The organism is Aliiroseovarius crassostreae (assembly GCF_025137635.1).
Taxonomy (GTDB): Bacteria; Pseudomonadota; Alphaproteobacteria; order Rhodobacterales; family Rhodobacteraceae; genus Aliiroseovarius; species Aliiroseovarius crassostreae.
The window spans coordinates 2,283,400-2,397,184 of the sequence record NZ_CP080772.1 but is presented as its reverse complement, the minus strand read 5'-3'; the positions used below and the strand labels follow the sequence as shown (position 1 = coordinate 2,397,184).

At 58.2% G+C, this 113,785-nt stretch carries 102 protein-coding genes, 1 tRNA gene and 1 riboswitch (2 of these 104 running past the window's edge); of the genes, 57 read left to right on the top strand and 46 right to left on the bottom strand.

Going from position 1 to position 113,785, the window contains the following annotated elements:
* Positions 1 to 840, top strand: the 3' portion of a protein-coding gene (locus K3J57_RS11450; protein WP_259784668.1) for a hypothetical protein. 210 nt of this gene lie to the left of the window's left edge; 840 of the gene's 1,050 nt are visible here — the last part of the coding sequence; its start codon lies off the left edge, out of view; the stop codon is at positions 838 to 840.
* Positions 841 to 1,088: 248 nt separating this feature from the next.
* Here the strand turns inward: K3J57_RS11450 and K3J57_RS11445 are convergent, their stop codons facing one another.
* From K3J57_RS11445 to K3J57_RS11430, 4 genes are all read right to left on the bottom strand, one after another.
* Positions 1,089 to 4,433 carry an efflux RND transporter permease subunit gene (locus K3J57_RS11445; RefSeq protein ID WP_259791902.1) on the bottom strand — a complete coding sequence of 1,115 codons (3,345 nt, stop codon included), beginning with the start codon at positions 4,431 to 4,433 and terminating at the stop codon, positions 1,089 to 1,091.
* Between the two features lie 3 nt (positions 4,434 to 4,436).
* Positions 4,437 to 5,903 (bottom strand): efflux RND transporter periplasmic adaptor subunit, encoded by a 1,467-nt coding sequence (locus K3J57_RS11440; RefSeq protein ID WP_259795984.1) that lies wholly within the window; start codon positions 5,901 to 5,903, stop codon positions 4,437 to 4,439.
* Positions 5,904 to 6,015: 112 nt separating this feature from the next.
* On the bottom strand, positions 6,016 to 6,567 hold the full coding sequence (gene moaB, locus K3J57_RS11435) for a molybdenum cofactor biosynthesis protein B (protein WP_259784662.1): 552 nt from the start codon (positions 6,565 to 6,567) through the stop codon (positions 6,016 to 6,018).
* A gap of 101 nt (positions 6,568 to 6,668) precedes the next feature.
* Positions 6,669 to 7,466 (bottom strand): uracil-DNA glycosylase, encoded by a 798-nt coding sequence (locus K3J57_RS11430; RefSeq protein WP_259795983.1) that lies wholly within the window; start codon positions 7,464 to 7,466, stop codon positions 6,669 to 6,671.
* Between the two features lie 273 nt (positions 7,467 to 7,739).
* On the opposite strand from K3J57_RS11430, the gene K3J57_RS11425 reads away from it, so the two are divergent.
* Positions 7,740 to 8,219 carry a hypothetical protein gene (locus K3J57_RS11425; RefSeq protein WP_259791896.1) on the top strand — a complete coding sequence of 160 codons (480 nt, stop codon included), beginning with the start codon at positions 7,740 to 7,742 and terminating at the stop codon, positions 8,217 to 8,219.
* Here the strand turns inward: K3J57_RS11425 and K3J57_RS11420 are convergent.
* Entirely contained in the window at positions 8,167 to 8,541 is a 375-nt protein-coding gene (locus tag K3J57_RS11420; protein ID WP_259795979.1) for a hypothetical protein, read from the bottom strand. The two genes, K3J57_RS11425 and K3J57_RS11420, sit on opposite strands and share 53 nt — an antisense overlap.
* 291 nt (positions 8,542 to 8,832) lie before the next feature.
* On the opposite strand from K3J57_RS11420, the gene K3J57_RS11415 reads away from it, so the two are divergent.
* The 7 genes from K3J57_RS11415 to K3J57_RS11385 all read left to right on the top strand — a co-directional run bounded on the left by K3J57_RS11415 (position 8,833) and on the right by K3J57_RS11385 (position 13,928).
* Entirely contained in the window at positions 8,833 to 9,798 is a 966-nt protein-coding gene (locus tag K3J57_RS11415) for an aspartate carbamoyltransferase catalytic subunit (RefSeq protein ID WP_259784658.1), read from the top strand.
* Positions 9,791 to 10,231, top strand: coding sequence for a hypothetical protein (locus K3J57_RS11410; protein WP_173484923.1), 441 nt, complete (start codon positions 9,791 to 9,793; stop codon positions 10,229 to 10,231). The genes K3J57_RS11415 and K3J57_RS11410 overlap by 8 nt, the downstream gene beginning before the upstream one ends.
* 1 nt (position 10,232) lies before the next feature.
* The gene (locus K3J57_RS11405; protein ID WP_259784655.1) at positions 10,233 to 10,679 is read left to right on the top strand and encodes a hypothetical protein; all 447 of its coding nucleotides are present in this window, start codon (positions 10,233 to 10,235) and stop codon (positions 10,677 to 10,679) included.
* 81 nt (positions 10,680 to 10,760) lie between these two features.
* The gene (locus K3J57_RS11400) at positions 10,761 to 11,390 is read left to right on the top strand and encodes a hypothetical protein (RefSeq protein WP_259795976.1); all 630 of its coding nucleotides are present in this window, start codon (positions 10,761 to 10,763) and stop codon (positions 11,388 to 11,390) included.
* Between the two features lie 142 nt (positions 11,391 to 11,532).
* The gene (pyrC, locus tag K3J57_RS11395; protein ID WP_259795974.1) at positions 11,533 to 12,795 is read left to right on the top strand and encodes a dihydroorotase; all 1,263 of its coding nucleotides are present in this window, start codon (positions 11,533 to 11,535) and stop codon (positions 12,793 to 12,795) included.
* Between the two features lie 88 nt (positions 12,796 to 12,883).
* On the top strand, positions 12,884 to 13,492 hold the full coding sequence (plsY, locus tag K3J57_RS11390) for a glycerol-3-phosphate 1-O-acyltransferase PlsY (RefSeq protein WP_259795972.1): 609 nt from the start codon (positions 12,884 to 12,886) through the stop codon (positions 13,490 to 13,492).
* 4 nt (positions 13,493 to 13,496) lie between these two features.
* Entirely contained in the window at positions 13,497 to 13,928 is a 432-nt protein-coding gene (locus K3J57_RS11385; protein ID WP_259795970.1) for a DUF805 domain-containing protein, read from the top strand.
* A gap of 45 nt (positions 13,929 to 13,973) precedes the next feature.
* On the opposite strand, the gene K3J57_RS11380 is transcribed toward K3J57_RS11385, so the two are convergent.
* Positions 13,974 to 14,228: a DUF167 domain-containing protein gene (locus K3J57_RS11380; protein ID WP_173484929.1), complete on the bottom strand. Its 255-nt coding sequence runs from the start codon at positions 14,226 to 14,228 to the stop codon at positions 13,974 to 13,976.
* A gap of 72 nt (positions 14,229 to 14,300) precedes the next feature.
* Between K3J57_RS11380 and K3J57_RS11375 the strand changes: the two genes are divergently transcribed.
* The 3 genes from K3J57_RS11375 to K3J57_RS11365 all read left to right on the top strand — a co-directional run bounded on the left by K3J57_RS11375 (position 14,301) and on the right by K3J57_RS11365 (position 16,975).
* Entirely contained in the window at positions 14,301 to 15,407 is a 1,107-nt protein-coding gene (locus tag K3J57_RS11375; protein ID WP_259795968.1) for a histone deacetylase-like amidohydrolase, read from the top strand.
* A 293-nt stretch (positions 15,408 to 15,700) separates the two neighbouring features.
* Positions 15,701 to 16,279, top strand: coding sequence for a nitroreductase family protein (locus K3J57_RS11370; protein ID WP_259795966.1), 579 nt, complete (start codon positions 15,701 to 15,703; stop codon positions 16,277 to 16,279).
* A 9-nt stretch (positions 16,280 to 16,288) separates the two neighbouring features.
* Positions 16,289 to 16,975 (top strand): EI24 domain-containing protein, encoded by a 687-nt coding sequence (locus K3J57_RS11365; RefSeq protein ID WP_259773103.1) that lies wholly within the window; start codon positions 16,289 to 16,291, stop codon positions 16,973 to 16,975.
* 194 nt (positions 16,976 to 17,169) lie between these two features.
* Here the strand turns inward: K3J57_RS11365 and K3J57_RS11360 are convergent, their stop codons facing one another.
* Together K3J57_RS11360 and mce are read right to left on the bottom strand one after the other, a co-directional pair.
* The gene (locus K3J57_RS11360; protein WP_173484934.1) at positions 17,170 to 17,445 is read right to left on the bottom strand and encodes a DUF1467 family protein; all 276 of its coding nucleotides are present in this window, start codon (positions 17,443 to 17,445) and stop codon (positions 17,170 to 17,172) included.
* Positions 17,445 to 17,849 carry a methylmalonyl-CoA epimerase gene (mce, locus tag K3J57_RS11355; RefSeq protein ID WP_055190352.1) on the bottom strand — a complete coding sequence of 135 codons (405 nt, stop codon included), beginning with the start codon at positions 17,847 to 17,849 and terminating at the stop codon, positions 17,445 to 17,447. The genes K3J57_RS11360 and mce overlap by 1 nt, the downstream gene beginning before the upstream one ends.
* Positions 17,850 to 18,154: 305 nt before the next feature.
* Between mce and K3J57_RS11350 the strand changes: the two genes are divergently transcribed.
* Together K3J57_RS11350 and K3J57_RS11345 are read left to right on the top strand one after the other, a co-directional pair.
* The gene (locus tag K3J57_RS11350) at positions 18,155 to 18,874 is read left to right on the top strand and encodes a response regulator (protein ID WP_259791878.1); all 720 of its coding nucleotides are present in this window, start codon (positions 18,155 to 18,157) and stop codon (positions 18,872 to 18,874) included.
* Between the two features lie 251 nt (positions 18,875 to 19,125).
* Entirely contained in the window at positions 19,126 to 19,359 is a 234-nt protein-coding gene (locus K3J57_RS11345; protein ID WP_259784649.1) for a hypothetical protein, read from the top strand.
* A gap of 110 nt (positions 19,360 to 19,469) precedes the next feature.
* On the opposite strand, the gene aspS is transcribed toward K3J57_RS11345, so the two are convergent.
* From aspS to K3J57_RS11330, 3 genes are all read right to left on the bottom strand, one after another.
* Entirely contained in the window at positions 19,470 to 21,245 is a 1,776-nt protein-coding gene (gene aspS / locus K3J57_RS11340; RefSeq protein ID WP_259797771.1) for an aspartate--tRNA ligase, read from the bottom strand.
* Between the two features lie 109 nt (positions 21,246 to 21,354).
* Complete coding sequence (locus K3J57_RS11335) at positions 21,355 to 22,023, bottom strand: aminotransferase class IV family protein (protein WP_259795964.1); 669 nt, start codon at positions 22,021 to 22,023, stop codon at positions 21,355 to 21,357.
* A complete protein-coding gene (locus K3J57_RS11330) occupies positions 21,978 to 23,129 on the bottom strand; it encodes an aminodeoxychorismate synthase component I (protein WP_375542806.1) in 1,152 nt (383 codons plus the stop codon). The genes K3J57_RS11335 and K3J57_RS11330 overlap by 46 nt, the downstream gene beginning before the upstream one ends.
* 332 nt (positions 23,130 to 23,461) lie before the next feature.
* Here K3J57_RS11330 and carB point away from each other — a divergent pair, with 332 nt between their 5' ends.
* Entirely contained in the window at positions 23,462 to 26,728 is a 3,267-nt protein-coding gene (gene carB, locus K3J57_RS11325; protein WP_259795963.1) for a carbamoyl-phosphate synthase large subunit, read from the top strand.
* 171 nt (positions 26,729 to 26,899) lie between these two features.
* Here carB and K3J57_RS11320 read toward each other — a convergent pair whose 3' ends face one another.
* Positions 26,900 to 27,547 carry a hypothetical protein gene (locus tag K3J57_RS11320; RefSeq protein WP_259795962.1) on the bottom strand — a complete coding sequence of 216 codons (648 nt, stop codon included), beginning with the start codon at positions 27,545 to 27,547 and terminating at the stop codon, positions 26,900 to 26,902.
* Between the two features lie 145 nt (positions 27,548 to 27,692).
* On the opposite strand from K3J57_RS11320, the gene K3J57_RS11315 reads away from it, so the two are divergent.
* Positions 27,693 to 29,015, top strand: coding sequence for a hypothetical protein (locus tag K3J57_RS11315; protein ID WP_259791859.1), 1,323 nt, complete (start codon positions 27,693 to 27,695; stop codon positions 29,013 to 29,015).
* Positions 29,016 to 29,018: 3 nt separating this feature from the next.
* Here the strand turns inward: K3J57_RS11315 and rimO are convergent, their stop codons facing one another.
* The 4 genes from rimO to K3J57_RS11295 form a co-directional block, all read right to left on the bottom strand.
* Entirely contained in the window at positions 29,019 to 30,437 is a 1,419-nt protein-coding gene (gene rimO, locus K3J57_RS11310; RefSeq protein WP_259795960.1) for a 30S ribosomal protein S12 methylthiotransferase RimO, read from the bottom strand.
* A 233-nt stretch (positions 30,438 to 30,670) separates the two neighbouring features.
* Positions 30,671 to 31,054 carry a VOC family protein gene (locus K3J57_RS11305; RefSeq protein ID WP_259795959.1) on the bottom strand — a complete coding sequence of 128 codons (384 nt, stop codon included), beginning with the start codon at positions 31,052 to 31,054 and terminating at the stop codon, positions 30,671 to 30,673.
* 179 nt (positions 31,055 to 31,233) lie between these two features.
* Positions 31,234 to 31,839, bottom strand: a complete 606-nt coding sequence (locus K3J57_RS11300) for a GcrA family cell cycle regulator (RefSeq protein ID WP_259795956.1) — start codon at positions 31,837 to 31,839, stop codon at positions 31,234 to 31,236.
* Positions 31,840 to 31,939: 100 nt separating this feature from the next.
* On the bottom strand, positions 31,940 to 32,857 hold the full coding sequence (locus K3J57_RS11295; RefSeq protein ID WP_259795953.1) for a DMT family transporter: 918 nt from the start codon (positions 32,855 to 32,857) through the stop codon (positions 31,940 to 31,942).
* A 291-nt stretch (positions 32,858 to 33,148) separates the two neighbouring features.
* Between K3J57_RS11295 and K3J57_RS11290 the strand changes: the two genes are divergently transcribed.
* From K3J57_RS11290 to K3J57_RS11280, 3 genes are all read left to right on the top strand, one after another.
* A complete protein-coding gene (locus K3J57_RS11290) occupies positions 33,149 to 34,333 on the top strand; it encodes an aspartate aminotransferase family protein (RefSeq protein WP_259795951.1) in 1,185 nt (394 codons plus the stop codon).
* Complete coding sequence (argF, locus tag K3J57_RS11285) at positions 34,330 to 35,256, top strand: ornithine carbamoyltransferase (protein ID WP_259784637.1); 927 nt, start codon at positions 34,330 to 34,332, stop codon at positions 35,254 to 35,256. The genes K3J57_RS11290 and argF overlap by 4 nt, the downstream gene beginning before the upstream one ends.
* 158 nt (positions 35,257 to 35,414) lie before the next feature.
* Positions 35,415 to 35,663, top strand: coding sequence for a hypothetical protein (locus K3J57_RS11280; protein ID WP_259773090.1), 249 nt, complete (start codon positions 35,415 to 35,417; stop codon positions 35,661 to 35,663).
* Positions 35,664 to 35,756: 93 nt separating this feature from the next.
* On the opposite strand, the gene K3J57_RS11275 is transcribed toward K3J57_RS11280, so the two are convergent.
* The 3 genes from K3J57_RS11275 to hrpB all read right to left on the bottom strand — a co-directional run bounded on the left by K3J57_RS11275 (position 35,757) and on the right by hrpB (position 40,660).
* Complete coding sequence (locus K3J57_RS11275) at positions 35,757 to 37,238, bottom strand: inorganic phosphate transporter (RefSeq protein ID WP_259778127.1); 1,482 nt, start codon at positions 37,236 to 37,238, stop codon at positions 35,757 to 35,759.
* Positions 37,239 to 37,445: 207 nt separating this feature from the next.
* The gene (locus K3J57_RS11270) at positions 37,446 to 37,904 is read right to left on the bottom strand and encodes an NUDIX hydrolase (RefSeq protein WP_259795946.1); all 459 of its coding nucleotides are present in this window, start codon (positions 37,902 to 37,904) and stop codon (positions 37,446 to 37,448) included.
* Positions 37,905 to 38,209: 305 nt separating this feature from the next.
* Positions 38,210 to 40,660: an ATP-dependent helicase HrpB gene (gene hrpB / locus K3J57_RS11265; protein ID WP_259795943.1), complete on the bottom strand. Its 2,451-nt coding sequence runs from the start codon at positions 40,658 to 40,660 to the stop codon at positions 38,210 to 38,212.
* Between the two features lie 215 nt (positions 40,661 to 40,875).
* Here hrpB and meaB point away from each other — a divergent pair, with 215 nt between their 5' ends.
* The 6 genes from meaB (at position 40,876) to K3J57_RS11235 (ending at position 46,709) form a co-directional block, all read left to right on the top strand.
* On the top strand, positions 40,876 to 41,859 hold the full coding sequence (gene meaB / locus K3J57_RS11260; protein WP_259775786.1) for a methylmalonyl Co-A mutase-associated GTPase MeaB: 984 nt from the start codon (positions 40,876 to 40,878) through the stop codon (positions 41,857 to 41,859).
* Between the two features lie 414 nt (positions 41,860 to 42,273).
* Entirely contained in the window at positions 42,274 to 44,103 is a 1,830-nt protein-coding gene (locus tag K3J57_RS11255) for an ABC transporter ATP-binding protein (protein ID WP_259791836.1), read from the top strand.
* Positions 44,104 to 44,213: 110 nt separating this feature from the next.
* On the top strand, positions 44,214 to 44,780 hold the full coding sequence (locus tag K3J57_RS11250) for a hypothetical protein (protein WP_259795941.1): 567 nt from the start codon (positions 44,214 to 44,216) through the stop codon (positions 44,778 to 44,780).
* Positions 44,781 to 45,165: 385 nt separating this feature from the next.
* Complete coding sequence (rpmB, locus tag K3J57_RS11245; RefSeq protein ID WP_055190275.1) at positions 45,166 to 45,453, top strand: 50S ribosomal protein L28; 288 nt, start codon at positions 45,166 to 45,168, stop codon at positions 45,451 to 45,453.
* A 186-nt stretch (positions 45,454 to 45,639) separates the two neighbouring features.
* Entirely contained in the window at positions 45,640 to 45,996 is a 357-nt protein-coding gene (locus K3J57_RS11240; RefSeq protein ID WP_173484956.1) for a hypothetical protein, read from the top strand.
* 173 nt (positions 45,997 to 46,169) lie between these two features.
* Positions 46,170 to 46,709: a copper chaperone PCu(A)C gene (locus K3J57_RS11235; RefSeq protein ID WP_259795939.1), complete on the top strand. Its 540-nt coding sequence runs from the start codon at positions 46,170 to 46,172 to the stop codon at positions 46,707 to 46,709.
* Between the two features lie 289 nt (positions 46,710 to 46,998).
* On the opposite strand, the gene K3J57_RS11230 is transcribed toward K3J57_RS11235, so the two are convergent.
* A complete protein-coding gene (locus K3J57_RS11230; protein ID WP_259795937.1) occupies positions 46,999 to 47,730 on the bottom strand; it encodes an NAD-dependent deacylase in 732 nt (243 codons plus the stop codon).
* A 64-nt stretch (positions 47,731 to 47,794) separates the two neighbouring features.
* Positions 47,795 to 48,445, bottom strand: coding sequence for a winged helix-turn-helix transcriptional regulator (locus K3J57_RS11225; protein ID WP_259784628.1), 651 nt, complete (start codon positions 48,443 to 48,445; stop codon positions 47,795 to 47,797).
* 105 nt (positions 48,446 to 48,550) lie between these two features.
* On the opposite strand from K3J57_RS11225, the gene K3J57_RS11220 reads away from it, so the two are divergent.
* Positions 48,551 to 49,051, top strand: a complete 501-nt coding sequence (locus K3J57_RS11220) for a low molecular weight protein-tyrosine-phosphatase (protein ID WP_259784627.1) — start codon at positions 48,551 to 48,553, stop codon at positions 49,049 to 49,051.
* 217 nt (positions 49,052 to 49,268) lie between these two features.
* Here K3J57_RS11220 and K3J57_RS11215 read toward each other — a convergent pair whose 3' ends face one another.
* The 3 genes from K3J57_RS11215 to K3J57_RS11205 all read right to left on the bottom strand — a co-directional run bounded on the left by K3J57_RS11215 (position 49,269) and on the right by K3J57_RS11205 (position 52,027).
* Positions 49,269 to 49,589, bottom strand: coding sequence for a hypothetical protein (locus tag K3J57_RS11215; RefSeq protein ID WP_254449773.1), 321 nt, complete (start codon positions 49,587 to 49,589; stop codon positions 49,269 to 49,271).
* A 281-nt stretch (positions 49,590 to 49,870) separates the two neighbouring features.
* Positions 49,871 to 50,851: a 1-phosphofructokinase family hexose kinase gene (locus K3J57_RS11210; protein WP_259791828.1), complete on the bottom strand. Its 981-nt coding sequence runs from the start codon at positions 50,849 to 50,851 to the stop codon at positions 49,871 to 49,873.
* A 111-nt stretch (positions 50,852 to 50,962) separates the two neighbouring features.
* The gene (locus K3J57_RS11205) at positions 50,963 to 52,027 is read right to left on the bottom strand and encodes a Glu/Leu/Phe/Val family dehydrogenase (protein WP_259795935.1); all 1,065 of its coding nucleotides are present in this window, start codon (positions 52,025 to 52,027) and stop codon (positions 50,963 to 50,965) included.
* A 122-nt stretch (positions 52,028 to 52,149) separates the two neighbouring features.
* On the opposite strand from K3J57_RS11205, the gene K3J57_RS11200 reads away from it, so the two are divergent.
* A complete protein-coding gene (locus K3J57_RS11200) occupies positions 52,150 to 52,605 on the top strand; it encodes an Lrp/AsnC family transcriptional regulator (RefSeq protein ID WP_259784624.1) in 456 nt (151 codons plus the stop codon).
* Positions 52,606 to 52,882: 277 nt separating this feature from the next.
* On the opposite strand, the gene K3J57_RS11195 is transcribed toward K3J57_RS11200, so the two are convergent.
* Positions 52,883 to 54,004: a hypothetical protein gene (locus K3J57_RS11195; RefSeq protein ID WP_259795933.1), complete on the bottom strand. Its 1,122-nt coding sequence runs from the start codon at positions 54,002 to 54,004 to the stop codon at positions 52,883 to 52,885.
* A gap of 75 nt (positions 54,005 to 54,079) precedes the next feature.
* Between K3J57_RS11195 and lepA the strand changes: the two genes are divergently transcribed.
* Complete coding sequence (lepA, locus tag K3J57_RS11190; RefSeq protein WP_259773077.1) at positions 54,080 to 55,879, top strand: translation elongation factor 4; 1,800 nt, start codon at positions 54,080 to 54,082, stop codon at positions 55,877 to 55,879.
* Between the two features lie 484 nt (positions 55,880 to 56,363).
* On the top strand, positions 56,364 to 57,347 hold the full coding sequence (locus K3J57_RS11185; RefSeq protein ID WP_259795930.1) for a PIN domain-containing protein: 984 nt from the start codon (positions 56,364 to 56,366) through the stop codon (positions 57,345 to 57,347).
* 159 nt (positions 57,348 to 57,506) lie between these two features.
* Here the strand turns inward: K3J57_RS11185 and K3J57_RS11180 are convergent, their stop codons facing one another.
* Entirely contained in the window at positions 57,507 to 57,953 is a 447-nt protein-coding gene (locus K3J57_RS11180; RefSeq protein WP_259795928.1) for a type II toxin-antitoxin system Phd/YefM family antitoxin, read from the bottom strand.
* 117 nt (positions 57,954 to 58,070) lie between these two features.
* Here K3J57_RS11180 and K3J57_RS11175 point away from each other — a divergent pair, with 117 nt between their 5' ends.
* The 9 genes from K3J57_RS11175 to K3J57_RS11135 all read left to right on the top strand — a co-directional run bounded on the left by K3J57_RS11175 (position 58,071) and on the right by K3J57_RS11135 (position 72,386).
* Complete coding sequence (locus K3J57_RS11175) at positions 58,071 to 58,577, top strand: PhnA domain-containing protein (protein WP_259795926.1); 507 nt, start codon at positions 58,071 to 58,073, stop codon at positions 58,575 to 58,577.
* A gap of 1 nt (position 58,578) precedes the next feature.
* Entirely contained in the window at positions 58,579 to 58,773 is a 195-nt protein-coding gene (locus K3J57_RS11170; protein ID WP_259791818.1) for a CTP synthetase, read from the top strand.
* A 72-nt stretch (positions 58,774 to 58,845) separates the two neighbouring features.
* Positions 58,846 to 59,031 (top strand): hypothetical protein, encoded by a 186-nt coding sequence (locus K3J57_RS11165; RefSeq protein ID WP_055190246.1) that lies wholly within the window; start codon positions 58,846 to 58,848, stop codon positions 59,029 to 59,031.
* 461 nt (positions 59,032 to 59,492) lie between these two features.
* Positions 59,493 to 61,055: a site-specific integrase gene (locus tag K3J57_RS11160; protein ID WP_259795921.1), complete on the top strand. Its 1,563-nt coding sequence runs from the start codon at positions 59,493 to 59,495 to the stop codon at positions 61,053 to 61,055.
* Positions 61,043 to 64,018, top strand: a complete 2,976-nt coding sequence (locus K3J57_RS11155; protein ID WP_259795918.1) for a VPA1269 family protein — start codon at positions 61,043 to 61,045, stop codon at positions 64,016 to 64,018. The genes K3J57_RS11160 and K3J57_RS11155 overlap by 13 nt, the downstream gene beginning before the upstream one ends.
* A 61-nt stretch (positions 64,019 to 64,079) precedes the next feature.
* Positions 64,080 to 64,844, top strand: a complete 765-nt coding sequence (locus tag K3J57_RS11150) for a hypothetical protein (RefSeq protein WP_259795916.1) — start codon at positions 64,080 to 64,082, stop codon at positions 64,842 to 64,844.
* Between the two features lie 145 nt (positions 64,845 to 64,989).
* Entirely contained in the window at positions 64,990 to 66,306 is a 1,317-nt protein-coding gene (locus tag K3J57_RS11145) for an SIR2 family protein (protein WP_259795912.1), read from the top strand.
* Positions 66,306 to 68,147: an ATP-binding protein gene (locus K3J57_RS11140; RefSeq protein ID WP_259795909.1), complete on the top strand. Its 1,842-nt coding sequence runs from the start codon at positions 66,306 to 66,308 to the stop codon at positions 68,145 to 68,147. Before K3J57_RS11145 ends, K3J57_RS11140 begins: the two co-directional genes overlap by 1 nt.
* A 672-nt stretch (positions 68,148 to 68,819) precedes the next feature.
* Positions 68,820 to 72,386: a PIN domain-containing protein gene (locus K3J57_RS11135; RefSeq protein WP_259795906.1), complete on the top strand. Its 3,567-nt coding sequence runs from the start codon at positions 68,820 to 68,822 to the stop codon at positions 72,384 to 72,386.
* Positions 72,387 to 72,573: 187 nt separating this feature from the next.
* Here K3J57_RS11135 and K3J57_RS11130 read toward each other — a convergent pair whose 3' ends face one another.
* The 5 genes from K3J57_RS11130 to K3J57_RS11110 all read right to left on the bottom strand — a co-directional run bounded on the left by K3J57_RS11130 (position 72,574) and on the right by K3J57_RS11110 (position 79,823).
* A complete protein-coding gene (locus tag K3J57_RS11130; protein WP_259795904.1) occupies positions 72,574 to 77,703 on the bottom strand; it encodes a RecQ family ATP-dependent DNA helicase in 5,130 nt (1,709 codons plus the stop codon).
* Between the two features lie 558 nt (positions 77,704 to 78,261).
* Positions 78,262 to 78,426, bottom strand: a complete 165-nt coding sequence (locus K3J57_RS11125) for a hypothetical protein (protein WP_259795899.1) — start codon at positions 78,424 to 78,426, stop codon at positions 78,262 to 78,264.
* The gene (locus K3J57_RS11120) at positions 78,423 to 78,935 is read right to left on the bottom strand and encodes a 3'-5' exonuclease (protein WP_259795897.1); all 513 of its coding nucleotides are present in this window, start codon (positions 78,933 to 78,935) and stop codon (positions 78,423 to 78,425) included. The genes K3J57_RS11125 and K3J57_RS11120 overlap by 4 nt, the downstream gene beginning before the upstream one ends.
* Before the next feature lie 12 nt (positions 78,936 to 78,947).
* The gene (locus tag K3J57_RS11115) at positions 78,948 to 79,220 is read right to left on the bottom strand and encodes a hypothetical protein (protein ID WP_259795894.1); all 273 of its coding nucleotides are present in this window, start codon (positions 79,218 to 79,220) and stop codon (positions 78,948 to 78,950) included.
* A 297-nt stretch (positions 79,221 to 79,517) separates the two neighbouring features.
* Positions 79,518 to 79,823: a helix-turn-helix domain-containing protein gene (locus K3J57_RS11110; RefSeq protein ID WP_259795891.1), complete on the bottom strand. Its 306-nt coding sequence runs from the start codon at positions 79,821 to 79,823 to the stop codon at positions 79,518 to 79,520.
* 20 nt (positions 79,824 to 79,843) lie between these two features.
* Between K3J57_RS11110 and K3J57_RS11105 the strand changes: the two genes are divergently transcribed.
* Positions 79,844 to 80,233, top strand: a complete 390-nt coding sequence (locus K3J57_RS11105; protein WP_259795888.1) for a hypothetical protein — start codon at positions 79,844 to 79,846, stop codon at positions 80,231 to 80,233.
* A 212-nt stretch (positions 80,234 to 80,445) separates the two neighbouring features.
* On the top strand, positions 80,446 to 81,525 hold the full coding sequence (locus tag K3J57_RS11100) for a hypothetical protein (RefSeq protein ID WP_259795883.1): 1,080 nt from the start codon (positions 80,446 to 80,448) through the stop codon (positions 81,523 to 81,525).
* A gap of 193 nt (positions 81,526 to 81,718) precedes the next feature.
* Here the strand turns inward: K3J57_RS11100 and K3J57_RS11095 are convergent.
* Positions 81,719 to 81,796 (bottom strand) — tRNA-Arg (locus K3J57_RS11095).
* A gap of 500 nt (positions 81,797 to 82,296) precedes the next feature.
* Between K3J57_RS11095 and K3J57_RS11090 the strand changes: the two genes are divergently transcribed.
* Positions 82,297 to 83,667, top strand: a complete 1,371-nt coding sequence (locus K3J57_RS11090; RefSeq protein WP_259791816.1) for an efflux RND transporter periplasmic adaptor subunit — start codon at positions 82,297 to 82,299, stop codon at positions 83,665 to 83,667.
* 1 nt (position 83,668) lies between these two features.
* The gene (locus K3J57_RS11085) at positions 83,669 to 86,809 is read left to right on the top strand and encodes an efflux RND transporter permease subunit (RefSeq protein WP_259795878.1); all 3,141 of its coding nucleotides are present in this window, start codon (positions 83,669 to 83,671) and stop codon (positions 86,807 to 86,809) included.
* Positions 86,810 to 86,880: 71 nt separating this feature from the next.
* On the opposite strand, the gene K3J57_RS11080 is transcribed toward K3J57_RS11085, so the two are convergent.
* From K3J57_RS11080 to fabA, 10 genes are all read right to left on the bottom strand, one after another.
* Positions 86,881 to 87,309 (bottom strand): MerR family transcriptional regulator, encoded by a 429-nt coding sequence (locus K3J57_RS11080; RefSeq protein ID WP_259787057.1) that lies wholly within the window; start codon positions 87,307 to 87,309, stop codon positions 86,881 to 86,883.
* A 109-nt stretch (positions 87,310 to 87,418) separates the two neighbouring features.
* Positions 87,419 to 88,162 carry a 1-(5-phosphoribosyl)-5-[(5-phosphoribosylamino)methylideneamino]imidazole-4-carboxamide isomerase gene (locus K3J57_RS11075; RefSeq protein WP_259795876.1) on the bottom strand — a complete coding sequence of 248 codons (744 nt, stop codon included), beginning with the start codon at positions 88,160 to 88,162 and terminating at the stop codon, positions 87,419 to 87,421.
* Between the two features lie 203 nt (positions 88,163 to 88,365).
* Entirely contained in the window at positions 88,366 to 89,448 is a 1,083-nt protein-coding gene (locus tag K3J57_RS11070) for a zinc-binding dehydrogenase (protein ID WP_259795874.1), read from the bottom strand.
* 95 nt (positions 89,449 to 89,543) lie between these two features.
* Positions 89,544 to 90,350 carry a 3-oxoadipate enol-lactonase gene (gene pcaD / locus K3J57_RS11065; RefSeq protein WP_259795871.1) on the bottom strand — a complete coding sequence of 269 codons (807 nt, stop codon included), beginning with the start codon at positions 90,348 to 90,350 and terminating at the stop codon, positions 89,544 to 89,546.
* Positions 90,347 to 91,543 (bottom strand): endonuclease/exonuclease/phosphatase family protein, encoded by a 1,197-nt coding sequence (locus tag K3J57_RS11060; protein WP_259791807.1) that lies wholly within the window; start codon positions 91,541 to 91,543, stop codon positions 90,347 to 90,349. The genes pcaD and K3J57_RS11060 overlap by 4 nt, the downstream gene beginning before the upstream one ends.
* Entirely contained in the window at positions 91,540 to 92,520 is a 981-nt protein-coding gene (locus K3J57_RS11055) for a threonine ammonia-lyase (RefSeq protein WP_259795869.1), read from the bottom strand. Before K3J57_RS11055 ends, K3J57_RS11060 begins: the two co-directional genes overlap by 4 nt.
* Positions 92,517 to 93,356 carry an alpha/beta fold hydrolase gene (locus tag K3J57_RS11050; protein ID WP_259795867.1) on the bottom strand — a complete coding sequence of 280 codons (840 nt, stop codon included), beginning with the start codon at positions 93,354 to 93,356 and terminating at the stop codon, positions 92,517 to 92,519. The genes K3J57_RS11055 and K3J57_RS11050 overlap by 4 nt, the downstream gene beginning before the upstream one ends.
* A 264-nt stretch (positions 93,357 to 93,620) precedes the next feature.
* A complete protein-coding gene (locus K3J57_RS11045) occupies positions 93,621 to 94,409 on the bottom strand; it encodes an enoyl-ACP reductase FabI (RefSeq protein ID WP_173484976.1) in 789 nt (262 codons plus the stop codon).
* A 78-nt stretch (positions 94,410 to 94,487) separates the two neighbouring features.
* Positions 94,488 to 95,717: a beta-ketoacyl-ACP synthase I gene (gene fabB, locus K3J57_RS11040; RefSeq protein ID WP_259791802.1), complete on the bottom strand. Its 1,230-nt coding sequence runs from the start codon at positions 95,715 to 95,717 to the stop codon at positions 94,488 to 94,490.
* Positions 95,718 to 95,777: 60 nt separating this feature from the next.
* Positions 95,778 to 96,287: a bifunctional 3-hydroxydecanoyl-ACP dehydratase/trans-2-decenoyl-ACP isomerase gene (fabA, locus tag K3J57_RS11035; RefSeq protein ID WP_173485582.1), complete on the bottom strand. Its 510-nt coding sequence runs from the start codon at positions 96,285 to 96,287 to the stop codon at positions 95,778 to 95,780.
* 203 nt (positions 96,288 to 96,490) lie between these two features.
* Between fabA and irr the strand changes: the two genes are divergently transcribed.
* Complete coding sequence (irr, locus tag K3J57_RS11030; protein WP_055190229.1) at positions 96,491 to 96,907, top strand: Fur family transcriptional regulator Irr; 417 nt, start codon at positions 96,491 to 96,493, stop codon at positions 96,905 to 96,907.
* A gap of 233 nt (positions 96,908 to 97,140) precedes the next feature.
* Here irr and K3J57_RS11025 read toward each other — a convergent pair whose 3' ends face one another.
* Both K3J57_RS11025 and K3J57_RS11020 read right to left on the bottom strand, forming a co-directional pair.
* Positions 97,141 to 97,569, bottom strand: coding sequence for an FKBP-type peptidyl-prolyl cis-trans isomerase (locus K3J57_RS11025; protein ID WP_055190227.1), 429 nt, complete (start codon positions 97,567 to 97,569; stop codon positions 97,141 to 97,143).
* 152 nt (positions 97,570 to 97,721) lie between these two features.
* Complete coding sequence (locus tag K3J57_RS11020) at positions 97,722 to 98,591, bottom strand: hypothetical protein (protein ID WP_259795865.1); 870 nt, start codon at positions 98,589 to 98,591, stop codon at positions 97,722 to 97,724.
* A 267-nt stretch (positions 98,592 to 98,858) separates the two neighbouring features.
* Between K3J57_RS11020 and miaB the strand changes: the two genes are divergently transcribed.
* From miaB to K3J57_RS10965, 11 genes are all read left to right on the top strand, one after another.
* Positions 98,859 to 100,196, top strand: a complete 1,338-nt coding sequence (gene miaB / locus K3J57_RS11015; protein ID WP_259784607.1) for a tRNA (N6-isopentenyl adenosine(37)-C2)-methylthiotransferase MiaB — start codon at positions 98,859 to 98,861, stop codon at positions 100,194 to 100,196.
* 288 nt (positions 100,197 to 100,484) lie between these two features.
* Entirely contained in the window at positions 100,485 to 101,024 is a 540-nt protein-coding gene (locus K3J57_RS11010; RefSeq protein ID WP_259784606.1) for an OmpA family protein, read from the top strand.
* Complete coding sequence (locus K3J57_RS11005; protein WP_259795862.1) at positions 101,021 to 101,383, top strand: hypothetical protein; 363 nt, start codon at positions 101,021 to 101,023, stop codon at positions 101,381 to 101,383. Before K3J57_RS11010 ends, K3J57_RS11005 begins: the two co-directional genes overlap by 4 nt.
* Positions 101,384 to 101,549: 166 nt before the next feature.
* On the top strand, positions 101,550 to 102,596 hold the full coding sequence (locus tag K3J57_RS11000; protein WP_173484983.1) for a PhoH family protein: 1,047 nt from the start codon (positions 101,550 to 101,552) through the stop codon (positions 102,594 to 102,596).
* A gap of 37 nt (positions 102,597 to 102,633) precedes the next feature.
* Entirely contained in the window at positions 102,634 to 103,134 is a 501-nt protein-coding gene (gene ybeY, locus K3J57_RS10995; RefSeq protein ID WP_259791797.1) for an rRNA maturation RNase YbeY, read from the top strand.
* Positions 103,135 to 103,225: 91 nt separating this feature from the next.
* Positions 103,226 to 104,140, top strand: coding sequence for a hemolysin family protein (locus K3J57_RS10990; RefSeq protein ID WP_375542843.1), 915 nt, complete (start codon positions 103,226 to 103,228; stop codon positions 104,138 to 104,140).
* Positions 104,141 to 104,151: 11 nt separating this feature from the next.
* Positions 104,152 to 105,657, top strand: coding sequence for an apolipoprotein N-acyltransferase (gene lnt, locus K3J57_RS10985; protein WP_259795859.1), 1,506 nt, complete (start codon positions 104,152 to 104,154; stop codon positions 105,655 to 105,657).
* A gap of 34 nt (positions 105,658 to 105,691) precedes the next feature.
* A riboswitch (SAM-SAH riboswitch) is annotated at positions 105,692 to 105,741 on the top strand.
* 6 nt (positions 105,742 to 105,747) lie between these two features.
* Positions 105,748 to 106,914, top strand: coding sequence for a methionine adenosyltransferase (metK, locus tag K3J57_RS10980; RefSeq protein WP_259791784.1), 1,167 nt, complete (start codon positions 105,748 to 105,750; stop codon positions 106,912 to 106,914).
* 95 nt (positions 106,915 to 107,009) lie between these two features.
* On the top strand, positions 107,010 to 107,726 hold the full coding sequence (gene trmB / locus K3J57_RS10975) for a tRNA (guanine(46)-N(7))-methyltransferase TrmB (RefSeq protein ID WP_259775755.1): 717 nt from the start codon (positions 107,010 to 107,012) through the stop codon (positions 107,724 to 107,726).
* A 410-nt stretch (positions 107,727 to 108,136) separates the two neighbouring features.
* Entirely contained in the window at positions 108,137 to 109,501 is a 1,365-nt protein-coding gene (gene aroA / locus K3J57_RS10970) for a 3-phosphoshikimate 1-carboxyvinyltransferase (protein WP_259795857.1), read from the top strand.
* On the top strand, positions 109,498 to 109,902 hold the full coding sequence (locus K3J57_RS10965) for a GFA family protein (protein ID WP_259791780.1): 405 nt from the start codon (positions 109,498 to 109,500) through the stop codon (positions 109,900 to 109,902). The genes aroA and K3J57_RS10965 overlap by 4 nt, the downstream gene beginning before the upstream one ends.
* 5 nt (positions 109,903 to 109,907) lie before the next feature.
* Here the strand turns inward: K3J57_RS10965 and K3J57_RS10960 are convergent, their stop codons facing one another.
* Together K3J57_RS10960 and K3J57_RS10955 are read right to left on the bottom strand one after the other, a co-directional pair.
* Positions 109,908 to 110,534 (bottom strand): cysteine hydrolase family protein, encoded by a 627-nt coding sequence (locus K3J57_RS10960; protein WP_259791778.1) that lies wholly within the window; start codon positions 110,532 to 110,534, stop codon positions 109,908 to 109,910.
* Positions 110,531 to 110,962 (bottom strand): MarR family winged helix-turn-helix transcriptional regulator, encoded by a 432-nt coding sequence (locus K3J57_RS10955; RefSeq protein ID WP_259795854.1) that lies wholly within the window; start codon positions 110,960 to 110,962, stop codon positions 110,531 to 110,533. Before K3J57_RS10955 ends, K3J57_RS10960 begins: the two co-directional genes overlap by 4 nt.
* 143 nt (positions 110,963 to 111,105) lie before the next feature.
* On the opposite strand from K3J57_RS10955, the gene cmk reads away from it, so the two are divergent.
* The 3 genes from cmk to rpsA all read left to right on the top strand — a co-directional run.
* On the top strand, positions 111,106 to 111,708 hold the full coding sequence (gene cmk, locus K3J57_RS10950; protein WP_259791775.1) for a (d)CMP kinase: 603 nt from the start codon (positions 111,106 to 111,108) through the stop codon (positions 111,706 to 111,708).
* Positions 111,709 to 111,789: 81 nt separating this feature from the next.
* Entirely contained in the window at positions 111,790 to 112,419 is a 630-nt protein-coding gene (locus K3J57_RS10945; protein WP_173484993.1) for an NAD(P)H-dependent oxidoreductase, read from the top strand.
* 326 nt (positions 112,420 to 112,745) lie between these two features.
* A protein-coding gene (gene rpsA, locus K3J57_RS10940) for a 30S ribosomal protein S1 (RefSeq protein WP_074963728.1) crosses the window boundary here: on the top strand, positions 112,746 to 113,785 show its 5' portion. The gene runs 637 nt beyond the window's last position; only the first 1,040 of its 1,677 coding nucleotides appear in the window; it begins with the start codon at positions 112,746 to 112,748; the stop codon falls past the right edge of the window.

The window sequence follows — 113,785 nt, the reverse complement described above, 5'->3', positions numbered from 1 at the left end:
GTGATTGTCCTGCTCGCCATCTTCATGCCGGTGGCGCTGATCTGGGTGGCCGTGGCGGCAATGCGCTCGGCGCGTATCATGCGCGAGGAAAGCAACCGGTTGCAGGCGGCAATTGACGGGATGCGTCAGACCTATCTTCAGCAGCAGGCCGGCGGTGTGAAACAGCCCTCTCAGGTCGAACGAAAACTCGAGGAAATCGCCGCCGTCAGCAAGAAAACTGAAACCGCGCTGGCAACCTTTACCTCCATCCGCCCGGGTGGGGTGCAGACCGATCCGGCCATGCCCGCCTTGCCCTCCGGTCTGGCCGGGGGAACAATGGATGATCAGACCAGCCTCGCGCTGGGCACACCGCTGGAGGACATGGCCCCGCCACTGTCGATCGAGGATTTCATCCGCGCTCTGCATTTCCCCGAGAACGAAAATGACGCCGAGGGCTTCCGCGCCCTGCGCCGTGCCCTTTCCGACCGAAAAGTGTCCGGCCTGGTGCAGGCCTCACAGGACGTGCTGACGCTCCTGTCCCAGGATGGCATCTATATGGATGATCTGCGCCCAGATCGCGCCAAACCTGAAATCTGGCGCAAATTCGCAGCAGGTGAGCGGGGGCGGACGGTTGCAACGCTGGGCGGGGTGCGGGATCGCTCTTCCCTGGCCCTGACCGCAGGCCGTATGCGCCAAGATCCAATCTTCCGGGATGCCGCGCATCACTTCCTGCGCAAATTTGACCAGACTTTCGCGGATTTTGAGAAAAACGCCTCGGATAGTGACATCGCCGAACTGTCCAACACCCGGACCGCCCGCGCCTTCATGCTGCTGGGGCGCGTGACCGGCACGTTTGACTGACACGCTACCCCGTGCTCTTTTCCCTGTCTTCCTCTTGCTCAAATATCCCGGGGTGAGCGGCAAAGCCGCGAGGGGCAGCGCCCCTTCAGGCTCAAACCAAAGGTTTGAGCAACCTCCGAGCCTGATGGCAATCCCCCCGGGATTTTAAAGCGCTTCGACGGTCACCTGAAACAGGGAAAAGTCGAAACGCTTTATGACCAGAAAATATGCGGCTTAGCGGTCAGATCCTCTGTCCGGTCAGCTTCAGCTCAGCTACCGCTTGGATGCCAGAAGGCAAAGACTGCAATGTAGATGACAAGCGTGATCCCCGCTGCGGCCAGTATGAAGACCCCGACGGCCAACGGGGTGAGGCCGTAAAGCGCGGCCGCAGTGACGGCGGCCCCCAGCAGGAGGGCGATTGCGGTTGCCACCACCCCCAGCACCTTGCGCACCGCCCGGTGGGAGCGTGCGCGCCACAGGCGTCTGAGGGCGGCCACCATACGGGCCAGATCTGCCTGCATCGCCACCAGTGCGGGCACCACGATCAGCACCAGGACCATGCCAAAACCCAGCCCATAGGTCAGGGTGATCACCGTCGGTTTCAGAAATTGCGCCTGGCGCGAGGTTTCATAGAGAAGCGGTGCAAGCCCCAGCACGGTCGTGGCCGTGGTGAGCATCACTGCGCGCAGCCGGTCTGCGGCGCCATCTATGATTGCAGGAACAAGCCCTCTGTCCCGTGCATAAGCGTCGATTGTGGTCACGAGCACGATGGAATCGTTGATGATGATACCGGTCATGCCAATCAGCCCGACGACAGAGAACATCGACAGCGGCACCCCCCAGCTGACATGGCCGATGATGGCCCCGATCAGACCGAACGGAATGATCGCCATCACCACAAACGGGCGGGTCCAGCTGGAGAAAATCCAGCCCAGCGTCAGATAGATCCCGAGCAGGGACAGGATCAGGCCGGTGCGGGCATCGTTCAGGAATTCGTCCTGCTGCTCGGCAAGCCCGCCCAGCTGCCATGTGACGGAAAACTCCTCGGCGATGCGGGGCAGAATGTCATCGGCCAGAGTGCGGGTGATTTCCTCGGCGCGGGCCGGGTCGCTTTCATCCAGATCTCCGGTGACATTGATCAGGCGGATGCCATTTTCGCGTTCGACGCTGGAAAAACCGGTGCGTGTCTGCACGGACACAAGATCAGCCAGTGGCACATAGGTGCCTGCGGCGCTGCGCATTTGGGTGCTGTCCAGAAAATCCGCGGTCAACTCCTCTTCGGGCAGTTCCACCCGGATTGCAGCGGTGCGGGTGCCATCCGGGAATGTGGCCGCCTCAAGCCCGTTCAGGCGCGCGCGCAGCACCCGGCCCAACCCGTCGATGGTAAAGCCGAGGGCCTGACCCTGCGGGGTCAGATCGAGGATCAGTTCGTCCTTGTCATAAGCCATGCTGTCTTCGAGGGCCGAGACCTCGGGGAAATCAGCCAGGGCTTTTTTCAACGCTTCTGCGGCCGCTTTCAGGGTTTCGCTTTCTGCCCCATAGAGTTCCACATCCAGCGCATCCCCCCCCGGTCCGTAGCGCGAGCCACGGAAGCTGAGCGTTTCCAGAAGCGGGTGTTGCGGGACATTTTCCTGCAAGGCAGAGACGAATTCACTCACCGAATAGGGGCGCAGATCGGCGTCGATCAGCTCCATCACAATGGCCCCCAACAGGTCGGTATCCTTGCTGTCGACCCCGGACAGGCCGCGCCCGGAATTGCCCCCGGTCTGGGCAAGGGCCACGGTCAGGGGCGCGCGGCCATATTCGGTCTCGAACCGGGTGGCGGTGCTGTCGACCGCCGCTTGCACCAACCCCATCATCTCAAGCGTATCCTCGCGGGTGGCGCCTGAGACCATGGCAAAGTTTGCGGTGATCGAACTGCGCTCGGGTGCGTTGAAAAACCGAAAGGTCAGGTCGCCGCGAATGAAGATCGCCGCCTGGCTCATCAAGAGCAGGATCACCGCCGCCATCACGGGGTAGCGGGCCCGGATCACCAGTTTCATCAGCGGGCGGAATGCCTGATCGCGGACCCAGCGAAAGCCGCGGTTCACCTGGCGCGAGGGCCAGTCATACCAATGTTCCTTCGCGGTATGGGTCAGTGCATGGGCCATGTGATGGGGCAGGATCAGGAAGCATTCCACAAGCGAGGCCAGCAGGACCACAATGACGGTAAAGGGAATATCGGCAATCATGTCGCCAAACCGCCCGCCGATCGAGGTCAGGCCGAAAAAGGCAATTACGGTGGTCATGGTGGCAGAAAAGACAGGCGGAAACATGCGGCGCGCGGCGCTCTCTGAGGCCACAATCGGGGTTTCCCCCAGACGCCGGGCGCGAAAATCCGCGTGCTCTCCGACCACAATCGCGTCATCGACCACAATCCCCAGGGTGATGATCAGCGCAAAAAGAGAGATCATGTTGATCGTCAGTCCCGACATATACATCAGGAAAATCGCGGTCAGCATCGCCACCGGGATCCCGGCCGCGACCCAAAGCGCCGTGCGGGCGTTGAGAAACAGGAAGAGCAGGATCAGCACAAGGGACAACCCCTGCAACCCGTTCTCCATCAGCATGTTGATCCGGGCCTTGATCAGCTCAGACCGGGTGCGCATCAGGGTGATCTCGACCCCGTCGGGCAGCGATGGCAGCATGGCGGCGCGCACCTCTTCCACCTCTTCCTGCAGCGCAATGGCATCCCCCGCAGCCGAGCGGGAAATATTCAGCGCAACCGCCGGTCGGTCGCCCACGAAATAGGATCGGTCCCGATCCACGCCCCGGGTCAGCACCCGCCCCACATCGCCAATGGTCAGTTTGGATCCGTCCGGGTTTGAGCGCAGCACGATGTCCTCGATCTGATCGGCGGAGCGTTTGGCCACGCCGGTGCGCACCCGCGCCGCGCCTGACGCCACATCCCCCGCCGGCGCGGTAGAGACCTCTTCCCGGATCGCCGCGGCGATCTGCGCCATGGTCACATCGTGGCGCAGCAGAGAAACCGACGGCAGTTCGATCAGGATTTCCGGTGCAACAATGCCGCGAATGGTGGTGCGGGTCACGCCGCGATCAAACAGGCGCACCACCATTTCATCGGTGAACCGTCCCAGCTGATCTATGCCCACCGGTCCGGTGATCACCACATCCGTCACACTGTCGCGCCAGGCCCCGCGCCGGACAATTGGCGTGTCGCTGTCTTCGGGCAGGGTGCTGATCTCGTCCACGGCGACCTGCACGTCATCTGCGGCCTGGGCCACATCCCAGCCGGGTTCGAACTCCATCTCGATCCGGGCCCGGCCTTCGGTTGCGCGCGAAAACACCTCTTCCACGCCATCGACAGCCAGAAGGGCCGGTTCCAGAACCTGAACGATGCCCGCATCCACATCTTCGGCCCCGGCCCCATCCCAGGACACGGTGACATTCACGCTTTCCACCACCACGTCGGGAAAGAACTGCGCCCGCATCCGGGGGTAGGTCATGATGCCCAGCGTGATCAGCACCACCAGCAAAAGATTGGCCAGTGTGGCATGGCGGGTGAAATAGGACAGGACGCCATTGGCAGCTGAGAGGGGGGCACGCGTGGCCATGGGTCAGCTCCCCATCCGGGCTTGCAGCCGTTCCAGCGTGGCGGCAGGCATCCTGCCTGCTTCGATCTGTTGAAGGATCCGCGCCTTGGCGTCGTCTTTCATCTGAGCGTTCTGTTCAACAAAAGCACGGATTGCCGTGATCTGCGCGGCACTCAGGGCGACCTCCTCGGGTGTCTCTTTGCCACCGGCGCGGCGCGGTTTGATCCGAATGCCCGCGCCAAGGGTGGGGGTGCGCTCGGCCACCACCTCACGGCCCGCAAGCCCGTCACCGCGCACCAGGATCTCATTGCCCTGACGGCGCAGGAGCGTGACCGTCACCTCTTCCAGCCGATCCCCTTCGCCCAACAGCAAAAGAGTGCCATTGGCGCCAAGGCTTGATGCTGGCAGACGCGCCACGCGATCCAGTGCAGGCTCTGCCACTTCGACGGTCACAAAGTCGCCCGGGCGCAACCCGGCCGCTGCGTCCAGCGTTGCGAAAACCAGACGCCCGGTCTGACCCTCGCCCACTTCCGCGCTTTCGCGGGCCAGTGTTCCGGTTGCCACCAGCGCCCCGTCTGTTCCGTCCGCCCCGCTTGTGCTGTCCAGTCGCACCTTGACCGGCGCACGGGGCAGGGTGCCCGCTGGGGTCAGCAGGCGGGCATATTGCGCGGTTGACAGGCGGAACCTGACTTCCAGCGCATTCGGGTCGATGATCCGGGCCAGTTTCTCATTGGTGGAAACCACCCCGCCACGCAGCACGGTTACATCCGCCAGCGTGCCAGAGATCTCGGCATAGATTTCGGTGTTTTCCAGTCGGCGCTGTGTATCGTCGAGCTGGATCTTGCGGCGGGTGAAAGTGGTGTTGGCGGTGGCAATCCGTGCCTCGGCCGAAATCACCGCCTGCCGTTTGGCCAGCACCGCCTGCTCTGCAGAGGCCGCGGCCAGTGCGGCGGTTTCCACTGCGGCCTCGGTGCCGACCCCTCGTTTGGCAAGGTCAGTCTGTCGCTCCAGCGCCGCCTCGCGCAAACTCGCCTGCCGCTTGGCATTGGCCAGTTCGTCACGCGCCAGCTCAAGGGCGGCCTCGGCCTCGGCAACATCTGCCTCGGCCTGTTCCACATCTGCCTGGGCCAGCTCCTGGGCCAGCATGAATTCGGTCGGGTCGATCCGCAACAGCAGCTCTCCTTCGGTGACGCGCGCGCCGGTTTCGAACCCGTCGGCCATGTCGATCACCGTGCCACCGGCAAGCGAGCGCACGTCCAGCGCGCGCCGGGAGGCCACCTCGCCATGTACCGACAGGATCGGCACTTCGCGGGCCTCGATATAGGGCAGCAGATTGGCGGCAAACAGCCGCTCGCGCCCCTGCGGGCGGGCATTGTCGCGTTCCGCACGCGCCTTGAACGCGGCCGAAATTTGCAGCGCAGCCAGCGCAAGAAGACCGATGGTGGCGGCAAGCAGGAAAAGCCCGGTCAGGCTGCGACCCAGAAAACGCATGTGGAATACTCCGTTTCATCCATCCCCATCTTGCCCGGCTTTTGTCCGGTGGCAAGGTGCGGATGGTCACATCTGCAAGAGATGATACGGGTAAATCACCGATTTCCGTCGATTATTTCCTGCGTTGCTTGTGTTCTTCGAGGCGCGGGAAGATCTCGACGAAATTGCACGGGTGGTGGCGGTAATCCAGCTGGGCAGCGAGGATCCCGTCCCAGGCGTCCTTGCAGGCGCCGGTGCTGCCGGGCAGTGCAAAAAGATAGGTGCCATTGGCCACGCCGCCCGTGGCGCGGGACTGCACCGCCGATGTGCCGATCTTCTCCATCGAAATCATGGTGAAAACGGTTGCGAAGGCTTCAATTTCTTTCTCATAGACATCGCGATGGGCCTCAACCGTCACGTCCCGTCCGGTCAGGCCGGTGCCGCCGGTAGAGATGATCACGTCGATCTCCGGGTCCAGGCTCCAGGCGCGCAGCTGGTCGGCAATTTCGCCACGCTCATCGCGGATGATCTTGCGGTCGGCCAGTTCGTGGCCCGCGCGTTCCAGCCGTGCAACAAGTGTGTCGCCCGAGCGGTCCTCGTCCATCGAACGCGTGTCGGAGACTGTCAGGATCGCAATGCGCACCGGGATGAAGTCACGTTTGTTGTCGGCGGGGATGTGGGACATGAAGGTGGCCTTTCATCGGAATATGGCGCTGTTTTGCCCGGATCATATCGGCAAATCCCTGATATGGATCAAGGGGGGTATGGATCAAGGGGGCAGCCGGGTCAGAGATCGCGCAGCCGGGCCTGTAATTCCAGCAGATCCGCCCAGGCCTCGCGTTTTGCGGCCGGGTTGCGCAGCAGATAGGCCGGGTGGAACATCGGCAGGACCGGTTTGTGCCATGCCTCCTCCCAACGTCCCCGCATCCGCGTGATCCCGCGCTTGCCAAGGACCGCCTGACAGGGCGTGTTGCCCATCAGCACAATCAGCTCGGGGGCGACCAGTTGGACGTGACGCTGAAGGAAAGGCACCATCATGGCCATTTCCTCGGGGCTGGGGTCGCGGTTTTGCGGTGGGCGCCAGGGCATCACATTGGTGATGTAGAGCGCGTCTTTTGACAGTGCTGCGGTGCGCCCCATGTTGATGGCGGCAAACATCCGGTCCAGCAGCCCACCGGCGCGGCCCACGAAAGGTTTGCCCTGAATATCTTCGTCCCGCCCCGGGGCCTCGCCGATGATCATCACCCGGGCGGCGGGGTTGCCATCGGCCAGCACCGTGTTGCGCGCCCCTTTCTTGAGGTCGCAGCCATCGAACACCTCCAATGCGGCACGCAGGGCCTCAAGATCCTGTGCCCGTGCGGCGGCTTCTTTCGCGCGGGCGACCCAGTCCACCTCGGGGTCGAGCACATGCGCGGGCGGGGAGGCCAGCGGTGTCGGCGCGGCGGTTTTGGGCTTTCTCGCCTCCAGCTCATAGCGGTTGATCGGCGCATCGCAAATCGCATCCGTCACCCCCAGTTCGACCTGCCAGTCGAGATGGGCGCGGGCGATGTGCCAGTCGAGATCAGAGAGCGCGGGTGATTCCATGGGATGCAGGGTAGGCGGCGGCGCGGGCGGGGGCAACGCCTGTTGCGAGGGGGCTGTGGCGTCCATTGCCTTTACCGCGTTTTGGTAACAATGCGGATAACCACAACCGCCAAATTGATTGAGCAAATGGCGGTGCAATATGAGTTCAGAGGAAAATCACTGGGTGCGGCGGTGCAAGCAGCAGTCGGCGCCCCACGTCGAAAACACGATCCGGCACTTTGTGCAGAATATGAGGCGCATATTGCGGACGTGGAAGCGGAGATCTAGGCCGAATTGCAGCATATCGCGAATGCGGCAGAGCAGTTGGAAGCGCTGTTGGAGCAACAACTTGCAGAAATGCAGGCTGAACATGAGGTGTTCCAGTGCCGTGCAGAAGAATTTGTTGGGACACCCGAGGCCGCAGAAGCACATATCAGAGCGGAAGCTCTGAGTAGTGCGGTCACACAAGGACTTTCTTTGATAGGTTTTATCGGGGGCATAGGCAATGCTGTAAGAGCTTTCCGTGCCGGGAGTGTTTTGGAAGCCACTGGTTCTGCCGCAGGCGGGTTGGTATCGGAGTTCCTTAACGTCTTTTTCGGATGGGATGGATTTGTTGCGGATATGGACAATCTAAAAGATTATATCAACTTAACCGCCGATATAGCGACTGTTGAACAGGGCCGGGAATATGTCGAACATCGAATTCGTCGGTTGGAAGATCTTAAAGACCGGGTTCGTCAGTCTTGTGATCACCCCACATCCGATTATGGATGATTTTGTCAATCTGTTGCAACTTTAGGTGCTGTGGAACGACAATGACCAATGCGGTCAGGCCGATGAAATGTTCTCGAATGAGCGTGACAAAGGAATGACGGGGCGGGGAAAGGCGGTCAAGCGTGTATGAGAGGCCAAAGGAGAATACCGCTACCGCCAACCAAATAAGATAAAGGGATAGTGCGATCAAAGCCCAATTGCGCCACCAAAAAGCGCTTCCGCGAAGGTGAATGAGTTCCTTATTCGACAGGCTGTCCCAGTCGCGCTGCAGCAGGATGTTTCGAATGCGGTTTTTCCATGACATGGGGAGAGTTACGCTCATCTTGGTTGATGAATGGTAAACGCGGGCGGAGATGTCCCACAAGAGGGGCTTGACCCACACAGGCCTGTCTGGCCCCTCTTTTCTAGTTTTCTAGTTTTCTAGTTTTCTAGTTTTCTAGTTTTCTAGTTTTCTAGTTTTCTAGTTTTCTAGTTTTCTAGTTTTCTAGTTTTCTAGTTTTCTAGTTTTCTAGTTTTCTAGTTTTCTCCCCATGCGATGAAACGCCCTGCATTGCAGGATAGACGTCCCGCCCCCCCGATCCTATAAGCAAAGCAACACGGATCGGAGGCCCCCATGACATTTCGCCAGCGCCATCTTCTGGGCATCGAACATCTGCACCCCGAGGAGATTAAAACCATCCTCGATCTGGCCGATGATTACGTTGATTTGAACCGCAGCGGCAACAAACGCTCCGATGCGCTGGCCGGGCTGACGCAGATCAACATGTTTTTTGAAAACTCCACCCGCACCCAGGCGAGTTTCGAAATTGCGGGCAAACGGCTGGGCGCGGATGTGATGAATATGGCGATGCAGGCCAGTTCGATCAAAAAGGGCGAGACGCTGATCGACACCGCGCTGACGCTGAATGCAATGCACCCGGATCTTCTGGTGGTGCGCCACCCGCATTCCGGGGCGGTGGATCTTCTGGCACAGAAGGTCAATTGCGCGGTTCTGAATGCGGGTGACGGCAAACATGAACACCCGACACAGGCGCTTTTGGACGCGCTCACGATCCGGCGCGAGAAGGGCCGTCTGCATCGTCTGACCATTGCGATCTGTGGGGACATCGCGCATTCACGCGTGGCCCGCTCAAACCTGATCCTTCTGGGCAAGATGGAAAACCGGGTGCGCCTTGTGGGGCCGCCCACGCTCATGCCCAGCCAGATCGACCAGTTCGGGGTTGAGGTCTATGACGACATGGAGGAGGGTCTGAAAGACGCGGATGTGGTGATGATGCTGCGACTTCAGAAGGAACGGATGGATGGGGGCTTTATCCCGTCCGAACGCGAATATTACCACCGCTACGGGCTGGATGCCGAAAAGCTGGCAAATGCCAAGGATGACGCGATTGTCATGCATCCCGGCCCGATGAACCGCGGCGTTGAAATCGACGGCACCATTGCCGATGACATCAACCGCTCGGTCATCCAGGAACAGGTGGAAATGGGCGTGGCCGTGCGCATGGCCGCGATGGACCTGCTGGCACGCAACCACCGCATCATCGCGCGTGATCAGGCGGAAAAAGAGACCTATGCCTAAGCGTGTATCAAAAGACTGGTTGCAGCTCGATCAGGGCGAAGACCTGATCCTGCGCGGCTCCGCCCGCCGTGAAACCGCGTTGCGGATTGCAGTTTTCACCACATTGGGCGCCACGGCAATCTATGGTGTGCTGGGCAGTTTCGTAGGGTTGTTCAGCTGGGCCATGGTGCCGGTCTTCGCGCTGATCTTTTACCTCGCTTTCGGAGCGTTCATGCTGGGTCTGCGCCATCAGGGCGATTGGGCCCTGACCTCCCGGGCGCTCCACCTGCGCAAGGGGCTGACCTTTTCGCGCGACAGTATCGCTGGCATCAAACCGCTGGACCGGGCGGTGATCGTCACGATCCGGCGCAAAGATGCGGTGGCCACCCAGCGCCTTGACACCGATGCCCCCGCGGATCTGGTGGCAGAACTGAAAAAAGCCCTAGAGGACTGATATGAAACTTGAACCCCGTCTGGAAGATCAGACCGTGCCGGATCTGGAACCCGGTGAAAAAATACTGGCGCAGTTTCAGGGCAATCGGACCACCTATCTCAAGGAACACGTCATGCTGGCCGCGATCGGCTCTGTGGTGATGGTGGTGATCTTGCTTGCGATCAAGAACCCCTTCCCGTGGACAGGGGTCGTGGGGGCCGTGCTGGCCATCGCCCTGCGTGGGGCTTATCTGCTCAAGGAACAGACCGGCTTTATCTGGACCCTCACCAACCGCCGCCTGATCGGCCCCACCGGATCGGCCATCCTTCTGCACAATATCGAAGCGGTAAACACCATTTTCACCGCCGCCCAGGTGGTGACGATTGCGGGCGACAAGCACATGCTGAAATATCAGGCGGATGCAAAGGACACCAAGGCCCAGATCAACCGCGCACGAGGGGCTGCATAATTTCGTCCCGGCCAAGCTTGCCACTGCGCCCCGATCCTCCTTAAGCTGATCATATTTGAGACAGCATTTGCGAGGATTGATATGAGCGATGGTGAAGTCTGGATCAGCCAGGCAATGCATTTCACGACTACTAACAAGCCTCTCACTTCTGATATTCGAGAGGAGCGAAACCAAGATTTTTTACAAGCGGGCGAGCTAAAGTCAAAAGGCCTCCCGATCCCAGAAGATCTTCTCGCCAGAAAGCTTTTTGCGAAAACGCCGAGACCGATCACATCTCTCCCGCACTACTTTGACGCTGGCGGATATCACATCGTTTCGCGGACCCTCGCGGATATTCTGCGTGACTTTGATCTTGGTGAAACGCGCCTGCATCCAATTGAGATTTACCAGTTTGATCGCAAAACACCTGTGGATGGGAAATTTGAGCTCCTGTCTATTGGAGAAAGAAAGCGCTCCTTCCTGCCAGAGTTTTCGGAGGGGGCGTGGCGAGCATACAAAGACGAACGAGATATCTGGCGGTTGCCAGCAACGGACAAAGACGACATGGTTTCGGTCAGCTCAGCAGCATTGAGCAGTTCTGATCTTTGGATGGAAACGCCGAGGCTGCCCAGATATTTCTTCCTGTCCGGCCGCCTGGTTGAAGCGCTTAAAAAGGCCAAAATCAACAAGTCGCTATTGCTGCACCGATGCCGCGTGCTTGCCGCAAACTGATCCCTCCTTCTTCTTGCCCAAAATACTCCCGCCGGAGGCATCCGCCCCTTCATCCTGCGCCAAGGTCAAACTCCCTGTAGAAACGCCCGCCAAAACCGATTAGGACATTTCCAACCAACCCCACGCCAAAGGGACCGCTTCGATGACCAAGACCTTCACCAATGCCCGCCTGATCAATCCCGAAACCGGCGAAGATGCTCTGGGCAGCCTGACGGTGGAAGATGGGGTGATCACCGCGCTGAACCAGAAACCGAAAGGTGAGGTGATTGAGTGTGGCGGCAAATGCCTGGCCCCCGGCCTGATTGATATGGGCGTGAAAATCGGTGAGCCGGGCGAACGCCATAAGGAAAGCTTTCGAACCGCCGGGGATGCGGCGGCGGCGGGCGGGGTGACCACCATGGTGATCCGTCCGGACACCACACCTGCCGTGGACACGCCGGAGACGCTCGCTTTTGCCACAAGACGTGCCGCTGAGGTGGCGCCGGTCAATGTGGTTGCCCTCGCGGCGCTGACCAAGGAACGGGCCGGGCGCGAGATGGTAGAGATGGGCTTCATGCTGGATGCGGGCGCCGTGGCCTTTACCGATTGCGACCATGTGGTCACCGATCCCAAGGTCTATTCCCGCGCCATGACCTATGCCCGGTCGCTGGGGGCGCTGATCATTGGTCACCCGCAGGAACCGAGCCTGTCGAAAGGGGCCGCCGTCACCTCGGGCAAATTCGCCTCGTTGCGGGGCCTGCCCGCGGTTTCGCCCATGGCTGAACGGATGGGGCTGGAACGGGACCTCGCGCTGGTTGAGATGACCGGGGTGCGCTATCATGCCGACAGCCTGTCCACCGCAAAATCCCTGCCCGTGCTGGAACGCGCAAAGGCTGCCGGTCATTCGGTCTCGGCCGGGGTGAATATCCATCACCTGTGCCTGAATGAACTGGATGTGGGCGACTATCGCACCTTCTTCAAACTCAAACCACCCCTCCGGTCGGAAGAGGATCGCGTGGCGATGATCGAGGCGGTCGCCTCGGGGCTTGTGGACGTGGTGTCGAGCTTTCACACGCCGCAGGATGAGGAGAGCAAACGCCTGCCGTTTGAAGAGGCTGCCTCTGGGGCCGTGGGTCTGGAAACCCTGCTTCCCGCCGCGATGCGGGTGGTGCATTCGGGGCTGATCGACCTGCCTGCAATCTGGCGGGCCATGTCGCTGAACCCGGCCAGGCTGCTGGGGCTGCCCGGCGGTCGTCTGGCACCGGGCGCGCCGGCGGACCTGGTGCTGTTTGACCCGGATGCGCCCTTTGTGCTCGACCGGTTCAAGCTGCGTTCGAAATCGAAGAACACGCCTTTTGATGGGGCGAGGATGGAGGGCCGGGTGATCGGCACCTGGGTGGCCGGTGTGTCGGTTTTTTCGGGGTAAGGGGCGCTGCCCCTCGACCTGCGGTCTCACCCCGGGATATTTTTGACCAGAAAATGAGGGCGCTGGCCGTCCGAGATGAGGAATGATCATGCCTGAGTTAACGTCTGCGCTGCCGGTTCTGGCTCTGGTGGCTGTGCTTGGCTACCTGCTGGGGTCAATCCCGTTTGGTATTGTGATGGCGCGCCTGTTCGGGTTGGGGGATCTGCGTCAGATCGGATCCGGCAATATCGGCGCGACCAATGTGCTGCGGACCGGCAATAAACTCGCCGCGTTTCTGACGCTGATCGGGGATGCGGGCAAAGGCGGTGCTGCGGTGCTGGCGGCGCGTGCGCTGGTGGGGGAAGACGCGGCGCAGGTTGCGGGTTTCTTTGCCTTTCTGGGCCATTGCTTTCCGGTGTTTCTGGGCTTCAGGGGCGGGAAAGGGGTTGCGACCTGGCTGGGCACGATGCTGGCGCTGTCGTTCCCACTGGGTCTTGCGGCCTGCGCTTCTTGGTTGGTGACGGCGGTCGTATTCCGGATTTCATCCCTGTCGGCATTGGTGGCGGCGGCGCTGTCGCCGGTGGTGGCGCTGTTGCTTGGGCAGGACAGTCTGGTGGGGCTGGCGGTTGCCTTGGCGGCATTGATTTTTTACCGGCACAGCGCCAATATCTCTCGTATTCTCAAAGGTGAAGAGCCGAAAATCGGCAAAAAGGAGTGAGTTTATGGATTTCCAAACGGCAGTCAAAACCTGCTTTTCCAAATATGTGACATTTGAAGGCCGCGCTGCGCGGTCGGAATATTGGTGGTTCACGCTGTTTAATGTGGCGGGCCAGATTTTGCTGGGGGTCGTGGATATTGCGGTTCTGGGCATGACCGAAATCACCCCGCTGTCGTCGCTGTTTGCGCTGGCCTTGTTCCTGCCTGGCATCTCGGTGACAGTGCGCCGCCTGCATGACAAGGATCGCTCTGGCTGGTGGTTCTGGATCGTGCTGGTGCCGATCATTGGCTGGCTTTTGATGCTTTACTGGATGGTCACGCCGGGCACCGCAGGGGCCAACCGTTTTGGCCCGGATCCGCTGGATGGGGCCGGGGGCGACTGGGCACAGCCGAACGAGGATTACGCCCCGTCTTCGATCCCGCGCGTGGACAATTAACGCGTTTCAGGGGCGGGCTGGGCCGCAGTTTTCATTGGACGCGGATTAATCCACCCGAAAGACCTTGTCGCGCGACGTGGCCCCATGGGTGAGGGTCAGGCGCGATTTTGACACTCCCAAGGCGGTTGAGAGCAGCTTCTCGACCGCCTTGTTTGCTTTTCCGCCCTCGGGCACCGTGGTGACGGAGATTTTCAGCCCGCCATCGACCTCTTCCACCGCATTGCGGGATGCTTTGGGGGTGACGCGCACCGCAAGCGTGGCACCGGGGATTGCAAGGTGAGAGAGGCTGCCTTTTTTCATACCCTCTTGGTGGCGGAAATGGCTGGACGGGGCAAGGGTGCGCGTTAAGCTTGCGCCAAAGCGGAGGATATCATGGCCACGGGATTTTACTGGGATGAACGCAGTTTCTGGCATTCGGGTGGCAATTATGCGGGGACGCTTCCGGTGGGGGGGCTGGTGCAGCCGCTGGCGGCGGGCGGCTTGCCCGAAAGCCCCGAAACCAAGCGGCGGCTGAAGAACCTTCTGGATGTGACCGGGTTGTCGCGTGAGCTGGTGGGATCGAGTGCTCCTGAAGCCACGCATGAGATGCTGGCGCGGGTCCATCCCATCGCCTTTCTGGACAGGTTCAAGCGAGTGTCCGATGCGGGGGGTGGCGAGCTTGGACTGCGCACACCCTTCGGGCAGGGGGGATATGAGCTGGCGGCGCTGTCGGCGGGCCTCTCGGTGGCTGCCATGCGGGATGTGCTAAGCGGGAAGGTGGACAACGCTTATGCGCTGTCACGCCCGCCGGGGCATCACTGCCTGCCCGATTTTCCCAACGGGTTCTGTCTGCTTGCCAATCTTGCCATCGCCATTCGCACCATGCAGGCCGAAGGGCGTGTGCGCCGGGTTGCGGTGTTGGATTGGGATGTGCATCACGGCAATGGCACGGAGGCGATTTTTATCGAAGACCCGGATGTGTTGACGATTTCCATGCATCAGGAGCGCAATTACCCAGTCGATACCGGGGATGCGGATGTGCGGGGGGAAGGGGCCGGGCAGGGGGCGAATATCAATATCCCGCTGCCCCCCGGCGGTGGACATCACACCTATCTGGAGGCGTTGGAGCGGATTGCCGTTCCGGCGATGCGCGCGTTTGAGCCGGAGATCATCGTGATCGCCAATGGCTATGATGCGGCGGTGATTGACCCGCTGTCCTGCATGCTGGCCACCGCGGATACGTTCCGGCAGATGACCCGCAGGGTAATGGCGCTGGCGGGGGAGCTGTGTGGCGGTCGGCTGATGATGGCGCATGAGGGCGGGTATAGTGAAGTCTATGTGCCGTTCTGCGGTCATGCGGTATTGGAAGAAATGTCGGGATCGGAGATCACCGCCCCCGACCCTCTGGCGGAGATTTTTGCCGCGCGCCAGCCCAATGCGCGGATGCGGGCGGTGTTTTCCGAGCAACTTTCCGAGCTTGCGGAGTATTTCGGGGTCTAGAGCGCACGACCTTAAACCTGAGGCACGAATACCCTGCTATGCTTCGCATTCTCGGGACATTCGCGCCACATAATGTTTCAAGTTAAAGTCGAAACGCGTTAGGGGCGCTGCCCCTCGCGGTTTCACCGCTCACCCCGGGATATTTGGAACAAGAAAAATGCGGGGCCTGAGACGTGAGAAACTTGATGTAAATTGGCTTTACATCTTGACGGGGGCGGTTCGAGATACGACATGTCACCGAAGCAAGCCGCGTGAGCGGTGCAGAGTGCAACCGTGCTGAAAAGAGAAGCGATATGCCTGAACGCAATGACGCCGCCCTGAAGTTTCTGCTGACACGTCGTTCCCGGCCTGCAAAAACCCTGACCGGGCCGGGGCCGTCGCGTGAAGACCTGATGCCGATCCTGACGGCGGCCGGGCGCACACCGGATCATGGCAAGCTGGAGCCGTGGCGGTTCATTGTGCTGGAAAAGCCTGCGCTGGAGCGGTTGGCGGCTTTGGTCGCCATTCGCGGTGCGGCGCTGGGCATTGACGAGATGAAAGTGGCCAAGGAGCGCCACGCCTATGACAATTCGCCCCTTGCGGTTGTCGTGGTTGAAAGTCCGGTGGTCTCGGAAAAAGTTCCGGCGATCGAACAGACCTATTCGGCGGGGGCGGCCTGTCTGCAACTTTTGAACGCGGCGCTGGCGGCAGGTTGGGGGGCAAACTGGCTGTCGGGCTGGGCCTCTCAGGATCGGGGGTTTCTGCGCGACGGGCTTGGGCTTGAGGATCACGAGCGGGTGGCCGGGATCATTCACATTGGCACGGAAACCGTGGCCCCGCCAGAACGTCCACGCCCGGATATTGCCGCCCTTACCACCTGGATTGAAAACTGAGGACCCGTGATGATTGATGATTTTTTCCGCGCGCTTGCCCAACTGAGTGATCCGCGCTTTCGTAAGGTTCTTTTGAAGGGTCTGGGGCTGACGGTTGGGCTTTTGGTGGCGATCACCTGGGTCATGGTCACCTTGGTAGGATTTGTGATCCCCGACGTGCTGAGCCTGCCATTTGTGGGAGAGGTGTCCTTTGTCGGTGGTGTTGCCATGTGGGTGGCCGCGCTGTTGATGATCGTGCTGTCTGCGGTGCTGATGGTGCCGGTGGCCGGGGCCTTTACCGGGCTGTTTCTGGACGAGGTGGCGGATGCGGTTGAGGCGCGGCACTACCCGCATCTTGCGCCGAACGCTGCCCAGCCGATCTCAGCCGCAATCCGTGAAAGCCTTGGGTTTTTCGGCGTGATTGTCGGCGTGAACCTTGTGGCGCTGATCCTGTTTTTCTTTGTCGGCCCGCTGGCACCGATCCTGTTTTATGCGGTGAACGGCTATCTGCTGGGGCGGGAATATTTCACCATGGCGGCAATGCGCCGGATGGAGCGTGAGGCGGCCCATGCCCTGCGCAAACGTCACAATACCCAGATCTGGATCGCGGGCATACTGATGGCCGTGCCGCTGTCGATCCCGCTGGTGAACCTGCTGATCCCCATTCTGGGGGCCGCGACCTTCACCCATATGTTCCAGCGATTGTCAGGGCGGTAGTGCGGGGTCTGACCTTAGCCCTGTTTCGGAAAGCACAAATGTATTGATCTCGGACCAGGCTAGCGATGAATGCGTGAACTCGGTAAATTGGTCCGCGCTCAACGAAGAAAACAAGTTGGTAAAAACCACGATCAGGAAGCAATAAGTGTGGATGCGTCGGGCGGCCCTGCCATCAGGCGCTCGCCCCAGCGCGCTTACCCCTCCGATCCCATCCGGTTGAACCAGTCGATATCCTCAACCGTGATCCAGCCCGAGACGATGATCCCCGCAACAACTGCCCAGGCGAGGCTGGCCCAGATGGTGACGATGATCATGGTGCGCCCAAGCCTGAAATTGGCGGGCGCACCGGCATGGGTTCCGCGCAGCACGGCCCCTTCGTCGCCCTGCGTGCGCAGGCGGATGGGCAGGACCACAAACATGGTCACGAACCAGATCACGACATAAAGGACAAGGGCTGCGGTTATGGTCATCAGACTTGTTCCAGCTCAACCAGAGTGCCGTTGAAATCTTTCGGATGCAGGAACAGGACCGGCTTGCCATGGGCGCCGATCTTGGGCTCTCCGGTGCCCAGTACACGTGCGCCGGCCTCTTTCAGCTTGTCCCGTGCGGCCAGGATGTCGTCGACCTCATAACAGATGTGGTGGATGCCACCGGCGGGGTTCTTTTCCAGGAAACCTGCGATGGGCGAATTGTCCCCCAGCGGGTAGAGCAGTTCGATCTTGGTGTTGGGCAGTTCGATGAACACCACGGTCACGCCATGATCCGGTTCGTCCTGCGGCGGGTTCACCTTGGCCCCAAGCGTATCACGATACTGGGCCGAAGCCGCTTCCAGATCCGGCACGGCAATGGCCACGTGGTTCAGACGTCCAATCATTTCTCTCTCCCTTCGACAAGTGTTGGGGTCTTATGCCGTGTGGGTGGGGTCTGTTGCAAGAACGCACACGCCGCAGAGCAGCAATTGTGACTATTATTGTGACTATTAAAGTGTTTCGACATTCCCCTGAGGCAGGGAAAAATCGAATTACCGTAAGAGGTATCAATGTCGTGGGCGTCTCAGGATACCCACCTGCCTCCAAGTTTTCCCCGAAACGCTCAATGCGGGATATTGGGCAGGGCTTGGGAGATTAACCCGTGGTTTACCCTTTTCGGCTTTCGTGGGGGAGGAAAGGAATCGCTGCCATGAGTGATGATCTCGAACGCTTCTTGATGAGCCAACCCGCAACCCCCGACCGTCCCCTGCAAGGCAAGACCGTGCTGGTGGTTGAAGACAGCCGATATGCCTCCGAGGCTATTCGCCTCCTGTGCCTGCGATCCGGGGCACGGATTCGCCGGGCGGATAGTCTGGCCTCCGCACACCGGCATCTGCGGGTCTACCGCCCCTCCATCGTGATTGTGGATATGGGGTTGCCCGACGGGTCAGGGGCAGATCTGATCCGGGAACTGGCGCAGGAGCCGTGCCGCGTTCCGGTGCTGATCGCAATCAGCGGTGATGACGCCACCCACAGCGACGCAATCAAAGCCGGGGCAGATCGGTTCATGGCAAAGCCGCTTGAAAGCCTTGCGGTGTTTCAACAAACCGTGTTGGAGCTGTTGCCGAAAGGTGAAGGCCCTTCAGGTCTGCGCAAAGTGTCCGGCGAATTGGTGCATCCCGATGAAATGGCCCTGCAGGATGACCTCAGCCATATGGCCGAGATCATGGGGGAGGATCCGGATAATGCGGATGTCGGGTATATTGCCCAGTTCCTAGGTGGTGTGGCGCGCTCGGCCCATGACACAAAGCTCGAACATGCCGCTGATGATCTTGCCCGTGCGGGTCGGGGAGAAGGGGGCTGGCGCAAGCAATATGATCTGGTCGCCGGGCTGGTTCAGGAACGGCTTGCCGCGCGTCAGGCGCTCTGACAGGCTGGATGGACCGGCAACGGCAACAGCGGCTGGAGGTCTGGACCATCCCGCCGGTTGCCGACTGGAGCTCCTTCGACAAGAGATATCCCGTCCTGCACTGACCTATCCGGTTGCAGACCGGTCGCTCAATTGCCCCCACCCCTTCACATTTACGCCCCAATTCGGTGGAACATTCGGTTGGAATGCAACACGAGGATCAAGGGGCTCGCTGCACAAACGGTGGCGAGACCGCGTAAAAGGTGGAGGAAATGGTGGACAAGATGGCGACCGCATTACCCCAGGCAAATACCAAGATGTCGACCGATGCCAGCCAGGCAGGCCCCAGCTGGGCAGAGGCCGCGGTGGATTGGGCCGTGCTTGTGTGTGGTGCTGCAATGCTGATGATTGCCGTGGCGCTCTCTCTTGCAACCCCGTCTCAGGCGGTTGCCACTGAAGAGGTGCCACCAGTTGGGCAGACGGCCCTGACCGCGCGCGTGTCCTGATCTTCTGATCCATAGGTTTTGCCCCGGCAGCTCCGCTGCTGGCTGCAGGGAAAAAGAAAAGCCCGCGCATTGGCGCGGGCTTTCTGTTTCACGGTCTGGCCGGACCCGGTTTATTCCTGTGGGATAACCCGCAGATGAAGTTCCCGCAGCTGCTCGTTTTCCGGCAGGCTGGGTGCCCCCATCATCAGGTCTTCGGCGCGCTGGTTCATCGGGAACAGCATCACTTCGCGGATGTTGTCCTGATCGGCCAGCAGCATCACAATCCGGTCGATCCCGGCGGCGCAGCCACCGTGCGGCGGGGCGCCGTAATGGAACGCGTTGAAGAGCGCGCCAAAGCGGTTCTTCACCTCGTCTTCGCCGTAGCCCGCCAGTTCAAAGGCCTTCAGCATGATCTCTGGCTTGTGGTTCCGGATCGCACCGGACACCAGCTCATAGCCGTTACAGGCCAGGTCATATTGGTATCCCAGCACGTCGAGCGGATCGCCGTTCAGCGCGTCCATACCGCCCTGCGGCATTGAGAACGGGTTGTGCTCAAAGTCGATCTTGCCGGTTTCCTCGTCGGCTTCGTAGATCGGGAAGTCGACGATCCAGGCAAAGGCAAACCGATCCTTGTCCGTCAGGCCCAGCTCATCCCCGATCACGTCGCGCGCACGGCCCGCAACCTTTTCAAAGGCTTTCGGCTTGCCGCCCAGGAAGAAGGCCGCGTCGCCCACGCCCAGACCCAGTTGCTGACGGATCGCCTCGGTGCGTTCCGGCCCAATGTTCTTGGCCAGCGGGCCAGCCGCTTCCATGCCTTCGCCCTGATCACGCCAGAAGATATAGCCCATGCCCGGCAGACCTTCCTGCTGGGCAAACTTGTTCATCCGGTCGCAGAATTTGCGCGAGCCGCCTTTCGGCGCGGGGATGGCGCGGATTTCGGTGCCTTCGTTTTCCAGAAGTTTTGCAAAGATCGCAAAGCCGGAGCCGGCGAAATGTTCGCTGACAACCTGCATCTTGATCGGATTGCGCAGGTCCGGTTTGTCGGTGCCATACCAAAGGGCGGCGTCCTTGTAGGAGATCTGCGGCCAGTCAGTGTCGACCTTGCGCCCGCCGCCGAACTCTTCAAACACGCCCTGCAGCACGGGTTGAATGGTGTCGAACACGTCCTGCTGGGTCACAAAGGACATTTCCATGTCGAGCTGATAGAAATCGGTGGGCGAACGGTCGGCGCGCGGGTCCTCGTCGCGGAAACAAGGTGCGATCTGGAAGTATTTGTCAAAGCCCGCCACCATCATCAGCTGTTTGAACTGCTGCGGTGCCTGGGGCAGCGCGTAAAACTTGCCGGGATGCAGGCGCGACGGCACCAGGAAGTCGCGCGCGCCTTCCGGGCTTGATGCGGTGATGATCGGGGTCTGGTATTCGCGGAAATCCGCGTCCCACATGCGTTTGCGCATTGAGGCCACCACGTCCGAGCGCAGTTTCATGCTTTGCTGCATCTGTTCGCGGCGCAGGTCGAGATACCGGTATTTCAGGCGGGTTTCTTCCGGGTATTCCTGGTCGCCGAACACGATCAGCGGCAGTTCCCCCGCGTCGCCCAGAACCTCAAGGTCACGCACGAAAACTTCAACTTCGCCGGTCGGGATCTTGTCATTGACCAGATCCGCGTCGCGCGCTTTCACGTTGCCATCGATGCGAATGCACCATTCCGACCGCACTTTTTCCATCTCGGCAAACACCGGGCTGTCCGGGTCGCACAGAACCTGGGTCACGCCATAATGGTCGCGCAGGTCGATGAACAGAATGCCGCCATGGTCGCGGACACGGTGGACCCATCCGGAAAGGCGAACGGTGTCGCCCACGTTGGATTTGTTAAGCTCGGCGCAGGTATGGCTGCGATATGCGTGCATGTTACGGCCTTTCATCGGCAAAATCGGATCGGTGCCCGCAGGGTTCGGGCAAAGGTGTCATGCGCTGTAAAACGCGTCTTTGCCGATACACAAGGTTGTGCCGCGCTTGTCAAGCAAACTGGTTGAAATGGGGGCATTCCGGGGCCCAAATTGCCGGGGTTGCCCCGCGCAGCGCATTGGTCAGGCGGATCTCGGTTGCGCCTTTCAGGTCATGCGGGGTCAGAACGGCCTCGGTGAGGGTGCCCGTGTTCAGGCGGCTCTGCCGATAGATGCCGGGCAGGCAGCCGGAGGAAAGTGGCGGGGTCAGGTTCTTGCCGTTGGGTCGGGTCAGTTCGATATTGGTGATGGTGCCTTCGCAGACCTCACCGCGTTCGTTCAGGAAAATCCATTCGTCAATGCCGTCCGGCAAGGCCGCACGCGCGTCGTTGTAAAGGGCGCGCCGGGTGGTTTTGTGCAAAAGCCACGGATTGTCCGAGCGCAGCCGTTCCGGGTGGATTGCAAAGCGCCAGCTGGGGGCTGTGGGGGGCAGGGGGGCTGTGGTCAGATCCAGCCTTCCGTCCTGCGCAAGGGTCAGTCGCGCGCGCAGGGGCTCGGGTGCGGTTTGCGATGCCAAGAGGGCGCGCGCCTTGCCCGCATCAAAGGGAAATCCGAGCCATTGCGCAGACCGCGCCATCCGCGCCATGTGCAGATCCAGCCGCGCCACGCCCTCGGGCCCAAGCGCAAAGGTTTCAATCAGCTCTGTTCCATCTGGAACGCTTCTGCAAACCGTGCTTTCCATAGGGCTTCCTCATATTCCGACCCGCTTGTGCTATCCCACACGACCCCGCCGCCCACATTCAGGCGGGCCTGGCCGTCTTCGACCATCAGCGTGCGGATGGCCACGTTGAAACTGGAGGCGCCATCCGGGGCGGCCCAGCCGATCGTGCCACAATAGATGTCGCGCGGATCCGGTTCCAACCCGCGCAGAATTTCCATCGCGCGGATTTTCGGCGCACCGGTGATTGAGCCACAGGGGAACAATGCGCGCAGGATATCAGACAGCTGCACCCCCTCCGCCAGCTCGGCCGCCACGGTCGACACCATCTGGTGCACGGTGGCATAGCTCTCCACGCAGAAGAGTTCTGGCACATGCACCGATCCGGGCCTGGCCACGCGAGAGATGTCGTTGCGCAGGAGGTCGACGATCATCAGGTTTTCGGCGTTGTTCTTTTCATCCGTGATCAGGAAATCGCGGTTGGCGCGATCCTGCGCCGGGTCCTCCGAACGCGGCTGGGTGCCTTTCATCGGCCGCGTTTCAATACGGCCGGCGGCGGTGGTGCGGAAAAACAGTTCGGGCGAACGCGAGAGGAGCGCGGGCAGCCCGTCTTGTTCCACCAGCGCCCCATGCAGCACCGGCTGGCGTGTCATCAGGGCGGCGTAAAGCATCGCCGGATCGCCATGGGCTGTGCTGTCAATCGGGAAGGTCAGGTTGGCCTGATAGATGTCCCCCGCGCCAATGGCGTCATGCACCTGTTCAAAGGCGTGGCGATAGCGCGCTTCGTCCCAGCGGGGGGAAAGTGTGCCCAGCCCGACATCCCGTCCGGCCCGTCCCATGGGCAGGTCTTCGGCAGGCTCGGGCCCGTCATAGACACCAAAGCGCAACAGCGGCAGGCGGCGGTTTTCCGGCAGAAGCGGCACAAGTTTCGGCTCAAGCACATAGCCCAGCTCATAGCTTGCAAATCCGGCCAGCCACAGCCCTTCCGCCCGTGCGCCATCCAGCGCGTCAAGTGCTGCGGGCACCTCGGCCGGGGTTGTCGCCTCGATCATACGGATCGGGCGGGTGAACTGGCAGGGTCTTCCCGCCTGACCCTGGTCATGACAAAACTGGTCGAACCTGATCTGCACCCGCGGTGTCCCTTTTGCTGGTTGTGCTGCTGTTTAAGCGGTGTGCGCCAAAGGGCGCTGTTGTGAAGGCCATGTATAATCCCCCTCGCAGCGAGGGAAGGGCAGAATGCGCCACTTCAGTGAAGTTTTACGCGCCGTTGCGCCTTCACATCCCTGCCACATGCCCGCATCCACCCCTCAGAACCGGTCTTTTGCAAACAAACTGCGCAAACCTGTCGCGCAGACGTAATGAGGGCTTGCACAACATCTTTCGATCACTATAACGCAGGACAATTTGCGCGCGGGACAGACTCGTGCCTATACTCTGCCTTGACCTGCCGAAGGGGGATCCCATGCCGAAAAGAACCGATATCAAATCCATCATGATCATCGGGGCGGGCCCCATTATCATTGGTCAGGCCTGCGAGTTTGACTATTCCGGTGCTCAGGCCTGTAAAGCCCTGCGCGAGGAAGGGTATCGCGTCATCCTGGTGAACTCGAACCCGGCGACGATCATGACCGACCCGGACATGGCGGATGCGACCTATATCGAACCGATCACCGCTGACGTAGTTGCCAAGATCATCGAGAAGGAACGCCCCGATGCGCTGCTGCCGACCATGGGCGGCCAGACCGGTCTGAACACCGCGCTGGAGCTTGACGACCTTGGCGTGCTGGACAAGTTCAATGTGGAACTGATCGGCGCCAAGCGCGATGCGATTGAAATGGCAGAAGATCGCAAACTGTTCCGCGAAGCAATGGATCGTCTGGGCATCGAAAACCCGCGCGCGACCATCGTCACCGCGCCGACCAATGACAAGGGTCACGCGGATCTGGATGCCGGGGTGAAAATCGCGCTGGAAACGCTGGATGACATCGGCCTTCCCGCCATTATCCGCCCCGCCTTTACCCTGGGCGGCACAGGGGGTGGTGTGGCTTATAACCGCGAGGAATACGAACATTACTGCCGCACCGGCATGGATGCCTCTCCGGTGAACCAGATCCTCGTTGATGAAAGCCTTCTGGGCTGGAAAGAATATGAGATGGAGGTGGTGCGCGACACTGCCGACAACGCGATCATCGTCTGCTCGATCGAAAATATCGACCCGATGGGCGTGCATACCGGTGACAGTATCACCGTGGCCCCCGCGCTGACGCTGACCGACAAGGAATACCAGCTGATGCGCACCCACTCGATCAACGTGCTGCGTGAGATCGGCGTGGAAACAGGCGGATCCAACGTGCAATGGGCGGTGAACCCGAAAGATGGCCGCATGGTGGTGATCGAGATGAACCCGCGCGTGTCGCGCTCCTCCGCGCTGGCCTCAAAGGCGACCGGGTTCCCGATTGCCAAGATCGCTGCGAAACTGGCCGTGGGCTATACGCTGGATGAGCTGGACAATGACATCACCAAGGTCACGCCCGCCTCGTTTGAACCGACCATCGACTATGTGGTCACCAAGATCCCGCGCTTTGCGTTTGAGAAATTCCCAGGCTCGAAGCCGGAGCTTACCACCGCGATGAAATCGGTGGGTGAGGTCATGTCGATCGGCCGCACCATCCATGAAAGCCTGCAAAAGGCGCTCGCCTCGATGGAAACCGGCCTGACCGGCTTTGACGAGATCGAGATCCCCGGCGCGCCGGACCATGCCGCCCTGATCAAGTCGATTTCCGAACAGCGCCCCGACCGGATCCTGAAAATCGCACAGGTGATGCGCCACGGGCTGACCAATGAGGAAATCCAGCGCGTGACCGCGTTTGATCCGTGGTTCCTTGCCCGGATCCGTGAAATCGTCGATGCCGAGAACGCGGTGAAAGACAGTGGCCTGCCCTCGGATGCGGCGGGCCTGCGCAAGCTCAAGATGCTGGGCTTTACCGATGCGCGTCTGGCCAAGCTGACCGGCTTCAAGGAAACCGACGTGCGGGGTGCGCGCCGCAAGGTCGGCGTGAACGCGGTCTTCAAACGGATCGACACCTGTGCCGCGGAATTCGAAGCGCAGACGCCTTACATGTATTCCACCTATGAAGCGCCGATGATGGGCGACGTGGAATGTGAGGCCCGCCCGTCGGACCGCAAAAAGGTTGTCATTCTGGGCGGTGGCCCGAACCGGATCGGCCAGGGGATCGAGTTCGACTATTGCTGCTGTCACGCCTGTTTCGCGCTGACCGGGGCGGGGTATGAAACCATCATGGTCAACTGTAACCCGGAAACCGTGTCGACCGACTATGACACCTCGGATCGCCTCTATTTCGAACCGCTGACCTTCGAACACGTGATGGAAATCCTCTCGACCGAAATGAGCAATGGCACCCTGCACGGCGTCATCGTTCAGTTCGGCGGTCAGACGCCGCTGAAGCTCGCCAATGCGCTGGAGGCCGAGGGCATTCCGATCCTGGGCACCACGCCCGACGCGATTGACCTTGCCGAAGACCGCGAGCGGTTCCAGGCGCTGGTGAACCAGCTTGGCCTGAAGCAACCCAAGAATGGCATCGCCGCCACGGATGCTCAGGCGCTTGAAATCGCAGGGGAAATCGGCTTCCCGCTGGTGATCCGCCCGTCCTATGTGCTGGGTGGCCGCGCGATGGAGATCGTGCGCGACATGGCCCAGCTGGAACGCTACATCGCTGAGGCCGTGGTGGTGTCGGGTGACAGCCCGGTTCTGCTGGACAGCTATCTGTCCGGGGCGGTTGAAGTGGATGTGGACGCGCTTTCGGATGGGGAAAAGGTCCATGTGGCCGGCATCATGCAGCATATCGAAGAGGCCGGCGTGCACTCGGGCGACAGTGCCTGCTCGCTGCCGCCTTACTCGCTGTCGGCTGAGATCATCGCCGAGCTGCGCCGCCAGTCCGAAGCCCTGGCGCTGGCCCTCAACGTGGTGGGTCTGATGAACGTGCAGTTTGCCGTGAAAGACAATGAGATCTACCTGATCGAAGTGAACCCGCGCGCCTCGCGCACCGTGCCCTTTGTGGCCAAGGCCGTCGGCAGCCCGATTGCCACCATTGCCGCACGGGTGATGGCGGGCGAAAAGCTTGATGCCTTCGATCTGGTCAATCCCGAGATCGACACCTTTGCGGTGAAAGAGGCCGTGTTGCCCTTTGCCCGTTTCCCCGGCGTCGACACGCTGCTTGGGCCGGAAATGCGCTCCACCGGTGAGGTGATGGGCGCGGACAAGAGCTTTGCCATGGCGTTCCTCAAGGCCCAGATGGGCGCCGGCACACATCTACCGACCGAGGGCAAGGTCTTCCTGTCGATCAAGGAAAGCGACAAGACCGGGCAGCTGGTGGAAACCGCCAAGATGCTGAAAGATCTTGGGTTTTCGATCATTGCCACCTATGGCACCGCCAAGTTCCTCAAGGAAAACGGCATTGAGACCGAAGAGGTGAACAAGGTTTATGAGCCGGGTCGCAACATTGTCGACCACATGAAAGACGGCGATGTGCAACTGGTGATGAACACGACCGAAGGCGCGCAATCGGTGAATGACAGTCGCCAGATGCGCAATGTCGCCCTGATGGACAAGATCCCCTATTTCACCACGCTGGCCGCGTCGCACGCCGCTGCACGCGCGATGAAAGCGCGGGTGGAACGTGAGATAGAGGTGGCGCCGCTTCAGGCGTAACCCCCCCTTTCCAAAACAAGAAAAGCGCCGTCCATCCGGTCGGCGCTTTTGCTTTTGCGCAGGGTTTTGGCGTGCTTAAAGCGTTTCGGGATAGGCTTGAGACACATGTTTATTCCGAAACGCCCACGACATTGATATCTCTTGCAGCGTGTCGGGGCATGTCGACCCTGTTCATCCCCCTGTCGTCCCCCCGTCATTCAGGTGGGCAAACGGGCGATGACTGCCTTTGGATCGGCTCAGCAGGTCCATCGACAGGCGCAACCACTGCCAGCATTTATCCGCGACCGCCTCGGTTTCGGGCTGGCGCCCGATGCTGGCAATCACCCGGCCCAGATCCACGAAATGCTCCATCCGCAGAGTGCGTGTTTCCAGCTGCCCGCGCAGGGTGCTCAGCACCTGACGGGCCTCCTGATCCATGGTCTGCGGCAGGCGGGTGTTTTCGATTTCCGCGGTGATGCTGTTTAACAGGCTGAGCAGCCGGTGATGCTGATCTTCCGGCAGGTGCCGGGGTTTGACCGGGTCATGGCGGGCAAATTTCAGGCGCAGCGCCACTAGGGTGTGATCAATCTCATCCCGCAGATGGTTCAGGTTTCCCGCGTCTTTCAACAGCGGGATTTCGGGGCGGGTCAGATGGGACAAAAGCTGAATACCCAGCGCGTCCGCGGCCGCCAGCACCTTGTTCACATAGGCCAGCTGCGCCCGCAAAGGATCGCGGCCCTTCTGGTGCACATCTTCATCCAACGCCTGCCGGAACCCCTGTTCCATCCGCAAAAACGCCGTGTCATCATCCCCTGTCGGGTCAGGATAAGGAGGTTCCATCTTGCCTCTCGCTTACCAACCCTCGCGGGGGTCAGCGTAGAAGGTGACGGGAGATGAGGCAAGGGGGATCTGCTTGGGGTTGAGGTTGGGTTGAAAAATTGAACCATTTCTGGTTGAGTGATCGGGATTTAAGAAGGCACAGATCATGACACTTCCTGAGTTTCTTTCACAGGGTGAACCCGCGCGTTTGTTTCCTGTACTGTCCACGACTTCCAAAGAAGGGCGCGCCACATCGGTTTTTCTGGCAACTCTTTCCAGCACAAGAGAGTTTAGTGCCAGCCTTTTGCAATCTCTCGGCCAGCGTTATGGGGTGCGATCACATCTGGAGGCCTTTACGGAGGTGGTGTTCTCCAACGGGGTCAAAGCGCGACAGGATCGCCCCGATGGATTGATTGTCCTGCGAACCGGAACACGTGAATGGCGTGCACTGATCGAAGCGAAAATTGGCAATGCTCAGCTTACGGCCGAACAGGTGGACCGCTACAGAAACATCGCCAAAGATCATGGCTGTGACTGCGTTATTACGATTTCCAATCAATTTGCCACAACACCGGCCAGCCACCCCTTGGAAGAGGTGCGAAAAAGCCGTTCAAAAATACCTGTTTACCACTGGTCCTGGATGTTCATCCTGACCACTGCGGATCTTCTTCTGAGCAATCAGGAAGTTGCAGATGATGACCAGGCATTCATTCTTTCGGAATTCCATCGCTTTCTGACCCATGAAAGTACGGGGGTTAGAGGGTTTGACCGAATGCCGCCGGAGTGGACCGAGCTTAATAAACTGGTGTCTGCCGGGGGGCAAATACTGGCAAAATCTGTCGAAGCGCGTGCCGTTCTTGAGGCGTGGCACCAGGAAACCAAAGACCTTTCGATGATACTCAGCCGTCAAACAGATGCGGTCGTTTTGCAACGCTTGTCGCGCAAGCATAAAAATGATCCTGCGTTGCGCCAGAAAGATGAATTGTTGCAGCTCAGAGAGCAAAAGCGTCTGTCGGTTACTCTGGATATTCCCGATGCTGCCGCTCCGCTGGATGTTGTTGTTGATCTTACACGGCGCAGCGTCGATGTTGGAATGAACCTGCGGGCCCCTGAGGACAAGGTTTCAACGAAAGCACGTCTCAACTGGCTGATGAGGCAAATCAGGTCTGAGGCAACCGAAGAACTGTATATTCGGTTGCAATGGCCGGGCCGTAGCGAGAATACTCAGTTTTCGTTCAAGGATCTGCTGGAATGTCCGGGAATATGTGAAGAGGGAAAACAGGGTAAAAGTCCGGTTGGTTTTTCGATCTTCTATTCCCGTCGATTGGGGGCACGGTTTACGCAGCAAGTGAATTTCGTTGCGGACCTTGAGAAGCTGGTTCCCGAGTTCTATCGTGAGATTGGTCAGAATCTGATGGCGTGGCGGCGTCCGGCGCCAAAGATAAAACCAACCGAGGATGATCTGGAAGACCTGGAGGAGGGACGTTGAGATTTACCGCAACACCCCCCAAAGATCATACTCTCCAGCCTCATCCACCTCGACCGAAACAATCTCACCGACCTGCAACCCTTCGGTGCCCTCGTCGATGAACAGGTTCCCGTCGATCTCTGGCGCATCCGCCTTGGTGCGGCAGGTGGCGATGCCGTCTTCGTCGATGTCATCAACGATCACATCCATCACCTGACCCACTTTTGCGGTCAGTTTCGCCTCGGAAATCGCCTGTGCTTTCTCCATGAACCGCTCCCACCGGTCCTGTTTGACCTCGGCAGGCACGTGATCGGGCAGGTCGTTTGACCGCGCCCCGTCAACATTTTCATATTGAAAGCAGCCAACCCGATCCAGTTGCGCGTCGTCCATCCAATCCAGAAGGGTCTGGAACTCGGCCTCGGTTTCGCCGGGATAGCCCACGATGAAGGTCGAGCGCAGGGTGATGTCCGGGCAAATGCCGCGCCATTCGGCAATCCGGTCCAGCGTGCGTTCTGCGGCCGCCGGGCGCGCCATGCGTTTCAGCGTGTCAGGGTGGGCGTGCTGGAACGGAATATCGAGATAGGGCAGGATCAGGCCCTTTGAATCCTCATAGGCCGCCATCAGCGGGATCAGCTCACGCACATGGGGGTAGGGATAGATGTAATGCATCCGCACCCACAGGTCTTTGCCCACGCCCAGCGCCCCAAGGTCGCGCGCCAGATCGGTGATATGCGCCCGATGCCCGCGTTCCTCTGCGTGTTTGATATCCACCCCATAGGCGGATGTGTCCTGCGAAATGACCAGCAGTTCCTTGACGCCTGCCTCCACCAGCTTTTCCGCCTCGCGCACCACCGCATGGGCCGGGCGCGACACCAGGCGCCCCCGCATGTCGGGGATGATGCAGAATTTGCAATGGTGATTGCAGCCCTCGGAAATCTTCAGATAGCTGTAATGGCGCGGGGTCAGCTTCACGCCCGACGCTGGCAGCAGATCCACAAACGGGTCCGGCGCGGGCGGCACCGCCCCATGCACCGCGTCCAGAACCTGCTCATATTGATGCGGGCCGGTCACGGCCAACACGCTGGGATGGGTGCCGCGGATGTAATCCTCTTCCGCCCCCAGACAGCCGGTGACGATGACACGCCCGTTTTCCTTCAGCGCCTCCCCGATCGCCTCAAGGCTTTCGGCCTTGGCTGAATCAAGAAACCCGCAGGTGTTCACGATCACCGCATCCGCCCCGGTGTAATCCGGGCTGATCGCATAGCCCTCAGCGCGCAATCGCGTCAGGATCCGTTCGCTATCCACCAGCGCCTTGGGACAGCCCAGGCTGACCATGCCGATTTTTGGCTGGCCAGGCCGATCAGAGTGGCGCACGGGGTCGGTGATGCGGGCCTTGGGGGCAAGGTCCGGGCGAAGATTGGGAGGGTTGATCGCATCAGTCATGGCGCGCGGTATACCCCGCTATGCCTGCCCTGACCAGCCTTCCAGAACATAAGTTGCAAGGGGGGAGAACGCCAATCCGATCGGCCCACCCTCCTTATATGATGCGCGACGTTTCGACATCACGCTGTTTCAACGCATTATGAAAACGCTTCAGCACAACAGTGTCGACCCCCACAACAAGATAACTCCGCGCCGCCGACACCGAAATCGGTTGCGCAGTGATTTCTGAGATATCATTTCGGCTTCGGCACATGTTGATCCAGCATGATCGTGTTGCCATCCGGATCGGTAATCAGCAGATGATCCGGGCCGTCCGCATCAGGCGCGGCCGGACGGGTGGGGGTGATCCCCGCCTCCTGCAACATGGCCTGAATTTTACGAATATCATCAAACTCTTCCGCAGTGACACCGGGGGCCGACCAGCCCGGATTGAACGTCATCATGTTCTTTTCAAACATGCCATGGAAAAGCCCGATCACCGTGCCGCCACTTTCCAAAATGACCCAGTTCTGATCCATGTCACCACCAATCTGGCGAAACCCAAGCGCCTGGTAAAAGGCCAGGGATGCGGCGATGTCCTTCACCGCGAGGCTCAGGGAAAAGGTGCCAAGCTGCATAACACACCTCCTTCGTGTCAGGCTCCCCCATCCTATCACAAATTCCCCGCCGCCGTCTTTTTCTTGCCGGAAATACCTCGGGGGGCCGAAGGCGGGGGCAGAGCCCCCTCAGGGCTTGCCACAAAAAAAGGCGCGGGATATGCCCACGCCCTTTCCAGATACAGTTGAAACCAGAGCTCTTATCGTTTGCGATCGCGACGCGAGGACATCGGCTGGAACGCCACCCCCACATGGGCCTCGCAATAAGGTTTGCCCTGCTGAACAGGCAGCCCGCAGAACCAGAATTCTTCGGTGGCCGGGTCACCGATGGGCCATTTGCAGGTCTTCTCGGTCAGTTCCATCAGGCTCAGCTTCTTGGCGCCCTTCTCGACCTCGTTCACCTTGGCCAGCGCCTCGGGGCTGACCTCATTGGCCGAGGGTTGGGGCGGAAGGGGCTGACCTGCGGGAATGATCGCCTTGCGGGCGGGCAGGGCCGGTTTTTCCGCGGCGGGCGCTGCTGCAGGTGCTTCTGCTTCAGTCGTCGCTTCTTTCTTGGCGGCGGGTTTGGGCTTCGGGGCCGCCTTCGCTTTGCTTGCGGCGGGTTTTGCCGCCGGTTTTTCCTTGGCAGCCGGTTTGGTGGCCGCCTTGGCACCACCGCTGGTGCGGTTCGACAGGCCCAGACGGTGTACTTTGCCAATCACCGCGTTGCGGGTCACGCCGCCCAGTTCCTTGGCGATCACCGAGGCCGATTGCCCCTCACCCCACATCTTTTTCAGAATTTCAACGCGTTCGTCGGTCCAGGACATGCAGTTTCCCGTCTTTCGGTCTGTTTGGGCAGATATACCCGGTGAATTCACGAAGGCTTATATTAGCCACAAGCGCGCCGGATACAAGACGTCACACGAATCAATTTCTGCGCCGTGGCGCACGGGCCTCGCGTCCGGCAAGGATCACCCCTCCGGCAATGATAATCCCTGCCCCGAGGAGGGATGTGGCGGCGGGGATCACGGAAAATCCGATGAAGTCGTAAAGACCCGCAAAGATCAGCGTGGCATATTGGAACGGGGCGACGAAACTCGCATCTGCCCGTTTCATGCCCTGGATAAAGGCGGCCTGCGCCGTGGCCATCATGAGCCCCAGCGCGGCCAGCGCCAGCCATTGCGCGCCATTGGGCCACTGAAACGTCCCGCTGGCCCAGATCCAAAGCACCGCGCCGCTTGCAATGGTGCAGCCGATTGCATTGTTGAACCACAGGATCTGAAGCGGGCTTTCCCGTCCGGTCAGCCGCTTGATCAGGGTGATTTCAAACCCCATCGCAAAAGCGGCGGCAAGTGCCAGCAGCACCGCCGGGTGAAATCCGCTGCCACCGGGTTGCACCAGGATTAGCGCCCCGGTCAGGGCAATCGCCGCCGCCCCCCAGCGCCATATCCCCACCCGCTCGCCCAGCAAGGGCACCGCCAGCATCATGGCAATGATCGGGTTCAGGAACGAAATCGCCGTGGCGTCCGCCAGAGGAATGAAGGTCACCGCCGCAAACATCAGCGAAATTCCCAGCCAGCCCGCGGCAGAACGCGCCACATGCAGTTGCCAATGCACCTGGTGAAAGCCCGGACGCAGCGCCAGCACGGCCCCGGAAATGGCAAGGAAGGCAAACAGAAACCGTCCATGGCTGATCTGCAACGGATGGAGCGGCGCGCCCAGATGATCCTGCCCCACCAGCTTGGCCAGCAGGGTTGTGCCCGCAATCAGGGCCGAGGCGACAAGGATGAAGGCAGCCGCAGCTACCGGGCTCTCGGGGGGCTGCGGGGTTTGGCGCGTTTCCATGACCTCTCGCTTACCCTGTGTGCCAGTTGCAGAAAAGCAGAAGTTGAAAAGGCTGGACAGATCGCCGGTCAATCGCTACATCGCCCCCATGATCACGCGGACCCATCCCCTCTGCGGCGCTGCCGCCATCCGACGCCGACGCTTTTGCGTCTGACGTCCGGTTTCGCATGATCGCGCGCCAGTTCGGCGCATTCCACCAACCCCCTCCTCCTAAAAACCCATTGTAATTGTTGACTTGAAGCCCGCCTTTCGGCACGAAAGGGGCTTCGATAGACCACGAAGGATATCACCATGATCCCGTCGCTTCTGCCGACCTATAACCGTGTTCCCCTCGCGTTTGAGCGTGGCCAGGGAAGCTGGCTCGTGACCGAGGGCGGGGTGCGATATCTTGATCTGGCGTCCGGCATCGCGGTGACCGCGCTGGGCCATGCCCATCCCGCATTGGTTGAGGTGATCACGGAGCAGGCCGCCAAGCTGTGGCATGTGTCGAACCTCTACCAGATCCCGGGTCAGCAGGCGCTGGCAGATGCGCTGGTGGACAAGACCTTTGCCGACACCGCGTTTTTCACCAACTCGGGCACCGAGGCCTGCGAGTTGGCGGTCAAGATGGCGCGCAAATACTGGCATGACAAAGGCCAGCCGGAACGGGTTGAGATCATCGGTTTCGAAGGCTCGTTCCATGGCCGTTCCTCGGCGGGGATTGCCGCGGCAGGTGGTGAGAAACTGACCAAAGGGTTCGGACCTTTACTGCCGGGCTTCAAGCATCTTGCCTTTGGGGATCTGGACGGTCTGACCGATGCGCTGTCACATGACACTGTGGCGGCGGTGATCATCGAGCCGGTTCAGGGAGAGGGCGGTATTCGCCCGGTGCCGGATGCCGAACTGAAGGCGATCCGCGCGGCTTGTGATGACGCTGGTGTGCTGCTCATCTTTGATGAGGTGCAATGTGGTGTTGGCCGCACCGGCAAGCTCTTTGCACATGAATGGGCAGGCGTAGCCCCGGACATCATGATGGTCGCCAAAGGCATCGGCGGGGGCTTTCCGCTGGGCGCGGTTCTGGCCACGCAAGAGGCCGCCTCGGGCATGGTGGCGGGCACCCATGGGTCGACCTATGGCGGCAACCCGCTGGCCTGTGCGGTGGGCAACAAAGTGCTCGAGATCATCTCGGATGAGACCTTCCTGGATGAGGTGAACCGCAAGGCGGGGCTGCTCAGGCAGAAACTGGAAGGGCTGGTGGCCAATCATCCCGACGTGTTTGAAGAGGTGCGGGGATCGGGCCTGATGTTGGGGCTGAAATGCAAGCCCGCCAACACCGATGTGCTGTCCGCCTGTTATGACGCGCATCTGCTGGTGGTGCCGGCCGGCGACAATGTGCTGCGCCTGCTGCCGGCGCTGACGATTGAAGACGACGATATTGATGCCGCGCTCTCGCGGCTGGATCAGGCCGCCACTGCGGTAGAAGGGCAAGCCCAATGAAACATTTCCTTGATATCCACAAAACCGATGTTGCCGATCTGAAGGCGATGCTGACCCAGGCCCATGACATGAAACAGGCGCGCAAGGGACAGCCCAAGGCAACGCCGGATGCGGATCAGCCGCTGAAGGATCACATGGTTGCGCTGATTTTTGAAAAACCGTCTACCCGCACTCGGGTGAGCTTTGACGTTGGTGTGCGCCAGCTGGGTGGGCAGACCATGGTTCTGTCGGGATCCGAGATGCAGCTGGGCCATGGTGAAACCGTGGCCGACACGGCGCGCGTCCTGTCGCGCTATGTCGATATGATCATGATCCGCACCTTTGAAGAGGCCACCCTGCTGGAGATGGCCGAACATGCCGATGTGCCGGTGATCAACGGGCTGACCAACCGCTCGCATCCCTGCCAGATCATGGCCGACATCCTGACCTATGAAGAGCATCGCGGCTCCATCGCGGGCAAGAAAGTGGTCTGGGCGGGCGACGGCAACAATGTCTGCGCGTCGTTCATCCATGCGGCTGGACAGTTCGGGTTTGACCTGACTTTTACCGGGCCGGACGTGCTGGATCCCGAACAGGTTTTTGTTGCTGACGCCCGCGCCAAAGGGGCCAGGATCGAGATCGAGCGCGATCCGATGAAGGCCGTGGAAGGGGCTGACCTGGTGGTTGCGGATACCTGGGTCAGCATGCATGACGCCCCCTCTGCGCGGGAGCGGCGCCACAACCTGCTGCGCCCCTATCAGGTGAATGACGAATTGATGAAAGCGGCCAATGATGACGCGCTGTTCATGCATTGCCTGCCTGCTCACCGCGAGGAAGAGGTCACCAATTCGGTCATGGACGGGCCGCAATCGGTGATTTTTGACGAAGCGGAAAACCGGCTTCACGCGCAAAAGGCTGTCATGCGCTGGTGCCTCGGCAAATAAGCGCATTCAGCTTACGTCACGTCAATACCTCAGGAAGGGCGGATCCTCGACAGGATTCGCCCATATTTTTGCCTAATTTCCCGTTAAAATAGAGGGAGTAGCCAGTGAATGTGTATCGAGAAACCTTGATTTTCTGCCGATCAACACACTGAGATAAAATGAATTTTGAACATTTGACACATTTTTCGCAAACCCTCGCCAACCCGCATGTCGGGGCATTATTGGTTGGTGGTCTGTGGTCTTACTGGTTTGGCGCAACCTACTCTCGTTTCTGGGTGATGCGACGTCTTCACCTCGCGGGTCTGGTTGTGCTGATTTTGCTGACCTTCTACCTGATTGGCGTGCTGCTGCTCAGGGGGGGTGGCTATCTGACAGACACGCTGACCCAACTGCCGGTTGGCGGATGAGGATGCGCTGATCCCAAACCGCGTAATAAAAAAGCCGCGCTGAGAGGCGCGGCTTTTCCTGTTTCGATCTGTGCTTTCCTTGCCGAAGGGCGATTAGCCAACCATGGCGTTCAGGATGTAAAAAATCACCCCGGACATGAGCGCAGCTGCGGGCACGGTGATCACCCAGGCCGCCACAATGGTCATGAAATGGGACCGGCGCACCAGCTTGCGGCGGCGGCGCTCTTCTGCGGGCAGGCGCCGGGCTTCCGGGCGCTTCGATGCCTGACCACGCAGGCGGCGCTCCATATGCCATTCGCGGTAGAACCCCACGCCGAACACGCCGCCCACGGCGATATGGGTCGAGCTGACCGGCAGGCCGAGCCAGCTGGCGACAATCACGGTGATGGCTGCGGACAGGGCCACACAATAGGCGCGCATCGGGTTCAGCTTGGTAATCTGGCTGCCGACCATGCGGATCAGCTTGGGGCCAAACAGGACCAGGCCAAACGAGATCCCGAAGGCGCCGATCACCATCACCCAGACCGGGATCGGCACTTTCGAGGCAAAATCGCCCACGCTTTCGGCATGTACGATGGCAGCCAGCGGGCCAACCGCATTGGCCACGTCATTGGCCCCATGGGCAAAAGACAGCATCGCGGCCGAGAAGATCAGCGGCAGGCCAAACAGCGTTTTCAGCGATTTGGTGCGGTTCTCAAGCCCTTCTGCCTGTCTGGCAATCAGGGGTGCCGAAATCGCATAGGCCGTGCCCCCCACGAAAGCGCCAATCATCAGCGCAGTGACAAGGTCGATCTTGATGATCCGCTTGAACCCTTTGATGGCAAGATAGGCGCCAAAGGCGGCGGCCATGATGCCGATCAGCACCGGCACCCAGCGTTTGGCCGCTGCAATCTTGTCGTCCTGATAGATGATCTTGGCCTTGATAAAGGCCAGGAACAGGGCTGCGATCGCACCGCCCAGAACCGGTGAGATTACCCAGCTGGCGGCAATCTTGCCCATCGTCGGCCAGCTTACCGCGGCAAAGCCTGCCGCCGCGATGCCCGCCCCCATCACACCACCAACAACCGAGTGCGTGGTGGAAACCGGTGCGCCCACCCAGGTGGCAAGGTTCACCCAAAGGGCCGAAGAAATCAGCGCCGCCATCATGGCCCAGACAAAAACACGCACATCTGAAAACCCGGACGGATCAATGATGCCCTTGGAGATGGTCGACACAACATCGCCCCCCGCCAGCATGGCCCCCGCACTTTCGAAAAGGGCAGCAATCACGATTGCGCCCCCCATGGTCAGCGCATTGGCCCCCACGGCGGGACCCATGTTGTTGGCCACGTCATTGGCACCGATATTGATCGCCATGTAAGCGCCAAAGGCGGCGGCTGTTACCACCACAAGCGAGGTCGGGGTGCCGCCGAAAAACACGGCTGCACCAATGGCGGCCACGACGATAAAGACCAGCGCAACCCCCATGCCCACCAGCGGGCGCGAGATATATTGCGCGGCATATTCAAACTGGCTGATTTTGTTCAGGTCTTTGTCCAGCGTGTTCCACTGGTTGCCCTTCGGTGCGTCCGACATGGCTCCGGTCCCCTTGTCTTGGCCTGATGCCCGTTGACCGGCAGAGGTGTGACAGTGTCACAAAACGGTCATCCAAGCGTTACATTCAGGGGCTGCGCTAGCGCGTCAGCGCCTCAATTGCAACAGGGAATGGGGCTGGTCGGTCCGGTGGGACGCAGTGTTGCAGAACTGGCGACAGAAGCCGAAATGATAGCGCCTGAAAATTGGTCAGAAATTGCGCAGGAGCCGTTTCAGACCCGGCTCATCCACCATTTTCGCCGCCTTTTCCGGGGCCACCCATTTTCGGGTGCGCTCATGGGATTCGGGAAACTCGTCGGCCAGTTTTTTGACCTTCAGCGGAAACACCGTTGCCTCGCAGCGGGTGACAAGCCCGTTATCAAGCGCCTTCTCATAAGAAAATGCACCCACCGGCATGTGTCCCAGCTTGGCTTCCTTGACGCCGGCCTCTTCCCAGGCCTCCTGCGCGGCCGCATCCGGGGCGGCTTTCCCCTCCATCGGCCAGCCTTTTGGCAAAATCCAGCGCCCGGTGCCACGCGACGTCACCAGAAGGATCTCTTTCTCTTCCCCCTTGCCGCGATAGCACAGCGCAGCCACCTGCGGATAAGACGGGCGGCGAAACAGGGGAGCGACATATTCCTCCCAGGCGTATTTCAGGATTTGAGGCATGGATCGGGCTGTTCTGGGCCTGTGGCGTGTTCTTCACGTGTTATTTTGCTGCGTATCGGGCGGATATAAGGGGGCTGTGGATAGAATTCAAGCACTGAACTCTTGGCGCGAAGCAACAGAGGCGTGGCCGGGACCATACGGGGGGTGGCAGCCTCGTGCCTTGGTGAGGGGCGTTGCCCCTCGCCCCCCTCTTCGAGTGCGGTCTCACCCCAGGATATTTTTGACCAGAAAATGAGGCGGGGTGTTCCTGTCCGCACCGGTGTGTTTCGCGCTGCGGTTTTTTCGTGCGCGGTTTGGCGCGGGGTTTATTTTGTGCGCGGTTTGGCGCGCAACGTCGGATCGGCCTGGGTCGGGTCTTCGGGCCAGGGATGTTTCGGGTAGCGCCCACGCATGTCCTTACGCACATCGGCGTAGGAACTGGCCCAGAAGCCGGGGATATCAAGCGTGGTCTGCACCGGTTTGTGTCCGGGTGACAGCAGGGTGACGCGCAGCGGGGTGCGGCCCACCCTGGGGTGGCGGGTCACGCCAAAAAGCTCTTGCAGGCGGATCTGGATTTCCGGGTGGTCGCCGGCATAGTCAATCGGAACCTTCCGCCCCAGCGGTGTTTCGAAATGGGCGGGGGCGAGCCGGTCCAGCATCTGCATCTGTGGCCAGTCGAGCCGCGCGCGCAGGGCCTCAAGCGCGTCGAATTTTTTCCAGTCGGTGGCGGTTTTCACCCCGGAAAGATGCGGTAGCAACCAGGTTTCGAGGCTTTCCATCAGCGCGTTTTCCCGCATGTCCGGCAGCTCTGCCCCCTCATCGCGCAAGAGCTCAACCCGCGCCACGAAACGTTTTGCGGCATCTGACAGGCGCAGGCCCAGGTCGCGCACCCCGTCCAGCATGGCGCGGGCGATCTCCTCGTTCGGGGCGTCTTTCCAGATCCGGTCGTCCAGCACCACGGCCCCGAGCCGTTCCCGGCGTCGCGCCACGACGCGGCCGTCACGTCTGGACCATTCACAGTCATCATGCCAGCGGATGTTGTCCGCGAACAGCTCGCGCAGTTCGCTTTCACTGATCTGGATGGCCTGTCGGATTTTTGCCTCGCGCGGATTGCCGTCGGTATCGGTCACGACGATCAGCCTGGCATTTGCCAGGGGGGTGGCCGGGTCCATGATGCAGCCCTTGCCGCCGGACAGGACAAAACGGGGGGTGTCCCCCGGGCGGCGCAGGCCGATGCGGTCGGGATAGGCGAGGGCCGTCTGTTGGGCCTCAGTCAGGTCCGGCCCCTCGGGCACCATGCGCGCCACCCGCCTGGCCTCGGCCCGGATACGCTCAACCGCGCCCCGATTGGCCTGCAGCCCCCGGCGCCGGGCAAACCCGTTGGGGTCGCGGATCGCCTCAAGTCGGAGCGCAAGATCGGGATCCGCCCCGCGGGGCAGCGGATCCCGTTCCCCCCAAAGGGCGGCGAGCGGTGCCGCGGACGCGCCGGCAACCACCATCATATGCCCGAGGCGCGGATGCATCGGCAGGCGCGCAAGCTGGCGACCGTGATCGGTGATCCGCCCGCCTGCATCCAACGCCCCCAGATCACGGAGCAACTGCTGGGCTTCGCGCAGGACCCCGGCATTTGGCGGGGTCAGGAAGGCCAGCCCAGACCCGTCGGCAGCCCCCCACATCGCAAGCTCCAACGCCAGCGGCGCAAGGTCGGCAGTTTCGATTTCAGCGGGTGGGAACGGCGGCAGTCCGCCTTCTTCGCCGCGTGTCCACAACCGGTAGCAAACCCCCTCTGCCACCCGGCCGGCGCGCCCCTGCCTCTGGGTGGCTTCGGCCTTGGAGACACGTTCGGTCACCAGACGTGACATGCCAGACCCCGGATCAAATCGCGCCCGGCGCGCCAGCCCCGCATCGACCACCACGCGGATGTCCTGAATGGTCAGTGAGGTTTCGGCAATGGCGGTTGCCAGCACGATCTTGCGTCCCGCGCCTGCGGGTTGAATGGCCGCGCGCTGGGCCGAAAACTCCATGGCGCCAAAAAGGGTGTGGAGGTGGCAATCCTGCGGCAGGCGCCCCCTCAGGGCGGCTTCACAGCGCCGGATTTCCCCCTCGCCGGGCAGGAACACCAACACGCCGCCCGCTGTTTCGTCAAGGGCCCGCAATACGAGATCAGCCGTTGCCTCCGGGAGACGCACGCCCTTGGCAAGGGGGCGGTCGAGATGCCGGGTTTCGACCGGAAACGCGCGCCCGTGCGAGCGGATGATCGGCGCGTCTTCCAGCAGCCGCGCCACCGGTTCGGCGTCCAGCGTCGCGGACATGACCACAAGTTTCAGGTTGTCTCGCAGCGCGCCCATGGCCTCCCATGTCAGGGCCAGCCCGAGATCCGCCACCAGGGAACGTTCGTGGAACTCGTCGAAGATCACGGCGCCGACCCCCTCAAGGGACGGGTCGGATTGCAACATCCGGGTCAGGATCCCCTCGGTCACCACCTCGATACGCGTGGCCTTTGACGTTTTCACTTCACCGCGAATGCGATAGCCCACGGTTTGCCCGACAGGCTCCCCAAGGGTTTGTGCCATGCGCTCGGCCGCGGTGCGCGCCGCAAGCCTGCGCGGCTCCAGCATGATCAGTCGCCCGTCAAAAGCGCCCGCCGCCAGCATCTTCAGGGGCACCACGGTGGTTTTACCCGCCCCCGGTGGGGCCATCAACACCGCGCGCCCGGTGTCATGAAGGGCCGTGAGAAGATCGGGCAGGGCGTCGTGAATGGGCAGTTGATCCGTCATGCCCCCTTATCCCCAAGCTGGGGCAGCCCGTCCAGTCACCACTTTTTTCTTGTTTCAAATATCTCGGGGTGAGCGAGCTTGCCTCGCGAGGGGCAGCGCCCCTGATCTGCCCCGGCGGCCAACAGGTATCGCCCTACAAAGGGTGCGCCCGGCAACGCTCTGGACGAACCCCCTTTGCCCCGTTATGACTTTCGCGGAAAATCGAGGGGGCAGGCATGGACATTCAGGATCTCGCGAACCGGGTCGCGGCAGGAGAGCGCCGGGCGCTGGCGCGGGCGATCACTCTGGTCGAAAGTGCGCGCAAGGATCACCGGGCGCAGGCGACCGAGCTGCTCGAAGCGGTGGCCCCCCTGAAACGCGAAGCATTGCGGATCGGTCTGTCCGGCACGCCGGGTGTCGGGAAATCCACCTTTATCGAAGCCTTTGGCATGTTCCTGATCGAACAGGGGCTTAAAGTGGCGGTTCTGGCCGTTGACCCGTCATCGGCGCGCTCTGGCGGGTCCATTCTGGGGGACAAGACCCGGATGGAAAGCCTGTCGCGGGAGAAAAACGCCTTTATCCGCCCCTCGCCATCGCAGGCGCAGATGGGGGGCGTTGCGCGCCGCTCGCGTGAGGCGGTGGCGCTGTGTGAGGCGGCGGGGTTTGATGTGGTCCTGATCGAAACCGTGGGGGTGGGCCAGTCCGAGACCATGGTGGCGGAAATGGCGGATCTGTTCCTGCTCCTGATTGCGCCTGCGGGCGGGGATGAGTTGCAGGGGGTGAAACGCGGTATCATGGAAATTGCCGATATCATCCTGGTGAACAAGGCTGACGGGCCGCTGAAGGAAACCGCCATGCGGACCTGCGCGGATTATGCCGGTGCGTTGCGCCTGCTGCGCAAACGTCCCTATGACCCGGAGGGTTTCCCCAAGGCGCAGATGGTTTCTGCGGTGACCCATGCGGGTCTGCCCGAGGCCTGGGAGGCCATGACCGAGCTGAGTGACTGGCGCCGCGCACAGGGGCACTGGTCCACCCGCCGGGCCGAGCAGGCGCGTCACTGGTTCGAGGAAGATGTGCGCCTTGGCCTTCTGGCGGCCCTTGAAAAGGGGGATATCCGCGCGCGCCTGAATGTTCTGGGCGGGCAGGTTGCCCGTGGCGAGGTGGGTGCCGGTCGCGCGGCGGAAGAGATGATTGCCCATATTCACGCCGACATGCGCTGATGCAATCGGCGGGCCCTCCCGCGCCTTATTGACCTGCGGTCGTCAGGCTTGGGGGTGGCTCACTTCGTGAGCCTGAAGGGGCTTTGCCCCTCGGCCCCCCTCTTTGAGGGGGCCCTCACCCCAGGATATTGGTGACAGAAAATGGGGGCGGGGCCCACATGCGGTGCGCTGTTGTTGGCGCGGCTCTTGGGGCTTGATATGCGCTAACATCTGGGTTAGGCAGGGTGTCACGCATTGAAGGAGATATGCCGATGAAGCAGTTCAGGACCCTATACCGAGGCTAAACCGCCGGTCCTGCTGTTGCGGGCTGTCGGTTTTTCAGCCGGTCCCGTCCATCATCCCATCCCTTTTGCGCTTTCCAGAAGTTGCGCTTTTTCAATCCGTTTTGCCGGATTTCCGTTTTTGGAGCTTTAGATGTTTCGTTATTTTGAGAACCTTGTGAACCCCTTTGCTGCCCATGAAGGTGGCACGCCACCTGCCGCGCTTTGGCCTTTCATGACAAGCCAGTTCGGGCCGTTCAGAAAATGGATGGTCTGGATGGCACTGACCGGTGTTCTGGTGGCCCTGATCGAGACCGGGTTGATTTTCTACACCGGGCGGGTGGTGGATCTGATGAATGCCTCTGAGCGGCAGAGTTTCTGGTCCAGCCATGGGTGGGAGCTTTTGGCGGCGGCACTGTTTATCCTGATCCTGCGCCCTGTTGCGATTGTCTGGAACCGGTTTTTTCTGGAGCAGACCCTTGCGGGCAACATGCAAGAACAGGTGCGCTGGCGGGCACATAAGCACATGCTGGGCCAGTCGCTTTCGTTCTTTCAGAATGATTTCGCGGGCCGCCTGTCAAACCGGGTGATGCAGCTGGGGCCGGCGGTCGAAGACAGCACCTACATGTTTTTCGAGGGCATTTTCTATGCCACCACCTATGTGCTGTCGGCGATGCTGATCCTTGGGTCGGTTGATTGGCGCCTGTCGTTGCCATTGGCGATCTGGTTGGTGCTTTACATCGCCTACACCCGCCACATTGCCAAGCGGGTGGCGGTGGCGTCCGAGAAATGGTCGGATGCGCGGTCGCTTGTGAACGGGCGGGTGGTGGATGCCTATGCCAATATCGAAAGCGTGAAGCTTTTTGCACAAGGCGCAGGCGAGGAACGCTATGTGCTGTCCGCCATGCGCCGGTTGCGGTTGCGGTTCATGCGGTTCCTGCGCCTGATGACCGAGCTGTCCTTTGGCCTGAATATCCTCAATGGGATGCTGATCACCGGGGTGCTTGGCCCGGCGCTGTGGCTGTGGACGGCCGGACTGATTTCGGTTGGTGAGGTGGCGGCGGCGTCGGCGCTGACCGTGCGGCTGAATGGCATGTCGGGCTGGATCATGTGGGTGACGATCCGGCTGTTTGAACATGCCGGGGTGATCCGCGAGGGGCTGCGGTCGATCGCGGTGCCGCATGAGCTGCTGGATGCGCCGGATGCGACCCGGTTGCAGATCAACAGGGGGGAAATCCGGTTTGACGCCCTGACCCACCATTATGGCCGGGGCAAAGGGGGATTGGACAATGTGTCGATCACCGTGAAACCCGGTGAGAAAGTGGGGCTGGTCGGGCGGTCCGGTGCGGGGAAATCCTCGCTTGTGAACCTGCTGTTGCGGTTCCGGGACCCGGAAGGGGGGCGGATCCTGATTGATGGTCAGGATGTGGCCCAGGTGACGCAGGACAGCCTGCGGGCGCAGATCGGCATGGTGACGCAGGACAGTTCACTTCTGCACCGGTCGGTGCGGGCCAATATCCTTTACGGTCGCCCGGATGCGGATGAGGCGATGATGGTCGCGGCAGCGCGCCGGGCCGAAGCGCATGAGTTCATCCAGACGCTGGAAGACCCGCAGGGGCGCCGGGGCTATAACGCCCATGTGGGCGAGCGGGGCGTCAAGCTGTCGGGCGGGCAACGCCAGCGGGTCGCCATTGCCCGGGTGATGCTGAAAGATGCGCCCATTCTGGTGCTGGACGAGGCGACATCCGCGCTCGACAGTGAGGTGGAAGCCGCGATCCAGAAAACGCTCTATGGCATGATGGAAGGGAAAACCGTGATGGCCATTGCGCACCGCTTGTCGACGATTGCCGAAATGGATCGGGTGATTGTGCTGGATCAGGGGCGGGTGATCGAACAGGGAACCCATGATGAATTGTTGGCGCTGGGCGGCACCTATGCCGGCCTGTGGGAGCGCCAATCCGGTGGGTTCCTGGGCGAAGAGTGATGTGGCTTTGGGGGCACGGTGCGGGGGCAATGATGACCCCGCCCCGTGTTATGTCCCATTTGGATACCCAGATCTGAGATGTCGATTGCATCGTGTAAGGAGTATCAAGGATGAGCAGATTTCAGATTGTGAAACATGCGCTGAGCGCCAGCCTGGTCGGGGGGATTACCAGTGCGCTGTTGATGGGATCAGCCGGCCTGTCGCAAGAGGCCACCGGGCAGGGATACGGCGTCAATCGAAGCGCCGCCTTTGCCCCCGCGCTGGCCGCATATGAGGCGGGGCTGGCGCAGGAATGCGCGGATTTTGAAAAGGGCGAGCTGCACATCAATCCCGGCGGCCTGCAGACTGTTGCCGATTTCAATGGCGATGGCATCACTGATCCGGTGCTGGATACCGGCGTTTACAGCTGCTCCAGCATGGCGTCGTTCAACCGGGGATCCGGCGGGCGGGTGATCACGGTGTTTGTCTCCGACCCCAAAGCGGAACAGGGCTATCACCGGTTCGAGTTCCTTGGCGAAGGCAATGTGACCGTCTCATTGGGGGATCGGGCGATTCTGTTGCTTGCCCAGCACGGCAGCGGGTGCGGGCGCAGCGGGGCTGAAATCTGTTTTGGTGCCTATAGCTGGTCCGAAGGGGCCTTTATCTCGCTTGGGGGAGAGGTGACGCCGGTTCGCTAGCGGAGTGTGTGCCCGGTATATCCAATGCGTTTGGTGCACTCTGTGCGCCCGGTGATGCCCTGTGGGTGTTCCTGCGCGATCACCGGGCGGATCTTTGTGGGCGTGCACGCTTTTTCCCCTTGTTCTCTTGGGGGAAAGCCCCTATCCCCGCATCAAACCCGGCCCGCAGATGTGCCCTTGAAATTCGCTGCTCCGACTCACTTGACGTGCCCCTGAAAGGCGTTTATTGAGCGCGGACGGAATTCGGGGTGCCGCTTTGGCGGTGCCTATGACTATTGACCGGCCAAATGTGGGTATCCATGGCGGACGGTGCAGAAGATGGGGATGGCCCCGGCTTTGCATCGCAAAATCCCACCAATCTGGCCCGAGAAGCAAGGAAGAGACCATGTCGCGCGTTTGCGAACTGACCGGAAAAGGCCCGATGACTGGCAACAATGTCAGCCACGCGAAAAACAGAACCCGTCGCCGGTTTCTGCCGAACCTGAACGACGTTACCCTGCAGTCGGAAGCTCTGGGTCGTGGTTTCAAACTGCGCATCTCGGCTGCTGCCCTGCGCTCGGTGGACCACCGCGGTGGTCTGGACGCGTTCCTGGCCAAAGCCAAAGACACTGAACTGTCGGCCAATGCGCTGAAGATCAAAAAAGACATCGCCAAAGCACAGGCTGCTGCCTAAGCCGTAGCCCGCCTGTGTGTTGCCCTCAGCGGCAACAAGATGGACAAGAGATGCCGCCCGAAGGTGACTTCAGGGCGGTTTTTCTGTGTCCCGATCTGTGTTGCGACGCGGGGTATCTTGCCAGCCATGATGCCTGTTACCTTTTGTCACTTGCCAAGCGCAATCGACAGGCGTAGCCATTAGGACATGATCCGCGGTTTTGTCGCATATCTCCTTGCGCTGGTCCTCACCGTGACCGGCTTTTCGCTCGCTCAGGCGCGCGGCGGGGCCCCTGTGACCACAGCTTATGTGGACGGGATCGAGATGGTGATCTGCACCGGTATCGGCATGACCACCATCACCATCGGCCCTGATGGCGAACCGATTGAAACCCAGCATGTCTGCCCCGATGGCGCGCAGAATTTCGTGGCCGGGTTTGATATCCCCGCGATGGATGCCCCCGAAGGGCGTCTTTTGGCGCTGTCTCCGGTTGTGACCGCGCTGTCTGTGACGGATCGGGCTGAAACCAGCCCCTCTGCCCGCGGCCCTCCTGCCCTGATCTGATCCCTTCGTCGGGCGTTTTGCCGTCCGTTTGCAGGTGATTTCCGTCTTGTGACGGGACCAATCCCATCTGAAACCGAGCGCAAATCCCCCGATCAGTCCCTGTGAATATACAGGGCGATCCTTTCCGCGTGTCCCACGCCACCCTTATTCAAATCAGGATATCAGGAGCTGTTATGTCCAAATTGAAAACCCTTCTCGCCGCCGGCGCCTGTGCGCTTGTCACCCTGCCGGCCTTCGCTGACAGCAAGATCATGGTGCAGGATGCCTATGCGCGTGCGGCTGGCATGTCGGCCAAGGCCGGTGCGGCCTTCATGCAGATCATGAACCAGGGGGACGAAGATGATCAGTTGATTGATGCGCGCTCTGACATTTCCAAACGGGTTGAGCTGCACACCCACAAGATCGACGATCAGGGCGTGGCCAAGATGATGCATGTGCCGGAAGGGTTCACGATCCCCGCCGGCGGAATGCATGCGCTCCAGCGTGGCGGTGATCATGTGATGTTCATGGGTCTTAATGGCGCGATGGAGCAGGGCGATACCGTGACCGTGACGCTGGTGTTTGAGAAAGCCGGTGAGCTTGTGGTCGAGATCCCGGTGGATCTGAACCGTGATCAGATGGGCGGCGGCATGATGAAAATGGATCACAGCAATATGGGTCAGGGTCAGATGGGCACCATGGGTGGCGGCGCAAACGCAGGCGCCAGCAACTGAATATGAAGTTTTCGGAAGGCCGGGCCGCGCGGTTTTTGCGTCCCCTGCGGGCCAGGTCCTTCCGATACGGGGACTAGTCACCCCCTAAAGCGTTTCGGGATAAACTTGAAACACATGTTTATCCCGAAACGCCCACAACATTGATATCTCTGACAGTGTTTCGGCGTTTCCCTGTCTCGGGTGAACGTCGAAACGCATTAAGGCCGCACCTCTCGGGGTGCGGTCTCATTCTGTCAGGCTCTTGCGGGCGCTGCAACTGAAAGCGGCTCTTTCGACGCTGGATTTTCTCTTATACGTCAAGGATTTCCTGCACCCATTCAGGAACGACACGACTTGCCGGGCCATAGATCCCGTGATCAAACACGCCGCTGCCGTCGCTGCGTTCAAGGTTGATCTCAAGGGTTGGAATACCCATCCCCCGCGCTTCGCCCACAAAACCGGCCGCGGGATACACCGTGCCGGATGTGCCCAGTGCCACAAACAGGTCCGCTTCGGACAGCAGGGTCAGGATGCGCTCCATCTGATAGGGGATTTCCCCGAACCAGACGATGTCCGGCCGGGTGGTGGGGGCGTGGCAATTGGGGCAGGGATCGGCAGGGTCCATTTCGCGCGGCGCAGCCCAGCGATGCCCGCAGCTGGCACAAAGCGCGCGGGTAAGCTCCCCATGCATATGGATCACATCCACAGCCCCGCCGCGTTCATGCAGATCGTCGATATTCTGGGTGATCAGGCTGACCCGGCCCGGATGTCTGGCCTGCAGGCGGGCAAGCGCGGTGTGGGCGGCGTTGTGGCTGGCCTCCAGACAGTTTGCGCGCCGTGCGTTGTAAAACTCATGCACCAAAGAGGGGTTTTTCGCAAAGCCCTCCGGCGTGGCGACCTCCTGCAGATCATATCTGGTCCAGATCCCGCCCTTGTCGCGAAACGTGCCCAGCCCGCTTTCGGCCGACACGCCCGCGCCTGTCAGGATGACGATGTTCTGAAAGCCTGGGTTTTGAAACTCTGTGGTCTGAAATCTGTCCATCTGCCTGCCCCTTTTCTGCCAGGGCACGCGCGCAGCCATTGGTGAAAGCCACGGGCCGAGCGCTTTAACGATGCCCAGCCAGACTGTCGATGGCTTTTTGCAGCAGGTCAAGCAGGGCCGCGACCTCAGCCGGGTCCTGGGCCTCAATCCCCTGCTCCTCGGCAAATTCGGCAAATCGGCCCATGTCGTCGGCAACCTTGTCCACATCGCCCCAGTCAAAGCGCAGCCGCACCGGCGGCAAGGGCAGGGGGCCCACTTCCAGTGAGACATGGCCATCGGCGACGATCAGGCTGAACGGTTCGCCATCGATCACCAGTTCCGCCCGCAAAGAGGTTTGCGGCGTGGCAATCCGTTCGATTGCGCCCGCCAGCGGCACCGCGCGATGGCGGCTGTTTTCCGGGTCGGACGGGATGTCGGGCATGGGCAGGGTTCGGCCAAACCGGGCCAGTTCGAACAGGATGCCACGGGTGGCCGTGCCTTCGGGGGTCAGCCGGTAGGACCGCCCCGCCTTATGGACCAGCCCGGCTTCGACCAGTTCCGACAGCCGGGATGAGAGCATATTGGTCGCAATGCCGGGCAGACCCGCCTTGATCTCTCCGAAGGAGGTGGGACCGGCGTGCAGTTCGCGCAGGACATGGATCCCCCAACGGTTTCCGATCACATCTAATGCGCGGGAAATGGGGCAGGTTTGGGCATAGGGTTTTGCACGTTTCATAGGCTCATTTTCGGGTCGTTGCGTTTCAATTCAAGATAGGCGCACGCCCGTCGGCGTGGTTTCGCGGATGGGTGACAGCAGCAAACAGAACCGCTATCAGAAACTATGACCACTCGTATTCTCTTCGTCTGCCTTGGCAATATCTGCCGTTCGCCCAGTGCCGAGGCGGTGTTTCGCCAGATCGCCAATCAACACGCCCCGGAACTGGCGCTGGAGGTCGATAGTGCCGGCACATCAGACTGGCACGAAGGTGAACCCCCATATAGCCCCATGCAGCGGGCTGCAAGGGCGCGTGGCTATGAGTTGGCGACATTACGCGCACGTCAGTTTTCGCGCGCCGATTTTGACCGGTTTGACCTGATCATCGGCATGGATCGCGACAATATCACCAATATCGAGGCGCTGCGCCCACCGGGGCGGACAACGCCGGCACATGTGTTTACCGACTACCTTCCGCCAGACCTGCCCGCGCAGGATCCGCGCCGGGGCATGGACCATGTGCCCGACCCCTATTACACCCGCGATTTCGACCAGACACTCGACCTGGTCGAGGCCGCGTCACACGGGCTGTTGCAACAGTTGCGCCGGGACCAGGCAACAGGCTGAACCAAGAGGTAAGCAGGGGACGAACAAGATACGGACCGGCCAGGGAATGGGCTGGCCAAGGTATGCACTGGCAAGGGGCGAAGGGCACACAATCCTGTCGCGGACCCAACGCCAGTAATGTCACAATATAAATCTCAAACCACGCTTCAAATCCGCAGTTCTCGACAGGGTCGCCACCGAAGATGGGGCGGCAACCAGAGCGGGGAACAGGAAACGCTCAGCCGCAATAAGTGTTCACGGCCTGACCGAACTGCTTGTATTTTTGCCAGAACTTCTCATCCGTCCGCCGATCGGACTGACGCAGGACCTGGCTTTTATGCGGGTCTTTGAAAAACTTCACGACACGCGATTGCTCGCTCCTGCTCAACATGGCCCCTGCCACGTCTTCGATACAGCCGCACAGATTGCGTGATGCGGCGGACCGATCCGCGCTCATGCAGGCCTTCTGAATACCGCCTGCGGTGGCTGGGGTGGGGGCAATTGAACTGATGCCAAAGCCACTGATCCCCAGTGCAACGGCCATTGCCAGATATTTCATGTGCTGCCTCGTGCTCATATTTTCTTGGGGCCCGTTTTGTCATGATCGCGCTCCGGCTTCAGCACCTGTCGCGGCGAAATACCCGCGTTTGGATGCCACCCTGACGCGCGGCCTGACCTGGGCCTTGGTTGGGTTGTTTTGGCCCCGGTTTTTCCGGGACTCGGTTAACGCGTTTCGATATTAATCTAAAGTAGGGAAAACCGAAACGGTCTAGGAAAAGCCTAGCATATTTTTCCCTTTGGTGCAATTTTTCCTGTAAATCACCGGCGACAGCCCGCCGCTCACAGCGCGCTCAGGGACACCTGCGGCACAATCGCCTCGACTTCCGGGCGCCTGCACAGGGCGGTTGCCTCGGACATGACCGCGGCCGAGGCCGCCGCCACCCCGTGACACAGGGCCTGCGGGCCGGTCTGTCCCCGGGCAAGCGCCAGAGTGAACGCCCCCAGAAAACTGTCCCCGGCCCCCACCTTTGAGCGCACCGGCACGTCAGGCCCAACCCCGTGCCATGCCTGATCTGCCGTGACCAGAACCGATCCCTCTGCGCCGCGTCCCAGCACCACCTGATCCGCACCCCCCTGCCGGATCAGCATCCGGGCAAATCGGGCTGCGCCCTGCGGGCCGGGCAGGGGCTGCCCCGCAAGCGCCTCGCTTTCGCTCTGATCAAGCCGCAGCAGCGACAGGGCCGCGCCGTGACCGCGATTGCGAACCGCCCCGTTCAGGGCGGCACCGGATGTGTCGAGGATCAGTTTGCCCCCCTGTCGGGCCGCCCGGATCGCAAGCTGTTCGATAAAGTCATGGGTTACGCCCGGCGGCATGGATCCTGACAGCACCACCAGCATTCCCGGTTTGATCCGCGTGGTGATCAGGTCGAGACAGGCAGAGCTGAGCTCGGGTGTCCAGGTCGGGCCGGGCATGACAAATCGGTATTGGCTGGTCTGGTGAGGGGGGGGTCCGTTCCGCTCCCCGACCGCAACAGAAAGGCGGGTTTCACCGGGCAGTTTGAAATGGATCTGCGGGACATTTTCCTGCGCCAGAAGGGCTGCCACCTGCGCGCCGTGGTGTCCCGCCAGAGCGACCAGTGCTGTGGCCTCGCCGCCCAGAATGCGGATCGCGCGCGCCACGTTGATGCCGCCGCCGCCCGGATCCAGCCGGGGCGTGTCACAGCGGATCTTGTCGCCTGCCACGATATGGTCGGCCTCGGTGGACAGATCCAGCGAGGGGTTCAGCGTCAGGGTCAGGATGGGCAGGGGATCTGCTGGCATGATTAGGCTCCGGCCGGTGTCGGTCGGAGCCTAAAGCGTTTGGGGATAAACTTGAAACGCTTTCGTCCCGGCCCCAGTCGAGGTCCATGGGCCTTGTGCGCTTTGGCAAAGTCAGGCGGCGGGGGCCTGTGCCTGTCTGGCGGGAATGGCGCGGGAGACCACTTCCAGCGCCACATCTGCGGGGCTGACCTCGCGGCGTTCCGCCTCGGTCAGGATGGCCTCCATCGTGGCATCCAGTGCCTCCAGCTTTTCATCCACCCAGTCCACGCGGTTTTCAATGCCGAGGATCTCGGTCGCCACATTGATGATCCCGCCGCCATTGGCAACAAAATCGGGGGCATAAAGGATGCCGCGATCGTGCAGGCGCTGCGCGTCTTCGGGCGTGGCCAGCTGGTTGTTGGCGCCACCGGCCACGGCCTCGACCCGCAATTGCGCGATACTGTCTTCGTTCAGGATGCCGCCGATGGCGCAGGGGGCAAAGATATCGGCCTTCGCGGCATAGATCTCCTCCAGCCCCACGGCCTCGGCGCCAAAGCTGGTCACCGCCATCTGCACCCGTTCCGGGTTGATGTCGGTCACGATCAGTTTTGCCCCGGCCGCGGTGAGGCGATAGCACAGGTTCCACCCCACATTGCCCAGCCCCTGAACGGCGATGATGCGTCCGCGCAGGGTCCAGTCATCAAACTGGTGCAGGGCCACGCGGCGGATCGCGTTGAAAATGCCGCGCGCGGTGATGGGCGAAGGATCGCCCGAGGCAAATTCCCCATCCGCCAGCCCGGCCACATACCGGGTTTCTTTCGCAAGCTCTGCCATATCCGCCGTGGTCATGCCCATGTCTTCGGCGGTCCAATAGCGCCCGGCGCAGGCCTCAACCGCACGGCCAAAGGCGTGCAGCAGCTCCGGCGTTTTCTGTGTTGCCGGGTCGCCCATGATCACCGCCTTGCCCCCGCCCAGCGGCAGGCCTGCGGCGGCGTTCTTATAGGTCATGCCCTCGGACAGGCGTTTCACATCCGTAAGCGCCTCGTCTTCGCTGGCGTAAGGCCGCATCCGCAGGCCCCCCGCCGCCGGACCAAGATCGGTCGAATGAATGGCGATGAAACCGACCAGCCCGCAGGCCGGGTCTGCCACGCGCAGGATCTGTTCATGGGTGGTGGATGCAATGATGGTGATGGTCATAAATCTCTCCCTTTGGGTCAAATTAACGCCGGGGCAGGGAAGATTTTCACCAATTTCACGCGTGAAGTTTTTGTGGATTGGTGATAATCTGATGTGGAATCAAATTTAACGCGAGAAATCTGATGGATGCCACCGATCGACGTATTATTTCTGCTCTGCAGCAAAGCGGGCGGCAGAAACTTGGGGATCTGGCCGAAGAGGTTGGCCTCTCCCCCACGCCCTGCGCGCGCCGGGTGGCGGCGCTGGAAGACAGCGGCGTGATCACCGGCTATGGCGCGCGGGTCGATCAGGCCAAGCTGGGCCTGCCGGTCACGGTGTTTATCGAGGTGGAGCTGGAAAGCCAGAAGCGCGAGGCGATCAGTGCGTTCGAGCGGGCGATTTCGCGGATGGAAGAGGTGATGGAATGCCATTTGATGAGCGGATCGCGCGACATCCTTCTGCGGGTTGTCGTGGCCGACCTCGCATCTTTTGACGCGTTCATGGAAAACCACCTGATGCGGGTGGAAGGGGTGAGTCGGATGCGGTCAAGCTTCACCCTGCGCACGATGGTCAGGCGCAACCGCTTGCCGATGGGGTAACACAACATAAGGGCCACGCCCGCCCTCGGGAGGGCGTATGAGATGTTTCGTCCGGTGGCACACCGGACAGCGCCCGACCCTCCCCGTCAAACCGTAGGTTTGCCTTCGGCAAAACGGAGGGCGCTTTTGCGACGTTTCCATTTGTATCAACGTTCCGGGTGTTGTGGGCGCTTACCCCACACAAGGCCCCGATGCCCCCCTAGGGTCGGGCGCTGTCCTCTGCGTTTCTCTTGGGGAGGGCGGGCGTGGCCCGCGCTGTGCACGTGCCGGGGGGTGTTTAGAACAGGGTGCCTAGCCAAGTTTGAGCTGCTTTGATGATCTCGGCAATCTTGTCGCTGTTGAGCGCCAGCCATCCGGCACAGGCTCCGCCACCCCATTTTCCGAGAGATTTTGCGAATTCATCTGCGGCTTTGTCGAGTTTGCCAAGTGGCCACTTGCCGATTGCGATCAGGGCAGCACCCAATTTCGAGATGGCAGATTTGATGCGAGACTTATCCGGCGTTCCAGATTGCGTTTCCGCTTTCAACTCCTCAATCGGTGCCCAGATGATCTCTTGCACAATGCGCGCGTCTTCGATGGCTTCGGGCGGGTTGTTGCCGCCAATGCCAAGCCGCGCGCGTTCCTGCCAGACCTGCTTTTCAGTCTCCAGATCTTCAATGCGCTTTTCCAGTTCAAACCGCGCGCGGATTTCTTCGATCAGGCGGGCAATATGTTCCGGGCCTTGCTCCCAGTCCGCATCCGGGATCAGCGCCACGCGGCGTTGCAGCTCCCAGTCGAGCGGTTTGCCGTCGAGAAAGCCTTGATACCACTCGCGCCAGAAGGACCAGACAGTTCCGTTGGAAGTGAAATACTGTTGCAAAGTTTTAACAGCGTCGTCGATTTGTATTGAGTCTGGATGTTTCCAGAGAGGCATGGAACGAATGACCTCGGCGGGCACATCGTCGGTGGTCAACCTCACCGAATCTCTCATCAGGTTTCCCTCATCCAGATCCACTGGAGAAATTTCAAACGCTCCAGTAGAATCTGCGTAAGATGAGTAGAATTCACCATAGGGGGTCTTTTGGCGAAAAATCTCGAACCTGTTACCTGTTTCGTGAAATGTGATTTGGAATTCGACGCCTTTGTATAGCGCCGAGAAGTAGGTTTCCTCGTCACTCCACTCAATGCCCCAACTGGTGTTTTCACCCTCCGGCCGATGATTGCAGATTACCGCTTGAGCAATGCGCAGTGCTTCTAAAGCTATCTGGTCAGGAAAAATGTGCTGTGTGCCTGACGTTTCGTCAGCTAGTAGAACTAGACCTCTCAACATGCAGCGACCAAGGATGACGGATTCAATTATGTCACCCTGCTTTTCAAATGCCGGATAAAAGAAATCTACAAAGTCGTTGTGGACGTCCATGGTAATTTACTCTGCGTTCGTCGGTTCACTGGTTCTTCTTGACCAATCCCCAAATCCCTATAATACGCTCCTCTTATGACTGACCTGAAACACATCCGCAATTTCTCGATCGTGGCCCATATCGACCACGGGAAATCCACGCTGGCCGATCGCCTGATCCAGGAGACGAACACCGTCGCCGATCGGGATATGAAAGAGCAGATGCTCGACAGTATGGATATCGAGCGTGAGCGCGGCATCACCATCAAGGCCAACACGGTGCGGATCGAATATACCGCCGAGGATGGCGAGAATTACGTGCTGAACCTGATCGACACGCCGGGCCATGTTGACTTCGCCTATGAAGTCAGCCGCTCGATGCGCGCGGTCGAAGGCTCGCTCTTGGTGGTGGACAGCACCCAAGGGGTCGAGGCGCAGACGCTGGCCAATGTCTATCAGGCGATTGAAGCGGATCACGAGATTGTGCCGGTTCTGAACAAGATCGACCTGCCCGCCTCGGAATGTGACCGCGTGGCCGAACAGATCGAGGATGTGATCGGCATTGATGCCTCCGGCGCCATTCAGGTCTCTGCCAAAACCGGGGTTGGCATCCGTGAAACGCTTGAGGCGATTGTCACCGAACTGCCCGCCCCCAAGGGCGACCCGGATGCGCCGCTGAAGGCGATGCTGGTGGACAGCTGGTATGACGCCTATCTGGGCGTGATCGTTCTGGTGCGGATCATCGACGGCAAGCTGAAAAAGGGCGAGCGCATCCGCATGATGTCGACCAACGCCGTTTACCCGGTGGACCGCGTCGGTGTCTTCACCCCCGAGATGAAGCCGATTGACGTGCTGGGTCCGGGCGAAATCGGCTTTCTCACCGCCTCGATCAAACAGGTGCGCGACACCCGCGTGGGGGACACGATCACCCATGAGAAAAAGGGCACAACCGAGGCGCTGCCGGGCTTCAAACCCTCGCAGCCGGTGGTGTTCTGTGGCCTGTTCCCGGTCGACAGTGCCGAATTTGAAGACCTGCGCGACTCGATTGAGAAACTGGCGCTGAACGATGCGTCCTTCTCTTACGAAATGGAAACCTCGGCCGCGCTGGGCTTTGGCTTCCGCTGCGGTTTCCTTGGGCTTTTGCACCTCGAAGTGATCCGCGACCGGATCGAGCGCGAATACAATATCGAACTGATCACCACCGCGCCCAGCGTGATCTATCACGTCTATATGAAAGACGGCTCGATGATTGAGCTGCACAACCCCGCCGACATGCCCGACCTCTCAAAGGTCGATCATATGGAAGAGCCGCGCATCAAGGCCACCATCATGGTGCCGGACGAATATCTGGGCGACGTGCTGAAACTGTGCCAGGACCGCCGCGGTATCCAGATGGACCTGACCTATGCGGGCTCGCGCGCGATGACGGTCTATGACCTGCCGCTCAACGAGGTGGTGTTTGACTTCTATGATCGCCTGAAATCGGTCACAAAAGGGTATGCGAGTTTCGACTACCAGATGGAGGGCTATCGCGAGGACAATCTGGTGAAGATGTCGATCCTTGTGAATGATGAGCCGGTGGACGCGCTCTCGACCATGGTGCACCGCGACCGCGCCGAAATGCGTGGCCGGGCGATGGTCGAGAAACTGAAGGACCTCATTCCCCGCCACATGTTCAAAATCCCGATCCAGGCGGCGATTGGCGGCAAGGTGATCGCGCGCGAGACCCTCTCGGCGATGCGCAAAGACGTGACCGCGAAATGTTATGGCGGCGATGCGACCCGGAAAAAGAAACTGCTGGAGAAGCAGAAGGCGGGTAAGAAGAAGATGCGCCAGTTCGGGAAAGTGGACATCCCGCAGGAAGCATTTATCAGCGCGCTGAAAATGGACAACTAAATGAAAAGGGCCTCGCAAGAGGCCCTTTTCATTTGGTGGGCGGAAGAGATTGGCAAAGCCAATCGCGTGCCCACTCGTTGCTGTTCTGCGGTGACAGCGAATTACACAGTAAATCGCGTGCGCACCCCCTGCATGTTCTGCGAAAATCTAGCGGCAATCACCGCCCCAAAGCCTCGCCACACGCGGGGCTTTTCTTTTACCCACCGCCCCTCACACCCCCTCCCGTCCGGTGGCACACCGGACAGCGCCCGGCCCTCCCCGTCAAACCGTAGGTTTGCCTCCGGCAAAACGGAGGGCGCCTTAGCTACGGAGCAAGTTGGATCAACGTATTGATGGGAGCGGTCGGGTGCCAAACGTGCCTGTCCCTGCGCCCACCCATGGTCGGGCGCCATCCTTCTCGAATTTTCGCTTGTATTATCTGGATTTAGCGGAATGGAAAAGCTAGAAATAGCAGAGAGAATCTACCATGGATTGAGGTGCGAGAATGGCGATTAGCTTATTCGTTGATACAAACGTCTTTCTCTCTTTGTATGCGTTCTCAGATGATGACATCGAGCAATTTCGTAAGTTGTTCATTTTGTCTCAAGAAGGTGAGATTAACTTCCTATTGCCGGAGCAGGTCATCGATGAGTTTTGGCGAAATCGAGAATCCAAAATTCAGATTGCTCTTTCGGAATTTCGAAAACCTCCGAATAGGTCGATTCCAGCGCTGGTTCGAGAGCTGGAACAGTTTTCGGATTTTGATGCCAGTATAAAAAGCTACACCAAAGCACATACGGCATTAATGAAATCTGTTTTCGAGAAGGCTGCCAAGACACAACTGGCTGCTGACCTGTTGATTAAAGAGATCTTTGAAAAATCAGAAATAATCTCTGTTTCAGACGATATCTTTGAAAAAGCAAAATATAGAGTTGAGAAGGGAAATCCTCCGGGAAAGCAAGGGAGTTTGGGAGACGCACTCAACTGGGAATGTATTGTTTCAAAGCTGGGTTTCTTGGAAGAAATATGCTTCGTCTCTCAAGATAAAGATTATAAAAGCGTGCTGCACGATGGGGCGTTCAATGAGTTCTTATTAAAAGAGCTTGATGATAATCTCTTCTCTACTTTGGATTACTTCCCTTCTTTGCGTGATTTTATGCGGGCTAAGTTTCCGGGCATTAAGATTGAGGCATATGAAGAAGCATCGCTTGCGGTTGAGCAATTTGAAAGCAGTGGATCATTTGCATCAACTCACTCTGCTGTTCAGCGATTAATGGCGGTGGAATTTTTCTCAAACAAGCAAATCGATCGGATTGTGAGCGCAGCAGAACAAAACTCTCAGATTATGTGGATCATCCAAGATGAAGATCTTCAGTCACTATTTGAGAATATAAAAGACAAGTATGCTGGGCAGTTGCCGGACCCTCTTTTTGCGCGGCTGCTTGAGTTAATTGTGCCGGAGGCTGGCGAGGATATAATCCCATTCTAGCTCCCGCCCCGCAGGGGCAGCGCCCGACCCTCCCCACGGGAGGGCGCTTTTGCGAGGTTGAAACTTGGATCAACGTATTGGGGGTTGCGATCGGGTGCCAAACAGGACTGTTCCAACGCCCACCCAGGGTCGGGCGCTGTCCCTGCTATGTGACCACCCTCACCACCACCTCCACCACCGCTTCCGCTTCACAGGCCCCACGTCCTCGGCGCTCTCTTCTGACGCCTGATCGGTCTCCGTGCCCTCCTCCTCCCACGACTGAATTTTGGCCTCGATCCGGGTGAGCATTTCCTGTTCCTCGGCTTTCTCCACCGCCTCTTTTGCGATCACCTCTGCCTCAAACAGCGGGCGTTTCCAGCCGGTGCGGGCGACCCATGCGGCGCCGTGGCGGTGGCCGGTTTCGGGGTTCACCGGGCCGTAAAGCTCGTAATCCTCATCCGCCCAGATCCGGTGCAATTCGTTGATTGTGACCAGCGCCACCACCGGTTTGCCGTGGCGGGTGATGATCATCCGCTCCTCGCCATTCAGGGTGCGTTTGATCATTTCGGTCAGGTTGAGGCGCACGTCGGTCAGGCGGACGTAGAGGGGCGGCAGGATTGTGGACATTCTGGGCCTTCAAAAGTTTAAAGTTTCGGATTTTTGCGGGGGAAAACTTGCAAATCCGCCCCTGATGCTCGTTAAAGAGTTTAAAGTTTTGATGAGATGAGCGAACGGAGCCCCCCAATGTCCTGCCCCCTATGTTCGGCCGATGCGGCCTTGGTGAAATATGATGTGAGCGGTGGTCCCGAGGGCGCGGCGGTTGAGGTCTGCGCCACCTGTGCGGGGCAGCTTTCGGGGGATCTGGATCCGGCGCATTGGCGCGGGCTGGCATCAAGCATGTGGTCCGAGGATCCGGCGGTTCAGGTAATTTCTGCCCGTGTTCTCAAACAGTTAGGAGAAGGCTGGGCGCAGGACCTGCTGGATCAGCTGTATCTTGATGAGGACACGCAGGCCTGGGCGGACAATGTGCTGGACGCGGTGGAGCATCGCGACAGCAATGGCACGCGGCTGGCGCAGGGCGACAATGTGGTGCTGATCAAGGACCTGCCGGTCAAGGGGGCGGGGTTCACAGCGAAACGCGGCACTGCGGTGCGGGGGATTTCTCTGGTGCCGGATAACGCGGAGCATATTGAAGGGCGCGTGGAAGGGCAACGTATTGTTATACTTACGAAATTCGTGAAGAAGAAGTAAGATGAAGTCACCGTTGTTCAAGTTGGTCATGACCTTTTACGGGATTATCGGGTCCACCGTGGCCTCCGTGCTGGTGGTGCTGGCACTGGTCAATGGGATCACCGGGCTCTGGTGGCTTTTGGGCGCGGCGGCGATTGGATTTATCTTAGGGTTTCCCGTGAGTTACTATGTCGCACGCGCAATGATGGGCGACTGATCCAGATCAAGGAAGGGGGTGTTGGAGCGCGCAAGAATTCCCGAAATTGAATATTATTCATGAGGGATCGCCATGCTCCGCCTTACCGCCGTCATTTACACCCTGCTTGGTGCAACGCTTGCCGGAATATTCATCGTGGTCGCGCTGACCATGGGGTTTGATACTGGCAAACCCATTGTTTATTCAGCGATTTTGGGGTTCATCCTTGCTGTGCCCGTATCCTGGATCGTGGCCAAACAGCTCAGCAATCTTTCCTGATCCGGCCATACCGGGCGCTTTACCTGCCAGGGCCTCTGGCGGGTCAACCGGCTGTCTCACCTGCATAGCGGGTGGGCAGTTGGTTTTTTGATTTGGATATCCGTGTGGGGGAATGGAGAGTGGCGACCCCGGAAGGACTCGAACCCTCAGCCTATTGATTAGAAGTCAATTGCTCAAATAATACCCTAATTACCTCTACCTCAACCTACTAAAAGTTTCGAACGTCATACGCGGCCATTTCGGCATTCAAGATGACATCGAATTTAGCGATTAGCAGGCTGGGACGCGCGGAGCCCTCAAATAGCTCAAGCGTGTCTCAGCCTGCGGGGTAGTTTTGCCCACAAACTGCTGTCCCAACAAATACAAATAGATCTGTCGGCTGCGCACCAGCCAGCGCTGACTTTTTTCTTGTTTGGGAAAAAATAAGCCCCTATCAAAATATACTACAAGTGGAGGGGAACTTGGGAGAACTGAGACACATTAGTGGGCGCAATCATTTTGTTCTATTGCACCATGTCGACCGCGAACCCAACAGCGTTATACCCATACTCTGGCTCTTTTCAGATGGGGAACCAAGAGTTTTTCACCCCCTTCTTGACTATTTCAAAGACAATCCCGGCCACCGACTTGATTGGAAACGCAAAGCAGCTCGATCGGTGGGGTTGTTTTACGATTTTTGTTTGTCCTTCCAATTTGACAACACAAACAGCATTCGGAACATTCACTCAGCTGCTCTTCATGCGTTCATAGAAGCTATCCAAAAGGGAACAATTCCAAAGGAAGGGGTCGATAACTCAGGCCTATACTGGGCTCCCATGTCTGCAAACTCCGTAGCTGTGACAGCAAGGCATATCGACCAGTTTGTTGAGTATGCTTGTGACAAACTTAGAGACCTGCACAAGGACCATCCGCTAAAGGCACTGTATCGTGAATTCTCTGCCCCCCCTTCCAACCAAGCTGAAATGGTTGGGTTTCTAATTGCATCCAAATCGAACTCTTCTCGTAGTTTTTTGCAGCATCTGAAAAATAACGAGGTTTCGGCAAAAGGTTTGCATAGAGCTTCTCGCCGAAACCTTGGATACGAACAGCCTGTTTCCGGCTTAAGATCAGCCAAGCATATGGATCCGTCCCTTATCGCAAAGATGCTCGAAGTGGGCTTTGTGAAAAATGAGAACGCCGTCTCGATCTACGAAAAGGAAGACGTTACGGCCAAGATGATCTTTCTTCTTCTGGTCGGTGGAGGGCTACGGCAATCAGAACCTCTTCACATGTGGTTCAATGACTTTGCCTTTCCTCTATTGGATGGCAATGAACGTTGCATTCCTTTGCTCAGGCATCCATCGCAGGCCGAAACGTATATCATGGGCGAAAGCTGCTCTCGGCGAGAATACCTTGGTCACCGAGGATTGGTTCCCAGATATGAAGCGGGCTCGAAGGCATTATGGGTTGGCTGGAAGAACCTGCCCATGGATCAAAGAACCGCCCAAACGGAGGTTTTCTTTATCCACCAAGGTTTAGAATACCTATTTGCATCCTACTTCAGAACATATCTGAACTTTAGGCGAGAGCTTGTTCACGCACGTATCAGACGCGGCGAAAGCGATCATCCATTCTTATTTGTCAGCAAGGGGGAAGATCGTAGCTCTGCTTCTTCCTGCATTGGAAACCCATACTCGCTTAGTGCATTCAAGCGAGCATGGACCCGAGCATTGGACCGGGTCGAAAAGGCGTATGGCGAAGTTGTCCCTCGTGGCAAAATATATGGAACAACACCGCATGGGTTGAGGCACTTTTATGGGAAAACTTTGCTAAGTGCAGGGGCTCCACAGAAAGCGATTCAGAGAGCGATGCATCACAGGCATATTTTGAGCCAAAGTGTCTACACGGAACCGGAATGGCAGGAAGTAAATGAAGCTCTGAATCGCGCCAGAAGTAACGCAAGAAAGCCTCTCTCTAATTTCACCACTCCGATGCCAGATCCCTACGACGAAACAGCAGAGTTGAAAGAACAATGGCGGTTCTAAGAATTGATGATCATTTGATAAATAGCTCATCGGTTGAGTTCCACGCAGGAAACGCAACGCAGCGTCAACTTGATGATGCCGAGAAGGCTCTTAATAAGTTTCGCAAACATGCTGACGCAGGCGACATTTCCGCATTCATGAAGCTGCATGAAGAAACTGGCGCGCTTTACCCGACACATCTTGCTATTGAGCTATTTCGGAACGAACGGAGAGCCTACCGCACTCTGTGTGACGAGCACGATTTCTTTCGCAACGATCGAGAAAGCCTCCTTGCATATACAAACAATCAGCCAAGTGCAGATACGATAAACTCCAATATTCGGCGCATTCTCTTAGGCTTGCATCTCTCTTCAACAGCGAGAAGCCTGCGAGATGTATCCGAAGAGGTTTGGGCGGCGTTTGTCCGAACCTTGAAAACAGATAACGGCCGATGGAAGAATGAACTTGGCGTCCATGACGGGGTTCGCAGAGCTTTTAGCGCTTTAGCTCAGTATATGAATACGAACTACCCTTCGAAGCGCGGGTTTGACAAACCCGTTTTGGTCCCCAGGCAGCACCGTGGAGGCAACAAAACAGGGTTCTCTTCCAAAGATATCTCAGATCCTCCCAGAGAGTTCAAAAGATGGATAGCAATACTTGAGGAATATCGTTCAGGCCCACGAAAATCGAAGGGCACCAAACAATCGAACGCTTACTTCTATTACTTCATGTCATGGCTCTCATCCTATCCTGAGGAGGAGTTTAGGAGACCGGAGGTGTTTCTTTCGGAGCAACGAGCAAACCCGAGCTGGGAGAGCTTTGTAGTTGACAAGATAGGTCCCAAAAACAGTGCTGCAGCGGTTGTTAGATATGTAGCTGACATGATTGACTGGTTCATCAGTGAAAAGATGGTGGCTGTCGACGAAGACGGAAACGCTACTTCGCTTGGTTTCCCGGTATTGATGCCAGCCGAACGAAAGAGATTTGATGATAAAGCTCGCGATTGGTCTCCCACAAAACGCAATCAGGCTGCCTCACCGCCTCTGCCTCGGCGTTGGCTAAAAGTCCTTCAGGAAATCCTGACCGAAGATGATTGGGCATGGCCAAAATCTCTTGATTCTCACTATTTTGAGACTAATCGGGATGGCCGCGTTGAGCGTATCTGGAATCCTGTAATTCCATTCTTAGTTTACACAATGACAGAACTCCCTTGGCGGAAAATTCAGGTTAAATCTCTGGATTCAGGCGAAGGAGATTTGGAGATGTTGGACTTGACCTCCGGCAAGTGGGTCAGGAACACATCCGTTGCCGCTGGCTTTTGGGAACGGCATGAGCAAGCTCATCGAAAGCGCCGAGGCGTTCTCAATCGAGATGGTGAGGACTTTTGCTTTTATGTGAACACAAACAAGACTTCCGACAGTAAGCATGGTTTTGGTGAGATGTCAGGGTATCTGGTTCCCTGGAAATACACACCTATGATTGAGCTATTTCAACAACTTAAATCCTGGCAAGAAACTTACAATCCAATTGAACTTCCTACTCCATATATGGAAGCGATTGAGGGCTTTGAAGGAGTTTTGCCTCCCGAAGGCGTAATCGACATGATCCCTGACAGATTCTATTTGTTTAGAGACTTCAATGGTCGTCGAAACCGAGTATCGCCTCCAACTGACAACAAACTCCATGCGTTTTGGCGACTACTGATGGACGAGCTTGAGCGGCGCTTAAACGCTCAAGGAGAAGATGCGGTCATAGTCCTATCACGCAATGCCTCAGGCGGGCCGATGACTGCGCAATATACTATGCACGGACTTCGGGTCGCTGGTCTAACAGCATTTGCAGAAGCGGGAGTTCCGATCGAAGTCCTCTCCAAATTGGTCGCAGGACATGCCTCAGTCCTCATGACAATCTACTATCTAAAATACAATACAGCACATGTGACAGACATTCTTGAGAGTGCTCGACTGAAGTTTGAAGCCTTAGAAGCAAGAGATTTTGCAAACCACTTGAAGAGCCGAAGCATCGAAGAAGCCGCAAAAATTGCCGTTGCAAATGAAGATTACACTCTTGTCGGCGTAGCAGATGGTAGCATTACGACAGATCTTTTCTTCGATACTGGCTTGGGAGTATGTCCTTTTGGCGGCTCCAGTTGTCATGACGGCGTTGATCTTGGAAATGGACGAAAAGCTGCTGTTCCCGGTGGTTCAAAAAACTGTCTACAATGTAGACACTTTATCTCCGGTGAACCTTGGCTGACACCACTTGTTCTTAATCAGCAAAGGCTTGCTGCGAAGGCTCAGTCGCTTTCAAAGAAGCACAACACGCAACTTGAAGAGCTCGACGACTTAGTTATCCAGAGAACGGGCATCATAAAAAATGGGGGCGTAAACAAAATCCCTCCCCTTCTAAAACGACAGATTGCCCAACTTGAGAATGAAATCGAGCGGCATGCGGATGATCTCGACTGCTTGCTTAGCACAATGCATCAAGGGCACCGACTGATCGAGCAAATCAAGTATCTACAGGCGCTTCCAAACGAAGAAGGGCTTCCCGTTTTGGTCGCGGACGCTGGCATAGAAGTTCGAGGGTATCGTGAAGGAACCCGGTTTGAACTTATTGACTCTATCCTTCAAGGCAGCCGAATCTACCCGGTGCTTAAAGATGATGACCTGGAAACAGAGCGTGAACGCTTCATTGACGTGATTATGTTCAACAATGGCATGACCCCTCTTTCGATGATGAGCTTATCCAACGAGCAGTCACGGCAGGCGGCTGATGCAGCCAGCGAATGGCTAATTCGGAAGGTCGGTGCGCAGCAAACAAACCTTCTTCACAGCGGTGCCCAGACGCTGGAAGAAATGGGCTTTAGCACAAAGGAAATGGAAGAATGTTTGCTCGAAACCTCAGTAACCGCGAAGCCACCCGCAGAATGTCGAAAACAACTCCAACCTCAGGATCAAGCGAGTTGGGTCGAACAGAAGTAATTGGAGTGAGCAACATCAGCGCAGAATACAGACCTCTCATCTGCAACCAGGAGACGAAGTGATGACATCAACGCAACATCAACAGCTGATCAACAATGCGCGTAAGTTCTCGGAAAAACTGGCGGCTGAGGCACGTTCTGACGTTTCCACCAAAATTCTCAAAGTAGACGAAGCTTGCCGTAACATCATGTCGAATGGCGGTTTGGTTTCGATGAAAAGCGTTAGAGCTTGGCTGAGCACCAACGTTGGCCTAACGATTGCACCGCAAACACTAATGAACAAGCGCCAGGACAAGTTGACAGGCGAGAAGGTTCACTCTCCATTCAGAGTAATCATCGACAAGTATTGTGAAATTCAGAGCATTTCTTCTTCCTCCCCCTTCAAGGAAAAAAGGGCGCAGAACCTTGGTTCGGTCGTAATGAGCGAAGCAGAGCTCGCGTCGATCCCAGATCACCAAGTTCGTTACAAGGTCCAATTGCTTGCTGGTCGGGTTAGAAATCTGGAAACACAACTCAATCAACTTAGGACCATCAGCAAGCTACCAACGTTACCCAGAAATACCCTTTGCGATGAGGCTCAAAGAGGCCATGAAGAAGGTGTGGATGCCGTTTCAAACAGCACGAACCAAGCATTACACGAAGCGGAAATCGCAGCTTTAGCTGAATTCTTGAAGCCAAACGCTCTGAAACGTCGTGGACTTGGATTTGATGACTTAGGTCGTTTGAACGTTACGCACCCGGCAAACAGAAAGAGGAAAACGGTGCCTATTTCGTCTCCAGAGTTGCGAACAGCACTGGAGAAAATTCTCAGATTTCATGATGCCTGAGCAATGCAGCGCATTGCGCCAAAGACACCCAACCCAAATCATAGGCTTGCGTCGAGTCATATGAAGCACATTTGCTTTGCCATATTTACTAAGAGCGACCACCCCCATAACCTCAACCCAAAATTGCAGCACGGAAAGACATTTAATGCAAAAATTTTGGGATCATCATCCAGAGGGAGAAAAGTCCTTACTTCGCCTACTCACTCGTGAAGGTAAGTGGTTACGTTGGGAAAACGAACAGGAAGACTCCAGCGATCATTCCAAGAAGCCAAAGCCGGGTTGCAGAGCACATGTCGAAGAAAGGATGATGGAGGCACTTCATTCGACAAATGTGGTAGTTCTGCTCGGATCTGGAGCATCATTCTCCGCAAAAAATGAAGGCGGTCTTAATGCGCCTGGCATGTGGCATCTTTGGCAAGCTGTAAGACAAAACTTCGGATCTGCTGAATTTGATGACGTTGCCAAGTCCGTAATTGGTCACGTTCCTGCCAACGGTGAAGAAAACATCGAAGAACTGCTGAGTTTGTGCAAGATATCCATCGAGCTACTGGAAGTCCGAGCACCGAAAGATGGTGAATTTCCTGAGCAGCCAAAGCTCGATACATTGAAGAGTTTTGTTGCTTCTGCGGAAGCTACGATTTTGGAGCAGGTTAGTTTTGTGAAGAGCAAAACTGAACTGCCGGCTCATTCTGGGTTTCTAAAAAGATTTGCTCGCCGATCTCCTGAAAAGAACCGAGTAAAGTTGTTTACCACCAACTACGATCTATGCATCGAAACTGCTGGCCTCGGACTCGGCATTGTTCTTATTGACGGTTTTTCCCACAGCGCAGAGCAGCGCTTCAATCGAGACCACTTCGATTATGATATTGTCCGGCGCGATACAACCGGCGCGAAAGCTAACTATCTCGATGGCGTCTTTCAACTTTATAAGCTTCACGGATCGGTCGACTGGAGAAGACGATCTGATGGGGTTGTCATCCGAAGCCAGGAGACCCCAAGCGATACCCTTGGATCAGTATTGATATACCCTCGATCCTCGAAGTATCAGGAAGCTTTCGAGAGCCCGTATCTCGATATGTTCGCAGCATTGCAAGCAGCACTACGCGAGCCAGACACGACCCTAATAGTTTCTGGATTTGGGTTTGCGGACGATCACATCAGCGCGCCTATTTGGTCATCTCTTGAAACTAACCTATCGTTACGCTTGGTGCTTTGCGATTGTGGTTTTGTGCCAGACCACAAGTTGTTTGATGAGGAACAGCAAGAAATTGACTTCAGCCTTGAAATACAGCGCACATACCAGAAGAAGATCGCCCGTCTCGTTCAGCAGGGTGACACGCGAATTACTATGTTGAACGGTCGCTTCGAAGATCTCGTCGATGCGGTTCCAATGATCGCGGGGAAAACAGACCGTCAGCTTTTGCAAGATCGGTTGGAAAAATTGCGTGAGGCAGACGAGTAATGAACACCCTGGCTTCGATAATCGACCCGTCAAAGCGCATTGGGACTGTAACTCGCGCAACGGCGAACATGACCGAGTTAACCTTGCCTAAAGCGTTTGCGCCCCTCGGTCGCCGCGGGATATCCAAAGGGTCTGTCGGAGACTTTGTTTTCATCGACTGTGATCGAACAGCGATTTTGGGGCGTATTACAGAAGTCGTAATTCCAGAACGCCAACGTAGTGCCTTGGAAACTCAAATCGAATCTGATCCTTCGATTGATCCACAAGGGCGCGTTCAGCTGCTTGCGACCGTTAGCAAAACGACAGGTGAGGTGACACGGGGGATTGCCACTCAGCCGAATGTTGGAGACGGAGTATTTCATGCGGAAGGAGAAGCACTGACTGCTTCCATCAAAGGTGCACTGGCGAGTGGCATAAAGAGTGATGGAGCCCCCCTTTTCATTGAGTTGGGGAACTTATCTGGTCTTAATGAAGCCAGCCTCAGCATTCCTCCCGAAAAGCTCTTTGGAAGACACTGTGGGGTCTTTGGAGCGACAGGTGGAGGCAAGAGCTGGACTGTTTCGCGCCTCGTAAATGAGGCTGTGCGGATCGGCGGAAAATGCATTTTATTCGACCCCACGGGAGAGTTCACCCATAAGGTGGGCGGTGCAAAACAATTTGCATTCAGCGAGGCCGGTGACGATCAGCCATTGGCTCGCTTTCCAAGCGAAAAACTGTCTGAGCTGGATCTCCATGCGCTTCTTACACCGACTGGTCAAAGCCAAGGACCAGCTTTACGACGGGCGACCAAAAGCCTTCGGATTTCTCGCATTCTTCAGGCGAACGAGGTGAAATTCCCGACAAAAGTAGATGGTGGACGTAAGACTGTATTGATTCATCACGGTGACAATCCTGTAGGAAATGTGGTGATCGAAGATCAAGGGACAATTGAAAAGGCAAACCAAAGCCGCGTGGCATTCAGCAGAGCGGAGCTCGACCTTGCCGATGAACTGGCCGCCGAGTCCTGCCAATTTGATTTTGCATCCTTATCCAGACAGGTCAGAAACGAGTGTGTCAGGCCTGTTCATAATAGCAACCCTTCACTGTTTGGGCAGTTGGACATAAGTGCAGTGGGATACTGCAACTCTCTAATCATTAGGATAGAAACGTTCCTTACGTCACCTGAATTGGCCTGCATGTTTTCAAACGACGGGTTAGACATATGCGCTGAGATTGAGCGGTTTTTGGCAACGCCCGATGAGAGGGCGCTTGTTTTGTCGTTTGAGCGTGTGAGTTTCAAGCACAACACCCGCGAACTTCTACTAAACGCGTTGGGGCGTTACTTACTAAACTTGGCACGAGAGGGGCGGTTTAGAAAGAACCCATTGGTTTGCTTCCTGGATGAAGCACATCAATTCATTGGCAAATCAGTCGGAGATGAATTTAACAGCGTTAAACTTGATGCCTTTGGGTTAATAGCAAAGGAAGGTCGAAAGTATGGCCTGACTACTGTAATTGCGACACAGCGCCCCAGGGATGTCCCCCAAGATGTCTTGAGCCAACTTGGGACATTGTTCGTCCATCGCCTCACCAACGATCGAGATCGTGACACCATCGAGCGCGCGTGTGGGGATCTTGACAGAAGCGCGGCTGCGTTCATTCCTTCACTGGCTGCGGGTGAAGCAATTATGGTTGGCCCCGATCTCCCTGCCCCGCTTCCAATCATGATGGGGCGGCCGGAAAAGGGACAACAGCCCGAAAGCCATGGCCCCATGTATCAGGAGTATTGGGGAAATTCTGTGGAAGTATTTGATAGTGAAGCTCCCATCGAGCCGGGTGATGCAGCACAAAATGCGATTTGATCGTAAGAGACGTTGGGACATCAAATTTCAGAACCCTCACCCGCTTTAGAGACCACAACGAAAGACAGCCCTCGCGCAAACCTACCCGGAAATGTTCTGCGCGATCGGCGCAAAGCGTAACATTCGGCGATTGCAGAAGTCTAAGAACCCTATAGCGGATGCTGCTGGATTCATCCTTGTGGTTCATTGCCACGTAGTTGTCGACTTAATCGAGAAAACAGAAGGCACCAGTAATCCACTTGCCTTCAGTGAATCTCGCCTCAGATGCTTGGGTTGGTTTTTCCTTTCCAACTTCAATAGTCGGGCAAAACACCCTACCTGAGGGAAGTTTCTCACTATTTTTCAGTTCACTATTGTGTTGAAAGCCAGCGTTACTTATCTGAGAATTTACCGATTTGGCCTCGCCTAATGGCTGAGTGCTTTGGAAGACACTGCAGCGCCGATTCAACAAGTCGCTATTTGAGCAAGCTTTTAAGCAGGGGAACACATTATGCTTCAGAATGGATACTTGATCGCGGGGATCGTAGTGGCAATCGTGGCCGTTATTGGATTGTTTTTGAAGTTCCGAGAAAAGCCGACTTCTACTAACAATCAAAACGCAAATGTTTCAGGTCAAAACAACTCTGTTACTCAGAATTTCAACGCTTCTGCAGGTGGCAAGACCGAAGACAAATGAACATCGGGTTTACCACAATAAAATCTTGGTTGGCCTCAAGGAAGCAGCAGAATTCTCAATCCTCAAATGTGGTTGGGGACAACAACAATGTTGAGCAAAACATCAACATATACGTTGCCAACGGAGAAGAACTTCAAAAATCACTGAACTCAGAGGCAGCGCTGCGGGAAGGTTCGGATTGGAAGACAGCCATTAAGGCCGACGCCATCGCAGATGATGACTCGGAAGAGTTCAAGCATATTTCCAAGTTTCGTGAAATTGCAAATGAGGGCGATAGCACTACTGCTTTGAAGCTTCTTGAAGGCCTCAAGGCTGATGAGAGATTTTGTGATGGGTTTGCCGCGTTTCGCCTGCGCTTCAATATCGGCGTTGTTCTTCAGAATATCGGTGAATATGAAAAAGCAAGCGCTGAACTAAGAAGAGCACATGCTTTTGCTCCTGAGCACCCTAAGGCAAACGCTGGGCTCGCGCTCGCGGATCTAATTGATGGCAGGGATGAGAAAGCTCTTGAACATGCCGCAAGCCTCCTTTCGACCGAAGGTGACCATGTAAATCTTTGCGCCGCTATCTCCCTTAACGCCGCTAAGCGTCTCAAAGTAGAGTTTGACATTGAAGGTTACGAGCATGTCGACACATCGAATGAAGATGTGATCATATCGCGCTTAGATTACGTCGAGGTCGTTCATCCTGATCAATTTGACTCCATGCTCAGGGATGCGATCAATGCAGATTCTGAAAATAGTCGGCTAAAAACTACTTGGGCGCACGCAGTCCTCAAGGACGCACAGCAAAACCGAGCTTTTCTCCTGGGTTCTAAGACGGCCGAGGGTTTCGAGAAAGATGTAGCGGAATGCGCGTCGATACTTGTGGATGAACTTGAGTGTTCACTGGTTCAAAATCCGCCCAACATGTTGTTACTTCCATCGGCGGCGAACAATGCAGCAGTTGCACTGCGTCTGAATGGCAGAGACGCTGAAGCAGCTACTTTACTGGACCGAGTATTAACAAGCTTTCCAGATCTCAAAGAGGATCTCGCTCAAATTCGAGCAACACTATTTCTACAACAAGATAAGGTTTCCGAGGCTTTTCAACTCATCTCTCCAATGCAAGATCAGGCTGAATTTCAGGTGATGGCGTCGGAGATCGAAGCCCAAATCGGAGAGCCTGCCGCGGCTCTCGAACGCATCAATTCTGCACTTTGCCTGACAATGCCCGATGGGCTTCGGTGTCAAGCATTGGCTACGAAAGCCAGAATTGGGATAAGCCTATCGGAACGAAATGCTGCGGATGAGGCCATCGAGGAACTAAATGCTGAATTTAGCGGGGCTCCTGAGCTGGTGCTTCTTAGATCAGCATATTCCAGGGCATTCGAGTTGCAATCGGCAGCCGAAGAAGTTGATGGCCTACCCACTGTAGGAGACGAAAAAAATACCAAAGATCAAGAATTCCTCGACAGTCTCGAAGATGTCGACGGTTGGGAATTTTTTGATGTTTTCCAAGCTGCCAATGAACTGTTCTTCCGTGGCTTCTATCGTCAAAGCTGCGAACTGCTTCGTGACAGAGTGAGTTTTTCGCATGAAAGCCCAGCGTTGCAGCTTCTATGCGACTCTTGCATTCGAGGCGGGATGGCGACACTGGCCAGGGAAATTAGCGAGCGCCTATCCAGTGACGTTCAAAATTCAACCTTCGGCTGGAAATTTGGTGCAAACACAGCAAATCTAACTGGTGAAGTTTCTAAAGCCACTCCACTGACGAGAAAACTATTTGCGGCGAACCCAACTTCTCTGAACTCTCTTCAATGGTATGTCCAAGCCTTACTTCGGATGAATGACCGTGGCAGGGTTTGTAGAGTCGTTAGAGAACTGAACGACGCCGATTTGGTCGGCGCGGTCCCCGAAAAGCGTCAATATGTCAGCTTGCTTGTTTTCTGTGGAGAAATTGAACGCGCCAGAAATTATTCGTATCGGCTATACTGCGAACACCCAAACGACCATCATTCCTGGATGGCTTTGAGCGCCAGTGTTTTGGCACTCGGGTCATCACCCACCGAAGCAAAAGACCTCTGGTTGACCAATGTGGAAGAGAACGCGGCTGTTGAGGTGATTCAGCCGTCAGGTGAACGGCGTAAGTATGTCCTGGAAACTGATATTGAGCTTTTTCCTCTGCGCCAGGAAAATATCAAGTTGGACCACCCCATCGCCAGAGCGCTTTTGCACCTGAAAGAGGGAGATTCTTTCGAGTGGCCTCTGACAGGGCAGGATGGAAATGGTTCTATCGTGCGCATCAAACACAAGGCACTGGATGCTTTTCACTTTGTAATGCAGCGCTTTGAAGAACAGTTCCCAGATGCAGATGGATTCTCGTCTGTGAAGTGCGATCCCACAAAAGATGATGGACTTGAGGAGGTCATGGATCTTCTTAGGCAGCGCGCCCAATACGGCCAACAAAAAGTCACTGAATACCAGAATGGATCCCATCCTTTGGCGATGCTCGGGGTTACATTGGGAATTGATCCGATCGACACTTATCTCGGCATTCACCGCGACAGCGGTGCTGCGGTAAAAGTGTCTTCGTGCAAGTCAGAAGACCAAGCTAATGCCTCGGCATGGCTAAGGGCGGCACGAAAGAAGGGAATCCTGCTCGACGCAATCTCTGTTTATTTGCTACGCCGCCTTGAACTTACAGATGTAGTGGAAAACGAATTCGGACAAATCGGTGTCACGCAGAACACAATAGATGTTTTTACTCGTCGTCTCCATGAGGCACAGACCATGGGTGGCTTTGATGATGATGGAAAGCGCAGAGCCGGGAGTATGTCTTACAAAGATGGCCGAATTGTGCTGTCGGAAATGTCTGAGGAAGAGATCAAAGACAAGGTCCGTCTCCATCAGGCAGACTTAGATTGGCTGCAGGCCTCATGTGAACTTATACCAGCGGTTGCGAAAGAAGACCCATCTGATGAGATAATTCGAGTAAGAAACTCCCCAGGCGGAGAGTTCTTGGATGATCTTTTTGCCTGTGATGGTAGCGGTCGAGTTTTGGTGTCCGAAGACCTTCATCTAAGGCAATGGGGCCAAGGGCTTTTCGGAACAAATGGTGTATGGATACAAGCGCTTTTGTTCCACCTCGAAGAGGAGCTACTTATCTCTCCCCAAAAGGTGGTTTCTGCTTCAGTTCAACTGCTCGGAGCAGGTGAGCAGGCCCTGAGCATAAATAGCTTTCGCTTACTTATAGGCGCTAAGATGCTGATCTCTGGTGAACTCACCGAGCAAGAATTCCAACTACTAAGTAGCGTAATTGGTCAGCCAGGTGCTGAGATGGCCTCACACATAGAAGTTGCTTTGGAAGTTATTATTGGGCTTTGGACAATTGGCTCCACCTTGCCTATCAGGCATCGCGCGACAAGCATCATCCTAAGAAATCTCGTTCGGCACCAAGGTGGTAATAGCGCTGTGGTGATGGACACGATCCAAACCCGGGTAAAGTTACTTGATATCAAAGAATATATGCAAAACTGGAGGACTGGTCATTTCATCGTGCACGCAAAATCTTCTGAGGCTTAGATCCAAGTCTCCTAAGTCCAGACAACGCATTGTGCATTGTTGTTTTGATGCCTTCAAAATCCACATCGCCTGTCGTTGTTCGAAACCACGTTGTATCCCTTTTGGGATCGGCGTCGATGCCAGCTTCGGCAACAATGGGAACTGCATTTAACACCATCACTTCATTGACCTTCTTGTTGTTGATTGGCTACGAAATCTTAGCCTCCTCCACGCCCACTGGCAGAAATACCAGTTCTGGCAGCACGGTTTCCCAACTGTCGCGCTTGAGGTATTGGATGTAGTCTTCACCATTGTCGGCCTTGCGCCAATTGATGATTGCTCCGACGCACCCGGACGCGAGGATATGGCCATCGGGGGGGCGCCAGGCTTTTGCCATGCGACCGAGCGTTCTGTTCTGGGTGTCCATGAGCACCCAACGCGGTTCCTTGAACACAAGCGTCAGCCGGTCTCCAACAGCAATATCCCGCACGGCTGGGTGAACATCATGGCCGTCACGCTGCCGGCCGGCAAAAGAGAGGTCTACAACATCCAGGTTCGGCAGCTGGTAGATCTTGCGCGAGGGAATACTGTCGCCCAGATCGGGAACAACCTGCCGACGCAATACCGCTTTCGACCAGTCTTTCAAAAGAGGGTGTTCTCCGCTGGTCAGAACTGTCAGGCTTTGTTGCGCGCGGGTCATGGCGACGTAGAACAAGCGCCGCGGCGCATCGCGGTCTTCGTTTCGGGACGCACGCTCCCAACCGCCGTTCAGAATGGCCACGTGGTCAAACTCAAGCCCCTTGGCGCGATGGGCCGTAAGCAGCAACAGACCTCTCTGCTCTCCCCGCGTGTCTCTTGACCATTCTGCAATCCACTCGATGATCTCTGGGACATGCATGTCCTTGGTCTTCAACTCGCGCGCCAATTCGGCGACACCTTCCGCCAAAAGATCCACCCATTTGTTGCCAGGCTGAGTATTCAGGACGTCCAGGATATCCTGAATGCCAAGTAGTTCTCCCTGCCTTGCTCGCAGGCCAGCTACGAGGGACTGGGTTTCTCTGAGACGCCAGATGTTGGGAAGGTTCTCGTTGGCCATTTCGACCTTGAGCCCTTTCTTTTCAGCGTAGGATCGAACCGCACTCAGCCCTTTCCAGTCCCGAGAGATCACTGCGGCACGTGACCAGCTCCATTTCGGATCCAGCCGGGAAAGACGGATGAGTTCATCAATGGCGGCCACCGCTTGGGAAACCTCCCCACGCGGCACGTCGAGCAACTGAACACTTCCTTGCGCAACCGTATCCGCCCGTTCGAGCCGCCCGCCTGGCGGCAGGACCGAGCGGTTTGTGTTGATGCGGATTTCATGGTCGACTTTCATGCGATCCGGTGCCGCAGAAATGACCTGATTGGCGGTTTCGATGATATTGGCGGTCGAGCGGTAGTTCTCTACAAGGAAGGATGGCCGTGCCTTGTAATCCTGTTCAAACCTCCGAATGTAATCAATCGACGCGCCGTTGAAGGCATAGATGTTCTGGTCATCATCGCCGACGGCGAAGAGGCTCAGTTTCTGATCCGCATCTTCCAGCGAACGACCGGCCACGGCTGAAATCAACGCATATTCCTCGGGGCCGATATCCTGGTATTCGTCGACAAGGATCCAGCGATACCCCTGGATCAGGCTTTCACGCTGGGCTTCGGCCTCTGACTTCGACAGCCCCTCGGCATCGAGCAGGCGAACGGCGTCCAGGATGACATTGTCGAAATCGCTTGTGTCGGCCTGCACCCCGGCAAAGCTTGCGCCAACCAGCTTCATCGCCAGCGAATGGCAGGTAGAGATTGTAACGCCAGCGGCATCATCGCCTACCAGAGCACGCAGCCTGAACCGAATTTCCGCGGCCGCATGGCGATTATAGGCGAGCACCAGGATACCGCGTGGATCTTCCCGCTTCATGCGCAGGAGATAGGCAATGCGGTGCACCAGAACGCGGGTTTTTCCCGAACCGGGTCCTGCCAGAACCAGCACGTTGGTGCTGTCGCGGTCGTCCGTGACAATGCTCTGCTGAACCTTGTTTCCCAGATCCTCCACAATGGCCTTCCAGGAGGCGCTGGTGGTTTGCCGCCGGACTTCCCGAGCCATGCCGGGCATCCACCGTTTCATAAACTGATCCTTGTTCAGAAGGAAATAGTCCTCGGACAGGCGCGCCGCATCCACCATGGTTTTCAACCCGGTTTCGGCATAGGTCGCCATCACATGGGTCTGCAATGTCTGCTCGGCATAGTGTTCTTCCAGCGGAAGGAAATCGGATTGTGTGAACTGTCCCCCTTCGGGATTGATATAGACCGTCATCGCAGGCCGGAACACGGTCAGCCCCTTGCCCAGGGTGATAATGCCCTGTTCATGCAGCCAAAGAAGCGAGCGTTCCAAAAGCTTGGTCATGTCGCGCGCGCCGCTGGTCTTGAGAAACGCATCCTGCGTAAGCTGTGCCAAAAGGTCGCCTACGGTTGTTTCTACCTGCAGGTCTTTGCCCCGCGCGCCCTTGTCCAGTCGCCCGATTAGGTAGTTGAGAAGAAGGCCAGCCGCCTGCCAGCGCAATTCCGCGGTCCGGGCAATGGTTCTCCAGGGCCGCGCCAAAGTAACCTGCAACGTGTTGCGGCTGACCTTGCGCAACGTGATATTGCCTCGACCACCATCCTGCCCTCTGCCATCCCTTGAGATGCCGCGCACCAGCTTGTCGATGATATCCGGCCGGACATCGTGATCGCCTCTGTCCCTGAGATTCTGACAGGCCTCTGCAAGGTTCAGAGGTGTGGGGGTTTTGTTATCGGCATCCGGTGCCATCTCTTGCATCAGCTTGATGAGGTCGCCTTCCAGCTTGGAGGCTTGAGACAGACGCGCAGACGAAGCGTTCGCCACACCGACATGGACGAAGACAGTCATCGCCACATCATTCCGGGCGATCCCAAACGCTTCCAGGTTGGCCATAGCCTTGGTCAAAGCGCCCGAGGATAGCCCGCTGACACCGCACAGCTCATCGGTTGAAACCCCCTCATCTGTCGGAGCAGAGATCAGGTGTTCGACGATTGCATAAAGTTCGTTGCGGTGTTTTACGGTTATATCGGCCTTGGCAAGCCGCTCTTTGGCCTCAGAAAGTGAACGGACCCTCAAAGAAGATGGGAAGATCTGCACCCGGTTTTCTTCGCGGGTGACAAGCGTGGCCTCCTCAAGCCATGACACGGCCGTCTTGACGCGCGTATCATCCGTTGCGCTGTCTCGCTCGAATTCCAGGTCCTTTTCGGAGCGGACAATCTCGCCGGACGTGGCAACAACCTTGCCGGTCTTGCGGGTGCGCTCATCAATGCGCCTTAGTGCCTTTAGAATGGCCCCGATCTCATGTCGCGCAAGGCGAGAGCTGGCGGACAGGCGGAACTGGCGTTCGACATCGTCACCGGCGAAGAGCAACACGCAACTGGCGTCCTCTCGATCCCGACCAGCGCGCCCGGCTTCCTGCAGGTAATTCTCTAAAGATCCCGGAATGTCCGCATGGACAACCAGACGAATGTCAGGTTTGTCGATACCCATTCCAAAGGCGTTTGTCGCCGCGATCACCCGCAGGTCCCCGACCCTAAAACGCTCCTGGATATCCTGCTTGTCATCGGCACTCAGCCCCGCATGGAAGTGTGCGGCATCCAGACCTTGAGATTTCAGGAAATCGGCGACTCGTTCGGTTTCCTTGCGTGTTGCGCAATAGACCACGGCACCAGATCGGCCATCCGAGGGTAACAACTGCTCTATCGCGCTCAAAACATCGGACAGCTTGCTGTTTTTGGTTGTCGGCTGCACCTCGAATGTCAGGTTGGTCCGAGAGGCCCCGCCATCGAGGGAGAGCAGCTCAACGCCCGTGCGTGATTGGAAGTGGTCCATTATGTCGGCAACCACTTCCGGCTTGGCCGTCGCGGTCAGGCAGATGATCGGTGCAGGCGGCTGATCGCCGGAAAACTCCTTGATGAACCGCCCGAGATAGCGATAGTCCGGCCTGAAGTCATGCCCCCATTTCGAGACGCAGTGCGCCTCATCAATCGCCCAAAGCCCGACCTCTCGCTGCGCCAGGACGGACCTGATGGAGGTGCTTCTGAGCTGTTCGGGCGAGATGATCAGGATGCCCGCATCCCCCATACGCACCTGATCAAGCGCGTCTTGCCGTTCTGGCATGGACATCATGCCGTTGATGGTCACGGAACAGGAAATGCCTGATCGTTCCATCCCCTGCACCTGATCCGCCATCAACGCCACAAGTGGCGATATGACCACAGTGAGCGCACCGATCTTGTCGAAGCGATTGAGGGCCGGCACCTGATAGCAAACGGATTTGCCCGTGCCCGTCGGCAAAATGCCCAACAGGCTATTGCCGGACATCGCTTCATCAACGATGCGCTCCTGCAGAGGCCTGCCATCCGGATCTACGGGCTGAGGCCGGAAGCTCTCGAACCCGAACCACTTGTTGAGAGCTCGGACCGGATCGTTCTGTTCGGCACACCATCCGCACCCCGGATCCTTGCAGGAGCTATCCCGCAAATGCCGCACGATCAGGGACGCCTCCCGAAATTGCGCACGAACCCAAGGCGGCATCACGGAATCTCCGCCAGCCACCGTGATCCATGACAAGGCATAGGCCATGGGCCAGCCATTCTGCGGATTGGCAAGCCGGCCCAGCGTCTGTTCCAAACGTTTGGCACAGGCGCGCCCGTCCAGCATCTTCCTGATCGCATCAAACGCCTGTTCCTGAGTAGGAGGCGGGAGCCCTCTCAGATAGCGAAAGACTGCATCAAACCCGGCAGCGGGTTGCGCCCTGGTTGTCAGGTAATGATAAGCCCGCAGCGCCGCCGGTTCGCTTTTTGAAAGCTCAAGAAAGGCATCAAGCTGGTTGGCCAGCACTTCAAAAACAAGCCGTGCGTCCAGTTCGGGATCATTGACATGCCCTGTGGCAAGCCGCCCATCATGATAGTGTTTCACCAGGTGGTGGTAGGGATTGCGCGGAAAGGCGAGCGGGTTCAGCCACAGCGTATCAATCGGTGCCTGCATGATTTTCGTGAGCCGTGGTCGCGCTGCAATCAGATGCTCCATGTCATGATGTAGGAAATTGTGACCAATCGGATGCCCAAGATTGGCAATGGCCTTTTCCAGTTGATCCAGATGATGCGCCAGCATATCGCCACGGGCATTCAATGCCGTGCTTTCGTCAATCCGAACCGCCGCGAATGCAAATATTTTTGCATCATTGGGATTCACCTCAAGATCTATCGAGATGCATCGGGACAAGAATTCTGGATGGCGATTTTCCATGCGAAACTGCACTCAATCAATTGTTTCGAATAGAGAATACGTTTCGGTGGACAAGCACAACCCAAACTGGTGTATTTCGGATCATTCTATACCTATTTAATGTGCGATTGGGCCGACAGCCTCACTTTGTCTGTTGTTGGACAATTTTTCCTGCACTTCAATCACCCATACTTCCCACGGCCAAGGCCCGTTTACCATTGCAATGACTGAGCCAACTGACTGGCAGAAAGGTCGGTATGTCGACATCGCAAGTGGCAACCATGCTCTCCATCTCATAAGCTGGCACTTCGGAACTGTTCGATGGCGTGATTTAGAAAAAAGGGCGGCTTTGCGGTGTTTTGCCGTTCGCTTTGCTTTTCAGCATGGGCTGTCAGGGCTGGCGAGATGCAGCGCAGGATCCCTCAAGCAGGTGGTATGGCGCGGTTTCCTTAAATTTTTTGACGAGGTCAGGATCGTTGATTGGATCGCGCCCAGAAGTTCTGACCAGATGACGTAAATATAGGAGAGTAGCAGCTGTAATGAGCCCCACGCAGGCGCTGAATGCGATTTCAAACCCTGTCATTTTCGGGTCTCCTGCAGCAGATGATAGGGCGCGTGTTTGACGATATCGCTGACGTCGGGCTCTGGCGTAGGACGCGATTTCCACCAAAGGATCGCGGAGCAAACGTATCCGGCAATCACGGAGCTCACACACAAAACTAAAAGCGCCGTTTCAATGATCATTTCCCTACTCCTGCACGCCAAGCATAACACAATGCAGCAGCATCGTCGCCCGCTCTGTGGACAGTCTCGCGCTGCGACAGCGCCCTGTAAACTCGGTGAAACCGCCCGGGATTGACTGAGCCGTTGTCACAAAACGCGGACCAAGCCAGTTGGTCAAAATCCGCAATCAATGGGCCATCTTGACCAAGCAGGCGATTCAGCCAGCGTTGATCGAATTCTGGCGCATCTGAAACCAGAACGCGGTCATGAACGGCCTCATGCAACCATCCAGCGACACTATCTGCATCTTCTGCTGTTTCCAGCTTCAGTTGAGAGATCCCATGGACTTTTGCACTCGTATCACTCCAGTCGTCCAAGGGCCAATTGGCACGCGGCCTGATCATCTTGCTGTGGGAAATGACCTTACGCCCCTCCAACCAGGCAACGCCAACTTCGATCGGCCAAGAATCTGGCGAAAGGCTTGAAGCTTCAAATTCAATAAAGACAAGTTTTTGCAGATTGTTGGTCAAAGCTTTATGCCTTCAGGAGGTTTCATCAGGTTCCTCAGGCTTGCTTCCCGAAACAATTTTAATGCCGTCTGTCTCCACCATGAAATATTTATCGCCATTCTCTGGTCGATAGCTCGCACTGAATCCGTTCTTCTTCTTAGCGAACCCAGAACCTTTGATGAACGCGTTCTCTTTGCGCAACTCTGATGGCGTGACCTCCCCAGACTTAAGTCTGGCTTCGTCCCGGGCTCGGCTGAGCGCCTTCTGCTTAGCGCGATCAGCAAATTTGAAGGTTTTTTGCTTCATGTAAGCACTATATTGCAAAAGGGGGGTGTGAGCAGCATCAGTTCACGCTCCATAAATGTCTGAGTAGAGCCAGCGGATCTCGCGTAGCAGCTTGCTCGCCTAACTGAAAGCCGAGGCAAAGGCTGACATTCGCTGCACCCTCGACAAATGGTGGGAATGAGCCGCTCACACTACACTGCTTGAGAAGCCTCATCTGTGACAAGTCAATTTCATCGGTCGATTTAGCGGTATGTTTGTATTACCCAAAACAATCCCATTTCGAAGAAATGAAACTGATACTTTGAAACCTTCAAAAAACTAACGAGGAATTTCTACCAGAGGAAGCGAAGCATGCCTCCGCAAATGATCCAGAGGATTTATTGAAAGAGCATGAGCCCATGCACAAAATTCAAGCACATCAAGGCGCCGTTCGCACAACTCAACCTTGGCTACAAATGATGGTGGACGCTTTAGTGCTTTTGCAAGTTCAACCTGGGAAAGTCCCCTTTCGGCTCTTGCGGCTACCAGTGCGTCGATCAGTTTTTTGTATTCTTTAGTGTGAAGCGTGCCAGCCATTGTGCCATCCAAGGTATGGACACCTTCAATAGCGATGACTATTTTCACTCCCAAACTGGGAGTGACTAATGCAGCCTAAATATGCTTGGATTGACCACCGCTGGCACGAGGATTGCTGGCTCGAAGTCTTTAGAATGCGCTTCTGCGGCTGGCTTCCAACGGAGCTCGCCACCAAAGCGATAGATAATGGTCTTTTCCACAAGATTCACACGAGAGATCAAATCTATTTGGAATTGAGCGAAAGAGCACACAATCTAACCGATCTGGCAGAATATGTTGGGGAGAGTGATCAAAACTGCATAATGCTCGCCAATGTTCTGCGCACAAAGGGTTTCGAAGAAAGCTGGCTTCAAATCAGAGAGCGGAGCCAAGGATTATTTCTCGAAGAAAGCCTAATTTTTCCGACAAATTTTCGGAAGAAGATACTAAACGAGGTAGCTTCACTGGATAGGTCCTGAAAGATTGTAAAGGCTGAGATAACCAATTCACACCAATACACAAACATGAGCGGCCGAGAATTACACCTTGTTGCAAAGGAGAACCTCGATACAAATCCCCTCTTGGCGTAGACAAGGAGAATATGATCCTTGATGCAGGCGGCAGTCCGCATTGGACTTTGAGTTTATTGGTGATTCTTGCGCGACAAGATTTCGAAAACAAATAACTAAAGATGACTCGCAAATTGAAGACACGAAGAGGCAACACAAAGATCTCCATACAGGCCAAGACCGCTGAAAGAAAAGTAGCAGGCTGGCCTGTATCTGATACGGACGAAAGGCCGATCAAGAACCTTAATGGGAAACCGTCAAAAGAGATTAGAGACCACCAACCGACGGCTTTCTTCAAAGATATCAATCAATACTGGAGGCGCACTGATACCAATATTGATATCGAATTCGATAATCTATGTGCGGCAACGCATGCGCACATTCGAAGATCAATTCTATCAAACGAAGAAGTTCTGGTCTTTCACGATCGTGTTCCAGATTGGGTTCATATGGCTGGCATCGAACCAGAAAGTCGTGTGACTAAACAACAATTTGAAAAACTGTTGTCCAGCTCGAAACCAGACCCAATACTGCACAAATTTGTTTATCTGCAGGATGTCCAAGGTCTGTTGACAAATTTGCAGCGAACCAGCGCGCAGATTTGCCAGGTGGTTGGTGAATTCTACGGAATTCTGAATGACTGTGAACCTTACGTGTATCAGCGAAAAGAGAAAACTGGGCTTCGCTCTTCAGCGTCCGCAGAAACTGCGCTTTTGCATGCCCACTTGGAGACGGTTTTTGTCCGTATGAGAAGCCTTTTGGACTACTCTGTAAAGCTGGCACTTGAGGTTGAGCGCGTTGAAAGGGACTACTCAAAAATGCTGAAGTTGAGAGGGGCGTCTAAACAATACGGTGACAAAAAACTGCTCAAAATGGATAATACAAAGGGCACACTATTCCAGAAAGACGAGCTGATCTGTCAAGTTAGCTCAATTAGAGATCGGATTGTCCATGATGGACACCTGGACATCAGTGCTCGCATTTATGAAAGTTTCAAACGGCACCGCTTGGTTGAGCGGTTTGTATTGATTCCGGATATGTCTGAGGGCCGGTTCGAAGTCTACAAAAACCGGACAAACTTCTATGGGCGCGACACCAAAATCAACTTAACGCTCCCTGAGACTTTTGATGAGTTTTATAGACGGCTGTTCAAAACGGTTGGCTTGATACACGATAGATACGCATCTCAAAAACTGAAATAGAGAATTGATCAAAAGCTATTGGCGGCACCCAATGCTGTTGATCAAGTATAATAGCGAGGCTGCTCGTTTTCTGCCTGCGAAGAAACTTCGCTGGAGGAAACCCTGCTTGCGAACAGCTAATTATCCAGAAATGAAGGGAATTAAATCGTTTTGCCCTGCCAACTTCTACACTCGACATTCAACGAAAGAAGGTTGGCGAGCCGTGGAGGACTCGAACCCCCGACCTGAGAATTAGAAGTTCCCTGCTCTAATCCAGCTGAGCTAACGGCCCGCACTTCTCTCGGGTGTATCAGCCAAATCTCGTATATTGTCAACTTGGTATGGAAAATGGATTCCTACCAAAAAGAAACTCCCTGTTTCCAAGGACTTCGAGGATGTGGTAGGTGGTAGGGTGCTATTTCTGCTCTATCCAGTTGAGCTACGGGGCCGCAGAACGGTCATCTGACCGCATGTAATACTCTCATTGCTTTGCAACATCATGAAATCATTAGGGTAATCTTGAGAGGGCGTGTTTGGCGCCCCCCGTCGTCTGCCCGGTTTGATCTGCCATTGCGTTGCTGCAGGGCCGGTGTAGCAGATCCGAATTTCGCTGAAAAGCGCCTTTCGGACCGGGGGCATTGTGGGACGGGAATTTTGAGGGTCCCGCGGCCAGAAGTGTTTCTGCAGGGCGCATGAATGGGTGATGGAAAATATTCCGAAAATGGAATATCTATGCGACGGAACCCCAGCGCTGCCACGTTTGAACAGATGCGCCCCTTTCGGAGAAAAGATATGAACGTCAAACCCCTGTTGATCCTCCCGCCTCTGGCCCTCGGTATCGCGGGTTTTCTCTGGATGACATCTGGTGCCCCCAAGCAGGTGAAAGAGGCCCGTGAACATGCGCTGGCCGTTCGGGTGTTGGAGGTGACTGAACAAACCGTCACCCCGTCCACAATCGCATATGGGCGGGTGAAGGCCGCGCATAGCTGGTCCGCGCTGGCAGAGCTGTCCGGGCGTGTGGTGTCTGTGTTGCCTGGGCTTGCAGAGGGCAAGATGATCCGTGCGGGGCAGGTTCTGGTTGAGATTGACGCCACCGATTACCAGATCGGTCTGAGCAAGGCAGAGGCCAATCTTGGGGCCGCGCAGACACAGCTTGCACAATTGCAGCGCGAAGAGCTTAACACCCAGCGCAGCCTGGCGCTGGAGACAAGCAAACTTGCCATTGCCGAAGCTGAGTTCGAGCGGGTTCAGGCGTTGGTCAAACGGGGCGCCAGCACCGAAACAGCACTGGACAACACCCGGCGCAATCTGCTGGCCCAACAGGCGGCCACCACCAATCTGACCAATGCGCTGGAGCTTTACCCAACCCGGCGCCAGACCACCGAAGCCACAATTGCCATCCGTGAGGCGGAGGTGGCCGAAGCAAAGCGGGCCTTGAGCAAGACCCGCATCCTCGCCCCTTTCGATGGGCGCGTGACCAAAGCGGCGGTTGAACTGGGGCAGTTTGCCCGTTCCGGTGACGTTCTGGTGACACTTGATGGTGTGGAAGCGTCTGAAATTACGGCTGAAATTCAGCCGAGGTCCTTGGCGGGTCTGATCGAAAATGCTCTTGGAGAGATGCAGGCGCTGGACCTGCAGGGGGTGCAGGATGTTCCCGTTGCCCTGTTCGAAAAGGCAGGCGTGCGGGCGGAGGTTTCGTATCCTCATGCGGAGGATCTGGACCCCTGGCCGGCCGAGATTGTGCGGTTTCGCGGCAGCCGGGATAGCCAGACCGGTGCCATGGGTGTTGTGGTGCGTGTGACCGACCCGACCCGGCTGTCGTCTGAGGCCACCCGCCCGCCCTTGACCACGGGCAGCTTTGTCGCGGTGCGTTTCAGTGCAGCCCCCCGCCATAATGTTCTGGCGGTGCCGCGTGCGGCCCTGCATCAGAACGATGATGGATCGGCGCTGGCCTATATGGTGGACGCGGACAGCCGGTTGGAAATGCGTCCGGTCAGCCTGGGGGATGTGGTTGGACCGGATGTGATCGTGACCTCGGGCATGGCGCCGGGGGACCTGTTGGTTCTCAGCGATCCCCGCCCGCCGGTGCCGGGGCTGAAACTGACCCCGGTGCGGGAGGAGAGCATCGTGACGGGTGCGGACCTGACGGAAGGGGACCAGTAACATGATCCGCTTTTTCGTACGGCATCCGGTGGCCGCCAACCTGCTGATGGTGGCGATCTGCATCCTCGGGATCGGCATGATCTCATCAATCGAACGCGAAACCTTTCCTGAGTTTACCGCCTCAACCGTTGGGGTAAGTGCGATTTACCCCGGTGCCTCGGCGCGGGATGTGGATGAAAATGTCTGTGCGCCGATCGAGGATGCGCTGATTGGGGTGGAAGGGTTGGAGGACCTGACCTGCCTGTCTGTGGCCGGGCGGGCCAATGCCACGGCGGAACTGGTGGAAGGCGGCGATCTGACCCAGTTTTTCAATGACATCTTTTCTGCCGTGTCCGGCATCACCACCTTCCCGTCAGATGTGGAAACCCCCGCGGTCGAGGTGCTGGCCCGGTCCGACGTGGTGGCGATGATTGCGGTGTCCGGTCTGCCGACCCGGGCAGCCCTTGCGGATTATACCGATGGGCTGGCGGACCGTATTCTGGCGCTTCCGGGTGTGTCCCGGGCCAGTGTGTCCGGGATTACGGATCGCGAATTTCAGGTCGCGTTTGACGAGGCGACCCTGCGCCAGCATGGCTTGTCGAGCAGCGATATCACCGGTGCGCTCACCTCGCGCAGCCTGTCGCGCCCGTTGGGGGATGCGGAGCTGAAGGCCGGGTCGATCACACTGCGCTATGCGGATGTGCGCCGCTCGGTGGCCGAGCTGGAAGATCTGATCGTGTTGCAGACCAGCGCGGGGGGCGTGGTGCGCCTGGGGGATATTGCCACGGTCATGCTGAGCGATAAGAACCCGGATATTTCCTCTTATATCAATGGGGTGCAGGCTGCGATCATCACCTTCTCGAAATCCAAGGAGGATGACAGTATCCGGGTTTACAACGCGGTTGAGAAACTGCTGGAAGCTGAACGGGCGGTCTATCCCGACACGCTCTCCCTCAGCGTGATTGCCAACAATACAACCGAATTGAACGAGCGTCTGGCACTGATTGTCAAGAATATCGCCATGGGGCTGGTGCTGGTCTTTGCCACCATGTGGTTGTTTTTCTCGATCCGGGAAGCCCTGTGGATTTCCGCCGCCCTTCCGGTGTCGTTTCTGGGCAGCCTGTTTGTCATGAGTGTGTTCGGGATCACCATCAATATGATCACGCTTGTCGCGCTACTCATGGCGGTGGGGCTGATCATGGATGATAGCATCGTGATTGCGGAAAACATCGACAATTGGCGGCGGAAAGGGGCCAGTGCGACCGAGGCTGCCTGGCGTGGCACGGTTGAGGTGATGCCGGGTGTCGTGTCATCCTTCCTGACCACGGTGGCGGTGTTTGGGCCGTTGATGTTCATGACCGGGCGGCTGGGTGTCATCCTGAAATTCATCCCGACCGTGCTGCTGATCACGCTGGCCCTGTCTCTGATCGAAGGGTTCCTGATCCTGCCGCATCACCTGAGCCATGCAGGCGGGGATGGGCCAGAAGGTCATGAAAACCGGCGGGCGGCGCAGATGCTTGAACGGTTCAAGGAAGGGGTGGTCCTGCCGGTGGCCGGTTGGCTTGCCAAATGGCGCTATGCCACGCTGGGCAGTGTGATTGCGCTTTTGATGCTGGCCCTCAGTCTTGTGGTTTCAGGCACGATCAAGGTGATCCCGTTCCCCTCATCCGAAAGTGACACGATCATTGCCAGGGTGGCGCTGACCGACGGGATTGCGCGTGAGCGCACCATTCAAACGGTCGAACAGCTTGTGGCCGGGCTGACCAGGGTGAATGCCGATCTGAGCCCGAACACACAGGGGCAGGCCCCTCTCGTGGATCGTGTGCTGGTGGAATATGGCACCAATTCAGAGGTGAAGAACAACGGATCAAACACCGCCACGGTGACGGTGGACCTGTTGCCCAGCTCGCAGCGCAATGTCGCGGCAGATGATGTGGTTGAGGCATGGCGGCGGGCCACGGGGCCAATGCCGGATCTGGTGCAAAGCAGTTTTGCGCAATCGGTTCGCGGACCGGCCGGGGCGGATCTGGATGTTGAGCTGCGAGGCCATGACCTGCACCAGCTGGAAACCGCCGCGTCTGAGCTTCTGGCCCGTCTGCTGGAACGAGAAGACGTGATCGAAGCGCATCAGGATCTTTACGGGGGGCAGCAGGAATTGCAGTTTGCGCTGACCACCTATGGCTATGCGGTGGGGTTGACGCCGAAGATGCTGTCAGACCAGCTGCGCGCCGCCTTCGAGGGGGCAGAAACCGACAGTTTCCGCGTCAACCAGTCGAACCTGACCGTCCGGGCCCAATTGTCCGAAACGGTGCAGACCCTGTCCGAGCTGGAGCAGTTTCCGATCCGGCTGGCAGGGGGCGAGCAGGTCGCGCTGTCCTCGGTGGCCGAGATGAAGATGACCCGCGGCTATCCGGTGATCTCGCGCAAAAACGGCATGGCAATGGCGCGGCTGACCGGCCAGATTGACGGCAGCAAGGTCACCTCGGCGCAGATTTCCAAAGTGGTGACGGATGAGCTTGGCCCTGCTCTGGTGGCGAAATATCCGGGCATTGAGATCGGCATCGGCGGGGCCACGGAAGAGCAGAACAAAAGCCAGTCCTCGCTGGGCAAGCTGATGGGGCTGGGATTGATCGGGGTTTATATGATCCTTGCGTTCCAGTTCCGGTCCTACGCGCTTCCGCTGGTGATCATGGCTGCCATCCCCTTTGCGCTGGTTGGGTCTATCCTCGCCCATTGGGCGTTGGGGCTGGCCATCGCCATGCCATCGATGATCGGGTTTGCCTCGTTGTCGGGGATTGTCGTGAATAACTCGATCCTGTTCCTGACCTTTTTCCAGACCCATCTGGAGAAAGGGGATTATCAGAAGGCGGCGCTGAATGCGGCGCGGGCGCGGTTCCGCCCCATTCTTCTGTCCACGCTGACCACTTTTGCCGGGTTGGTGCCGATCATTTTCGACAGCAGCCCTCAGGTGCAGATTCTGGTGCCGCTGGTGGTCTCGGTGGCTTTTGGCCTGTTGGCCTCGATGGTGATGGTGGTGCTGGTGTTCCCGTCCCTGATTTCGATCTATTTCGACTGGGCCTCACTTGAACGTTGGACCCGCGCCTTTGACAAAAGCAGCGCGGATGAGGCGCTGGGTGTTGCCGGGGAGAAGCCCGAAGGGTGACGTTAGATAAACGCGACAAGAAAGGCCCGGTGCGGGGCCTTTCTTCAATGCGCTTCAATATGTTGAGAGGATCACGCGCCGATCTCATCGTGATTGGTCAGGCATTCGGAATGGTCACGCAGCACTTCGATCACCCGACAGTCCCCGGTTCTGCCATGGCCGCAATCTGAGACCATGCGGGCCAGTTCCTGTTCCAGCGCCTGCAACCGCGCGATGCGATTGCGCACCTGCTCTAGCTGTTGTTGGGCGATATGGTCGGCCTCAGCGCAGGGCAGGGTCGGGTGATCTGCGAGTTCCAGCAGCGACCGGATCGCCTCAAGCGAAAAGCCAAGCTGCCGTCCGTGGCGCACAAAAGACAGGCGGTCGAGGTCACCCTGATCATATCGCCGTTGCCCCCCCGCGCTGCGCCCGGGTTCTTTCAACAGGCCGATCTGTTCGTAATAGCGAATGGTCTGCACCTTGGTGCCGGTCTTTTTTGCCATGGTGCCGATGGTCAGCATGGGGGTCTCCTGCTTGGGTCTGCTGGTCAGAAAACCACAAAGTTCGACAATGAAAAACCCGGCATCTTTCGATGTCGGGCTGATCTTGGACTGAATGCTCACACCCCGGTCAGATGAATTCTGCCTTGGCGGTTGCTTCCGGCTTTGCCACGGCCAGCGCCTCGGCCAGGTCCACGCTGCGGTCAAACAGGGCACGACCGATGATCGTTCCCGAGATATGCGGCACATAGTGCAGGCGGGACACGTCGTCGATGTCGTTGATGGTGCCGCGTGCAATCACGGGTGCATTGGCCTCGCCTGCCAACTGAGTGATCAGGGCAAGCGTATCCTCGGCGTCTCCGATATCGGCGTCGATATCGGTGATGAGGATTGCGGCCAGCGGATCGCCCTGAAAGCGGGCCAGAAAGCTTGAGGCGTCAAAGGCGGATTTGTTTTTCCACCCATCGCTGACAACTTTGCCTTCAAAGACATCCACGGCCAGAATGATCTGGTCCGGGTGCAGGCGGGCTGCCTCTTTCACGATATCCGGCTGATAGACGGCGAGCGAGCCGACAATAATGCGCGCCGCGCCATGGTCAATCCACTCAGCGATCCGTTCCAAGGTCTTGAAACCGCCCCCGACCTGTACCGGGATGCCCACCGTGCGGATGATCTCACGGATGATTTCATCATTGCGGTAATCGCCCGACATGGCGTCGAAGTCGGTGATCTGGATCGCTTCGGCCCCCGCTTCCGCATATTCCTGCGCGCGTTTAACCGGATCGACATGCCAGATCTGTGGCTCTTCGGTGCGGCCGCGATAGAGGCTGACACACCGTCCTTCAAGCAATTCGATCAACGGGTAAATCTGCATGGGCATCTTCCTTTCCAAAACTCGTGTATCGGGTTCACCCACAACAGGCGCGATTTTCGCCTGCGCGTCGGATTGGAAACCGACTGGAAATAGGGCGAAACAGACAGTTTCACCTTGGGGGAGGGTCAGGAGAGTGTAGCAGAGAAACCTTGCGCGGGCGAATTCGGGGCGCCGGGTGGGGTGCCAGAGGGTGATTCCCCGTCTCAGAACACGATCACATTGCGCCGCGCGGTCCCGGTTCTGGTATCTGCGATGGCGTCGTTGATCTCTTCAAAAGACCAGCATCCTGAAATCAGTTCGTCGAGTTTCAACCGCCCCTGCCGGTAAAGCTCTACCATCCACGGAATATCGCGCGAGATCACGACGTCGCCCATATAGCTGGCCTGAATGCCCTGCCCAAGCACGCCCATCACCACCGGTTCATATTGGGCCTTTTCACCGGAATGCGGCAGGCCCACCGCGATGATCCGCCCGCCGGGGGCAAGAAAGCGATGGGCGCTGTCATAGGCGGGAATGGCCCCAACGGTGACAAATACTGCATCCGCGCCCCCTCCTGCCGCTTTATAGGCCGCTTTCCACGGGGTGGGATCGCTGGCCAGAACGGCGGCTGTGGCGCCGAACTCTCGCGCCATGTCGAGCTTTTCTTCGCTCATGTCCACTGCGGTGATATGGGCGGCCCCAGCCAGTCGGGCACCCTGAATGGCATTCAACCCAACGCCACCGGCCCCGATCACAACCACGTTTTGCCCCGGACGCACGCGGGCGGTGTTCACCACCGCCCCGATCCCGGTGATCACGCCGCAGCCTAGAAGGCATCCGACCTGTGACGGGATGTCTTCGGGCAGCTTCACAACCTGCGCCGCCCCCACCACCAGCTTTTGTGCAAACGCGCCAGTGTCGAGCCCCTGCGCCAGCGCCGTGCCATCCGCGCAGGAAATTGGCCCTTGGGTCTGGTCATAGCGTTCCGTGCAGCGTGTGGGCTGGCCGGAACAGCAGGGCGTGCAGCTTTGGCACGACCGGATCAGCGTGACCACCACCTTGTCCCCAACCTGGAGCCCTGAGACCTCTGCCCCAACTGCCGAGATGCGCCCCGCGGCTTCATGGCCATAGACCGCCGGTAACGGGCCGCCCCAGGCGCCATCCGCATATGAGATATCCGAATGGCAGATGGCCACCGCTTCGACCGTCACCTCCACCTCGCGCGAACCGGGTGCGCGCAGGGTGATATCTTCGATCACCAGATCCTTGCCGAACTCATGGCAAATGGCGGCTTTGACTGTCTGCATCTCACGCTCCCTCGCGGTGTTTTCAATACTGTGCAAAGGGGGCGGGCAGGGGGCAAGGGAAATGGGCGTGACGTGGTGTCACGATCAGCGTGGGGTCAGATATGTTTGGTGATATGCAGGAAATCCACCAGAGCTTTGGCATAGGCTTCGGGTTGCTCGATGGGTGACATATGCCCGGACCTGCGGATCAGTCTGAAATCTGCGCCGGGGATCAGATCCGCCAGCTCGCGCACCAGATCGGCGGGGGTGGATCCGTCTTCGCTGCCCGCTGTGACCAGGGTGGGCAGGGTCAGGCGCGCCGTGCTTTCATAAAGATCCGTTTCGGCAATCGCCCCCATGCAGCCAAGGTAGCCCGCCAGCGGGGTGGCCTGCATCACCTCGGCTGCACGCATCACAAGCTCGGGATGATCTCGATGGGTGCTTCGGGCAAACCAGCGCAGCATGTTCTGGCCGATCACGGCGGCAATCCCGCCCCGGCGCAGCTCCTCCATGCGGGTGTCCCACAGGGCGGGGGTGCCGATCTTGACCGCGGTGTTGGACAGCACCAGCGCGCGCACCAGATCTTTGCGTTCCGCTGCCAGACCCTGCGCGATGATCCCGCCAATTGAGATGCCGACGAAGGTGCAGTCCTTTACCCCCAGCCGATCCAGCGTGGCAGCCGCATCCCTGACCAGATCCCCCATCGGGTAGGCATCGCCCTGTTCCGCGGGCGGGCAGGGGCTTTGTCCATGGCCGCGCATATCCATACGGATCACCCGCAGCCCATCTGGAAGCCGCGGCAACAGCGCGTCCCACATGGTCAGATCCGCCCCGAGCGCATGGGAAAAGACCAGCGCGGGGGCCTCACGCGGGCCGGTGTCGGTGGTGAAAAGCGGAACGGGGGCCTCTCCTGGCAGGATCATCTGCCACCTCTCAGCGTAAGATGGGCCATGATCTGACCGTGATCCGAAGCGAGCTTGTTATATGGCGCCTCGGGGTGAGAGCCATCGGTGATGTGATCGTTCAGCACGCTGAAATAGGTCATGTCGGCAATCCGATCATCATTGTCCGGGTGAAAATCACGGCTGAGGAAAATCTGGTCGATGCTTTCAAACACACCGCCGAAGCTTGCCGTATAGACCATGTCGCGCAGGGATTTTCGCACAAAGAGCTTTTCCGCCGAATGCAGCCGCACCTTCTCGATCGCGTCGGTGATGGCGGCGCTTTCGTCACGCGAATAGCGGTCATTTGCGGTCTTTGCATCATGGCGCAGCATCCAGGCATAGTTCTTGAACGGGACCTCTCCGGCGATGATTTCAGAGCTGACCGAGTGTTCGCCATCGTTGAAATCGCCCAGAACCACCACCGGGTGGCCGGCTGTGATTTCTTCCACCACCAGTTTGCGCAGCACCCAGGCTTCGGCCATTCTGCGCATGGCAGAGCGAGCCGCCCCCAAGGCCCGAGATACGGGATCATAGGCGGTGAGATCTGCTTCGGGGGCAAATTCAGCGCCTTCCGGGCGGATAAATTCACCCAGTTTGGATTTCAGGTGGCAATTGAACAGGGTGAGGGTCTGCCGGTTCTGGCCCTCTCCCACAGGGATCCGCACCTTGAGGATCGGGCGGGACAGACGGGTTAGCCGGAACATTCCGCCACCCTCCCCAAACGGGACGTCCAGCGGGGTATCCAGATCCTGAATAACTTCCGGCTGGCCGACAAAGCCGAACCGTGACAGCACCGCAAGCCCCGGTCGCCGCGCGCCGGGAGCACCGTCATTAGCGTTGGGGGCAAAGGCGATATTGTCGATGCTCCAGGGATCAACTTCCAGCCTGCGGAAAATCGCTTTCCGGTGATAGCGTTTTGAACGGTCCGGGATGGTGGCGGCGTTCAGCGCGCCCGCCCGCCTGTTGGCCTCTTTCACCACATCCAGCAGGGCATCCTTTTCAAACACTTCCTGAAAGCCGATGATATCTGCGTCCAGAGACAGCATCTGGTCGGCCATCCAATCCCGTTTCCACGCGTATTCTTCCGGGGTGTAGGACAGGAAACGATAAAACTCCTGATCCGCTCCGATCAGGTTTTTCACGTTGAACGAGGCAATTGTGAAGTCGGTCATTGGTCAAGATACTCCAGGGCACGGGTAAAGATTGGCACATCCACATTGCCGCCCGTGGCGACGACAAACACGCTGTCCCCCTCAAGCGTGCCGGGGTGAAACAGGGCGGCGGCAAGGGCGGTGGCCCCGCCCGGTTCCAGAACAATTTTCAGATGATGAAAGGCCAGAGCCATGGCGTGCAGGCACTCTTCTTCGCGGACCACCAGACCGGGGCCGCAGAGGCGTTGAATGATTGGAAATGTCAGCGCCCCCGGTTCGGGGGTCAGGATCGCATCGCAGATGGATCCAGAGAGTTGGGTATTGCGCTGAACCGTTCCACTGGCGAGGGACCGGGCAATGTCGTCAAACCCGTCAGGTTCGACCGGGCGCGCCCGCATTCCGGGCGCATCATGTTCCAGCGCAAGGGCAATCCCCGCCAGCAATCCCCCGCCACCTGACGGCACCAGCACCTCGGCCGATGCGGCATCCAGCGGGCGGGCGGCATTGGCGATTTCAAGCCCAACAGTGCCCTGACCCGCGATGACGCGCGGGTTGTCATAGGGCTTGATCAGGGTAAGCTCGCGTTCCTGCGCGATTTGCGCGCCAATTGCATCGCGGTCTTCGTGCGCCCGATCATACAGAACCACCTCCGCCCCAAGGGCGCGCGTGCCATTGATCTTGGCGGTTGGCGCATCCGAGGGCATCACGATCACCGCAGGGCATTGGTGGGCCCGTGCCGCGCGCGCCACCCCCTGCGCATGGTTGCCCGAGGAATAGGCAATCACGCCCAGCTCTTTCTGAAGATCCGATAATTGCGAAATGGCTGCCCATGCACCGCGGGCCTTGAAGCTTCCGGTTTTCTGCAGGTTCTCGGCCTTGACCAGAACTCGCCGCCCGGCAATGGCATCCAGTGCGGGTGAGGACAGGATCGGGGTTTGCCGGACATGACCTGCCAAGCGGCGGGCGGCTGCGCGGATATCATGAATGGAAACGCTCACGCCGCGCGCTCCTTCATGTCATTGATCCAGTCCTGAATGACGATCAGGGCTTCCGGCTCGTCCAGAAAAGGCACATGCCCTCGATCCGCCACATGGGCATAGCGCAGCGCCGGAATGCGGCGGCGCATTTCCGCAACGGTTGCATCTGTCAGCAGATCGGAATTTGCGCCGTGGATCAGCGCCAGCGGTAGCCCCGCAAAACAATCATATAGCGGCCAGAGATCGGGCATCGGTTGCGCCCCCGCCTCCTCTACGGCGTTGCGCAGCGCCGGATCATAGCGGTTTTCCCAGCGCCCTTCGCAGTTTTCATAAAGGTAGGAAACCTCCTCTTCCCAACGCGTGTCCGGGACATTGTGAAACCCTGCCTGCTCCATCGCCGCCTTGCGCATGGCGACAATCGACCCAAAGGCACGCCAGGCCGGGCGACGGCCGAGATAGGACATGATATAGGTCAGTCCCGCTGGGTCGAGATCAGGACCGATATCGTTCAGACAGACCCCCAACAACCGCTCCCGCACGGTTGCTGCCAGACCCATCGCAATCAACCCGCCGCGGGAGGTGCCCAAAATGGCGGCTTTTTCAATCCCCAAATGATCCAGCAACCCCAACGCATCCTGCGCTTCCTGCGGAATGGTATAGGTCGCGTGAGGGGCCCAGTCCGACTGGCCGCGCCCCCGGTAATCCATGCGGATCAGGCGTATGTCTTTCAGATGTGGGGCGAGAAAGTTGAAGTCGCTTGAATTGCGCGTGAGTCCCGACAAAGCCAAGACCGGCAGGCCGTCCCCCTCGTCCCGATAGGCTATCTGTACGCCGTCTGCCGCCTGAAATCTCTGCATCACCACCTCCTGAAACCTTTGCCGCACCAAAGCATGGAACCTGACAAGGGTCCACACTCCTCTCCTCCCCTTGCGTCAAATATCCCGGGGTGAGGCGCCACTTGCAAAGTGGCGCTGAGGGGCAGAGCCCTTGCCGAGGCATAGCCGAGGCCACCGCAAGCCCGACGCGCCCCCGGAGGGGTGATAATAGGTGCAGGCCAGTTCACACCTTGCAAGAAAAAGGCCACCCGAAGGTGGCCTTGCAACCCCATTGTCCGGGTGTAGTCACAGGTTGTCCGGCTGCGGCATGCCCAGAACGTGAAACCCGCTGTCCACGGTGATAATCTCACCCGTGGTGCAATTTCCGTAATCCGAGGCAAGGTAAGCTGCGGTGCCCCCCACGGCCTCCAGCGTTGCGTTCTGGCGCAGCGGTGCATTGGCCTCGGTGTGGCGGAAGGTCTTGCGCGCCCCGCCAATGGCCGCACCCGCCAGTGTTTTCATCGGACCGGGCGAGATGGCGTTCACGCGGATACCATCGGGGCCAAGGTCATTGGCAAGATACCGCACCGACGCTTCCAGCGCCGCCTTGGCAACCCCCATCACGTTGTAAAACGGCGTCACCCGGTTCGACCCGCCATAGGTCAGCGTCAGGATCGTGCCGCCATTGGTCATTTTTGGGGCAACGCGACGCGAGACTTCGATCAGGGAATAACAGCTGATATCCATCGAGTTCTTGAAATTCGCGCGCGAGGTGTCGACAAAACGCCCCGTCAGCTCGTCCTTGTCGGAATAGGCAATCGCATGGACAAGGAAATCAATGCTGTCCCATTTGGAAAACAGGTCGTCGAAGCCCTTGTCCAGGGCTGCGTCATCCGTCACATCCATGTCGACCAGCAGGTCGGACCCGACGCTGGCGGCCAGCGGCGCCACGCGCTGCCCAAAGGCCTCGCCCTGATAGCTGAAAGCCAGCTCCGCGCCCTCATTTGCCATCGCCTGCGCAATGCCCCATGCGATCGACCGCTGGTTGGCGACCCCCATGATGAGGCCCCGTTTCCCTTGCATCAATCCCGCCATATCTTGCTCCTTAAATCCGGCCCTCCCTGCCACGCCATTTCACGCGATCTGAAGGGCCTCTTAATACAGGTTCTGAAATCAGTCCTTGAACGTGCTCAAAATCATCGAGCCATTGGTGCCGCCAAAGCCAAAGCTGTTGGTCATCACACTGTCCAGACCAGCGTTTTCAACCAGCGAGGTTGCAATCTCGCCCTCATTGATCGCCGGGTCCAGATTTTCCACGTTGATCGACGGTGCAATAAAGTCATGTTTCAGCATCAGGAGGCAGTAGACGGCCTCTTGTGCGCCGGTGGCGCCCTGGCTGTGGCCTGTCATGGATTTGGTCGAGCTGATCGGCGGTGTCGAGCCTTCCCCAAAGACGCGGCGCACGGCTTCCACTTCGCCCACATCGCCAACCGGGGTCGAGGTGCCGTGGGCATTGATATAGCCAACCTTGCGGCCCTCGGGCAGCATGTCCATGGCCAGACGCATGGCGCGTTCACCGCCTTCGCCGGACGGGGCCACCATGTCGTGACCATCCGAGGTCGCGCCATAGCCGGTCACTTCCGCATAGATCTTCGCGCCGCGGGCTTTTGCGTGCTCAAGCTCTTCCAGCACCAGAATGGCCCCGCCCCCACCGATCACGAACCCGTCGCGGTCGGCGTCAAACGCGCGCGAGGCTTTCTCGGGTGTGTCGTTATATTTCGATGACATGGCGCCCATCGCGTCAAACAGACACGAAAGCGTCCAGTCCAGCTCCTCACCACCGCCTGCAAACATCACATCCTGTTTGCCCAGCATGATCTGCTCTGCCGCGTTGCCGATACAGTGCAGCGACGTCGAGCAGGCCGAGGTGATCGAATAGTTCACACCCTTGATCTTGAACGCGGTCGCGAGGTTGGCGGAAATGGTTGAACCCATGCATTTCGGAACCGCAAACGGCCCGATCCGCTTGGTTGCGCCGGATTTCAGCGCGGTCTGGTGGGCGGCAAACATCGCGCTGGTCGACGGGCCGCCGGAACCTGCCACTAGGCCGGTGCGCGGGTTCACCACGTCGTCTTCGCCAAGACCGGCATCTTCGATGGCCTGGCTCATCGCGATATGCGCGTAGGCGGCACCTGGCCCCATAAAGCGCAGCGTGCGTTTGTCCACATGTTCCGTGATGTCGATATTGGGCATACCCGCAATCTGGCTGCGGAACCCGTGCTCCACCATATCCTGATTTGCAGTGATGCCGGATTTCCCGGCTTTCAGCGAGGTCAGAACCTCTTCGGCATTGTTCCCGATGGCCGAGACGATGCCCAGACCGGTGACGACTACACGACGCATATGCGCACTCCTCTGATTGCCCCGAAGCCTCGCAAAGCTCACCAGGGCAGGGTATTGGGGTCAGCTCTCGGAAAGAGCCACTTTCATGTCTTTGACCTGATAGATCACCTCGCCATCGGCTTCGACGATCCCGTCAGCCACACCCATGGTCAGGCGACGGGTCTGGATCGCCTTGGTGAAGTCGATCTTGTAGGTCAGCATCTTGCGATCCGGGCGCACCATGCCGGTCAGCTTCACCTCTCCGACACCCAGCGCATAGCCACGCCCCTGCCAGCCGCGCCAGCCCAGGTTGAAGCCGGTCAGCTGCCACAGACCGTCAAGGCCAAGGCAGCCGGGCATGATCGGGTTGCCGGGGAAGTGGCAGTCAAAAAACCAAAGGTCCGGGGTGATGTCGAACTCGGCCAGAACGTGGCCTTTGCCATGCGCCCCACCGTCGCCGGAAATCTCGGTGATCCGGTCCATCATCAGCATGGGCGGTGCCGGAAGCTGCGCATTGCCGGGGCCAAACAGCTCTCCGCGTGCGCATTTCAATAGATCTTCCTTGTCAAAGCTTGTCGGATAGTCCGCCATCAGCCGCCCCATATCTTGTGTCATTTCATCCCCTCTCCTCTATCATCCGCGCCAAGGCGGACGCAAGGGCAGGGCGCATGCAAGCCCCAGAAAACCGGGGTCCGGGGCGGACATTTCCAGGGCGTTTATAATGCACATGTAAAAAAACATGGAAACCCGCGCAAAGCCCCCTTATATTACGGTCCACGAAACGGATCCGAGTCATGAACGTCACAGCATCCCCTCTTGAAGAAACCTGGCTGGCCAGTGCCGGCCTGCGCCCGACGCGGCAACGCCTGTCTCTTGCCAATCTTCTGGTGGGCGACGGAGAACATCGCCACGTCACCGCAGAAAGCCTTTACGAGGCGTCTCGTGAGAGCGGTGAGAAAGTGTCCCTTGCGACCGTCTACAACACGCTCCGGGTCTTTTCGGAAGCAGGCCTTCTGCGCGAAATCACCGTAAACGGTGCGCGCAGCTATTTTGACACCAATGTGTCAAACCACCCTCATTTCTTCTGGGAAGACACGGAAGAGCTGATGGATGCGCCGGCTCAGGACCTGAAAATCGCCAGCCTGCCAGACGCGCCGAAAGGGGCTGAAATCAGCAAGGTTGATGTGGTCATCCGGCTGCGCCGCAGCTGAGCATTCAACACCACACACAGTCACGCACCGCGCCACCTGTAACGTGTTTGCCTGCCTATAGGGCTGGGCGGGGCCGCTTATCCCATTTTCTGTCAGAAATATCCCGGGGTGAGCCGCGCACGCGGCGAGGGGCAGAGCCCCTCAAAAGGCTCACGACGTGAGCCACCGAGCACCTGCCCCCCTTCGCCGATACCCTTTTCAGGTCGCGCAGAGGGGCAAGATCAGGGCGTGTATCAGCCGATGGATACAAGTTCAAAATCGAAGATCAGGGTTTTGCCCGCCAGCGCGTGGTTGGCGTCCAGCGTGACGCTCTCCTCGGTCAGGGCGGTGACGGTCACCGGGATCGGTTGCCCCTGCGGACCGGACATTTGCAATTGCAGCCCAACCTCCAGCGGAATCTCGGCCGGGATATCTGAGCGCGGCACATCCATGACAGCCTGATCGTGGCGCGGGCCATAGGCTTCTTCCGGGGCGATGGTGACTTTTTTCTTCTCGCCAACCGTCATGCCGGGCAGTGCCTTGTCGAGACCGGGAATGATCATGCCGGATCCCACGGTAAATGACAGCGGGTCCCGCCCTTCGGAGCTGTCAAAGACAGATCCGTCTTCCAATGTGCCGGTATAATGAATGGCGACCTGTGCGCCGGATGTGACTTCCGTCATGAAAACCTCTTGATGTCGGGGGGGGGATGAATGGATGAGGCCCTTACGTGTTTCGCAACGGGTGCTCAAGATGAGGGGGCAACCCTAAACAAATAGGCTGCAAAGTAAACCACCTGCGCGGAAATGGGTCTCTTTCGAAATGCGTCGTCGCGTCAGAACCACTGCCCCGGTTCCATCAACCCCAGATCCAAAAGCTGCTGGGAGGACCAGTCGAATTCGGTGGAGTTGTGCCATTTGAAAGTTTCGATATCGAAGGTCGAGCCCGGATTGGATTTCAAGGCTTTCGCAGTGCGGAAACTGGCGATCGCGGTTGTGATGTTGTTGTGCCAGGGGCAGGCGTAGGTGTTATATTCTTCATCGTTGAAGGTGTGATCTGCGCGCATGGTAAGCCCCGGTTTGGCGCGAAACAGGGCAATTCGGTCAATCTTTCGGCGGGGGCCCGGGATATGCTCTTCAAACCGCCAGCGCAGCCCGCCAAAGAAATCCAGTTGCCGTTCCTTGGGGTGGCCCTCATTGTCCGGGTCCGGGCGACCAAGCGCGTAATAGCCGGATCTGTCCAGCCAAGCATGTTCCAGAGAGACCGCGTCGGGATAGGTTTCCAGATCATCCGCATAGAGGTCAACGACATAGGTCAGGACTGAGTTGCGCCGTTCTTCTGTCTGGAAGGACAGTAACTCACCGATCGAGCGGGTTTCACAGAACGGGTGAAACAGGTATTCGGCATTGAAGCAATAATAGAGCCAGACCCCCGGCGCAGATTTGATCACCGCGTTCACGGCGTCCACCATGGCATTATCGTGCGAAATGTCGAAATCGATCCGGTGGATCAGGTCGGACAGGCTGGGTGGCAGGCTCAGTTGCGTAGGTGCAAAAACAAGAAGCGATTTGAAACCGGCCAGATGGTGATGGCGAATGGTGCTTTCCACTTCGACCAGATCTTCGACAAAGATCATGCCGATGGGCCCTTTGGCCAGGGCCGCAGGGGTGGAGGTCAAGAACTCGTTCAGATTGGCGTAACGCATCAAAGGCTCCCCAAAGGCTCCCAGTCGGCCACCTGACGCACAGTCTGGGGGCGCCCGGTTAAAAAATCACGAAATTGCGGGTATTTGCAAGGGGGCGTGTTGAGGAGATGGGGCTTGCGACGGGTCAAGCGGCGGGGCGTGGGGATGGGAGAGGTGCGATCGTGAACGCGCTGGGCGTTGCAGCGCGGGGCGCTTTTGTGTAGGAGAGCGCCTTGACCCCGGCGATGATCCAACGTCACGCCAACCAGACCCATCGGGAACGCCATCATGTCCGACCAGAAAACCGATCCGAAGAAACTCTTCATCCGCACCTATGGCTGTCAGATGAATGTCTATGACAGCGAACGCATGGCCGAGGCGCTGGGCGCGGATGGCTATGTGCAGACGGACAGTGCGGATGATGCGGACATGATCCTGCTCAACACCTGCCACATCCGCGAAAAGGCCGCCGAGAAAGTGTATTCCGAGCTGGGCCGCTTCAAGGGGCTGAAAGCAGAAAAACCGGACCTGAAGATCGGTGTGGCGGGCTGTGTTGCCCAGGCCGAAGGGGAAGAAATCATGCGCCGCCAGCCGCTCGTGGATCTGGTGGTTGGCCCGCAGACCTATCACCGCCTGCCTGCGATGATGGAGCAGGTGGCCAAAGGGGAAAAGGCGCTGGATACCGAGTTTCCGGAAGAGGACAAGTTTGAACACCTGCCCAAGCTGCGCGGCACCAAGGCCCGGCGCAATCCGGCGGCGTTCCTGACCGTGCAGGAAGGCTGTGACAAGTTCTGCGCCTTCTGCGTGGTGCCCTATACCCGCGGGGCCGAGGTCAGCCGCCCGGTGGAGCGGATCCTGCGCGAGGCCAATGAGCTGGTCGAACGGGGCGTGCGCGAAATTACCCTTCTGGGCCAGAATGTGAATGCGTATCACGGACAGGGGCCGGATGGCGACTGGTCGCTGGCGCGCCTGATCTGGGCATTGAATGACGTGGACGGGCTGGAGCGGATCCGTTTCACCACGTCACATCCCAACGACATGGAAGAGGACCTGATTGCCGCCCATGGGGAATGCCGGAAGCTGATGCCTTACCTGCATCTGCCGGTGCAATCAGGGTCTGACAAGATCCTCAAGCGGATGAACCGCAGCCACACTGCCGAAAGCTATCTGCGTCTGATCGAACGGATCCGGGCGGCACGTCCCGATATCCTGATCTCCGGTGACTTTATTGTCGGTTTCCCGGAGGAGGATGATCAGGATTTCGAAGACACGATGGCGCTGATCCGCGAAGTGAAATACGGTCAGGCTTTCAGCTTCAAATACTCAACCCGCCCCGGCACGCCGGCTGCGGAACGGGCGCTGGTGGATGATGATGTTGCATCGGAACGGCTGTATCGTCTGCAGGCTCTGATCACCGAACAGCAGCGCGAAGTGCAGGATGGTATGGTAGGCCGTGAAGTGGGCGTTCTGTTCGAGAAGCAGGGTCGGTTTGACGGGCAGATGGTGGGAAAATCCGACTATCTTCATGCGGTGCATGTCAAAGGTGAGGTGGGCGTTGGTGACCTGCGTCGCGTGAGAATCACCGAGAGCGGTCCCAATTCCCTTGCGGGTGAGCTGGTTGACTAGATCGCGGCTGGTTTAGGGTTCAAAAAGCAACAGTTCGGCTGGCTTTCGGGTATTGTGTTGAAAAGAAACACAATACCTTGGGGAAACCCCTTTGTTGTAAACACAAAATTTGCTAAAATCTCTTCTAATAGGGAGTAAATTTGGCTGTCCGCTTCGTATGGTTTGCAGGTCGTTTTGTGCTTTTTTGAAGGGGGCGCGCCTGTGTTTGACCCGCGTTGCCATGCCAATCTGTTAAATGGAAGAGGGATAGTGGTGACGTTTCTTCGAAAAATTTTCACAGGTGCCGCCATGGCCTCAGCGGTGACGCTGGGTCTGGGTTCCGCGCCTTCGCTGGCTCAATCAGCGCCGCCGGTCTATGGCAGCGTGAACTGGGGTGTCTGGGTCGATCACGATGGCTGCATGCATTGGTGGGCCGATGGTGGGCTTGAGGGCTACATGCTTGACCGGGTGGATCCGAAAACCGGCAAACCCGTCTGTCTGGCCAAGAACACGTGCCTGGTGGAAAATACCGATACGCTGTTTGCAACCGACAGCGCACGTCTGACGAGCTCGGGCCGTAAGCGTCTGGAGCAGTTTTTCTCTTCGTCGGACGCCTTTGGGTATGGCATATACGGCCACACCGACAGCCGCGCATCGGACAGCTACAATATGCGCCTGTCCAAGCGTCGTGCCGCAGCCGTGGCCAAGGTTGCCCGCTCGGTCGGGGCCGTGGTCGAGCGTGAGATCGGGTTTGGCGAACGTCAGCCGCTTGTGCCCAATACCTCTGCCGCCAATATGCAGAAAAACCGCCGCGTCGAAGTGGTATGCTATACGTGGGATGACAAATGATGGTGAAATCTTCTTTTCCGCTGGTGATGGGGGTTGTTGTTCTGGTGCTGTCCGGTTGTGTGGGGGGCGATGGGCTGCAGCAATATAACGGCAATCCAAACGCAATTATCGCAACCAGTCAGGACCGCGGCAGCGACAAGGTGTCGATTGCTGACGGTCATGCCGCCATCGTTTATGATCCGGACGGGTGTCAGGGCTGGATGATTGATGACGGGGTTGAGGGGTATTCCGGGCGTCGTTTCGATCCGAAGTCCGGTCTGCCGATCTGTAACAAGAAATACCCGCCGGGCACTGTGATTGGGCAATATCAATCCGATAGCCCGGGCATCCGGGACTATGTGCCGAGCAATGGCAATTGACCGGAATGGTTGTAGAATTTGCAAAAAGAAAGGCCGTCGGGTTTCCGGCGGCCTTTTTGTGTCAGGTTCGTGAAGAATGCGTGAGAGGGCTTGCACTCTTGCCCGGCTCTCGGCACACTTTCAGGTAGGACACACGCTAACGGAGACCGTCTTGGGATTTGAAAACATGACCGCAGCCCCCCCCGCCGTTGAACACGAGCATGAGGTGTTGCTGGATTTCCCGGACAATCGGCTGCTGATTGATCTGTGTGGAGAGTTCGATCGCAACCTGACCCAGATCGAAAGCCACCTTGGGGTGCAGATCATCCGACGCGGAAATCATCTTGTTGTATTGGGGGAAGCGCGCGACAAGGCGGGCGAAGTGCTGAGCGCGCTTTACCAGCGGCTTGAAGCGGGACGCATGATTGAACCCGGCGATATTGATGCCGAGATTCGCATGGGAGGGTCGGGCGAAGATACCGGCACCCGCGAAGGTGATCAGATGGAGATGTTCAAACGTGGCGGCGTCGAGATCAAGACGCGCAAGAAAACGGTTGAACCCCGCACCGAAGCGCAGAAAGCCTATGTGCAGAATCTGTTTGAAAACGAACTGGCCTTTGGCATCGGCCCGGCCGGCACCGGCAAGACCTATCTGGCGGTTGCTGTCGGGGTGAACATGTTCCTTGGCGGTCATGTGGACAAGATCATCCTGTCGCGCCCTGCAGTGGAAGCGGGTGAGCGCCTGGGCTTTTTGCCCGGCGACATGAAGGACAAGGTCGATCCTTATATGCAGCCACTTTATGATGCGCTGGGGGATTTCCTGCCTGGTAAGCAGGTGGCCAAGCTTATCGAAGAAAAGCGGATTGAAATCGCGCCACTCGCCTTCATGCGGGGGCGTACATTGTCAAATGCCTTTGTGGTGCTTGATGAGGCGCAGAATGCGACCACCATGCAGATGAAGATGTTCCTGACCCGCCTGGGTGAAGGGTCGCGCATGGTGATTACCGGCGACCGCAGCCAGGTAGACCTTCCGCGTGGTGTTCAGTCAGGGCTGCGGGATGCGGAACGGCTTCTTGGCGGCATTGACCGGATCTCGTTCAACTATTTCACCTCAAAAGACGTGGTGCGTCATCCGCTTGTGGCCAAGATCATTGAGGCCTATGACGCGGCAAGTGAACGTGAACAGGCGCGCCGGGCCACCGAGGCAGGGGGCGCTGCCCCGTCCGCTCCCTGAGCGGACTCCCCGGGATATTTGAGACAAGAAAAAAGAGATGGACGTCGATATCGTTTTTGAAGATCCCCGCTGGGAAGAGGCGGGGCTGGAGGCGTTGGCGCAACGCGCCTGCGAAGAGACGCTTGGGCATCTGGATGTCGCGGATGCGGAGGTTGCGGTTCTGGCTTGTGACGACGCCCGCATTGCAGAGTTGAATGCCGAGTTTCGCGCCAAGGGGCAGCCGACAAATGTGTTGTCCTGGCCGTCCGAGGAGCGGGCGGCCGCGAAGCCGGGCGAGCACCCTTTGCCGCCGGAACCCGACTTTCCCGGTGCGCCGCTTGAATTGGGGGATATTGCCATTTCCTATGATACCTGCCTGCGCGAAGCAGCGGAGCAGGGTAAGGAATTTTCAACCCATGTGACCCATCTTATGGTGCATGCGACGCTGCATTTGTTGGGTTATGATCACATTCTCGACAAAGATGCCGTTCTTATGGAGGGGCTGGAGGTTGAAATTCTTGGCAAGATGGGCATTTCAGATCCATATATGAATGAGTGAAACACTGTTGCTCCACGCTTGAAAGTGGAGCGCCGGGGTTGAAACGCGGATTTCCCGCGACAACGGAAAAGGTCAAATGGGCGAAAGTCACATGGATGAGGGCCAGGACGGCTCTTCTAACGCAGCGCAAAGCGCGCAGGACAAAGACGGATCGGAAGGGGCTGAGCCTCGATCTGCCAGATCCGGGTTTTTCAGCCGAGTGTTCGGGGCTCTCAGCCCGTCGGACGAAGCCAGAGAGGCGCCGGTGCAAGCCACAACGCCTGTCAATGGCGCCCCGCAGCTTACCGTGCCGAGCATGGTCAATCTGCGCCGGATGCGGGTTGAGGATGTGGCGATCCCGAAATCTGAAATTGTTTCCGTCCCGGTAGATATCGACAAATCCGAGCTGGTGGAAGTGTTTCGCGACAGCGGGCTGACCCGCCTGCCGGTCTTCGAAGGAACGCTGGACACGCCGATTGGTCTTGTGCACCTTAAGGATTTTGCCCTCAACCATGGTTTCAACGGGGCGACAGGGCAGGACAGCTATGATCTGAAGGCGCAGCTGCGCCCGTTGCTGTATGCGCCGCCTTCGATGCCGATCGGGGTGCTGTTGCAAAAAATGCAAACCGAACGGATCCACATGGCGCTGGTGATCGACGAATATGGTGGTGTGGATGGGTTGCTCACCATCGAGGATCTGATCGAACAGGTTGTGGGCGAAATCGAAGACGAACATGACACCGAGGAAACCGCCCTCTGGTCCGAGGAAAAGCCGGGTTGTTATCTGGTTGAGGCGAAAGCGCCGCTGGAGGAGTTCGAGGCGGAAATCGGGCTGCCGTTGCATGATGATCAGGAAGATGAGGAGATCGACACTCTGGGGGGGCTGGTCTTTCTGCTTTCCGGCCACGTGCCGACACGCGGTGAAGTCATTCAGCACCCGGCCGGCCCGGAATTTGAAGTGGTGGATGCCGATCCACGCCGGATCAAGCGCCTGCGGGTGCGGATCCCCACCGGTCTGCCGGGCTGATCCGGGGCGAAATGCGCAAGGCGCTGCAATCCGTGGTGACCCGCGTCCCCCTCGTGCCCCTTTTGTCCGGGGCGGTTGCCGCCCTGGGGCAGGCGCCATTTGGTCTTTGGTGGGCCATGCTGGGCGGATTGAGCGCGGGGCTGTTTTACGTGTTGCGCGCAGCCAGTGCAAAACAGGCGGCGTTGCGGGGATGGCTTTTGGGGCTTGGCTATTTTGCCGCCACCTTGAACTGGCTGGTTGAGCCGTTTTTCGTGGATGCGGCCCGCCATGCCTGGATGGCCCCCTTTGCCGTGTTGGGACTGGCTGGGGGGCTTGCCCTTTTTTGGAGCGCTGCCGCCGGACTGGCCTTTGGGACCCGCACGGTTCAAGCCCGCTGGATGGCGCTGGCCTCTGCGCTGACTGGGGCAGAGCTGTTGCGTGGTTATGTTCTGACAGGGTTTCCCTGGGGCGGGCCGGGGCTTGCCTGGATCGACACACCACTGGCCCAGATTGCAGAGGGGGTTGGGGTTTATGGCCTGTCGGCGCTGACCTTCCTTGTCTCTGCTGGTGTGGCCCGCGCAGCCCAACTCCGCTCTTACCGAATGTTTGCGGCCCTTGCCGCGCTGTCTGCTCTGGTTTTCGTCCTTGCGGTGGCGCTGCCGAAACCGCCTTTGCCGGATCAGGAAATCATCGTGCGGTTGGTGCAGCCCAACGCACCGCAGCATCAGAAATGGGATCCGCGATATGCGCGGGGTTTTGTCCTGCGTCAGTTGGAACTGACCCGCGCTCCTGCAAAAAACGGCGCGCGCCCCGATCTGGTCCTCTGGCCCGAAACCGCTGTGCCCTACCGGTTGGGGGATGCAGGCGGATTGGGCAGGGCCATGGCTGAGGCCGGGCAGGGGGCTCCTATCCTCTTCGGTGCCCAGCGAGGGGAGGGGGTGCGGTTTTTCAACAGCCTCGCGCTGGCCAGCCCTGATGGAAAGCTGACCCCGATTTATGACAAGCATCATCTTGTGCCTTTTGGCGAATATGTTCCTTTTGGGGATCAGTTGGCGGGGCTCGGCGTGACCGCCTTTGCGGCCCAGCTCGGACGGGGCTATTCCGCGGGGCAGGGCGCGGATGTGGTCGATCTGGGGAAGGCGGGCAAGGTTCTTCCCCTGATCTGCTATGAGGCGGTTTTCCCTCAGGACCTGCGCGCCGCCCCCGAGCGGGCCGACTGGATTTTGCATGCCACAAACGATGCGTGGTTTGGCAATTTCTCAGGCCCGCAGCAGCATCTGGTGCAGGCGCGATTCCGGGCAATCGAATTTGGCCTTCCGATGATCCGTGTGGCCAATACCGGGGTCTCTGCGGTGATCAATGCCTATGGTGAAATAGGGCAGTCGCTGCCTCTGGGCCAGTCTGGAAAGATTGACACAAAAATTCCCGGAAAGCGTGCCGCAACGCCTTATTCTCGCCACGGTGATCTTCCATTAACCGTGCTCGTGCTAGTCGCTCTTGGTGTTTTTGTTGCCCGGCGACGCGGCAAAAGCATTTGACCTCCTTACTGGGGGCATGTATCGGACAGGCATCCCCCCGTCACAACGGCTTCCTGGCGTGATGGGGATTGTATCAATGGAGCACTTCTCATGACCCGCAAATCCCACGTATTCACTTCGGAATCCGTTTCCGAGGGCCATCCCGACAAGGTCTGTGACCGTATCTCTGATGCGGTGCTGGATGCTTTCCTTGCCGAAGACCCGCATTCGCGCGTGGCCTGTGAAACCTTTGCCACAACCGATCGTGTTGTGATCGGCGGCGAAGTCCGCGGTCCGGCTAGCGTGATCGAGCGTGTGGAAGAAATCGCCCGCGACTGTGTCAAAGACATCGGGTATGAGCAGAAAGGGTTTCACTGGGCCAATATGAAGGTCTCGAATTACCTGCATGCCCAGTCCGCCGACATCGCCCAGGGGGTGGATGCCAGTGAAGACAAAGACGAAGGCGCAGGTGACCAGGGTATCATGTTTGGATATGCCACGGTTGAGACTGAGGCGCTGATGCCGGCCCCGGTGCACTACAGCCACGCTATCCTGCGTCGTCTGGCAGAAGTGCGCAAGAACGGCACCGAAAGCTGGATGGGTCCGGACAGCAAGTCGCAATTGTCCGTGCGCTATGAAAATGACCTGCCGGTTGAGGTGACCTCACTGGTTTTGTCAACCCAGCACCTGGATGAAAGCATGACGCCGAATGATGTGCGCGACGCCGTTGCGCCCTATATTCGTGACGTGCTGCCCGACGGCTGGCTGACCGACAATACGGTCTGGCACGTGAACCCGACCGGGAAATTCGTGATTGGCGGCCCGGATGGCGACGCCGGATTGACCGGCCGCAAGATCATCGTGGATACCTATGGCGGTGCAGCACCCCATGGCGGTGGCGCTTTCTCGGGCAAAGATCCGACAAAAGTGGACCGCTCGGCGGCATATGCGTCGCGTTACCTGGCCAAGAACATTGTGGCAGCAGGGCTGGCAAAACGCTGCACCCTGCAACTTTCCTACGCCATTGGCGTGGCGCGCCCGTTGTCTATTCTGGTCGACACCCATCGCACGGGTGAAGTGGACGAAAGTGCCATCGAAAAGGCCGTGATGGAGGCCATGGATCTGACCCCACGCGGCATTCGTGAACATCTGGGGCTGAACAAACCGATCTACCAGCGCACTGCTGCCTACGGGCATTTTGGTCGTGCACCCTCTGATGACGGTGGCTTTAGCTGGGAACGAACGGACCTGGTGGATACGCTGAAAAACGCGCTCTGAGCACGGCAGATGACGTATTTGAAAGCCCGCCTTTCCCGGCGGGCTTTTCTTATGCGGCCTTGACGCAGGCGGGACTTCATGCGACAGGCGCGGCCATGACGGAAAAGACACATCACCAATCGGGCGCCCCGTGGCGCAACTTCTATGGGCGCCTGAAGGGCAAACACCTTCGCGATAGCCAGCAAGGCTATCTGGATGAGGATCTGGCCGCCCTCAGCCCCGGTGCCGTGGACTGGGATGTGAACCCCGATCGCGCGCCCATCGACCTGAAATCCCTGTTTGGGGAAAGGCCGGTCTGGCTTGAAACCGGATTTGGTGGGGGCGAACATATGGTGCATCAGGCAGCGAACAACCCTGATGTCGGCATCATCGGCTGCGAACCCTATATCAATGGCGTGGCCATGCTGCTGGGCAAGATACGTGACGCGAAATGCGACAATGTTGCCGTGCATCCCGGCGATGTGCGCGACCTGTTTGATGTGTTGCCAGAGCAGTCGATCAGCAAAGCCTTCCTGCTCTACCCGGATCCCTGGCCGAAAAAAAGGCACCATCGCCGCCGCTTCGTGACGCCGGAATATCTGGAACCCTTCCATAAAGTGCTCAAACCCGGCGCTGAGTTCCGGGTGGCCACCGACATTCCAGATTACGTGCGCCAGACGCTGGAAGAGGTGCCGAAAGCGGGGTTTGAGTGGCTCGGCGAAGGCCCTTCGGACTGGCGCCAGCCGTGGAGCGACTGGATCTCAACCCGTTACGAGCAAAAGGCCCTTCGTGAAGGCCGCACGCCGCATTACCTGACCTTCCGCCGGATCTGAGATCCTCTCTGACCAGGCGCGCTTTTTTCTTGCCTAAAATACCTCGGGGTGAGCCTCGTAGAGGCGAGGGGCAGCGCCCCTGATGGGGTTTTCTGCTTGCGGACCAGCGCCCTCGGCCTGTGCCTCGGGCCGCGCAGCGGCTATGGCTCATCTGCGATGAGCCTGTCAGGAGCTTTGCTCCTCTTGCCCCCTTCGTGGGCAATTCACCTCAGGATATTTCCAACCAGAAAATTGTGAACCCTGTCTGAGGGAACTCCCTGCTGGAAACTCCTGAATGGGTGCGCTATCAGATCTTGAACACGATGCGTTTCCGAGAACCTGAAGAGGGTTGGTGTGGGGCGCTGCAACGCTGTGGGTGTTTTCGGAAATCCCTGTGATGGGGTCCGAAACGCTTCAGGAGGAGAACTCATATGTCCGGCCATGGCCCTGCTATTCCCATGACGTCACGAAGATGTGGCCCGCTGACGGGCGAAGCCCATGTTCCGGGTGACAAATCCATCAGCCACCGTTCCCTGATTTTGGGGGCGATGGCCGTTGGGGAGACCCACATCACCGGCCTTCTGGAAGGGGAGGACGTGCTGGGGACGGCCAGCGCGATGAAAGCCTTTGGAGCGGATGTAGAGCGGCTTGGTGAGGGGGAGTGGCGCGTCAACGGTGTTGGCGTTGGCGGGTTTGCCGAACCAGAGGACGTGATTGATTGTGGCAATGCGGGCACCGGCGTGCGGCTGATCATGGGGGCGATGGCCTCAACCGGTATTACCGCAACCTTTACCGGGGACGCGTCACTGCGTTCGCGTCCGATGGGGCGGGTGACGGACCCGATTGCGCTGTTTGGGGCACAATCCTACGGCCGGGAGGGGGGGCGTTTGCCGATGACCGTGATCGGAGCAGCCGATCCGGTGCCGGTGCGCTATGTAACGCCAATGGCCTCCGCGCAGGTGAAATCGGCCGTCTTGCTGGCGGGTCTGAATGCGCCGGGTGAAACCGTGGTGGTCGAGAAGGAAGCCACCCGCGATCATACGGAGCGGATGCTGGCTGGGTTCGGGGCCGAGATTACTGTGGAAGACACCGAAGAGGGGCATGTGATTACCCTCAAGGGGCAGCCCGAGCTGAAGCCGCAGACCATTGTGGTGCCACGCGATCCGTCTTCGGCGGCGTTTCCGGTCTGTGCGGCGCTGATCGTGCCGGGGTCGGATGTGCTTGTGCCGAATATCGGTCTTAACCCGACACGGGCTGGCCTGTTCTATACGTTGCAGGATATGGGTGCGGATCTGACGTTTGAGAACCCGCGTGAAGAGGGCGGAGAACCGGTTGCGGATCTGCGCGCGAAATTTTCGCCCAATATGAAGGGGATCGTTGTGCCGCCGGAACGTGCGGCCAGCATGATCGACGAATACCCGATCCTGTCTGTTGTTGCCTCTTTTGCGACCGGCAAGACCGAGATGCCGGGCGTGCATGAACTGCGCGTCAAGGAAAGTGACCGGATTGATGCGATGGCCAAAGGGTTGCGCGCCAATGGCGTCACGGTTGAGGAAGGCGAGGACTGGTGGTCGGTCGACGGGCTTGGCCCGGCTGAAAACGGAGGTGGGGTTCCCGGTGGGGCAACGGTTGCAACCGTGCTCGACCACCGGATCGCGATGAGTTTTGCCTGCCTTGGGATGGCGACCCAGAAGCCCGTGCATCTGGATGATGGCGGTCCGATCGCAACCAGTTTCCCGGTGTTTGAAGGTCTGATGGCCAAACTGGGGGCACAGCTGACGCGGGACAATAAATGACCCGGACGGCCAAAGGCGGATGTCTGTGCGGGGCCGTGCAATATGTGGTGAGCGGCCCCTTGCGTCCGGTTGTCGCCTGCCATTGCCACCAGTGTCGAAAGACCTCGGGCCATCACGTCGCGGCCACAGCCGCCCGGCGCGAAGATCTGACTATTCACGGTGCGGTCAAATGGTTTGCTTCTTCGGAAACGGCGTCGCGCGGGTTTTGCCCCACTTGCGGGTCGAACCTGTTTTGGGATGGCGGTGGTGAGCGGATCTCGATCTTTGCGGGAACGCTGAATGAGGCGCCTGACCTCAGGATGGCGGCGCATATCTATTGCGCCGACAAGGGGGATTACTATCAGATCAGCGATGATCTTCCGAAATCGGACAAGTGGGATCCGGCGCTGACAGAGATCTGACGGGGTCAGATCACCTCCGCCCCGGCGTTTTTCAAGGTCTCGAACGCTTTTTCGGTCGCTTTCGGCAGCGCGCCGAGAAGTCCGTCTGGCAGCAATGTGACCTTATAGCCGCGGGCAAGGGCTGCCTGTGCTGTCTTGTTGACACAAAAGGCGGCATCCAGCCCAGCAATCTGAACATGGCCGATGTTCAGCTGATCAAGCAGCGTGTCCAGAGCGCCGGTTTCAAACCCGTCCTGAACGCGCTTGATCACCTCGTATTCCCCCATATCGACAAAGGGGTTGGCCAGTTCGGCACCGGGTTGTCCGGCAAGCCCCTGACCTTTCATGAAGATACGCGCAAAGGCGCGGGTTGAGGGGGTGCTCCATTCCTGGCGAAGGGTGATCACGGGATGATCTTCAGAATTTGCGCGGGTGACGGCGGCGTGAATGGCCTGTGTGGCTTGGGTTTTGTCTGTTTCATCATATTGCCCGCTGTTCCAGAAATCCTCTTGCAGATCCACCAGAAGCAGGGCCGTTCCTGACCGTTCGGGGATCTTGTCGCCCTGGCTGACATGGCTGATGTGACGATAGACCAATGCGGCCCAGATCACTCCGGCAGCCAGAAGGGCAAGGCTGGTCCACAAGGCAATCATATCTGTTTCTCCAGTTTTGCATGGCAGTGGCGCAGCACCCTGAGCGCGATGGCCACCTCATCAGGTGACAGCCCGTCAGAGACCAGATCGAGGATCTGCGCCTCCCGCTGCAAAATCATGCGGATGCAGTCCTTTCCCTTGGGGGTCAGTCTGATGAGGGGCGAGCGGGCATGGCGGGGATTGGGGGATTTCTCGGTCAGACCGGCCCTTATGGTGTCATTGACCATCACCTGCACATATTGACGCTGGATTTCCAATAGACGCGCGAGGTCGGGCACGGGCAGGGGGCCATGGTGGTGCAGGATCTCAAGCACGGCGCGCATCCGCACGGTCAGCTCGGTTCCGGTCAGGCCATGCTCAACCTGTGCCTCCACCCGTTGCATGAGCGGGCGTGTCAGCCAGAGGAGGGATCTGAGGGCATCTATCATGACAATACACATGCCTTATTGACATGTATATTGTCAATAAGGAGGCTTCCCTTCCCCCCCGCGATTTGCGATGGAAGGGCAGCAGAAAGGTTTCGGTTTGCCCTGCGGCCGTAGGTGCCGGAACGCTTTAGGAAGGAGATGCCATGTCATTCACAGTTGCCATTGATGGCCCCGCCGCCGCCGGTAAAGGCACGATCTCCAAGGCAGTTGCCACGCATTTCGGTTTTGCCCATCTCGACACCGGGCTGCTTTATCGTGCGGTTGGGGCCAAGGTGCTGGCCGGGGGGGATCCCGTGGTCGCGGCCAAACAACTGACACCGGCGGATATGATGGGGGAGCTGCGCACCCCTGAAGTGGCGCAGGCGGCCAGCCGCGTTGCGGTTTTGGCGGATGTGCGGGCGGCGCTGGTTGCGTTTCAACGCGACTTTGCCCTGCAAGACGGCGGCGCGGTTCTGGATGGGCGCGATATTGGCACGGTGATTTGCCCGGATGCAGATGTGAAGCTTTTTGTCACCGCAAGCGCCGAGGTGCGGGCCGAGCGACGGTTTTTGGAATTGAACGCAAAAGGCCTGCCAGATACGCGCGAACAGGTTCTTGCCGATGTGATCGCGCGCGACAAACGCGACAGCGAGCGGGCAGAGGCCCCGTTGAAACCCGCAAAGGACGCGGTGCTGATCGACACGTCCGATCTGTCGATCGACGACGCGGTGGCCCGGGCGGTCGCGGTGATTGAAGCCTGCCGTTAGGTTAGCCTGGCGTCCCCCTTGATCCTCAAAGTCAAATGCCTAGCTGTCCGGTCTTCACCCGTTGATGACAGGACAATCCCCATGCTCGAAAAACTGAACTGGCGCTACGCGACCAAAAAAATGGACCCGACCCGGTCGGTGCCGGAAGAGAAGGTCAATAAGATCCTTGAGGCCATCCGCCTTGCCCCCACCTCCTCCGGTACCCAGCCGTTTGAGGTTTTTGTCATCACCAACCCAGAGATCCGTGCGCAGATCCAGCCTCATGCGTGGAATCAGGCACAAATTACCGAAGGGTCGCATCTTCTTGTTTTTGCTGCTTGGGATAATTACTCGGCGGATCGCATTGATGCGGTGGTGTCGCAGATGGAAGAAGAGCGCGGAGGCGGCAACCCGTTGCTGACGCAGTATTACGACAATCTGAAAGGGGCTTATCTGCCGCGTGAGGCGGGGGTGAACCACGATCACGCCGCGCGTCAGGCCTATATTGCGTTGGGGTTTGCCCTTGCCGCTGCGGCGGAGCTTGAGGTGGATTGCACGCCGATGGAAGGGTTTACGCCTGAGGAAGTGGATGACATCCTCGGCTTGAAAGAGCGCGGTTTGCGTTCGGTTCTGTTGCTGCCTCTGGGCTACCGGCACGCGGAACAGGACTGGCTTGCGCCACTGAAAAAGGTGCGTAAGCCCCAGGCGCAACTGTTCACCCGGATCGACTGAGGCCGGGATTGAGAGCTGGGGCGTGGCAAAGCCAGCTGCGCCCTGCTTGCCCGGTGTCGGCTGTCCTGTGGCGAGGAACGGATGCGGTTGCGGATCAATGGTGGGCGGCGAATAGGAGGCTCTTGCCCCTTGCTTTATTGACAGAATCCGCCTAAAGACGCCCTGTCGACAAGGTGAAAACACCGCGATACAGGGAAAGACGAGCAGGGTCGGATGTGCCGGCCCTCTTTGTTTTGCGGTTAACCTGTTGACCAAATTGGAAAATCCAAGACCTGCGGAGCCAACCGCACGGCCCGAAAAGCGACTTGTAAAGGAATAAAACGCATATGTGCGCTAAAACCACGATGGAGGAATTCGAAGCCCTCCTGAACGAAAGCTTCGAAATGGACACCCCCGAAGAGGGTTCGGTTGTCAAAGGCAAGGTCATCGCCATCGAGAACGGCCAGGCCATCATCGACGTAGGCTACAAAATGGAAGGCCGCGTCGACATCAAAGAATTCGCAAACCCTGGTGAAGCCCCGGAAATCGCCGAAGGCGACGAAGTGGAAGTCTACCTGCGCGCGGCTGAAAACGCCCGCGGCGAAGCCGTCATCTCGCGTGAGATGGCCCGCCGTGAAGAAGCCTGGGATCGCCTGGAAAAAGCCTATGCCGACGATGCACGTGTTGAAGGTGCAATCTTCGGTCGCGTCAAAGGTGGCTTCACCGTTGATCTCGGCGGCGCCGTGGCCTTCCTGCCCGGTTCGCAAGTTGACGTGCGCCCCGTGCGTGACGCAGGCCCGCTGATGGGTCTGAAACAGCCGTTCCAGATCCTGAAAATGGACCGTCGCCGTGGCAACATCGTTGTGTCGCGCCGCGCCATCCTGGAAGAAAGCCGTGCCGAACAGCGCGCAGAAGTCATCGGCAACCTGTCCGAAGGTCAGGCCGTTGAAGGTGTTGTCAAGAACATCACCGAATACGGTGCGTTCGTTGACCTGGGCGGCGTTGACGGCCTGCTGCACGTCACCGACATGGCATGGCGCCGTGTGAACCACCCGTCTGAGATCCTGACGATCGGCGAAACCATCAAGGTTCAGGTCATCAAGATCAACAAAGAGACCCACCGCATCTCGCTGGGCATGAAGCAACTGCAGGACGATCCGTGGGATCTGGTGGCTGCCAAATACCCGCTTGAGTCGGTGCACACCGGCCGCGTGACCAACATCACCGATTACGGTGCATTTGTTGAGCTGGAAGCCGGCGTTGAAGGTCTGGTCCACGTGTCGGAAATGTCCTGGACCAAGAAAAACGTCCACCCGGGTAAAATCGTGTCCACCTCGCAAGAGGTTGAAGTCATGGTTCTGGAAATCGACAGCGCCAAACGCCGCGT

What these genes read in the sequence shown, in the direction of transcription:
- K3J57_RS11445 (WP_259791902.1), bottom strand. Translation starts at nt 4,433, where the DNA reads ATGGCCACGCGTGCCCCCCTCTCAGCTGCCAATGGCGTCCTGTCCTAT.
- K3J57_RS11440 (WP_259795984.1), bottom strand. Translation starts at nt 5,903, where the DNA reads ATGCGTTTTCTGGGTCGCAGCCTGACCGGGCTTTTCCTGCTTGCCGCC.
- moaB (WP_259784662.1), bottom strand. Translation starts at nt 6,567, where the DNA reads ATGTCCCACATCCCCGCCGACAACAAACGTGACTTCATCCCGGTGCGC.
- K3J57_RS11430 (WP_259795983.1), bottom strand. Translation starts at nt 7,466, where the DNA reads ATGGAATCACCCGCGCTCTCTGATCTCGACTGGCACATCGCCCGCGCC.
- K3J57_RS11420 (WP_259795979.1), bottom strand. Translation starts at nt 8,541, where the DNA reads ATGAGCGTAACTCTCCCCATGTCATGGAAAAACCGCATTCGAAACATC.
- K3J57_RS11415 (WP_259784658.1), top strand. Translation starts at nt 8,833, where the DNA reads ATGACATTTCGCCAGCGCCATCTTCTGGGCATCGAACATCTGCACCCC.
- K3J57_RS11410 (WP_173484923.1), top strand. Translation starts at nt 9,791, where the DNA reads ATGCCTAAGCGTGTATCAAAAGACTGGTTGCAGCTCGATCAGGGCGAA.
- K3J57_RS11405 (WP_259784655.1), top strand. Translation starts at nt 10,233, where the DNA reads ATGAAACTTGAACCCCGTCTGGAAGATCAGACCGTGCCGGATCTGGAA.
- K3J57_RS11400 (WP_259795976.1), top strand. Translation starts at nt 10,761, where the DNA reads ATGAGCGATGGTGAAGTCTGGATCAGCCAGGCAATGCATTTCACGACT.
- pyrC (WP_259795974.1), top strand. Translation starts at nt 11,533, where the DNA reads ATGACCAAGACCTTCACCAATGCCCGCCTGATCAATCCCGAAACCGGC.
- plsY (WP_259795972.1), top strand. Translation starts at nt 12,884, where the DNA reads ATGCCTGAGTTAACGTCTGCGCTGCCGGTTCTGGCTCTGGTGGCTGTG.
- K3J57_RS11385 (WP_259795970.1), top strand. Translation starts at nt 13,497, where the DNA reads ATGGATTTCCAAACGGCAGTCAAAACCTGCTTTTCCAAATATGTGACA.
- K3J57_RS11380 (WP_173484929.1), bottom strand. Translation starts at nt 14,228, where the DNA reads ATGAAAAAAGGCAGCCTCTCTCACCTTGCAATCCCCGGTGCCACGCTT.
- K3J57_RS11375 (WP_259795968.1), top strand. Translation starts at nt 14,301, where the DNA reads ATGGCCACGGGATTTTACTGGGATGAACGCAGTTTCTGGCATTCGGGT.
- K3J57_RS11370 (WP_259795966.1), top strand. Translation starts at nt 15,701, where the DNA reads ATGCCTGAACGCAATGACGCCGCCCTGAAGTTTCTGCTGACACGTCGT.
- K3J57_RS11365 (WP_259773103.1), top strand. Translation starts at nt 16,289, where the DNA reads ATGATTGATGATTTTTTCCGCGCGCTTGCCCAACTGAGTGATCCGCGC.
- K3J57_RS11360 (WP_173484934.1), bottom strand. Translation starts at nt 17,445, where the DNA reads ATGACCATAACCGCAGCCCTTGTCCTTTATGTCGTGATCTGGTTCGTG.
- mce (WP_055190352.1), bottom strand. Translation starts at nt 17,849, where the DNA reads ATGATTGGACGTCTGAACCACGTGGCCATTGCCGTGCCGGATCTGGAA.
- K3J57_RS11350 (WP_259791878.1), top strand. Translation starts at nt 18,155, where the DNA reads ATGAGTGATGATCTCGAACGCTTCTTGATGAGCCAACCCGCAACCCCC.
- K3J57_RS11345 (WP_259784649.1), top strand. Translation starts at nt 19,126, where the DNA reads ATGGTGGACAAGATGGCGACCGCATTACCCCAGGCAAATACCAAGATG.
- aspS (WP_259797771.1), bottom strand. Translation starts at nt 21,245, where the DNA reads ATGCACGCATATCGCAGCCATACCTGCGCCGAGCTTAACAAATCCAAC.
- K3J57_RS11335 (WP_259795964.1), bottom strand. Translation starts at nt 22,023, where the DNA reads ATGGAAAGCACGGTTTGCAGAAGCGTTCCAGATGGAACAGAGCTGATT.
- carB (WP_259795963.1), top strand. Translation starts at nt 23,462, where the DNA reads ATGCCGAAAAGAACCGATATCAAATCCATCATGATCATCGGGGCGGGC.
- K3J57_RS11320 (WP_259795962.1), bottom strand. Translation starts at nt 27,547, where the DNA reads ATGGAACCTCCTTATCCTGACCCGACAGGGGATGATGACACGGCGTTT.
- K3J57_RS11315 (WP_259791859.1), top strand. Translation starts at nt 27,693, where the DNA reads ATGACACTTCCTGAGTTTCTTTCACAGGGTGAACCCGCGCGTTTGTTT.
- rimO (WP_259795960.1), bottom strand. Translation starts at nt 30,437, where the DNA reads ATGACTGATGCGATCAACCCTCCCAATCTTCGCCCGGACCTTGCCCCC.
- K3J57_RS11305 (WP_259795959.1), bottom strand. Translation starts at nt 31,054, where the DNA reads ATGCAGCTTGGCACCTTTTCCCTGAGCCTCGCGGTGAAGGACATCGCC.
- K3J57_RS11300 (WP_259795956.1), bottom strand. Translation starts at nt 31,839, where the DNA reads ATGTCCTGGACCGACGAACGCGTTGAAATTCTGAAAAAGATGTGGGGT.
- K3J57_RS11295 (WP_259795953.1), bottom strand. Translation starts at nt 32,857, where the DNA reads ATGGAAACGCGCCAAACCCCGCAGCCCCCCGAGAGCCCGGTAGCTGCG.
- K3J57_RS11290 (WP_259795951.1), top strand. Translation starts at nt 33,149, where the DNA reads ATGATCCCGTCGCTTCTGCCGACCTATAACCGTGTTCCCCTCGCGTTT.
- argF (WP_259784637.1), top strand. Translation starts at nt 34,330, where the DNA reads ATGAAACATTTCCTTGATATCCACAAAACCGATGTTGCCGATCTGAAG.
- K3J57_RS11280 (WP_259773090.1), top strand. Translation starts at nt 35,415, where the DNA reads ATGAATTTTGAACATTTGACACATTTTTCGCAAACCCTCGCCAACCCG.
- K3J57_RS11275 (WP_259778127.1), bottom strand. Translation starts at nt 37,238, where the DNA reads ATGTCGGACGCACCGAAGGGCAACCAGTGGAACACGCTGGACAAAGAC.
- K3J57_RS11270 (WP_259795946.1), bottom strand. Translation starts at nt 37,904, where the DNA reads ATGCCTCAAATCCTGAAATACGCCTGGGAGGAATATGTCGCTCCCCTG.
- hrpB (WP_259795943.1), bottom strand. Translation starts at nt 40,660, where the DNA reads ATGACGGATCAACTGCCCATTCACGACGCCCTGCCCGATCTTCTCACG.
- meaB (WP_259775786.1), top strand. Translation starts at nt 40,876, where the DNA reads ATGGACATTCAGGATCTCGCGAACCGGGTCGCGGCAGGAGAGCGCCGG.
- K3J57_RS11255 (WP_259791836.1), top strand. Translation starts at nt 42,274, where the DNA reads ATGTTTCGTTATTTTGAGAACCTTGTGAACCCCTTTGCTGCCCATGAA.
- K3J57_RS11250 (WP_259795941.1), top strand. Translation starts at nt 44,214, where the DNA reads ATGAGCAGATTTCAGATTGTGAAACATGCGCTGAGCGCCAGCCTGGTC.
- rpmB (WP_055190275.1), top strand. Translation starts at nt 45,166, where the DNA reads ATGTCGCGCGTTTGCGAACTGACCGGAAAAGGCCCGATGACTGGCAAC.
- K3J57_RS11240 (WP_173484956.1), top strand. Translation starts at nt 45,640, where the DNA reads ATGATCCGCGGTTTTGTCGCATATCTCCTTGCGCTGGTCCTCACCGTG.
- K3J57_RS11235 (WP_259795939.1), top strand. Translation starts at nt 46,170, where the DNA reads ATGTCCAAATTGAAAACCCTTCTCGCCGCCGGCGCCTGTGCGCTTGTC.
- K3J57_RS11230 (WP_259795937.1), bottom strand. Translation starts at nt 47,730, where the DNA reads ATGGACAGATTTCAGACCACAGAGTTTCAAAACCCAGGCTTTCAGAAC.
- K3J57_RS11225 (WP_259784628.1), bottom strand. Translation starts at nt 48,445, where the DNA reads ATGAAACGTGCAAAACCCTATGCCCAAACCTGCCCCATTTCCCGCGCA.
- K3J57_RS11220 (WP_259784627.1), top strand. Translation starts at nt 48,551, where the DNA reads ATGACCACTCGTATTCTCTTCGTCTGCCTTGGCAATATCTGCCGTTCG.
- K3J57_RS11215 (WP_254449773.1), bottom strand. Translation starts at nt 49,589, where the DNA reads ATGAAATATCTGGCAATGGCCGTTGCACTGGGGATCAGTGGCTTTGGC.
- K3J57_RS11210 (WP_259791828.1), bottom strand. Translation starts at nt 50,851, where the DNA reads ATGCCAGCAGATCCCCTGCCCATCCTGACCCTGACGCTGAACCCCTCG.
- K3J57_RS11205 (WP_259795935.1), bottom strand. Translation starts at nt 52,027, where the DNA reads ATGACCATCACCATCATTGCATCCACCACCCATGAACAGATCCTGCGC.
- K3J57_RS11200 (WP_259784624.1), top strand. Translation starts at nt 52,150, where the DNA reads ATGGATGCCACCGATCGACGTATTATTTCTGCTCTGCAGCAAAGCGGG.
- K3J57_RS11195 (WP_259795933.1), bottom strand. Translation starts at nt 54,004, where the DNA reads ATGGACGTCCACAACGACTTTGTAGATTTCTTTTATCCGGCATTTGAA.
- lepA (WP_259773077.1), top strand. Translation starts at nt 54,080, where the DNA reads ATGACTGACCTGAAACACATCCGCAATTTCTCGATCGTGGCCCATATC.
- K3J57_RS11185 (WP_259795930.1), top strand. Translation starts at nt 56,364, where the DNA reads ATGGCGATTAGCTTATTCGTTGATACAAACGTCTTTCTCTCTTTGTAT.
- K3J57_RS11180 (WP_259795928.1), bottom strand. Translation starts at nt 57,953, where the DNA reads ATGTCCACAATCCTGCCGCCCCTCTACGTCCGCCTGACCGACGTGCGC.
- K3J57_RS11175 (WP_259795926.1), top strand. Translation starts at nt 58,071, where the DNA reads ATGTCCTGCCCCCTATGTTCGGCCGATGCGGCCTTGGTGAAATATGAT.
- K3J57_RS11170 (WP_259791818.1), top strand. Translation starts at nt 58,579, where the DNA reads ATGAAGTCACCGTTGTTCAAGTTGGTCATGACCTTTTACGGGATTATC.
- K3J57_RS11165 (WP_055190246.1), top strand. Translation starts at nt 58,846, where the DNA reads ATGCTCCGCCTTACCGCCGTCATTTACACCCTGCTTGGTGCAACGCTT.
- K3J57_RS11155 (WP_259795918.1), top strand. Translation starts at nt 61,043, where the DNA reads ATGGCGGTTCTAAGAATTGATGATCATTTGATAAATAGCTCATCGGTT.
- K3J57_RS11150 (WP_259795916.1), top strand. Translation starts at nt 64,080, where the DNA reads ATGACATCAACGCAACATCAACAGCTGATCAACAATGCGCGTAAGTTC.
- K3J57_RS11145 (WP_259795912.1), top strand. Translation starts at nt 64,990, where the DNA reads ATGCAAAAATTTTGGGATCATCATCCAGAGGGAGAAAAGTCCTTACTT.
- K3J57_RS11140 (WP_259795909.1), top strand. Translation starts at nt 66,306, where the DNA reads ATGAACACCCTGGCTTCGATAATCGACCCGTCAAAGCGCATTGGGACT.
- K3J57_RS11135 (WP_259795906.1), top strand. Translation starts at nt 68,820, where the DNA reads ATGAACATCGGGTTTACCACAATAAAATCTTGGTTGGCCTCAAGGAAG.
- K3J57_RS11130 (WP_259795904.1), bottom strand. Translation starts at nt 77,703, where the DNA reads ATGGAAAATCGCCATCCAGAATTCTTGTCCCGATGCATCTCGATAGAT.
- K3J57_RS11125 (WP_259795899.1), bottom strand. Translation starts at nt 78,426, where the DNA reads ATGATCATTGAAACGGCGCTTTTAGTTTTGTGTGTGAGCTCCGTGATT.
- K3J57_RS11115 (WP_259795894.1), bottom strand. Translation starts at nt 79,220, where the DNA reads ATGAAGCAAAAAACCTTCAAATTTGCTGATCGCGCTAAGCAGAAGGCG.
- K3J57_RS11105 (WP_259795888.1), top strand. Translation starts at nt 79,844, where the DNA reads ATGCAGCCTAAATATGCTTGGATTGACCACCGCTGGCACGAGGATTGC.
- K3J57_RS11100 (WP_259795883.1), top strand. Translation starts at nt 80,446, where the DNA reads ATGACTCGCAAATTGAAGACACGAAGAGGCAACACAAAGATCTCCATA.
- K3J57_RS11090 (WP_259791816.1), top strand. Translation starts at nt 82,297, where the DNA reads ATGAACGTCAAACCCCTGTTGATCCTCCCGCCTCTGGCCCTCGGTATC.
- K3J57_RS11085 (WP_259795878.1), top strand. Translation starts at nt 83,669, where the DNA reads ATGATCCGCTTTTTCGTACGGCATCCGGTGGCCGCCAACCTGCTGATG.
- K3J57_RS11080 (WP_259787057.1), bottom strand. Translation starts at nt 87,309, where the DNA reads ATGCTGACCATCGGCACCATGGCAAAAAAGACCGGCACCAAGGTGCAG.
- K3J57_RS11075 (WP_259795876.1), bottom strand. Translation starts at nt 88,162, where the DNA reads ATGCAGATTTACCCGTTGATCGAATTGCTTGAAGGACGGTGTGTCAGC.
- K3J57_RS11070 (WP_259795874.1), bottom strand. Translation starts at nt 89,448, where the DNA reads ATGCAGACAGTCAAAGCCGCCATTTGCCATGAGTTCGGCAAGGATCTG.
- pcaD (WP_259795871.1), bottom strand. Translation starts at nt 90,350, where the DNA reads ATGATCCTGCCAGGAGAGGCCCCCGTTCCGCTTTTCACCACCGACACC.
- K3J57_RS11060 (WP_259791807.1), bottom strand. Translation starts at nt 91,543, where the DNA reads ATGACCGACTTCACAATTGCCTCGTTCAACGTGAAAAACCTGATCGGA.
- K3J57_RS11050 (WP_259795867.1), bottom strand. Translation starts at nt 93,356, where the DNA reads ATGCAGAGATTTCAGGCGGCAGACGGCGTACAGATAGCCTATCGGGAC.
- K3J57_RS11045 (WP_173484976.1), bottom strand. Translation starts at nt 94,409, where the DNA reads ATGGCGGGATTGATGCAAGGGAAACGGGGCCTCATCATGGGGGTCGCC.
- fabB (WP_259791802.1), bottom strand. Translation starts at nt 95,717, where the DNA reads ATGCGTCGTGTAGTCGTCACCGGTCTGGGCATCGTCTCGGCCATCGGG.
- fabA (WP_173485582.1), bottom strand. Translation starts at nt 96,287, where the DNA reads ATGGCGGACTATCCGACAAGCTTTGACAAGGAAGATCTATTGAAATGC.
- irr (WP_055190229.1), top strand. Translation starts at nt 96,491, where the DNA reads ATGAACGTCACAGCATCCCCTCTTGAAGAAACCTGGCTGGCCAGTGCC.
- K3J57_RS11025 (WP_055190227.1), bottom strand. Translation starts at nt 97,569, where the DNA reads ATGACGGAAGTCACATCCGGCGCACAGGTCGCCATTCATTATACCGGC.
- K3J57_RS11020 (WP_259795865.1), bottom strand. Translation starts at nt 98,591, where the DNA reads ATGCGTTACGCCAATCTGAACGAGTTCTTGACCTCCACCCCTGCGGCC.
- miaB (WP_259784607.1), top strand. Translation starts at nt 98,859, where the DNA reads ATGTCCGACCAGAAAACCGATCCGAAGAAACTCTTCATCCGCACCTAT.
- K3J57_RS11010 (WP_259784606.1), top strand. Translation starts at nt 100,485, where the DNA reads ATGGCCTCAGCGGTGACGCTGGGTCTGGGTTCCGCGCCTTCGCTGGCT.
- K3J57_RS11005 (WP_259795862.1), top strand. Translation starts at nt 101,021, where the DNA reads ATGATGGTGAAATCTTCTTTTCCGCTGGTGATGGGGGTTGTTGTTCTG.
- K3J57_RS11000 (WP_173484983.1), top strand. Translation starts at nt 101,550, where the DNA reads ATGACCGCAGCCCCCCCCGCCGTTGAACACGAGCATGAGGTGTTGCTG.
- ybeY (WP_259791797.1), top strand. Translation starts at nt 102,634, where the DNA reads ATGGACGTCGATATCGTTTTTGAAGATCCCCGCTGGGAAGAGGCGGGG.
- K3J57_RS10990 (WP_375542843.1), top strand. Translation starts at nt 103,226, where the DNA reads ATGGATGAGGGCCAGGACGGCTCTTCTAACGCAGCGCAAAGCGCGCAG.
- lnt (WP_259795859.1), top strand. Translation starts at nt 104,152, where the DNA reads ATGCGCAAGGCGCTGCAATCCGTGGTGACCCGCGTCCCCCTCGTGCCC.
- metK (WP_259791784.1), top strand. Translation starts at nt 105,748, where the DNA reads ATGACCCGCAAATCCCACGTATTCACTTCGGAATCCGTTTCCGAGGGC.
- trmB (WP_259775755.1), top strand. Translation starts at nt 107,010, where the DNA reads ATGACGGAAAAGACACATCACCAATCGGGCGCCCCGTGGCGCAACTTC.
- aroA (WP_259795857.1), top strand. Translation starts at nt 108,137, where the DNA reads ATGTCCGGCCATGGCCCTGCTATTCCCATGACGTCACGAAGATGTGGC.
- K3J57_RS10965 (WP_259791780.1), top strand. Translation starts at nt 109,498, where the DNA reads ATGACCCGGACGGCCAAAGGCGGATGTCTGTGCGGGGCCGTGCAATAT.
- K3J57_RS10960 (WP_259791778.1), bottom strand. Translation starts at nt 110,534, where the DNA reads ATGATTGCCTTGTGGACCAGCCTTGCCCTTCTGGCTGCCGGAGTGATC.
- K3J57_RS10955 (WP_259795854.1), bottom strand. Translation starts at nt 110,962, where the DNA reads ATGATAGATGCCCTCAGATCCCTCCTCTGGCTGACACGCCCGCTCATG.
- cmk (WP_259791775.1), top strand. Translation starts at nt 111,106, where the DNA reads ATGTCATTCACAGTTGCCATTGATGGCCCCGCCGCCGCCGGTAAAGGC.
- K3J57_RS10945 (WP_173484993.1), top strand. Translation starts at nt 111,790, where the DNA reads ATGCTCGAAAAACTGAACTGGCGCTACGCGACCAAAAAAATGGACCCG.